The sequence below is a fragment of the Porphyromonas macacae DSM 20710 = JCM 13914 genome (assembly GCF_000379945.1).
Classification (GTDB): Bacteria; Bacteroidota; Bacteroidia; order Bacteroidales; family Porphyromonadaceae; genus Porphyromonas; species Porphyromonas macacae.
On sequence record NZ_KB904124.1, the window covers coordinates 544,647 to 659,989 of the forward strand.

At 41.4% G+C, this 115,343-nt stretch carries 95 protein-coding genes, 1 other RNA gene and 2 pseudogenes (2 of these 98 cut by a window edge); 49 read left to right on the top strand and 49 right to left on the bottom strand.

Annotation, left to right across the window (positions count from 1 at the left end; translation table 11 throughout):
* Both A3GI_RS0102555 and A3GI_RS0102560 read left to right on the top strand, forming a co-directional pair.
* On the top strand, nucleotides 1-260 hold the 3' portion of the coding sequence (locus A3GI_RS0102555) for an OmpH family outer membrane protein (RefSeq protein WP_018359908.1). It extends 253 nt beyond the left edge of the window; the window shows 260 of its 513 coding nt (coding positions 254-513); the start codon falls outside the window, past its left edge; it ends in the stop codon at nucleotides 258-260.
* Between the two features lie 125 nt (nucleotides 261-385).
* Nucleotides 386-883 (top strand): OmpH family outer membrane protein, encoded by a 498-nt coding sequence (locus A3GI_RS0102560; RefSeq protein ID WP_018359909.1) that lies wholly within the window; start codon nucleotides 386-388, stop codon nucleotides 881-883.
* 128 nt (nucleotides 884-1,011) lie between these two features.
* Here A3GI_RS0102560 and pth read toward each other — a convergent pair whose 3' ends face one another.
* Nucleotides 1,012-1,575 carry an aminoacyl-tRNA hydrolase gene (pth, locus tag A3GI_RS0102565; protein ID WP_018359910.1) on the bottom strand — a complete coding sequence of 188 codons (564 nt, stop codon included), beginning with the start codon at nucleotides 1,573-1,575 and terminating at the stop codon, nucleotides 1,012-1,014.
* 143 nt (nucleotides 1,576-1,718) lie between these two features.
* On the opposite strand from pth, the gene A3GI_RS0102570 reads away from it, so the two are divergent.
* From A3GI_RS0102570 to A3GI_RS0102595, 5 genes are all read left to right on the top strand, one after another.
* The gene (locus tag A3GI_RS0102570; RefSeq protein WP_018359911.1) at nucleotides 1,719-2,387 is read left to right on the top strand and encodes a MarR family winged helix-turn-helix transcriptional regulator; all 669 of its coding nucleotides are present in this window, start codon (nucleotides 1,719-1,721) and stop codon (nucleotides 2,385-2,387) included.
* A gap of 126 nt (nucleotides 2,388-2,513) precedes the next feature.
* Nucleotides 2,514-4,382, top strand: a complete 1,869-nt coding sequence (gene mutA / locus A3GI_RS0102580; protein WP_018359913.1) for a methylmalonyl-CoA mutase small subunit — start codon at nucleotides 2,514-2,516, stop codon at nucleotides 4,380-4,382.
* Nucleotides 4,383-4,417: 35 nt separating this feature from the next.
* The gene (scpA, locus tag A3GI_RS0102585; RefSeq protein ID WP_018359914.1) at nucleotides 4,418-6,565 is read left to right on the top strand and encodes a methylmalonyl-CoA mutase; all 2,148 of its coding nucleotides are present in this window, start codon (nucleotides 4,418-4,420) and stop codon (nucleotides 6,563-6,565) included.
* Nucleotides 6,566-7,005: 440 nt separating this feature from the next.
* A complete protein-coding gene (locus tag A3GI_RS0102590; RefSeq protein ID WP_018359915.1) occupies nucleotides 7,006-7,602 on the top strand; it encodes a DUF3575 domain-containing protein in 597 nt (198 codons plus the stop codon).
* A 115-nt stretch (nucleotides 7,603-7,717) separates the two neighbouring features.
* The gene (locus tag A3GI_RS0102595; protein ID WP_018359916.1) at nucleotides 7,718-9,169 is read left to right on the top strand and encodes a DUF3868 domain-containing protein; all 1,452 of its coding nucleotides are present in this window, start codon (nucleotides 7,718-7,720) and stop codon (nucleotides 9,167-9,169) included.
* Here the strand turns inward: A3GI_RS0102595 and A3GI_RS11955 are convergent.
* The gene (locus A3GI_RS11955; RefSeq protein ID WP_018359917.1) at nucleotides 9,158-9,346 is read right to left on the bottom strand and encodes an IS3 family transposase; all 189 of its coding nucleotides are present in this window, start codon (nucleotides 9,344-9,346) and stop codon (nucleotides 9,158-9,160) included. The two genes, A3GI_RS0102595 and A3GI_RS11955, sit on opposite strands and share 12 nt — an antisense overlap.
* Nucleotides 9,347-10,062: 716 nt before the next feature.
* Between A3GI_RS11955 and A3GI_RS0102615 the strand changes: the two genes are divergently transcribed.
* The 5 genes from A3GI_RS0102615 (at nucleotide 10,063) to A3GI_RS0102635 (ending at nucleotide 18,611) form a co-directional block, all read left to right on the top strand.
* Nucleotides 10,063-11,772 (top strand): Mfa1 family fimbria major subunit, encoded by a 1,710-nt coding sequence (locus A3GI_RS0102615; RefSeq protein WP_018359919.1) that lies wholly within the window; start codon nucleotides 10,063-10,065, stop codon nucleotides 11,770-11,772.
* An 81-nt stretch (nucleotides 11,773-11,853) separates the two neighbouring features.
* Complete coding sequence (locus A3GI_RS0102620; protein ID WP_018359920.1) at nucleotides 11,854-12,819, top strand: FimB/Mfa2 family fimbrial subunit; 966 nt, start codon at nucleotides 11,854-11,856, stop codon at nucleotides 12,817-12,819.
* A 125-nt stretch (nucleotides 12,820-12,944) separates the two neighbouring features.
* Nucleotides 12,945-14,504 carry a FimB/Mfa2 family fimbrial subunit gene (locus A3GI_RS0102625; protein WP_081612783.1) on the top strand — a complete coding sequence of 520 codons (1,560 nt, stop codon included), beginning with the start codon at nucleotides 12,945-12,947 and terminating at the stop codon, nucleotides 14,502-14,504.
* A gap of 24 nt (nucleotides 14,505-14,528) precedes the next feature.
* Nucleotides 14,529-16,880 (top strand): fimbrial tip adhesin FimD, encoded by a 2,352-nt coding sequence (gene fimD, locus A3GI_RS0102630; RefSeq protein ID WP_147277727.1) that lies wholly within the window; start codon nucleotides 14,529-14,531, stop codon nucleotides 16,878-16,880.
* Nucleotides 16,881-16,889: 9 nt separating this feature from the next.
* Nucleotides 16,890-18,611 (top strand): hypothetical protein, encoded by a 1,722-nt coding sequence (locus tag A3GI_RS0102635; protein ID WP_018359923.1) that lies wholly within the window; start codon nucleotides 16,890-16,892, stop codon nucleotides 18,609-18,611.
* Nucleotides 18,612-18,988: 377 nt separating this feature from the next.
* Here the strand turns inward: A3GI_RS0102635 and A3GI_RS11960 are convergent, their stop codons facing one another.
* Together A3GI_RS11960 and A3GI_RS11710 are read right to left on the bottom strand one after the other, a co-directional pair.
* Nucleotides 18,989-19,174, bottom strand: a complete 186-nt coding sequence (locus A3GI_RS11960) for an HNH endonuclease (protein ID WP_394330183.1) — start codon at nucleotides 19,172-19,174, stop codon at nucleotides 18,989-18,991.
* A gap of 332 nt (nucleotides 19,175-19,506) precedes the next feature.
* Nucleotides 19,507-19,710: a hypothetical protein gene (locus A3GI_RS11710; RefSeq protein WP_162151335.1), complete on the bottom strand. Its 204-nt coding sequence runs from the start codon at nucleotides 19,708-19,710 to the stop codon at nucleotides 19,507-19,509.
* Here A3GI_RS11710 and A3GI_RS11330 point away from each other — a divergent pair.
* The 7 genes and pseudogenes from A3GI_RS11330 (at nucleotide 19,615) to A3GI_RS0102675 (ending at nucleotide 31,276) form a co-directional block, all read left to right on the top strand.
* A pseudogene (locus A3GI_RS11330) lies at nucleotides 19,615-20,852 on the top strand (IS4 family transposase). The gene A3GI_RS11710 and the pseudogene A3GI_RS11330 overlap by 96 nt on opposite strands.
* A gap of 560 nt (nucleotides 20,853-21,412) precedes the next feature.
* Complete coding sequence (locus A3GI_RS11965) at nucleotides 21,413-21,517, top strand: DUF3575 domain-containing protein (RefSeq protein ID WP_081612784.1); 105 nt, start codon at nucleotides 21,413-21,415, stop codon at nucleotides 21,515-21,517.
* A gap of 226 nt (nucleotides 21,518-21,743) precedes the next feature.
* Nucleotides 21,744-23,309 (top strand): Mfa1 family fimbria major subunit, encoded by a 1,566-nt coding sequence (locus A3GI_RS0102655; RefSeq protein ID WP_018359925.1) that lies wholly within the window; start codon nucleotides 21,744-21,746, stop codon nucleotides 23,307-23,309.
* Nucleotides 23,310-23,437: 128 nt separating this feature from the next.
* Complete coding sequence (locus A3GI_RS0102660; protein WP_026215888.1) at nucleotides 23,438-24,397, top strand: FimB/Mfa2 family fimbrial subunit; 960 nt, start codon at nucleotides 23,438-23,440, stop codon at nucleotides 24,395-24,397.
* 96 nt (nucleotides 24,398-24,493) lie between these two features.
* The gene (locus A3GI_RS0102665) at nucleotides 24,494-26,038 is read left to right on the top strand and encodes a hypothetical protein (RefSeq protein WP_018359927.1); all 1,545 of its coding nucleotides are present in this window, start codon (nucleotides 24,494-24,496) and stop codon (nucleotides 26,036-26,038) included.
* Between the two features lie 70 nt (nucleotides 26,039-26,108).
* Complete coding sequence (fimD, locus tag A3GI_RS0102670) at nucleotides 26,109-28,817, top strand: fimbrial tip adhesin FimD (protein ID WP_018359928.1); 2,709 nt, start codon at nucleotides 26,109-26,111, stop codon at nucleotides 28,815-28,817.
* A gap of 47 nt (nucleotides 28,818-28,864) precedes the next feature.
* On the top strand, nucleotides 28,865-31,276 hold the full coding sequence (locus A3GI_RS0102675) for a hypothetical protein (RefSeq protein WP_018359929.1): 2,412 nt from the start codon (nucleotides 28,865-28,867) through the stop codon (nucleotides 31,274-31,276).
* A 99-nt stretch (nucleotides 31,277-31,375) separates the two neighbouring features.
* Here the strand turns inward: A3GI_RS0102675 and A3GI_RS0102680 are convergent, their stop codons facing one another.
* Entirely contained in the window at nucleotides 31,376-32,398 is a 1,023-nt protein-coding gene (locus A3GI_RS0102680) for a patatin-like phospholipase family protein (protein ID WP_018359930.1), read from the bottom strand.
* A 295-nt stretch (nucleotides 32,399-32,693) separates the two neighbouring features.
* Nucleotides 32,694-33,308, bottom strand: coding sequence for a hypothetical protein (locus A3GI_RS0102685; protein WP_018359931.1), 615 nt, complete (start codon nucleotides 33,306-33,308; stop codon nucleotides 32,694-32,696).
* Nucleotides 33,309-33,584: 276 nt separating this feature from the next.
* Between A3GI_RS0102685 and A3GI_RS0102690 the strand changes: the two genes are divergently transcribed.
* The 13 genes from A3GI_RS0102690 to A3GI_RS0102755 all read left to right on the top strand — a co-directional run bounded on the left by A3GI_RS0102690 (nucleotide 33,585) and on the right by A3GI_RS0102755 (nucleotide 50,522).
* On the top strand, nucleotides 33,585-34,802 hold the full coding sequence (locus A3GI_RS0102690) for an S-adenosylmethionine:tRNA ribosyltransferase-isomerase (protein WP_026215892.1): 1,218 nt from the start codon (nucleotides 33,585-33,587) through the stop codon (nucleotides 34,800-34,802).
* A gap of 147 nt (nucleotides 34,803-34,949) precedes the next feature.
* A complete protein-coding gene (locus tag A3GI_RS0102695) occupies nucleotides 34,950-36,389 on the top strand; it encodes a TolC family protein (RefSeq protein ID WP_026215893.1) in 1,440 nt (479 codons plus the stop codon).
* 13 nt (nucleotides 36,390-36,402) lie between these two features.
* Nucleotides 36,403-37,440 carry an efflux RND transporter periplasmic adaptor subunit gene (locus A3GI_RS0102700; protein WP_025079302.1) on the top strand — a complete coding sequence of 346 codons (1,038 nt, stop codon included), beginning with the start codon at nucleotides 36,403-36,405 and terminating at the stop codon, nucleotides 37,438-37,440.
* 50 nt (nucleotides 37,441-37,490) lie between these two features.
* Nucleotides 37,491-40,613 carry an efflux RND transporter permease subunit gene (locus tag A3GI_RS0102705; RefSeq protein ID WP_018359935.1) on the top strand — a complete coding sequence of 1,041 codons (3,123 nt, stop codon included), beginning with the start codon at nucleotides 37,491-37,493 and terminating at the stop codon, nucleotides 40,611-40,613.
* A gap of 4 nt (nucleotides 40,614-40,617) precedes the next feature.
* Nucleotides 40,618-40,923 carry a PG0541 family transporter-associated protein gene (locus A3GI_RS0102710; protein WP_018359936.1) on the top strand — a complete coding sequence of 102 codons (306 nt, stop codon included), beginning with the start codon at nucleotides 40,618-40,620 and terminating at the stop codon, nucleotides 40,921-40,923.
* A 319-nt stretch (nucleotides 40,924-41,242) separates the two neighbouring features.
* A complete protein-coding gene (locus tag A3GI_RS11820) occupies nucleotides 41,243-41,650 on the top strand; it encodes a TetR/AcrR family transcriptional regulator (protein ID WP_238319909.1) in 408 nt (135 codons plus the stop codon).
* Nucleotides 41,651-41,910: 260 nt separating this feature from the next.
* Entirely contained in the window at nucleotides 41,911-44,316 is a 2,406-nt protein-coding gene (locus A3GI_RS0102725) for an efflux RND transporter permease subunit (protein ID WP_018359937.1), read from the top strand.
* The gene (locus A3GI_RS0102730) at nucleotides 44,313-44,720 is read left to right on the top strand and encodes a hypothetical protein (protein WP_018359938.1); all 408 of its coding nucleotides are present in this window, start codon (nucleotides 44,313-44,315) and stop codon (nucleotides 44,718-44,720) included. The genes A3GI_RS0102725 and A3GI_RS0102730 overlap by 4 nt, the downstream gene beginning before the upstream one ends.
* Nucleotides 44,721-44,777: 57 nt before the next feature.
* Nucleotides 44,778-44,948, top strand: a complete 171-nt coding sequence (locus A3GI_RS11575; RefSeq protein ID WP_018359939.1) for a hypothetical protein — start codon at nucleotides 44,778-44,780, stop codon at nucleotides 44,946-44,948.
* A 24-nt stretch (nucleotides 44,949-44,972) separates the two neighbouring features.
* Nucleotides 44,973-45,758, top strand: a complete 786-nt coding sequence (locus A3GI_RS0102740; protein ID WP_025079300.1) for an outer membrane lipoprotein-sorting protein — start codon at nucleotides 44,973-44,975, stop codon at nucleotides 45,756-45,758.
* Nucleotides 45,759-45,784: 26 nt separating this feature from the next.
* A complete protein-coding gene (locus A3GI_RS0102745; RefSeq protein ID WP_018359941.1) occupies nucleotides 45,785-47,020 on the top strand; it encodes a DUF1302 family protein in 1,236 nt (411 codons plus the stop codon).
* A gap of 21 nt (nucleotides 47,021-47,041) precedes the next feature.
* Nucleotides 47,042-48,787: an ABC transporter ATP-binding protein gene (locus A3GI_RS0102750; protein WP_036869652.1), complete on the top strand. Its 1,746-nt coding sequence runs from the start codon at nucleotides 47,042-47,044 to the stop codon at nucleotides 48,785-48,787.
* Between the two features lie 22 nt (nucleotides 48,788-48,809).
* Entirely contained in the window at nucleotides 48,810-50,522 is a 1,713-nt protein-coding gene (locus tag A3GI_RS0102755) for an ABC transporter ATP-binding protein (protein ID WP_018359943.1), read from the top strand.
* A gap of 199 nt (nucleotides 50,523-50,721) precedes the next feature.
* Here the strand turns inward: A3GI_RS0102755 and A3GI_RS0102760 are convergent, their stop codons facing one another.
* From A3GI_RS0102760 to A3GI_RS0102775, 4 genes are all read right to left on the bottom strand, one after another.
* On the bottom strand, nucleotides 50,722-52,038 hold the full coding sequence (locus A3GI_RS0102760; RefSeq protein WP_018359944.1) for an aminotransferase class I/II-fold pyridoxal phosphate-dependent enzyme: 1,317 nt from the start codon (nucleotides 52,036-52,038) through the stop codon (nucleotides 50,722-50,724).
* Between the two features lie 20 nt (nucleotides 52,039-52,058).
* The gene (locus A3GI_RS0102765; protein WP_018359945.1) at nucleotides 52,059-54,101 is read right to left on the bottom strand and encodes an acetate--CoA ligase family protein; all 2,043 of its coding nucleotides are present in this window, start codon (nucleotides 54,099-54,101) and stop codon (nucleotides 52,059-52,061) included.
* A 100-nt stretch (nucleotides 54,102-54,201) separates the two neighbouring features.
* Complete coding sequence (locus tag A3GI_RS0102770; protein WP_018359946.1) at nucleotides 54,202-54,795, bottom strand: indolepyruvate oxidoreductase subunit beta; 594 nt, start codon at nucleotides 54,793-54,795, stop codon at nucleotides 54,202-54,204.
* Nucleotides 54,796-54,818: 23 nt separating this feature from the next.
* Entirely contained in the window at nucleotides 54,819-56,429 is a 1,611-nt protein-coding gene (locus A3GI_RS0102775) for a thiamine pyrophosphate-dependent enzyme (protein WP_018359947.1), read from the bottom strand.
* A 500-nt stretch (nucleotides 56,430-56,929) separates the two neighbouring features.
* Here A3GI_RS0102775 and udk point away from each other — a divergent pair, with 500 nt between their 5' ends.
* On the top strand, nucleotides 56,930-57,550 hold the full coding sequence (udk, locus tag A3GI_RS0102780) for a uridine kinase (protein ID WP_018359948.1): 621 nt from the start codon (nucleotides 56,930-56,932) through the stop codon (nucleotides 57,548-57,550).
* A gap of 79 nt (nucleotides 57,551-57,629) precedes the next feature.
* Here udk and A3GI_RS0102785 read toward each other — a convergent pair whose 3' ends face one another.
* Nucleotides 57,630-58,334 (bottom strand): Bax inhibitor-1/YccA family protein, encoded by a 705-nt coding sequence (locus A3GI_RS0102785; protein ID WP_018359949.1) that lies wholly within the window; start codon nucleotides 58,332-58,334, stop codon nucleotides 57,630-57,632.
* Between the two features lie 174 nt (nucleotides 58,335-58,508).
* Here A3GI_RS0102785 and A3GI_RS0102790 point away from each other — a divergent pair, with 174 nt between their 5' ends.
* The 3 genes from A3GI_RS0102790 to A3GI_RS11125 all read left to right on the top strand — a co-directional run bounded on the left by A3GI_RS0102790 (nucleotide 58,509) and on the right by A3GI_RS11125 (nucleotide 61,574).
* Entirely contained in the window at nucleotides 58,509-59,249 is a 741-nt protein-coding gene (locus A3GI_RS0102790) for a Crp/Fnr family transcriptional regulator (RefSeq protein WP_018359950.1), read from the top strand.
* Nucleotides 59,250-59,404: 155 nt separating this feature from the next.
* Nucleotides 59,405-59,810: a transfer-messenger RNA gene (ssrA, locus tag A3GI_RS11340) on the top strand.
* Between the two features lie 426 nt (nucleotides 59,811-60,236).
* Entirely contained in the window at nucleotides 60,237-61,574 is a 1,338-nt protein-coding gene (locus A3GI_RS11125) for a BACON domain-containing protein (protein ID WP_018359952.1), read from the top strand.
* Nucleotides 61,575-61,772: 198 nt separating this feature from the next.
* Here A3GI_RS11125 and A3GI_RS11825 read toward each other — a convergent pair whose 3' ends face one another.
* The 3 genes from A3GI_RS11825 to A3GI_RS0102815 all read right to left on the bottom strand — a co-directional run bounded on the left by A3GI_RS11825 (nucleotide 61,773) and on the right by A3GI_RS0102815 (nucleotide 64,701).
* Nucleotides 61,773-62,705, bottom strand: a complete 933-nt coding sequence (locus A3GI_RS11825) for a DUF6624 domain-containing protein (RefSeq protein ID WP_238319907.1) — start codon at nucleotides 62,703-62,705, stop codon at nucleotides 61,773-61,775.
* A gap of 213 nt (nucleotides 62,706-62,918) precedes the next feature.
* On the bottom strand, nucleotides 62,919-64,286 hold the full coding sequence (locus tag A3GI_RS0102810) for a M56 family metallopeptidase (RefSeq protein WP_018359954.1): 1,368 nt from the start codon (nucleotides 64,284-64,286) through the stop codon (nucleotides 62,919-62,921).
* A 40-nt stretch (nucleotides 64,287-64,326) separates the two neighbouring features.
* Nucleotides 64,327-64,701, bottom strand: a complete 375-nt coding sequence (locus tag A3GI_RS0102815) for a BlaI/MecI/CopY family transcriptional regulator (RefSeq protein WP_018359955.1) — start codon at nucleotides 64,699-64,701, stop codon at nucleotides 64,327-64,329.
* A gap of 506 nt (nucleotides 64,702-65,207) precedes the next feature.
* On the opposite strand from A3GI_RS0102815, the gene A3GI_RS0102825 reads away from it, so the two are divergent.
* The 8 genes and pseudogenes from A3GI_RS0102825 to A3GI_RS11585 all read left to right on the top strand — a co-directional run bounded on the left by A3GI_RS0102825 (nucleotide 65,208) and on the right by A3GI_RS11585 (nucleotide 74,954).
* Nucleotides 65,208-65,528, top strand: coding sequence for a helix-turn-helix domain-containing protein (locus A3GI_RS0102825; protein ID WP_018359957.1), 321 nt, complete (start codon nucleotides 65,208-65,210; stop codon nucleotides 65,526-65,528).
* Nucleotides 65,529-65,531: 3 nt separating this feature from the next.
* The gene (locus A3GI_RS0102830; RefSeq protein ID WP_018359958.1) at nucleotides 65,532-66,008 is read left to right on the top strand and encodes a hypothetical protein; all 477 of its coding nucleotides are present in this window, start codon (nucleotides 65,532-65,534) and stop codon (nucleotides 66,006-66,008) included.
* 155 nt (nucleotides 66,009-66,163) lie between these two features.
* Nucleotides 66,164-67,324 carry a Fic family protein gene (locus A3GI_RS0102835; protein WP_018359959.1) on the top strand — a complete coding sequence of 387 codons (1,161 nt, stop codon included), beginning with the start codon at nucleotides 66,164-66,166 and terminating at the stop codon, nucleotides 67,322-67,324.
* Nucleotides 67,325-67,474: 150 nt separating this feature from the next.
* Nucleotides 67,475-67,633: pseudogene (locus A3GI_RS10355) on the top strand (helix-turn-helix transcriptional regulator); the annotation flags it as partial.
* A gap of 22 nt (nucleotides 67,634-67,655) precedes the next feature.
* The gene (locus tag A3GI_RS0102850; protein ID WP_018359962.1) at nucleotides 67,656-69,176 is read left to right on the top strand and encodes an LA2681 family HEPN domain-containing protein; all 1,521 of its coding nucleotides are present in this window, start codon (nucleotides 67,656-67,658) and stop codon (nucleotides 69,174-69,176) included.
* A gap of 153 nt (nucleotides 69,177-69,329) precedes the next feature.
* Nucleotides 69,330-69,554, top strand: coding sequence for a helix-turn-helix transcriptional regulator (locus tag A3GI_RS0102855; RefSeq protein WP_018359963.1), 225 nt, complete (start codon nucleotides 69,330-69,332; stop codon nucleotides 69,552-69,554).
* Between the two features lie 486 nt (nucleotides 69,555-70,040).
* On the top strand, nucleotides 70,041-74,285 hold the full coding sequence (locus tag A3GI_RS0102860) for an NACHT domain-containing protein (RefSeq protein WP_018359964.1): 4,245 nt from the start codon (nucleotides 70,041-70,043) through the stop codon (nucleotides 74,283-74,285).
* 477 nt (nucleotides 74,286-74,762) lie between these two features.
* Nucleotides 74,763-74,954 carry a hypothetical protein gene (locus tag A3GI_RS11585; protein ID WP_154647827.1) on the top strand — a complete coding sequence of 64 codons (192 nt, stop codon included), beginning with the start codon at nucleotides 74,763-74,765 and terminating at the stop codon, nucleotides 74,952-74,954.
* Between the two features lie 507 nt (nucleotides 74,955-75,461).
* Here the strand turns inward: A3GI_RS11585 and mnmE are convergent.
* The 7 genes from mnmE to A3GI_RS0102905 all read right to left on the bottom strand — a co-directional run bounded on the left by mnmE (nucleotide 75,462) and on the right by A3GI_RS0102905 (nucleotide 81,146).
* Nucleotides 75,462-76,865: a tRNA uridine-5-carboxymethylaminomethyl(34) synthesis GTPase MnmE gene (gene mnmE, locus A3GI_RS0102875; RefSeq protein ID WP_018359967.1), complete on the bottom strand. Its 1,404-nt coding sequence runs from the start codon at nucleotides 76,863-76,865 to the stop codon at nucleotides 75,462-75,464.
* 135 nt (nucleotides 76,866-77,000) lie between these two features.
* Nucleotides 77,001-78,257 carry a phosphoglycerate kinase gene (locus A3GI_RS0102880; protein ID WP_018359968.1) on the bottom strand — a complete coding sequence of 419 codons (1,257 nt, stop codon included), beginning with the start codon at nucleotides 78,255-78,257 and terminating at the stop codon, nucleotides 77,001-77,003.
* Nucleotides 78,258-78,317: 60 nt separating this feature from the next.
* Complete coding sequence (locus A3GI_RS0102885) at nucleotides 78,318-79,160, bottom strand: mechanosensitive ion channel family protein (RefSeq protein WP_018359969.1); 843 nt, start codon at nucleotides 79,158-79,160, stop codon at nucleotides 78,318-78,320.
* Entirely contained in the window at nucleotides 79,157-79,423 is a 267-nt protein-coding gene (locus A3GI_RS0102890) for a hypothetical protein (RefSeq protein ID WP_018359970.1), read from the bottom strand. The genes A3GI_RS0102885 and A3GI_RS0102890 overlap by 4 nt, the downstream gene beginning before the upstream one ends.
* A gap of 299 nt (nucleotides 79,424-79,722) precedes the next feature.
* A complete protein-coding gene (locus A3GI_RS0102895) occupies nucleotides 79,723-80,199 on the bottom strand; it encodes a hypothetical protein (protein WP_018359971.1) in 477 nt (158 codons plus the stop codon).
* 20 nt (nucleotides 80,200-80,219) lie between these two features.
* Nucleotides 80,220-80,666 (bottom strand): hypothetical protein, encoded by a 447-nt coding sequence (locus A3GI_RS10360; RefSeq protein ID WP_018359972.1) that lies wholly within the window; start codon nucleotides 80,664-80,666, stop codon nucleotides 80,220-80,222.
* A gap of 216 nt (nucleotides 80,667-80,882) precedes the next feature.
* Entirely contained in the window at nucleotides 80,883-81,146 is a 264-nt protein-coding gene (locus tag A3GI_RS0102905; protein WP_018359973.1) for a YtxH domain-containing protein, read from the bottom strand.
* Nucleotides 81,147-81,400: 254 nt separating this feature from the next.
* Between A3GI_RS0102905 and A3GI_RS0102915 the strand changes: the two genes are divergently transcribed.
* The 5 genes from A3GI_RS0102915 to A3GI_RS0102935 all read left to right on the top strand — a co-directional run bounded on the left by A3GI_RS0102915 (nucleotide 81,401) and on the right by A3GI_RS0102935 (nucleotide 86,123).
* The gene (locus A3GI_RS0102915) at nucleotides 81,401-82,675 is read left to right on the top strand and encodes a collagenase-like protease (protein ID WP_018359974.1); all 1,275 of its coding nucleotides are present in this window, start codon (nucleotides 81,401-81,403) and stop codon (nucleotides 82,673-82,675) included.
* Nucleotides 82,676-82,712: 37 nt separating this feature from the next.
* Nucleotides 82,713-83,129, top strand: a complete 417-nt coding sequence (locus tag A3GI_RS0102920) for an acyl-CoA thioesterase (protein WP_018359975.1) — start codon at nucleotides 82,713-82,715, stop codon at nucleotides 83,127-83,129.
* A gap of 108 nt (nucleotides 83,130-83,237) precedes the next feature.
* Nucleotides 83,238-84,125, top strand: coding sequence for a dihydropteroate synthase (gene folP, locus A3GI_RS10365; RefSeq protein ID WP_040575245.1), 888 nt, complete (start codon nucleotides 83,238-83,240; stop codon nucleotides 84,123-84,125).
* A gap of 36 nt (nucleotides 84,126-84,161) precedes the next feature.
* Nucleotides 84,162-84,929, top strand: coding sequence for a diadenylate cyclase (locus tag A3GI_RS0102930; protein ID WP_018359977.1), 768 nt, complete (start codon nucleotides 84,162-84,164; stop codon nucleotides 84,927-84,929).
* Between the two features lie 21 nt (nucleotides 84,930-84,950).
* Complete coding sequence (locus tag A3GI_RS0102935; RefSeq protein ID WP_018359978.1) at nucleotides 84,951-86,123, top strand: exo-beta-N-acetylmuramidase NamZ family protein; 1,173 nt, start codon at nucleotides 84,951-84,953, stop codon at nucleotides 86,121-86,123.
* 471 nt (nucleotides 86,124-86,594) lie between these two features.
* Here A3GI_RS0102935 and A3GI_RS0102950 read toward each other — a convergent pair whose 3' ends face one another.
* From A3GI_RS0102950 to sppA, 28 genes are all read right to left on the bottom strand, one after another.
* Entirely contained in the window at nucleotides 86,595-88,268 is a 1,674-nt protein-coding gene (locus A3GI_RS0102950; protein ID WP_018359981.1) for an AMP-binding protein, read from the bottom strand.
* Nucleotides 88,269-88,348: 80 nt separating this feature from the next.
* Complete coding sequence (locus tag A3GI_RS0102955; protein ID WP_025079569.1) at nucleotides 88,349-89,365, bottom strand: FAD:protein FMN transferase; 1,017 nt, start codon at nucleotides 89,363-89,365, stop codon at nucleotides 88,349-88,351.
* A gap of 27 nt (nucleotides 89,366-89,392) precedes the next feature.
* Entirely contained in the window at nucleotides 89,393-89,908 is a 516-nt protein-coding gene (locus tag A3GI_RS0102960) for a nitroreductase family protein (protein ID WP_018359983.1), read from the bottom strand.
* Nucleotides 89,909-89,912: 4 nt separating this feature from the next.
* On the bottom strand, nucleotides 89,913-90,866 hold the full coding sequence (locus A3GI_RS0102965; protein ID WP_025079570.1) for a glycosyltransferase family 2 protein: 954 nt from the start codon (nucleotides 90,864-90,866) through the stop codon (nucleotides 89,913-89,915).
* A 32-nt stretch (nucleotides 90,867-90,898) separates the two neighbouring features.
* Nucleotides 90,899-91,468: a DUF4199 domain-containing protein gene (locus A3GI_RS0102970; protein WP_018359985.1), complete on the bottom strand. Its 570-nt coding sequence runs from the start codon at nucleotides 91,466-91,468 to the stop codon at nucleotides 90,899-90,901.
* Between the two features lie 147 nt (nucleotides 91,469-91,615).
* On the bottom strand, nucleotides 91,616-92,470 hold the full coding sequence (locus A3GI_RS11130; protein WP_147277725.1) for a LytR/AlgR family response regulator transcription factor: 855 nt from the start codon (nucleotides 92,468-92,470) through the stop codon (nucleotides 91,616-91,618).
* A 3-nt stretch (nucleotides 92,471-92,473) separates the two neighbouring features.
* Nucleotides 92,474-93,262, bottom strand: a complete 789-nt coding sequence (locus A3GI_RS11135) for a LiaI-LiaF-like domain-containing protein (protein ID WP_026215897.1) — start codon at nucleotides 93,260-93,262, stop codon at nucleotides 92,474-92,476.
* Between the two features lie 128 nt (nucleotides 93,263-93,390).
* Complete coding sequence (locus A3GI_RS0102985; protein ID WP_162151373.1) at nucleotides 93,391-93,753, bottom strand: META domain-containing protein; 363 nt, start codon at nucleotides 93,751-93,753, stop codon at nucleotides 93,391-93,393.
* A 147-nt stretch (nucleotides 93,754-93,900) separates the two neighbouring features.
* Nucleotides 93,901-94,728, bottom strand: coding sequence for a glutamate racemase (gene murI, locus A3GI_RS0102990; protein ID WP_018359990.1), 828 nt, complete (start codon nucleotides 94,726-94,728; stop codon nucleotides 93,901-93,903).
* Nucleotides 94,729-94,945: 217 nt separating this feature from the next.
* Nucleotides 94,946-95,641 carry a phosphatase PAP2 family protein gene (locus A3GI_RS0102995; RefSeq protein WP_018359991.1) on the bottom strand — a complete coding sequence of 232 codons (696 nt, stop codon included), beginning with the start codon at nucleotides 95,639-95,641 and terminating at the stop codon, nucleotides 94,946-94,948.
* A gap of 23 nt (nucleotides 95,642-95,664) precedes the next feature.
* Nucleotides 95,665-96,555, bottom strand: a complete 891-nt coding sequence (locus A3GI_RS11140; RefSeq protein ID WP_018359992.1) for a tetratricopeptide repeat protein — start codon at nucleotides 96,553-96,555, stop codon at nucleotides 95,665-95,667.
* A 10-nt stretch (nucleotides 96,556-96,565) separates the two neighbouring features.
* A complete protein-coding gene (locus tag A3GI_RS0103005) occupies nucleotides 96,566-98,377 on the bottom strand; it encodes a BatD family protein (protein WP_018359993.1) in 1,812 nt (603 codons plus the stop codon).
* A gap of 9 nt (nucleotides 98,378-98,386) precedes the next feature.
* Complete coding sequence (locus tag A3GI_RS0103010; protein ID WP_018359994.1) at nucleotides 98,387-99,154, bottom strand: tetratricopeptide repeat protein; 768 nt, start codon at nucleotides 99,152-99,154, stop codon at nucleotides 98,387-98,389.
* Nucleotides 99,132-100,172 (bottom strand): vWA domain-containing protein, encoded by a 1,041-nt coding sequence (locus tag A3GI_RS0103015; RefSeq protein ID WP_018359995.1) that lies wholly within the window; start codon nucleotides 100,170-100,172, stop codon nucleotides 99,132-99,134. Before A3GI_RS0103015 ends, A3GI_RS0103010 begins: the two co-directional genes overlap by 23 nt.
* Nucleotides 100,172-101,155 (bottom strand): vWA domain-containing protein, encoded by a 984-nt coding sequence (locus A3GI_RS0103020; RefSeq protein ID WP_018359996.1) that lies wholly within the window; start codon nucleotides 101,153-101,155, stop codon nucleotides 100,172-100,174. Before A3GI_RS0103020 ends, A3GI_RS0103015 begins: the two co-directional genes overlap by 1 nt.
* A complete protein-coding gene (locus A3GI_RS10385; RefSeq protein WP_018359997.1) occupies nucleotides 101,152-102,150 on the bottom strand; it encodes a hypothetical protein in 999 nt (332 codons plus the stop codon). The genes A3GI_RS0103020 and A3GI_RS10385 overlap by 4 nt, the downstream gene beginning before the upstream one ends.
* A gap of 21 nt (nucleotides 102,151-102,171) precedes the next feature.
* Nucleotides 102,172-103,044: a DUF58 domain-containing protein gene (locus tag A3GI_RS0103030; RefSeq protein ID WP_026215900.1), complete on the bottom strand. Its 873-nt coding sequence runs from the start codon at nucleotides 103,042-103,044 to the stop codon at nucleotides 102,172-102,174.
* A gap of 15 nt (nucleotides 103,045-103,059) precedes the next feature.
* Entirely contained in the window at nucleotides 103,060-104,055 is a 996-nt protein-coding gene (locus tag A3GI_RS0103035; RefSeq protein ID WP_018359999.1) for an AAA family ATPase, read from the bottom strand.
* A 65-nt stretch (nucleotides 104,056-104,120) separates the two neighbouring features.
* On the bottom strand, nucleotides 104,121-105,506 hold the full coding sequence (locus tag A3GI_RS0103040; RefSeq protein ID WP_018360000.1) for a LysM peptidoglycan-binding domain-containing protein: 1,386 nt from the start codon (nucleotides 105,504-105,506) through the stop codon (nucleotides 104,121-104,123).
* A gap of 9 nt (nucleotides 105,507-105,515) precedes the next feature.
* Entirely contained in the window at nucleotides 105,516-106,829 is a 1,314-nt protein-coding gene (gene rimO, locus A3GI_RS0103045) for a 30S ribosomal protein S12 methylthiotransferase RimO (RefSeq protein WP_018360001.1), read from the bottom strand.
* Complete coding sequence (gene ftsY, locus A3GI_RS0103050) at nucleotides 106,826-107,779, bottom strand: signal recognition particle-docking protein FtsY (protein WP_018360002.1); 954 nt, start codon at nucleotides 107,777-107,779, stop codon at nucleotides 106,826-106,828. The genes rimO and ftsY overlap by 4 nt, the downstream gene beginning before the upstream one ends.
* 27 nt (nucleotides 107,780-107,806) lie before the next feature.
* Entirely contained in the window at nucleotides 107,807-108,949 is a 1,143-nt protein-coding gene (gene nspC, locus A3GI_RS0103055) for a carboxynorspermidine decarboxylase (protein WP_018360003.1), read from the bottom strand.
* A 597-nt stretch (nucleotides 108,950-109,546) separates the two neighbouring features.
* Nucleotides 109,547-111,814: a GH92 family glycosyl hydrolase gene (locus A3GI_RS0103060; protein WP_026215901.1), complete on the bottom strand. Its 2,268-nt coding sequence runs from the start codon at nucleotides 111,812-111,814 to the stop codon at nucleotides 109,547-109,549.
* Between the two features lie 17 nt (nucleotides 111,815-111,831).
* Nucleotides 111,832-112,365, bottom strand: coding sequence for a nitroreductase family protein (locus A3GI_RS0103065; RefSeq protein WP_238319998.1), 534 nt, complete (start codon nucleotides 112,363-112,365; stop codon nucleotides 111,832-111,834).
* 34 nt (nucleotides 112,366-112,399) lie between these two features.
* Nucleotides 112,400-113,008, bottom strand: coding sequence for a riboflavin synthase (locus tag A3GI_RS0103070; protein WP_018360006.1), 609 nt, complete (start codon nucleotides 113,006-113,008; stop codon nucleotides 112,400-112,402).
* A 27-nt stretch (nucleotides 113,009-113,035) separates the two neighbouring features.
* Entirely contained in the window at nucleotides 113,036-114,070 is a 1,035-nt protein-coding gene (gene thiL / locus A3GI_RS0103075; protein WP_018360007.1) for a thiamine-phosphate kinase, read from the bottom strand.
* Nucleotides 114,071-114,124: 54 nt separating this feature from the next.
* The gene (lpxK, locus tag A3GI_RS0103080) at nucleotides 114,125-115,210 is read right to left on the bottom strand and encodes a tetraacyldisaccharide 4'-kinase (protein ID WP_018360008.1); all 1,086 of its coding nucleotides are present in this window, start codon (nucleotides 115,208-115,210) and stop codon (nucleotides 114,125-114,127) included.
* Between the two features lie 12 nt (nucleotides 115,211-115,222).
* Nucleotides 115,223-115,343 carry the end of a signal peptide peptidase SppA gene (sppA, locus tag A3GI_RS0103085; RefSeq protein ID WP_018360009.1) on the bottom strand. 1,673 nt of this gene lie beyond the right edge of the window, so 121 of the gene's 1,794 nt are visible here — the last part of the coding sequence; its start codon lies off the right edge, out of view; its stop codon occupies nucleotides 115,223-115,225.

Consider the following 115,343-nt stretch of genomic DNA (forward strand, 5'->3'; position numbering starts at 1 on the left):
AGGAAGATGCTATCGTAGCTAAGGATAAAGAGTTGTATGAACTGCGTATGAAATATTTCGGTCCGGAAGGAGAATTGGAAAAGAAGCGCAATTCATATATGAACGGTGTTGAGGATGCTGTATGGAAAGTGTTGAAATCTATTGCCACGGATAATGGTCTGGCTTTGATCTTCGATCGATCCTCTTCCAAAATCGTTTATGCAGATCCGGGTATGGATATCAGTAATTCTGTACTTTCTAAATTGGGAATAAAGAAATAGCCGTTATTAAGAAGAAACAATAAAAATAATTCGTTTGCGTTTTACTGAAAGAATACTTTAGTATCTTTGTGCCCGATTCGTTTGGATGGTAAATATCAACGCAAATAACTTTAATAAATAGATTTATGAAGAAAATGTTTTTGGCTTTACTTTTGTTATTGCCAATCGGCCTGATGGCTCAGCAGAAAATCGGTATTGTTAACACACAAGAAGTGATGGCCGGTATGCCTGAAGTGAAAGTTGCCAATGATAAAATGAACGATTTGGCAAAAAAATACGATACCGATCTGAACGGAATGCGTGATGAGTATAACAAGAAAGTAGAAGCATTTGCCAAAGAGCAGGAAGGTTTGGTGGAAAATATCCGCTTGCGTCGTCAACAGGAATTGCAAGATATTCAAACCCGTATTCAGCAATCTTATCAGGTTATGCAGGAAGATCTGCAAAAACAGCAACAGCAGTTGCTGCAGCCTATTCAGGTGAAGATACAGGGTGCAATTAAAAAAGTTGCTGATGCTGAAAACTGCACTTATGTCATGGAGTCTGCAATGATGTTGTATGCCGGCAATGCGGCTATAGACTTGACTGAAAAAGTAAAAGCATCGTTAGGTATAAAAAAGTAAGCCATTGGTTCGAACGAAATAAAAGCAAGGGTTCTATAAAATGATTTTATGGAACCCTTGTTTGTTGTATGGTTGAGAAGCTTTCTGCAGGAGCGGAAGAAGTTGAAAACCGTATGTGCGATGAGAGTTTACTTTTTATTGAACTGATTCATCGTTCTTTCGATACCCTGAAGGCAGAAGCTGTGTACAATATTTACCACCGTTTCGAGTATCTCGGGCAAACGTTCCTCTTCTTCTACGGGAAAGCGGCTCAAAACGAATGCCACCTGTCTTCCTTTTGGAAAATCATTGCCGATTCCGAATCTCAGGCGTGCATATTTTTGAGTTCCTGTAATCTCTGCTATGTTTTTAAGCCCGTTATGCCCTGCGTCGCTACCATTTCCTTTAAGTCTGAGAGCTCCGAAAGGCAAGGCCAGATCATCCACGAGTATCAGTATCTGTTCGATGCCGATGTTTTCTTTTTTCATCCAGTATCTTACCGCTTCTCCGCTTAGATTCATATAAGTAGAGGGCTTTAGGAGAATCAATTCTGCATTCTTGACCCGGCATCTTGCAATGGCCCCGTAGCGTTCCTCCTTAAATGTTGCATTTGATTTTTGAGCTACGGCATTAACCATCCTGAAACCTATGTTATGACGAGTGCCCAGATATTCTTCACCGATGTTGCCCAATCCGACTATCAAGTATTTCATCGTTCAATGTTTATTCAGAAATAATTATGGATGCAAAGATAGGACTAATCGCACAATACTTAATTATTTAACAAATTGTGAACAGATATTGTGATTAAGGGGAATAATGGTACATTTACGGACGAATAAAAGAAGATTGCTTTATGAAATCCAAAGAGCTTATTGTGGCATTACTGGATTATGTTGAACTTTTTGAGAGAACGGTACAGCATGCCGATGAGTTTAATGTCGACGGTTTTTTAGCTTTTATGAACGGCATCGTGCAGAGAAAGCAACGAACGGTTCGTTTTGAAGATAAGAACACGGAAGATCTTTGTGATGCCGGCATTGCAAAAGATATTTCCATGCTTCATCGTTATTCGCGTACCTATATGAAAAAGGCTTTGGCCGCTTCTGCGTATTTGCAGACAGAAGACGAATATACTTATTTGGTAACTTTACTGTCGGAAGACGGATTGACCAAAACCGAGCTGAATAACAGGAATTGTATGGAAAAGACCTCCGGTTCGGAAATTATCCGGCGTCTCAAAAAATACGGACTTATCGAGGAGGAGCCGGATATGAATGATAAACGGAGTGTGCGTGTGTTCATCACTCCGAAAGGACGAAAGGAGTTGATATCTGTATTTCCCGTACTTCGTTTGAGTGCGAATGCTCTGTCGGCACCGCTTCTGTACGAACAGAAAGATTCTTTAAGGCAGATGCTGAGATTGCTTTGTACGGCCCACGGGTCTGTATTTACGCGTCGGAATGAGCTGGACCTCGAACAGATTTATAATGTGTTGCACAAACAGCGACAGTATCGGGAATGATCGTTATGATAACGGGTTTTACTTCTTTTCTGTTTACATATTTGTTGTTTTTGGTATCTTTGCATTACGGAAATTATTCCGTTATTTTATTTGCTCTGATTTTTCTAATCACTAAAATATATTGTTATGGCTAATGAGAAAGAACGGTTGTTCTCTGCTTTCCCGGCTGTTTCTACCGAGGCTTGGGTGGCTAAAATTACAGCCGATCTAAAAGGGGTGCCTTTTGAAAAGAAAATGACCTGGCACACCAATGAAGGCTTCGATGTAAAAGCTTTTTATCGTAGAGAAAACCTGAAAGATCTTAAAACGCCCAAAGTTATGCCGGCAGAGTATCCGTACGTTCGCTCAACCCGTATGGATAATGAGTGGCTGGTTCGTCAGGATATAGAGGTGGAAGACCTGAAAGAGGCTAATAAAAAGGCCTTGGATATTCTGAATAAGGGTATTACTTCTTTGGGTTTTAAGATTAAACGTGCTCATGTGAATGCGGAGAGTATAGCAACGCTGCTTGCCGGTATTTGTCCGGAAGCGGTGGAGCTGAACTTCTCTTGCTGTCATGGCGTGATGGAAGCATTCGTACCCCTTTTGGTCGAATACTTCAAGAAGAGCGGTGCCAACCTCAGCGAGTGTCGTGGCTCTGTCAATTATGATGCATTCAAGAAGCCTTTGCAGAAAGGCCGCAGTAATGCCAACTGGGTGGAGATGGCCAAAAATCTTATGGATGCCATCAAGCCGCTCCCTCAATACCGTATTCTAAATGTCAATGCTTACATATTGAATAATGCAGGAGCTTTCATTACGCAGGAGCTGGGTTATGCTTTGGCCTGGGGCGCCGAGTTTGTGGATAAACTGACCGATGCCGGATTGTCTGTGAAGGAAATCGCTTCTCGTATAAAGTTCAACTTCGGTGTCGGTGCCAACTATTTTATGGAGTTGGCCAAATTCCGTGCTGCCCGCTGGTTATGGGCCGAGATTATCGGCGCTTATGGCGATGAGTATAAGAATGAAACTGCAAAGATTCATCAGCATGCCCGTACATCGGAGTGGAACCAGACGATTTTCGACTCTTATGTAAATATGCTTCGCTCTCAAACGGAAGTTATGTCCGCATCGTTGGCAGGGGTCGATTCCATTACCGTAGTACCTTTCGATAAACCTTATAAAGAACCGGACGATTTCTCTGAGCGTATTGCACGTAATCAGCAATTACTGTTGAAAGAAGAAAGTCACTTCGACAAAGTGATAGACCCGGGGGCCGGCTCCTATTATATTGAGGAACTGACGAGCAGCATCGCCACGCAGGCATGGTCTGTTTTCCTGAATGTGATAGATGAAGGCGGTTTTACCGTTGCTGCGGAGGCCGGTTCCGTACAGAAGGTTATCAATACATCCAATAGCAAAAGACATCAGGCCATCGGTACCCGTAAAGAAGTTTTGCTGGGGACGAATCAATTCCCCAATTTCACGGAAGCTGCAGGCAACAAGATTCAAAAACCTTTAGAAGAGAAATCATGTTGTGGCAGCGGGCACGATTGCAGCGGTAATATCGAGAAGTTGAACTTCAGCCGCGGTGCTTCCGATTTTGAAGAACTTCGTCTGGCTACCGAGCATAGTGGCAAGCAACCTAAAGTCTTTATGCTCACTATCGGTAATCTGGCTATGCGTTTGGCGCGTTCTCAATTCTCCGGTAACTTCTTTGCATGTGCCGGTTATAAAATCATAGATAATTTAGGTTTTGAATCCGTACAGGCCGGTGTGGATGCCGCCATGGAAGCCAAAGCCGATGTTATCGTTCTCTGCTCAAGTGATGATGAATACGAACAATATGGTCCCGAAGCATTCGATTGTATTAACAATCGCGTTCCTTTGGTGATTGCCGGAAATCCTGCCTGCACGGAGCAATTGCAGGAAAAAGGCATTAAATACTTCTGTCATGTGCGTTCGAACGTACTTGAGATGCTTCGCGAGTTTAACAAAATTCTCGGTGTAAAATAAGTTTCCGTATTGATAATCAAAAGCAAGAGATTAAAATGAGACCTAATTATAAAGATATAGATATCAAGTCCGCCGGCTTTGCCGATGTAGATGCGAGTCAATGGGCAAAAGAAAAACAAGTCGTTGCAAGCTGGAACACTCCGGAGCAGATCAAGGTTAAACCCGTTTATACGGAAGCAGACCTTGAGGGTATGGAGCACTTGGATTATGTGTCCGGTCTGCCTCCTTTCCTTCGTGGTCCGTATAGCGGTATGTACGCTATCAGACCATGGACCATCCGTCAGTATGCCGGTTTCTCTACGGCCGAAGAGTCTAATGCTTTCTACCGTAGAAACCTGGCTTCCGGCCAGAAGGGGCTTTCCGTAGCTTTCGACCTGGCTACTCACCGGGGTTATGATGCCGATCACCCCCGTGTAGTGGGTGACGTCGGAAAGGCCGGCGTATCGATCTGTTCGTTGGAAGACATGAAAATTCTTTTCGATGGCATTCCTTTGAATAAGATGTCTGTTTCCATGACTATGAATGGAGCTGTTTTACCCATTATGGCATTCTATATCAATGCCGGTTTGGAGCAGGGAGCTAAATTGGAAGAAATGGCAGGTACTATTCAGAACGATATTTTGAAAGAATTCATGGTGCGTAACACCTATATTTATCCGCCCGAATTCTCTATGCGTATTATCGCCGATATCTTCGAGTATACCTCTCAGAATATGCCTAAGTTCAACTCGATTTCCATCTCCGGCTATCACATGCAGGAGGCGGGTGCTACAGCCGATATCGAGATGGCTTATACGCTGTCCGACGGTTTGCAGTATCTGCGTGCCGGTATTGCTGCCGGTATCCCTGTGGATAAATTTGCTCCGCGTCTTTCTTTCTTCTGGGCCATCGGTGTGAATCACTTTATGGAGATTGCCAAGATGCGTGCTGCACGTATGCTTTGGGCCAAGATCGTATCGAGTTTTAATCCCGAAAATCAAAAATCTTTGGCTTTGCGTACGCACAGCCAGACATCCGGTTGGTCATTGACTGAGCAAGACCCGTTCAACAACGTCGGCCGTACCTGTATCGAAGCTATGGCCGCTGCTCTCGGACACACACAGTCTTTGCACACGAATGCTCTCGATGAGGCTATCGCATTGCCTACCGACTTCTCCGCACGTATTGCCCGTAATACGCAGATCTATATTCAGGAAGAAACCATGATTTGTAAGGAAATCGACCCATGGGGCGGTTCTTATTATGTGGAATCTTTGACCAAGGAACTCGTGGATAAGGCATGGCACCTGATTCAGGAAGTAGAGAAAGTGGGTGGTATGGCTAAGGCTATTGAAACCGGTTTGCCCAAAATGAGAATCGAAGAGGCTGCAGCAAGAACTCAGGCCCGTATCGACTCTAACCAGCAGGTGATCATCGGGGTTAACAAGTATCGTTTGGAAAAAGAAGATCCCATCGATATTCTTGAAATCGACAATACCTCTGTGCGTAATCAGCAGATCGAACGTCTGAGAGAGCTGCGCAAAGACCGTGATGAAGAAGCCGTACAGAAAGCATTGGCCGCTATTACAGAGTGTGTAAAAACAAAAAAAGGCAACTTGCTTGATCTGGCAGTTAAGGCCGCATCCTTGCGTGCCAGTCTGGGTGAAATCTCAGATGCCTGCGAAAGTGTGGTAGGCCGTTATAATGCAGTAATCAGAACAATTTCAGGTGTGTATTCAGCAGAATCAGGACAAGACAAAGATTTCCTTCGTGCCAAAGAACTGGCAGAGGAATTTGCGAAGAAAGAGGGTCGTCAACCCCGTATCATGATTGCCAAGATGGGACAGGATGGTCACGACCGTGGAGCCAAGGTGGTTGCTACAGGTTATGCAGACTGCGGCTTTGACGTGGATATGGGACCGCTTTTCCAAACTCCCGAAGAGTCTGCCCGTCAGGCTGTCGAGAATGACGTACATGTAATGGGTGTCAGTTCGTTGGCTGCCGGCCACAAAACTTTGATTCCTCAGGTAATCGAAGAGTTGAAGAAACTTGGCCGTCCCGATATTCTGGTTACCGCCGGAGGCGTAATTCCTGCGCAGGACTATGATTTCCTCTATGAAGCGGGCGTGGCCGCTATTTTCGGCCCCGGTACGCCGGTTGCTTATTCGGCATGTAAAGTTCTTGAAATCCTGTTGGATAAATAAGAATCTAGAGATTGTGATCTAATGGCGGGAGGGTGTCGTTTTTCGATACTCTCCCGCTTTTTTATACAGCATTGTGCTGGGGTTTAGCACAACCATATATTAGAAATATGAACGGTTTTATCATCAATGTTATATTCGGAATCATTGTTGGCTTTCTCTTGGCCAAGAGTCCATCAAGATTGTTAAAAAATGTGACCTCTCTGCTTTTGATAGCTATATAATCGCTATGCTTTGTATTTAAGAATCTGTAAATTCGCAATATTTGTAAAATGTCTCCTTATTTTTCATAAAATTTCTTATCTTTGTCAATAAATTTATACAAGATCTATGTTGATGCTATATAGATGAGAGCAAACGAATATAAGAAGTCGCAAGCCGGACTCTGTTAAATATAGGATATACGAGAGTAAACGATAATGTTTTAGATATTTTATAAGTCGATGAAAAAAATTCTGATTATACTGGCAATTTTGCTACCGACGACAGTTTTTTCTCAGCGTTTGGCTTTGAAAAACAACTTGGCCTATGATGCCATATTAACCCCGAATATTTCGTTGGAAATGTCTCTTGGAAGAAAATGGACATTAGACACTCAAATTGGAGCCAATTTTTTCTTTTATACAAAAGATCCAGGTAGCTCTAATTACAAAAGCACCAAATGGAGCCATTGGCTTGTGCAACCTGAGTTGCGTTATTGGACTTGTGACGTTTTTAACGGTTGGTTCTTCGGATTGCACGCCCATGGAGGACAAATGAATGTAGGAGGTATAGACATCCCATTTATTTTGGATCATAAGAAAAGCGAAATGGAAAATCACCGGTATGAAGGATATTTCTATGGCGGTGGTATCAGTATTGGTTATCAGTGGGTCGTATCGGATCGATTCAATATAGAAGCCTCTATCGGTGGCGGTTATGCACGTATCCATTATGACAAGTATAAATGTACGACTTGTGGAGAAAAGCTAAATGATGGCAAAGCAAATTATTTGGGACCAACAAAAGCTACATTGTCATTGATATACTTCCTTAAATAATCTCACTTAGCTGCAATATCGGTTATGATTCATATATAAGTCTTCATATAGGGCCGATGAGAGCTTTCGATCAGAAAAATAGAGTTTCAAAACAGAATAATAAAAACTCAATATAATGAAAGTTACAATTTACAAGTCAATAGCATTTGCTGTGGTTTTAGCTATTAGTGTCTTTGCCGGACAAGCTCAGGAGCTACAGAACCAATATCAAGATATTAGAATGGAGCGTAGTGCTGATGGAAAGATGTTTAGTGTGCATATGTCCATAAAGCCCTCCAAAATGATTCGTTCTCAAGAAATAATGTATGTTTTCCCTTCTTTGGTGTCTAAAGACAGTGTTTACCGTACGGAATTGAAGCCTATAGCAATAGCGGGGAATAAGCGTTTTCGCGTATTGAAACGCCATAAAAGGCTTGGGAATGAATCGTCTCTGAATCGACTTCCTCAAGTAGAGCCTGTCAAAGTCTCTGATATACATAAAACCGGTGATATTATAATTAGTCAACATATACCTTTTGAACGTTGGATGGCACAGAGTCATCTAAAAGTCCGTGAAGAAATTTTTGGTTGTGCCAATTGTCGAAAAGTTGAACTGTCTTCGACAGTTGATAAGGCAAACATTCCTTTGTTTTCTTCTCAAGATTATAAATACAGCTATATAGAGCCGGCTGCAGTTGCTGTCAAGCGTTATGAAGAATCTTTTGAAAGTAAAGTGAATTTTGTTGTTGCCAGATATGATTTGCAAACCAACTTTGAAAATAATGCTCATGAACTTAGTCGTTTAGATAACTTTGTCATTGAGGCATTAAAGATGAAAGGGACCACATTGGATCAGGTTTTTGTGACGGGCTATGCTTCACCTGAGGGAGACTTTAATTCAAATCGTATACTCTCTGAGCGTCGTGCAAATACCTTGGCTGTATATGTCAAGAGTAAACACCCTGGCGTAAAGAAGGCTCCCGCTTTTCGCGTGAACAGTGAGGGGGAAGATTGGGCTGGTTTACGCAAAGCTGTTGTTGAATCTGATATAGACTATGCATCCGAGGTTGTAGCCATCATAGATAAATATAAAACAGATAAAGAGCGTGAAGCCGACATAAAAAAACTTGATAATGGTCGTGTTTATATTCAATTGCTGAAAGATTTCTACCCTCCTTTACGCCGTACAACTTTCCGGATGGGTTATGCTGTGCGACCCTATACAATCGAAGAAATCCCTGAGATCTTCGATACAAAACCAGGGTTGTTAAGTCAGAATGAAATGTATCGTTTGGCAAAATTTAACCTTAGTAAAGGTAAAGATGTACTAGGTGTATATGAAGCTGCTTATAAACAATTTCCGTCGGATGTGATCGCCGCATTGAATTATGCCAATGCTTTGTTGCAATACAAACAAGATGCAGCCAAAGCTTTGAATGTGCTTCAACCTCACATGGCAGACGTGCGTGCTCTATTGCCGATGGCAATCGCTTATCACATGCAGGGAGATGAAATCCAAGCAGAGAAGATTCTGAAAACTGCTGCTGAAAAAGGAGATAAAGACGCAAAAAGAATTCTAAAAATGTAAAATAGTAGATATCGGAATTTTATTTGGGTGGAGATAACGGAAAAACTGAACTGCACCTAAAAAAGTTGACAGTAAATTATTGAAAAGAACTCGGTATTGCACCGAGTTCTTTACTTTTAATCTCGATTTAATTCTGTCGTCGTTATAATACACGATATAATCCTCTAATCCTTTCATAAAGGAGCTTTTTGAGATTCAAATCTTTCAGCACAAAGCAGTTGGGATTTCATAACCCCAAAGAAGTCTTTCACCATTGTATTCTCTAGCTTCTTCTCCTTTTGGGACATACTTTGTATGATTTTATGTTCTGCAGTCGATCTGAACCTTCTCATGAATCTTGTTTTAATTTGTTTTTCAATTGTGTTTCAGAAGAAATAATTTCCATAAATATAAGACCTATTTATAAGTTCTATTTGTATTAAAAACTTAATATGTAATATGCTTGAAAGTACCTTTTTGAAATTTACGGTTTTGGGGTATTAGTGTTTTTTTGTTCGATATTTTACATAATGTTTTTATCAATTTAGTTGCATTTATTTACTTTTGGATCGAGAAAATTCAGGAAAAATGTTTTCTCTTTGTTTTTTTGTAATCAAATTATGTTAATCTTGTTGTTTGTATAAAAAAATGTATTACCTTTGTTTAAGTATTTTACAATTTTAGGTGTTTATTAGTAAGATTTGGGGCTTTTGCTGTTTTATTATTATAAAGAGAGCGTTTTAATTCTAAGTGAACTTAGAGATCTGTTGTTAAAATCTTTTAAATCGGTTATTGAACTCAACAAACAAATAGAATTTCTCTTGTAATTCTTATAAGATCTGATTTGTGGGAGAACGTAAATGAAGCAATAAATTCTATAGAGAATATAGTCAAGAACTTAAATTATTATTGAAATGAAAATTATTAACAAATTCTTTTTACTCGGTGTAGGTGTGCTGCTTACTCTCGGGTTGGTTTCTTGTAACAATGAAAAGGAACCGAACGCTTCTCAAGAAAAGGAGGCAAAAACTTATATGGCCCTTTCGCTTAATATGCCCATGGGAAGTTTTCGCGCAGAGGATGGACAGGACAAGAATGAGCCTGATTTTAACTATGTGGGTAAATGGGCAGGAAAAGATGTTATTGAAAAGGTAGCCATATATATGGTTCCAACAGATCAATCCCTTGCAGTAGAGAAAACAGGGAATTTGACTTATGCAGATTATTATAATGATCCTACTCCTGCTCCTGGAGGACAAGGTAAGGTCGTGCTTACACCTAAGAAAGGGATAAAGGTGACTAATCTCGTGGATAAAGAAGTTCAAGTGTATGTATTGCTTAATGCTCCAGATAAAGCAATACAATTGCTGGAGAATGTTTCAGCTTCAGATTTTGCAGCTAAATATAAACAAGTATTAGAACTTTTAACGAAAGATGAGGCTTTAGGTACGGCCAATATAACTTTCGATAAAACAGCAGCTGGAAAGATTGCAAAGAAAAATGGTCAAAAAGATGAAACTATCATGATGACCTGCTTGAAACCTTCTGATAAAATTAAATTGGAGAAATATGTTGCAGAACAAGATGCCTTAAGTGGAGTGAAAAATCAGGCGAAAGTTGAGGTTGAAAGGGCTGTTGCTCGGGTTATGGTTTCTATTAGTGCGGAAAACTATGAGATTAAAGATAAAAAGACCCAAGAAAAAATTGGCACATTGAGTGAAATTCGTTATGTGGTGGCTCAGGGAGAGCGTCAAGTTTTTATAAGTAAAAATGAGGGTAATAACTCTAACACATGGAAAACACCTGGGAGCATGTTTGTTCCTGATGCTTCCACTTTTCATTCTAAACCTTCTAATGAATATTATGATTATACCGGTTTGTGGGAAGAATATAACGGGGATAAGAAAAAAATTAGTGGAACAAAGTTGGCTACAATTGATCAATATCAAAAAAAATTAGGAACCGTTACTGGAGAATTAGAAAAGAGTTTGGCCGGTAAATTTTTGTTGCCAAATACTCATAAGTTTGGAGCAAAAGGCGTTAGCGAATATAAGAAGGGTAATACAGCTTATATTTTGATTCGTGCTAAATTTACACCTGAAGTAACGATTTTTGCAGACCATGGAAAAACTTATTCTCAATCAAATGGTGGAGGAAAAGTGCCCAATTATAAACCAGGTGATGATTTTTATGTGGGAACCAATGGTAAGTTCTATGTTGATATGAAATCTGTACGTGACCCTGAAGCCGGAGGTGTTTTAGGAATGAATGCTAATAGATATGTGCATGGTAAAGTTCTCTATTTTGCCTGGTTGAATCCGGATAAAGCGAATGATAAAGAGTGGTTGAACTCTCCTGTTGTTCGTAACAATATATATCATGTGCATATCAGCGGATTTAAATCTATCGGTGTAAACTGGAATCCGCTTGTACCTGATAAAGATCCTAACAATCCCGAAAATCCGAATAATCCGGACCCAAATCCCAATAAACCGGGTGATGACCCCAAAGACAATCCTATTAAGCCGGAAGATCCGCTGTCTAATGATGACACTTATATGTCTGTGCAGGTTACGGTATTACCGTGGTTAGTACACTCATATTCAATAGAACTTGGCTTCTAAATAAAAATTATTATATCAAACAGAGAGGGTGAGTGTTTACCTTCATGCTCTCTGTTTGATTTCATTCTTAAAATCACAACAATGAATGTGAAAAAGAAAATACTCGTATTATTGTTTACATTGGGCGCTTTATTGTGGGGATGCGATTCCTTGGTTTATGATGATTTGAAAGATTGTCCCCAAGGGGTTTATGTGAAGTTTTATACCAAGACGCCTTGTGCATCCGATCCTGCATTCATTGGAGACGTATCTCATTTGCATCTGTTTGCTTTTGACGATAAAGGTGTATTGGTTTCTGCCACATCGCACAAAAAGGTTTCCCTGACAAGCGATTATGAGGTGCTTGTTCCGGTAAAAAACGGATATTTTACAATTATTGGTTGGGCCGGGATTGATCAGCATTTTACAATGCCTGCATTTAAAGAAGGTGTAACCACCAAAAAAGATGTGGTTCTGAAAATGAATACCGTAAACAAAAAGGCCGGATCTTTAGGAGCATACAAACTGTGGCATGGAGAGAGTCCCGTCGTATTGCTGCGAGATCCGGAGAAATACGGTTCCGAATATGGCCGCACTTCGATAAATATGCAAGAGGTGACAAACCGCATTAATGTGGAGGTTGAGCTTCATGAATCGATACGTAAAAATGTCGATCCGAAAAATTTTTCCATTGAAATAAAATCTGCAAACGGAACGCTCAACATAGACCGGAGTATGCCGCTGAAGGGAGATGTGTTGACTTATCCGGGCATTGTCAGTTATACTGAGAATAGCGTTAAATCGCTGTATTCTCTTTTGGATTTGAAAACAGGGTATAACAGTACGATTACTATTAAAGATATAAAGAAGAATAAAGTTGTTTGGGAGGGAGATCTTATCGGAAGCATCCTCTTGAAGAATCCTAATGTCAATCTGAATTGCCAGCATGATTTTGATGTGAAATTTGTCATTAAGGACAAATGTCTTGATTGTGCTACTTATGTGTGTTGGTCTATTCTGGTTAACAACTGGATTATTCACAGCTATGAAACGGAATTGGGTTTGTGATTTCTACATAAGCCGAATTTCTATCTCTTGTGTTTCACATAGGAGTTTAACGGTTTTTATTACACGATATTGACAGAGTTAAAAATCGGTCAAGGTGTAATGGGTAATATACTCATGAATATATTATGATACTAATGAATTATAACTTTTTCGGCAAGCTTCTCAAATCTTTATTTGCCTTCTTTCTGATAGTATCTTTGTTTGCGTCGTGTAGTCGTGAGCAGGGAAAAGAGCCCGTGCCGGAGGAGCCTGCTGTGTTTATGACATTCCAAATAGGAGAGGGGGGTATGCGAGCTCAGCATGATCTGCCGGGAGATCCTTCTGTTAATCAGGATAATGAGGATTTTGAAGATCATGTGGAGCGATTGGCCGCATTGGTTTTTGATGCTGCCGGAAATAAAATTGCAGAGTATTTCGGTCATGAAACCCAATTTCGCTTAAAACTAAAACCGGGTAAACTCAATTTTTTCTTTTTAGCGAACTATTCTTCTGCTTTTAAAGCAGAATTAAAATCGAAAACGAAGCAAAGCGATGTGGAGGCTTTCATGCAAACTCTTCGAGTATATACCATGTATAAGAGTGGCGCCGGTGTTCGTTTCCCGATGGCGCGTATATATCTCAATCAAGATATTCCTAAAGGGGGTACCATGATGGATCCCATTCCTTTTATTCCCAGTTTGCCTTCTCCTAAACAACTTTCGCCGGTAAGTTTGTTTGGTAGTGATCATCCTGCAAAAAATAAAACCATTAATCTGGTTAGGGCTTGTGCAAAAGTTTCCATGACCTTGAAAGGAGAGGGTGTCAAGGATGTTAAGACTGTAAAGTATCATAATGCTGCAACTCAATTTTCTTTCATGCAACTGCCCGACAATTATTCAGTACCTACCGATAAAACATTAGATGTTGATTTGTCCGATTCCGGTACTGCAGCTAAGAGCGGGAAGGTATATATCCCGGAGCTTTTATTCAATTCCGGTAATAAACCTTCTTGGGATGGAACAAATGACCAACCGAAAAATGGAGCGAACTATATCGAAATTACCACTAAAAGTGGTAGAACATATAAGATCCCTGTAATAAATAATGGTGATGGCAAACCTGATTATATGAAGTTTGCAAAGAGTAAAGATGCAGATCATCGGATTATTCGTAATCAGCATTATAAGTATGATATAACATTGGCTGCCGATACGAAAGAAATCATTGTAAAAGTTGAGGTGATGCCATGGACTTTAGTACAGTCGCAGATGGATTACACCCCTCCTTTTTTTGACAAGATTTCTATTCGTTATCATTACAAAGAAGGTGAATATGCTTATATGAATAACGAAAAAACAACAGTTTTTTTATTTGGACAGCCCACCGCTATTTTACGAATAAGATTTAGAGAACCGAAAGGAGGGCTTTGGAATGCTTCTATTACGAACGGACTGGATTTTGAATTGATAGCTCCTTCACAAGGCGATTCAGAAGTAAAGGAGGGGGAAAAAGGAGCTACAGGTGGGATTGTCGATGCGAATACTGTTTATGTGGCCTATCTACGTCCTCGAAAACCATTTACCGGGATGCCTCGATTTACAGAAATTTTAATAACGGTCAATGGCAAAGAAATTCAGGTATGCCCCGGATATATCAATCAAGCCCCCGGACCTGGGAAGCGAATGCAGTTCAAACAGATTGAATAATATTTATTTAAAAGCTCTTTAATTGTGAAACGAAATATCCTACATATAATTATTTCCCTGACTGTGATTTTTCTGTTGTCCGTTTCATGTGCGGATGATAAAAAAATGGAGCCGGGAAATAATGTTCTTCCGGAGGGCGCTAAGGCCATTGTATTTAAGATGAGTATTGTCCACAATCAGTCTAAAACGAGACTTGGTCATACGCGTGCAGTGAAAACTGAAGAAGGAAATAAATATAATGCGGCTTTGAATGAAAATAAGATTGACCATGTCGATTTGTTTTTTTTCAGGCAAGACAATTCTTTACACTCCATATCGGAAAATGTAAAGTATGAAAATCAGAAGTTAACCGTGGTGGTATCCGGGAATAAAATTGCTTCGTATGAAGGACAAACATTGAAAGCGATTGCTGTGGTTAATCGAGAGATTTCGGTATCCATAAATGATGTGACCAACCTTGATCAACTTAAAGCAAAAGTACAGGAAACAGTCAATCTGAATCCGAACCCGGCTTCACCTCAACCCTATTTCCTTATGGACGGAGAAGTATCGACCGGGGTAATTCAATGGGGTAATAGTCAGACATATGATGTGTCCCAGACATTAAAGCTCTATCGTGCTGCATCGAAAATTCGTCTGCGTATTTCCGATGTAAATGTAACAAATAGAGAAGGTGGAGTTGATGTTCAGTATGAAATGGAGGGTATGCCATATTTCAAACTTGTTCATTATACAAGTAAAACCTCTCTGTTGAAAGGAAGTCCATATACTAAAGCTTTTCAGGATTGGGTTACCACGGATTACTCGGATGCTCGTTGGATCCGATTTAATGATTTATCTAACACTGAAGATCCTAAGCATCCCAATGAATTCCTGACTACTCAATATCCTTTTTATTCTTACGAAAATGATTGGAGTACAGAGGAGAAATACAATGACGAAACCTATTTAATGGTTAAGATAAATCTGAAGAAGAAAGGAACATCCTCTGCTAAACCGTATTATTACCGTGTGCCTGTAAATTATCGTTTTGAAACAGCACAGATGACTGAAGAGCAGAAGAAAGGATTAAGGAAACTTCAACGGAATTACTTGTATGATGTTTTGACTTCCATTCGTGTTTTGGGTAGCGAGGAAGAAGGTACGCCTGTCGATGTTCATGCAAACATTGCTGTAGAACCTTGGCGAGAATTTAATATAGATGGAGATATTAAAAATATCCACTTTTTGGTGGTTAAGGAATTGAATCCTTTGATGCCTAATATCTCGGAGCGTCAAGTTGAGTATGTTTCTGATCAGCCGATTAAAGTACGTATCCTGAAGACTAAATATGTATCTTATAATTTCGAGGGAGATGAAATTCCCCATGAGAAGATAAATAATAATGATACGAATGCTTTTGATGGAGTGACGGTGACTGTTGATGATTCTAATCCTCAAAAAACATTCTTGAACATCAAGCATCCTGTACCGGAAAATTTTGTACCGTATGAAATTTTTATCAAGGTAACTCAAGTATTACCTCCGGGGGAAACAAGTACTCCTTTATCTCAAGAGATTCATGTAGTTCAATATCCACCAAAATATGTAACCGGTCGCAAATCTGAAGGTTTCAAGATGGGTAGTAGTGAGTATGCCGATTTTCGTTATCATGATTATTTGGGATCCCTTGGAACGCATCCGGGTTCTGATGATCAAAAAACTCAAAAGAACAATGTTTTTTATACAATAACGACTGTTGTTAATGAAGGAGAGGAAAGAATCGGTGACCCGACAGATAGTGAAGGGAAAACTAAGAGAGATGCCATTTCTAATAAATTGATTTCACCTCAATTTATTATTGCTACACAACATGGAATGACTATTCCCATTCCTCAATATTCCGGAGGTACAGAATGGGATGGATGGAGTACTACTCGTTTTGGTAAAGGTTTCGGTCCTTTTTCTGATAAATTTCCTAAAGTAGATCCTTATTATAAACATAAAAAATTTGAGGAAAAACAAAAAACATATAAATCTTATACACATGCTGGAGATCGGTGTGATCATTATTTTGAAGGTGAATATGGTATGGATGGCTACTATACAGAGCATTATTTGAATAAAGATAAACATGAGGATTCTCGTAAGATATATAAAACATTTAAGTATAAAGGTCGTTGGCGTATACCGACTACTGCAGAGTTAGAATATATTGATAAAATACAAGATAATGAGAAGAGTGCTGTGAAGAGCTTACTTTGGGGGAAAAAGTATTGGTCAGCACAGGAGAAAAAAGCATATAACTTTTATGACAATTATGTGATTAATATGAAAGACAAAGACCGTGCTGCGGTACGTTGTGTCTTTGATATCTATAAATTTCCTGAAAAATAAAGCGGAGTGATGATGAATTTTAATAAGATATTAGTCTTTATTGGAGGCTTGTTTTTATTGCTTCTGACGGCCTGTTCAAAGGATGTGCCTGACTTTTCGGATGGCTCGACTCCGGAAGGAACTCCCATTATGATTTCTTTTGGCGGGTACGCAGACGGTATCAGCGAAACTTTGCTGAGAAACGATGATAGCGACCTTGCCGGAATCAAAGATTTACGTATGCTTGTTTTTGATGAAAACAGACATTTTCTCTATAGCCGTAAACCTGTATTGAGCGGGATTTTGGATGTGGATAATTTATCGGCAACCGATCATTTGCCAGATGGGAAGAAAGGAACTATCACTAAAATGAGAAAATTTCAAGTCTCTCTTATTTCCAGCAACAAGAAGCGTTATATTCATTTTATTGCCAATTATGATTGGCGGAATTTTCCACAGGATTATCTATTGGAGGGTAAGGATGCCGGAGATATAATTGCCGGTTTGACAACAACTGGTTTTGTTTTCTGGCGTGAAATAGAATTCAATAACATAGGAGATTTGAAAAGTAAAGCGGTTAAATTACTGCGTAATCATGCTCGAATTTCTGTTGAGTTAAAATCCGGGGGGATTCAGAATTTTGAATATTTAGGCTACAGAGTATATAACGCTTATGATCGTGGTTCTGTAGCTCCTTTTATTTTCAATGAATCTTCATTGACTTATGAGTTCCCTCAAAATCCTGATCAGCCCACAATTCCGGCTGATGTGCAGATTAAAAATATTCCCTCAGACTTTTCCAAAGGCTTTTGCGATGTTTTCGAGCGTTTTAATTCCAATTATTCCAAAGAACAGAGTCCCCTTTTTGTTATTGTTAAGGGAAGATTCAAAAATATGGAATCATATTATAAAATCGATTTGAAGAAAGTTTCTACAGATCCGAAAGGTGTAACGACACTGTATGATATTGTTCGTAACTGTCATTATCGCATCAAAATCAATGCGGTGAATAGTAGAGGCTACTCTTCTCCTGAAAAAGCCGCAAAGGAGCCGGCCGGTAATAACCTTTTTGCTTCTGTAAATTTGTCTGAATTTCCTGCTATATCCGATGGTACACATAAGTTGTCTGTATCTTCTCTTGGCGGTACTTTTGTCGGTATAAAACCTGGCTTCCCAAAAACATTTGAAGCTACGGTAGAGTATGATGGAGGAAATGACAAGATTAAAGTTTATCCGGATTGGAAACCTGATCGGTATATGGGTGAATGTAGATTCACAAAGACAGCGGCCAATACCGGAAAAATTACAGTTGAAATCAAGGAGACTCCCAATGACCGTGAACTTACTTATAGAGTCAATATCGTGGCAGAAGGAAGTGACATGTCGCGTCAAATGGTTTTCACTCTTCGTTTTCCTTATCAGTTTGAGGCAAAGTTGAATAGTAAGGGTGCCGATGCAAATAGTAAGGTTGTAATATCTTTCAAGGTCCCCCCAAGAATGCCTAAAACAGCTGTTCCTTTTGATGTTTATGTGGAGACAAAGGAGCTGACGCCGGATTTAAGTAGCAATAACGGAATGTTGGTTGTGGTACGTGAAGGAAAATATTTTTATCGTTACACCGTCAAATCTGATGCAGAATTGGGTAAAACTATCAATTTGAATTTTTTACGAAATGAAAACCGGAAATCAGAAACAATTACTTTGTTTTCGGAATTGTACGAAATTCAAACTGTCTATCTTCCGGCTAATTGAGCTTAAAACTTCTCCTGTCTATTCAGGACAAGGTGTCGAAAAACATTCTTTACAATTGGATGGATATACCTGTCAACCGGTTTTTGGATTGATGATCCGGTTGGCAGGTATTTTTATTTTGACGTGAATTTGATGTAAAGACCGTGTGTTGAAAGGATTGTAGTTTTCCTTTTGCGTAAACCGGTTCCTTTTTGGGGCGCGGTATTCTGCTTCACATTACTTTCCTGTGCTTGTATCGAACTCCATATTAACATGTTCGGTATGTGCGCTAAGCACCCCAATACCTTTCCATATTTCTATGGCAGGTTTTCAAAAATGCTCTCCCCCGAACCGTATGTACATGTTTCCATGTATACAGTTCTCCATTAAAGAGTCATTCATATCTTTCCTATGTGAGCTTCAGGTGACAGTTCCGACGTAATTGCAATAGCTTTTTTATTCCGTGCAATCATCATTTTTCTAAAGAAACCTTTGCTATCCAAATCTTTTAATTTTCGGACATGGTGAATTCCCAGATTTTCTGTTTCTCCACATTTCTCACATATCTGTGCTTTTAACTTAATCTATTAATGTGAGTTCGATGTGAGCGATATAGCACTAACCTTTATAAGGTATTAATTCTTACTTTTATCGGAATATTATAGCTAAATCAGAAGAAGAGAGCAAAGGCTCTTTCTCATTTGATTGAATATCTGAGCCATGTAAAAGGCCTGTGCAAAAGTGCGACTTGAAGTTGGAATGACCCAACTAAAAAACAAAATGCGCTAGAAAACAGAATGATATATGTTCTCCTTATATCGAACTCACGTTTTTAGACTTATTTCCGGATTATCGAATGATGGATTACCCTAATTTTTATAGGATAACAATGACTTTTATCTATTTGCAATTATTGCTATCCGCTAAACGTTTTGCTATTTGGATAAATTAAAGGGCCGGCTTCGGGAAATGAAGTCAGCCCTAATTTCGTTACCTTGTTGTCGCAAAACCAAACATTGTAACGATGAATAAAGGTAATCATTTTCTCGGACAGCCACTCTACAGCCAAGTTCTCTCGCTCCTCAATAAGTCCGCAGTACTTCAGTGTAGTCGCAGACATTCGGGAGAACGCTATGTTAAGAGCTTTGATGCGTGGACACACTTAGTAGTCGTGATGCTCTACGCCGTTATTCATCGCTTTGATTCCTTGCGAGAAATTACAGCTTCCCTGCAGACAGATGCACGAAAACTCGGTCATCCGGGTATTTGTAATATCTCAGATCGTAGCACTCTGTCAGACGCCAATAAGAGACGCCCTCAAGCCATATTTGCGGACATCTATCGCGATATTTGTATGCCCGTTACAGCTCTCAGCTTTCGTCGGACAGGCGAGGAGATCATAAAGAGCCACAATGGATGAAACGCTTGCAAATTATTGACTCTACGACTATCACGCTTTTCTCCAATCTCATCTTCAAGGATGCTAGTCGTAACCCCAAAAGAGGCAAGAAGAAAGGCGGGATAAAGGTACATACGGTGATACACGCCAACGAGGGTGTCCCCTCTGATATTCGTTTCACTTCTGCAGCCACTCACGACTCCTTTATGCTTTGTCCCTGCAACTTAGCCCAAGGGGCAATCTTTGCGATGGATCGTGCTTACATCGACTACGCCAAGTTTGAGCAGATGGCTCAGCGAGGGATTATCTATGTCACTAAGATGAAGACAGGGCTTAATTATAAACTCCTTAAAGATGAGATGATTCAAACACCGGAAGAGCTGATGCAGGTGCGTATACAAGACATTGTGTTGACTAAAAAGGTCAAAGGAGGAGAGCCGATTGAGCATTGAGCAAGGATTGTTACCTATCCGGATGTGAACAAGAAGAAGCTGATTAGTCTACTTACTAACGACTTAGACCTGGCCCCACGAGACATTATTGAAATCTACCGCAAACGTTGGGCTATTGAACTCCTTTTCAAGCAAATCAAGCAGAATTTTCCGTTGAAGTACTTCTATGGGGAGAGTGCTAATGCTATCCAAATTCAGATTTGGGTCACGCTCATTGCAAACCTGCTTTTGATGGTCATGAAGCGTCAGCTCAAAAGGTCTTGGAGTTTTTCGGGGCTGGCGAACTTAATGCGTATTGTGCTGATGTATTATGTAGACTTTTACAGTTTGTTTGAACATCCCGAGAGCGATTGGGAGGCGATGTTTGAGCCAAAAGAAGCTCCGCCGGAACCAAATGCAATTGAGAATTAAAAAATATTTGTAGATGATTACCACAAAAAATGTAATAAAAGTAAAAAGGCTATATACTGTGAGGTGGTGGCAAGTTGAAATATAAAAAGAGCAACCAGAAATATAAGTGTTAATCATATAAAATATTTTTATATGATATGTGGTTATATATAATGTTTATGTTATATTAAGCATATAATAAGAAAAGAATATTTTTGGTGTTTTATTTTTTTATTTTTATTAAAAATGCTATCTTTGTAGAAGATTTATGTGAGGTCTTAATCTGGCACAGCTATAACTATATAATAGTCAATTAAAAAAGAGATTGTAAGCTAGACTCTATATAGAATATTGAAATTAAGTTGAGAAAGTGCTAGGAGAGAAAAGATTATAAACAGATGAAAAGAATGTTCATAGTTATAGAGGCAATATTGTTACCGGAAACTGTTTTTCGGCGTTTGGTTCTGAATAATAACTTGATTTATGATGCTATTTTGGTTCCCAATTTTTTTAGAGGTGTCTCTCAGTGAAAAATGGAATTCTAACACGCAAGTTGAGATGATTCCTTTTAGGAAAAAGATGTGAGCTATAGTGAATACGAAATTGTCAAATGGAGTCATTGGTTTGTGAAACCGGAATTACGCTACTGGACTTGTGATATTTTTAATGGTCGATTCTTCGTATAAAAAGGTGCAGCCAAAGTTTTTGTTCATACTATAAACCTTACACAAATGATATACGCGCCCTTTATCCAATAGTTATCGTTATCATATGCAAGGAGATAAAATAAGAGCAGAAGAAATGCCCAAAATAGTCTCTCAAAATGGGATATAGAAGCTCAAAAAGTCTTAAAAATGTAATTCGATATTAAGAGAAAAATAATCAGAAGTATTTAATTAAAAAACAAAACAGATGAAATTAAACAGACTATTATTGGGAGGAGCAATAGCTTTAGGGCTGATGACTTCTTGCAGCAAAGAAACTCCAAACCAAAATGAACAGGAAAAAGGAACAACTCATATGAGTGTTTCATTAAAAATGCCCGCAGACGCAACATCTGCATTTCGCTCTGAAAGTCAAGATCACAATGGCATAGGCTTTTGGGAAGGGAAAGATGCTAAATTAAAAGTAACTCTTTACATGGTTTCCGATGGAAATGGCCAGGTGGAAACCCAAGAATTAGATGCCGCAACTGCCGCAACAAGTACGCAGGATGGTAAATATAAATTCAAAGCTTTCAAAACTACTCCCGGCAATAAAACAATTTATGTCGTAATCAATAACGGTGGTGCTATTAAAACAGCTCTCGATTCTAAAATTTTCGATGCCACAGCTTTCAAAAAAGCTTATCAAGAGGCTTATATCTATGCAAAAGCCAATCAGAACAATGGTGGTATAGATAATGATTTTGCCAAAGTTGAAGGAGATAAAGACATAATTCTAATGAGTGGTAAACCTGTTACAAAAGCTATTGAAGATAAGGTGACAAAAGAACAAGCCGATAGCGGGTCAAAGAATCATGTTAATCTGATAGCGCGCCGCACCGTTGCTCGAGTGATAACAACTCAAGATGAAAATATCACAAATGCAATCAAAGATCAGAATGGAACAAACATCGGTACTTTAGAGGATATTAAATGGACTGTAGCTCAATATGAGAAGACAACTTATCTTTCACCTCAACTTACAGATGGAGAAGATGCAACAGATGTAAAAAAAGTAAAGTCTCCTAATTACGATTATGTTCCCAATAAAGATTATAAAGAAAAAGCAAAAGAATATTATGCATACGACTTACTGCCTTTCGATAAAATGCTTTCTGCTGAATCTTTTAAGCGTAATTCTTCTAATAATCCCGAAAACATCAAGAATATTGTAGCAAAAAATATGCAATTTATTACTGAAACAACCCACAAATATGGAGAAACCAAAGGTAATAAAGATGCAACTGGATACCGCAAAGGTAATACGCCTTATGCCTTAATAGAAGGTGTTCTTAATCTTAAACAAGATGCAATGGCTAAGGATGAAAATTTTGTAAAAGGCCAGGATGTATACTTTGGGACAAGGGATCGTAAGTTTTACATGGATTTGGATAAAGCCCGTAAAGCCAATGGATCTCCGAAGAGCCCTGGAGAGAAAGAAAAAGATAATGTCATCACTTATAAAAATGGAAAAGTTTACTACATAGCATGGCTTAATCCGGACGACACAAACCATACAAAATGGACAAATTCACCGGTTTTGAGAAATAATATCTACCATATTAACATTAAGAGTTTCAAAATGATCGGTCATTCAGGTAATCCGTTTGACCCAACACCCGAAGACCCCAAGAAGCCAACTCCTCCGGATCCTGATGATCCCAAGACACCGGATCCTGATGATCCTATTTTTGACACGGAAACTTACATGTCTGCCGAAATTACAGTGCTGAATTGGGGGGTACACTCTTACGATATAGATTTTGATTATTAATAAAAACAAGAAAACAAAAATAGCGCGGGACTTATGACTGACATAGGCCCCACGCTATTCAAATCTTTTTTATTGATTCTCTATCAATTACCATTTTAAAGTCTTAGTCCCAATCACTTATGAAGATAATGAAATACTATAAACAACATTTGTATATTCTACTAATTTTATCCTGTACCTACTTGTTTGCTTCGTGTGACTCTTTGGTTTATGACGACTTGGAAAAATGCGATAGAGGTATATACATTAATGTTTATGAACAAACCGAATGCGCATCATCTCCTTCTTATCCATCGGAAATCAAGAAGTTGAATATATATGCTTTTGATGCAAATGATGTGCTTGCAGCAGTAATACAGACGACTGATGTAAGCCTTTCGGCTGATCGACAATTTTACATCCCTTTGGAAAAAAGTGGATCCTATTATGCCGTAGTATGGGGAAATGTGGACGATAAACTGTTCGAAACAATCCCCAATAAAATCGGATCTTCCACAAAAAAAGACCTGCTGCTTTATCTCCGTAAAAACAAAGGATTATCAGCACTAAATTTAAAAGGCCAGCATATTTATGTGGGCAGCACACCTACTGTACAAGTGGGAGAAATACAAAATCTTTTTGCTTATACAAAAGCTAATGTAAGAGAAATCACGAATCGAATCCGTGTAATGGTAGAAGGACTTATCGATCCGGAAGAGTATACAATAGAAGTTTCTTCTGCAAATACGCACTATACTTTTGACGGGCAAATATTTAAGGCCGAAGCAATGTTTTATCCGACTAAAGTAAATACTACAAAGGAAAAGAATCTGATAGCAGATTTCAATGTACTCAAACTCGAATCTGGCAGAGCAAGTATATTGACAGTAAAAAAAATAAAGACAGGGGAAATTTTATTTCAGAATGACTTGGTTGGAGCCATCTTGTTAAGTGAATTCAAGGATACCCCAAGCCTTAATCTGCGCTGCATTAACGACTTCGATGTATTGCTTAAATTCAAGCATTGCGATTGTCCCGATAATACTTATGTGGGGCTAACATTGATTGTCAACAACTGGAGCATACATAGTTATGATATCTTTTTTTGATCGATCGATCTAGCAAGAAGAGGCGAACTTTCCCAAAGTAAAAACATTACAAAATCTAACAAAAACGACATGAGCAGATTCTGTATACTTAGCTATATGGCTATACTATTGCTAAGCTTAGTGTCTTGTCAGCATAATAACCAAGAAAGTATTTCTGAACTTTCTTCGGGTGAAACTTATCTGAGCGTTGAACTGAAAGCCCAGACGGACAATAGTATCAACGAGGATATTACTGATCTGGAGAATCATGTTCACAGTCTGGCAATGATTGTATTTCCGAAAGATGAAGAACAGTGCTCTGGATTTTATTTTGCAGAAAGAGCCGACTTTCAAACCGGAGGAAACAACACTTTATTTGTTCCCGCCACTAAAATAACCAAACCGGGCGAAAGCGACATTTATTTCATAGTCAATGCAAGAAAGGATGATATTATCACTCATACCAGTTCTCGCGCAATGACGGAGGCTTACCTACACACTGCTTTACCATTTTCTTTAACAGACGGGGCAAAGAGCAATAAAGGTTTTCCCATGGCAAGAGTCTATTATAATCAAAAAATAGAACCTGATTACACAAAGAGTAATCCTTTCATTTTCAGACCTAAAGTAAATAAAAATAAACCCCTGATACCCGTCAGTTCTTATGGGAAAGATATAAATAGTGGTGAGCAACAAGACAGAGTAAGCCTTGTACGTGCGAATGCCAAGATTACAATTTCCATTTCAGGAGAAGGTTTAGAAGAAATCAAAGAGATTGATGGTGTGCAACTGATAAATTACCCACTCTCTTATACATTAATAGAAGCCATTTCTGGCCGCTTTGATCCGAGTTCAGATAAAGCTATATTGATATCCGACAGGCCTGCCAGTTTTGTCCTTAAACCGAAGATAGAGAACGGTAAGAAAGTTGGGTATGAAACCCGGATGTATATACCCGAGCGTACTTTTACGGCAAATACAGTAGGTTGGAACAAAGATACCGACAAACCGCAAAATGGGGTTTTATATTTCCGTATCATAACGAAAGGCGGACATGTTTTTCAAGCTCCCATTATAACGCACACGGCTACATCCGGGAATCTGCATAACTATCTGGATATAGCGAAGGGAAAGACGGCAATCAGGCCGGACTATAGTGTGTATCGAAATCAACATTACCACTATAACATTAAAATTCCTGCTGGAGCAAAAGAATTAGAAGTGGACATGAACCTTAAACCATGGACACTTGTCAGCAGTCGTTTCGATTTTGGCAAGCCGGATTTCAGAATCTACATATCCAAAGAACAAGGTGAAGATGTTGATGTAGCTGATGGCCTGATAACTATAAGTAAAAAGGGAATTAAAGCTAAATTTACATTTACTCCTAAAGCGCCGATAGGGACTCTTTGGCGAGCTTCGATAACCAACGGTTTAGATTTCCGACTATCTTCTGATTACGAAAACAATATCACATACGGTATCATAGCTCCCGGCAGTTCACCGGTTAATCTCTATATTGAGCCCCTCAAAGATTTCTTGGGAGATTTACGATACACAGAGTTTTACATTACAATCAACGGACAAGAAATCAACCTTTTAAATAATGAGAATTCTCCGGGACCTGGGAATCGTTGGCTGATCAAACAAACGGGTTTTTGAAAAATTATTGAGTTCGTTTTATCTCTTGGTATGGGGATTTAGAGCAAATTTAATCATACAACATATAAAGATGAAGATTCTACAACGATATATAGCGTATATCTTTCTTTTAATAGCAGTAGTCATTGTGTCAGGATGCACAGCTAATGAAAAAGAACCTATTCGCCCCGATGACAACGAAGTTTTGCCTGCTGGATATAAGGCTATAGAGTTGCGTCTCAATATAGAACCCCAAAGAGCTAAAAAGCCTGAGCAAATGGGGAGACAGAGAATATATGCAACAAATTCGACCGAGAAAGAGCAGAAGGTTCGTGCCTATGGTATAGAGCCGGGAGATCACGATAAAGATGTATATCCGGCCGATCTCAACGAAAATAAAATTGAGACATTGGATATATTCTTTTTTGAGAAATCCAATGGAAAACTGATCAAGCATATCACAGACAGGGATGGAGATGTTATTATACTGAATCATCAATATAAAGATGAGGACAACGAGCGTTATACACAACGAGTTACAATAAAGGTGCCCAAACATGAACTTAGCCTTTACCTCAACAAACAACCTCATATTTATGTAATAGTTAATAAACCGGATGATATTGCTTTCAGTGCTAACATTACAGAAACCGAAATTCTCGAATTAAAACATAAAAAGGATCTTTTAGAGGTGCTACAAACAGGGAAACCTCAACAAAACTTTGTTATGGAGGGGCATCGAACCGATCTTTCAGAACCGATTTCATGGTCTGACAATAAAAACAGACATCATATTAAAGAAATCGTTTTGTTAGAACGTTTGGCTGCTAAAATCCGTCTCCGTATCGGTAAAATAGAAATTCCTGAATATGAATTGCCAGATGAAAACTTCTACACGAACAAACCGGATTGGAGGCCAAATATAAGTTTGGTACGCTACCCGTATTCTACACGTTTAGTTAAAGGAAAAGAACCGTTATCTAGTTCGGAAATACAATGGTCTAAAATAAAAAGAGCTTTTACTCTTGTGAAAAAGAATTTCTCAAACTTGGTAGATGTAGTTAATCCTACAAAAAATCTGGTTTGGACTTCCCCTCTGCCTTTGTATACCTACGAAAATGATTGGACAAAAAATAATGATGCGGATGAAACGTACATTTTACTTACTGTGCCTCTTCGTTTAAAAGGGAAAAATTGGCAAGGACAAGAAAATGAAGGTTTCAGAAAATTTTATTATCGCATACCTGTTAATTATCGTATGCCGATACCCAACATGGATGAAACGGAAAAAGCCGGTATCGGTAAAATACAAAGAAACCATCTATACGATATTTACAGTGAAATTACGGTATTGGGGAATGAAGATGATAGCGATCCGATTGAAATACAAACAAATATTTCAATTCAACCATGGAGATGTTTAGAGATAGATGCTTCCATTGATGCTGCGCGATACTTAATCGTACGAGAAAATCACCCTCTGATGCCTAATCAGGACAAAAGAAAAATAGAATACGCAACTTCTCATTCAGTAGAGATTATTACAAATAAAGCCTGGTTCTCCTATTATGATGTGAAAGGTAAACTAATGATCGAATCATGGGAGCTTCAATCAAATGGAAATTATAAGCATACTTATTATAATGAAAACGGGGATCAAGAAACAAAATACGAAAATAGTATACCCCAATTATCGATTAATTTGATCCAGGAAAATTCACTTAAATATATATCAATTGAACATCCGGTACCAACAAACTATGTTCCTTTTCATATTGAATTAACAGTAAAGCATAAAAAAGAGAACGGTGTTAGTGAAGAAAATCTTTTATCCGAATATGTCCACGTAGAACAGTTCCCGCCTATCTATGTGACTGGTAAGAAATCGGTGGGATTTGTTGGCGGCACATCTCAAGTAGATGGAATAATATATACTCCTGAAACCGCTCCGGATTTTCGTTTTCAAAATCCGATTGGAGCTATATCTAATAATGAGATTTCTAAAGGAGCACAAACTCTTGATGTATTTAATCGCGTACGTATTTTAGTCCCGCACGATGGAATGAAAATAGGAGTTTCTATTGATTCGCAAGGGCATACGAAAAGAGATGATTTATCAAATGAAATGATTTCTCCTGAGTTTATTATTGCTTCACAACATGGTATGTCTACATTTGTTAGACAGTATGATGAAAATCCATATGATAGGGGAATTGTTGATAATGGAGATGAACAAAGAAGAGCCTTAAATGGTTCTAAACAAAATACACGTTTCGGCTCAGGATATGGGCCTATAAGTAACTTTTTTGACCACAGGATGCCTTATTCCATATCTACACATATTCAAAATCCCACTCAAACCCATAGAACATACGCTACAGCAGAAGAGCGTTGCGAAAAATACTTCGAGGGAGAATATGGCGCAGATGGTTATTATTGGGAATTCTATAGAGATCGTAATCATCATAATCAATGGAACAAGCGTCATGTGTATAAAACATTTAAATATAAAGGTCATTGGCGAATTCCGACCAAAGAAGAATTGAAATTAATTTACCAAATACAAAGCTCAAAGATTAAAACAGTAAAAAGTTTACTCTGGGGATTGTACTATTGGACAGCAAAAACAGGAGTTGCATTGGATTTTACAAATGGAGAATTAACTCAAAAATTTCCAGACTCGGCCGAATATGATTATCACAATTGGCCTGCACATCCTTATGTACGCTGTGTTTTCGATACATGGAAACTAAAAGATAACAATGGAGTGAGCCATGAAGATGACTGGAATAACTCTTAGGATAAAAAGATGTTAGAAAATTAATGACAATATATTGAAGATTATTGATGAATATGAAAATAGGATATAACTCTCGTTTTTTAACGTGCATCATACAACTGAGTTTAGCAGTTATGCTGCTTTTCTCTTCATGCACGGATGAAAAACATCCTGTTGAAGAATATGACAATTTGATGGATGGGACACCTATAAATGTGTCTTTAGGTACCACGATACCGGGTGAAGATTTGTCCCAGATACGTCTTGGAGGAGAAGATTTAGGAGACGTACAAACGCTTAAAGTTTTTGTGTTTGACAAAAACCGACGCTTTCTCTACAGTCGTACAGCTGTTATTGAAGGTCAGGTAATGGAAATAAGCTCTTCAATTGATGAAAATAATATATTGCCGGATAAAAAGAAAGGCGGTATTACACATAAACGTACCATTAGTTTACAGTTGCTTAGTTCCAAAGAAAAGCGCTACATACATTTTTTTGCCAACCATGATTTTGACGAAAACAATTTTCCTCAAGACTTTGCACTTAAAGGAATATCCGACGGGGAATTAATTGCAGGTATGCACACCAATAAATTTGGAGAATACTGGAGTTTGATTGAATTAGAGGAAGGGATTAGTCATAATTCACTAAACAAAAATATCATTGTCAAACTATTACGCAATTATGCCAAGGCAACAATCGAAGTAGACAGCAAAGTCAAAAACTTTGAACTTGAAACATTTTCTGTATATAATATTCCTGCAGAAGGAACAGTGGCACCGTTTATATCTCATTTAGAAAACGGAAAGTTAGTATACGATTTTCCATTCAAACCTAATAAACCTACTTTACCTTCAAACTTAACATTACGAAATTCAGAAATGGTTTCTTTAAATAATACAATCTATTTTTTTGAAAACAGTAATGAAAAAGAACAACATCAAAAGACTTTTTTGATATTGAAAGGTAAATATAACAACGAAGCATCTACTTACTATAAGATTGATTTTGCTCATACAAGTGAAACAGGTATAACCAATCTCTATAATATCATTCGTAATACACATTATCGATTTAAGATAAAATATGTAAATGCTAAAGGCCATCAAAAAATTACAGATGCTGTAGAAGCACCTGCATCAAACAATATCTACGCCTCTGTGGAATTAGAAGAGTTTTCCTCGATAGCAAAAGGAAAACATAAAATGACTGTATCCAAGTTGGGGGGCACTTTTACCAAAAGCGATATATTCGAAACAACGATATTGTTTAGCGGAGGTATTAGCCATGTTCAATATTACCCCTCTTGGGATCAAGACAAAGATCCCTATATGGGAAAGATGTCGAGGACGAAAGAATCTGGTAACAATGGGGTATTAAATGTCAACATTAAAGATATACCGAAAGATGGTAGTATTAAGAAATATCATATAGATGTTGTTGGCAAGGCTGATGATGGAACTATAATTACTCGAAAGATACAATTTGAACTTAGAAAACCATATCAATTTGATGCAAAAATCAAGAAAAAAGGAGATGGAACTTATGAACTATCTTTTGATGTACCTTCTTCTATAAAAACAAGTACACTGCCAATTGAAGTGAAAATTTCAACTGAAGGAGTTTTTACTCCAAGGAACTTAGATGATGTTAAAAAGATATTCTTAAGATTCGAAAAAGGGAAAACTTATTATATTTATAATATAACCTCAACTGAAGAGTTAGGCAAGCGGGCAACCATAGATTTCATTGCAAATAAAGTTTTAAATAATGCTAAAATAAAATTGCAGTCTAATCTTTATGAAGATGGTGAGGCTTCTATTGATGAAGGAGGAGCTACGGATACTGAAACATACTCGGGAACTCTTTTATATTACTACCTAAATAGATGGGAATACCTCAAAACAGATTCAGATATAGAAGTCTTATTAGATGGTCAAAAAGTATCTTCCAATAAATTACAGCTACGGATTGTAGATAATTATGGCAAATATGAGTTGAAAATAAGGGAAGATGTAGACCCTTACTCAACATTAGTTGTCAGATATAAGATTTCTAAAAAAGGAGATCCGGAGGCTTATCGCAAGGTGACATATACATATGAGATCAAAAGAACTGTCAAAAAGTGGATAGAAGAAGATTCTCAACAGACCCAATTAATCTGGAAAAAGTATGAATATAACGGTACTGCAACCTGGGTTGATCGAAATAAACCTGAGGGTGTTTACCCGAAAGGAGTATTTACCATTAACGATAAAACAATAAGTAATAATTGGGAAAAAGTCACAATAAAAGGCAAACAAATGAACGCTTTTACTTATATGGTGGAAGCAGCAGATTATTCAGGTTTAGAGTCTACGTTGTATCAGCTTGCATTTAAATTTAAACCAGAAGGAAGGAGAACAAGATCAAAAGAATTTTATTTGGACGAAATTGAGAACATGAATATGCATGTTAGAATATCCTATAATGATCTTTAAACCCTTTTGGGTGTGTCCTGAAAAAAGTTGGCACTCAAAGGAGGTCAACTTTTTTCAGGACACACTAATTCTTATTATCCGATTTTCAAACAATGACTTTTATTTGGCATTTGCCTTTTCTTCTTCATTGTTGTACCATGCCAGATAAGACTGTGTATACTGTCTGCCGGATTCCAGAAGTGCTTTTTTCTTGGCTTCGGTAATAGCAAAATCGGTGGCATTTACACCCAGCGTGTCGATATAGATAGTACGCTGCCAGTCATCGCTATGCAAGTGTGCGTTGTCTTGAGCATCGATGAGGGTATTGAGCAACCCTGAAGTGAAGTCGAACAGGTTGTTTATGTCTCTTTTCGGCATTTCGGCATTATCTCTGAAAAGAGATATTTTTTCTTTGCTGTCCAAACGGAAACCCAATGTTTCCTGATTGTAAACATATTCCGATATTTTTCTGCGATTTTTTGAGAAACTCCTGTTTATCTTCTTGTAATAGTCTGTTTCCACAAGATTTCTGGTTACATATTTTTTTCTGTCGAATACTTTGATCGGATAGTTATCCAAGACTCCGCCATCTATATAAACATCTCCTCTGAAATTGCGTTTTGCAGCGAAGAAGAGGGGAATGGACATCGAAATACGTGCCGCATCGGCAATACAGTAACGTGGCGTATGTTCGGCCGAAAAAATTTCGGAGAAACCGGTCGAGAGATTCGTGCCGATCAGAAAAATATCGAGAAAAGGATGATCTCCTTTCATAGCAGCCAAGTCTGCAAATGTACATTCGCTGTTTCCGGTTTTCTCTTTAATCAGTTTCCCAATCCAATTTCTGAAAAAGTCACCCTTGTACCAGCCGAACTCATGGAGCAGTCGCTGTGAGTCTTTAATTATACCCCAAGAATCGTCCATGAAATTTTTGAAGTTTAGCTCCCACATAATGTTTCTGATTTCATCCGGGGTATAACCCAAACCGACCAATACTGCAACGATGGCTCCGGCCGAGGTTCCGGCCACTCGTTTGATTTTTGGGTAAATTTTTTCCTCCTGCATCACTTCTAAAGCTCCCACATAAGCAATACCTTTTACCCCTCCTCCCTCGAATACTAAATTTTTAAAGAAATAAGCCATATGATATAAGTTTCAGGTAAACATTAGATTGACAACCTCGTTTTCGTGTTTTAGATATGATGAGTTAACCATTCGATTAAAGACTGTTTGCTGATGCTAATATATACAAATAAGATCAGATATAACAGATCTCTTTTATTTACAGGACGTTTTTGATGTTACCTGCAAGAACCTCCGATAAATGTGACTATACAAAGGAAAAGCAGCCCACACAGTAAAAGTGGACTGCTTTATTAAAAGTAAATAAACTAATAAATTGAATTGAAGAATTATGGAGTATTAAATGGAAGTGTCTTTAGAAACTGTAACCGAATGAAACATAGGGCAATAGGGGGTAGAAGAAAAATTTGCCGTCTATTTCTCCATAAATAGGAGAAATTCCCACCCTGAAGTTGAACCCGCCTTTGACCGGTTGTTTACGGTATCCGAAAGTAAGTGTGCCGAAGAGTTTAGAGCTCCTGCTTCCATCTTTTTTATTATTGGAATCCGAACTGTCCGGAGTAAAGAAAAGTTTATCATCCGAATTGAAAACAAAGAGTGAGGCACCGGCACCCATTTCAAAATATTTCCCCCGTTTCCCCAGCAGGTAATTCAACCCAAGGGGTATTCCCAGAATGGAGTTGCCTCCTGCACTGATAAAAGATAATCCTGCACGTGCACCCAGGCCGTTCATTTGTTTAAACAGACGCATATCGAAATTCAGACCGACATTACCGGAGGGACCGAAAAGTTCCACAAAAACCGTCTTAGGAATGTAGTTCGTTTCTTCTTTTGTAGCCATACGTTTTTCAGCATCGATCCTGACTACTTTAACGGTGTCTATACGTTGCCATTCGGGCATGTCGTTTTGAGCAGAAGCTATAAAAGCAAAGCTTAAAATAAGAGAAAAAGTTAGGAAGAATGATTTCATAATTTAACGATTAATTGTATAATTAAAGAGTTTGTTTTTAGTAGTAAATGCCTTTATTCGATGAATACTGCATACACAGCAGAAAAATATTTCCATCAAAGAAAAAGTTTAAAGAAAAAAATGTTGACAAATATAATAACATTAAAGTTAAAGTATCATAATTATTTCTCGTAGTCCAATCTTAATAAAAAAAGAAAAAGCGGTACCTTCGTAGCAAACGAACAGATTGACACTCAATATCCATTGGAAGGGAATATCACACCTTCCGGACTTTTTATGATCAAGACGACAGATATAGTAATGCAGGATTATGCTTACGATCTCCCAGATGAACGTATAGCCAAATATCCTCTCCCCGAACGCGACAGTAGCAAACTCCTTTTATATAAGCATGGAAAAATAACGGAAACGGTTTTTCGCAATCTTCCATCGCATCTTCCCCCGAAAACTCTTTTGGTAAGAAATAATACGCGTGTAATCAGAGCCCGGCTCTTTTTCCGAAAGCCGACCGGTGCGCGGATTGAAATTTTTTGTCTGGATCCGATCCTCCCCGGTTCTTACGAAACAGCCCTTTCTGCGAGAAAAGAGTGCGTGTGGCACTGTATGCTGGGAAATGCAAAACGATGGAGTGTAAACAGTGATCCTTTGGTTAAAGAAATTCCGACGGATAAAGGACCTCTTGCTTTGAGTGCGAAGCGAATTTGTGAAAATCAGGTGGCTTTCTCTTGGGATGACGATACTTTTACTTTCGGCGAGCTGCTGGAGTCGATGGGTATCTTACCCATCCCCCCCTATCTTAACCGAGATACGGAGCCGGCGGATCTTAAAACATATCAAACGGTTTATGCCCGGCACAAAGGCTCTGTGGCAGCACCCACTGCCGGATTGCACTTTACCGAAGCCGTTTTTGCCGATTTGGCAAAAACGGATATCCCCATCGTGGATGTTACTCTGCATGTGGGAGCCGGCACATTCAAACCTGTTAAGAGCGAAACTATCGGCGGACACGAGATGCACCGCGAAATCATTATCGTAGATGATGAAACTCTCCGGTGCCTTAATCGATCCGGACGAACCGTTGTGGCGGTGGGTACGACCTCCGTACGCACGCTGGAGAGTTTGTACTGGTTGGCTGTACGTATATTGAATGATCCGGATATACAGCCGGAAGAGTTGATCGTTACACAGTGGGAAAGTTACGGTCGAGACGAAAGCTCCCTTCCTTCAAAGAAAGAAGCTTTTGCTGCTTTATTGGAATGGCTGGAAAACAACGAGCTTACTCAATTGATTTTTCCTACAGAAATTCTCATCGCACCCGGATATCGATTCAGAGTGGTGGAAGCCATAATTACCAATTTTCATCAACCCAACAGTACGTTGCTCTTACTGATCGGTGCATTTATCGGTGATGACTGGCAACGTGTATACCGGTATGCGTTGGAGCATGGTTTTCGCTTTTTGAGTTATGGCGACAGTTCTCTTTTGATTCCGTAGCTGATACCGGTTTCGTTACATTGATTTATTTATTGGAAAGAAATCGTACTTGATTTATCGGGAAAAAGGGGTAATTTATCGGAACTTTTGTTTTATAATGCACTGAAATAAACTACCTTGTAGCAAATTAATCAGTTTTACGATAAAATGAATAATCTAATTAAGCATATAAGTGTGCTGTTGATGTTGGGGGGATTTTTTGTGAATTCTGCTTTTGCACAACAGAATACTCAAAGAGCAGACGATACTCCTCTGAAATTGACACTGCACGATGCTCTTCAGATAGCACTCAGCGATAACCCGACCGTACGCGTGGCAGAACAGGAGGTAAAGAAAACAACGTATGCAAAAAATAAAGCATGGGCGGCTCTGTTTCCTAAAGTCGATTTGAATGGTAATTACAGTTATACCATCAAAAAACAAAAGATGTATTTCGGTGGAATGAAATTTCCCGGTATGGGAGGAAGTCCCGGAGGTAATGGAGGTAATAATGACCAGAATTCTTCAGCCAACAATGCCATAGCAATCGAGGTAGGCGTACGACACAGCATTCAAACGGGCATACAGGCCGGCATGCCTCTAATCGCCCCACAACTTTGGAGCAGTTTGAGCATCAATGCTGCCGAGGTGGAACTGGCAAAAGAAAAATCGCGCGGAAGTAAAGTGGATATGACAGCCGAAGTGCGCAAAGCATACTATACGGCTCTACTGGCCAATGAGGCTTATCGTGTATACAGGCAAAGCTATGATAATGCACAAGAAAATTACAGGCAAATCAAAGAAAAATATGAGCGAGGTTTGGTAGCTCAATACGATTTGCTGCGTACGGAAGTACAAATGAAAAACATAGAACCGAACGTGGTGCAGGCCGAACTGAGTATCAAACTGGCTGAAAAACAGTTGAAGCTGCTCATGGATGTAGATTTGGAAAAACCGGTCGAATTGACCGATTCTTTGGCTGTATACAGTAGACAGATTTATCAGGACTATATGCAGCCGGTCGATACCCTGTTGGTAGAGAATTCGACACTCAAGCAAATCGAGTTGCAGGGTAAGCAAATGGCTGCCGTGGTTCAAACCTCTAAAATGGCTTTCTTGCCGACACTTTCTTTGGGTTTTGTTTACAATTATAATTATATGGGGGATGAACTGAAATTGAGCAATGACAAGCAGTGGTCTCCATACTCGATGGTTAATTTGACTCTTTCCATTCCTATTTTTAATGGCGGTGCACGCTTGAATGATGTAAAAATGCAGAAAGCAGGACAACGGCAATTAGAGTTAAACCGTCACTTGATTACCAGACAGATGAAGTTGGCCGTGCAAAACCAGCATGACCAACTGACCAATGCCACCAAAAGATACATTGCAGCGAAGGAGGCTGTTGTTTCGGCCGAGAAAGGATATCAGATAGCAGAAATGCGTTATAAAACCGGAGAAAGCACTTTAGTCGAACTTAACGATGCCGATCTGGCTCTTTTGCAGGCAAGGCTTAACTACAATCAGGCAATTTATGATTTTATGATGGCAAAGGCCGATTTGGATAAGCTTTCGGGTTATGTGGCAACAAGCGATAATGTGGAATAAAGTTTACAGATTTATGATGAATATGTTAAAATACAGCACTGCAACCCTTGGAATGGCTGTTGTATTCGGCCTTGCCGGTTGTGTACAGACGAGCGAAAATACAGAGATTAAAAGAGCTGCTGCCACAGACAGCGTGACGCTTAAGGTGGATACCGTACATGTGGCACAAGGCCGAATCAGTGAAGAGGATGTGTTCAATGCCACTGTTCAGGCTAAAGTAAAGAATAATATATCCGCTCTTGCAGGAGGAAGGCTTAAACAGCTCTATGTAAAAGTAGGTGACCGCGTAACAGCGGGGCAGGTGATAGCCAAACTGGATGATTCGCAGCTTAATCAACTATCCGTGCAAATGAAGAAAGCTAAAACGGACTTCGAAAGACTAAGCGAACTCTACAAGATAGGTGGCATAGCCCAGACACAGTGGGAAGGAGCGCGAGATGCCTACGATATAGCCGATACGCAATATCGGAATATGCTTCAGAATACCGTTCTGCGAAGCCCTGTTTCCGGTATTGTTACAGCTAAAAACTATGACGATGGCGATGTTACGTCACCTCAGCTTCCGATTGCCGTTGTAGAGCAAATCAATCCTGTTAAACTGGAAATCAATGTCAGCGAAAAGTATTTTTCGAAATTAAAGAAGAAGATGCCGGTAAAAGTGACTGTAGAAGCATTGGATAACCGTGAATTCGAGGGATATGTTTCTCTTATCCACCCCACCGTCGATCCCATGTCTCATACGGTGACTGCCGAAATCGAAATATCGAATAGAGACGGCGTAATCAGACCGGGGATGTATGCCTATGCACAGATAAACTTCGGCTCATATGATGCTGTGCTGGCACCCGAGAGCGCGATCATGAAGCAAATTGGAGCGGGGCAGCGATATGTTTTTATCGTTGAAAACAATGCGCTCAAATATCGTGAGGTAGAGTTGGGTATTCTGCAAGGCAATTTCTGTGAAATCAAAAAGGGACTGCAACCCGGAGACGTATTGGTCAGCGGTAATAAAGCAGGTCTTACGGATGGAATGAAAGTACAGATCAAGTGATACACCGTGATTTTTAGAGATTCAAATATAACGTCAAGAAACGAAGAGCAATGAGTATATACGAATCGGCTGTAAAAAAACCGGTAACCACTATTCTGATTTTTATCGGAATTATGGTGTTCGGTATTTTTTCGCTAACCAGACTGAACATAGACCTGATGCCCAAGATAGAGACATCGAACGTGATGATCTTTACCGGATACACAGGGGCAAGTGCCGAGGATATAGAGAACAATGTGACGAAACCGCTGGAGAATGCTTTGAACGGTATCAGCAACTTGAAACACATAACTTCCAAAAGTCAGGACAACTTGTCTTTTATTACTCTGGAGTTCAACGCCGGCACCGATATTGCAGAAGCCACCAATGATATTCGTGATAAATTGGATGCTTTTAGCTCGGTATTGCCCGATGGGGTAGGTAAACCAATGATTTTCAAGTTCGGAACAGGAGATATTCCTGTGGTTATTCTGGCGGCAGAAGCCACCGAAAGTGCCCCGGCTTTGCGTAAAATACTTGAAAATAATGTATCCAACCGTATCGAACGTATCGAAGGGGTGGGTACGGTTATGGTGGCCGGTACCATAGAGCGTGAGATTCACATCTATTGCGATCCGTACAGGCTCCAGTCGTACAATCTTACTTTGTCTCAGATTTCTCAGGCCATCGGAGCTGAAAACAGAAATATTTCCACCGGCCAATTGGATTTGGGCAATTCGACCAACTCCTTACGTATAAAAGGAGAGTTTTCCGACCCCGAAGAATTGGAAGAAATTGTCGTAGCCAATTACAAAGGAAAGAATGTATATCTGAGAGATGTGGCACGTATAGAAGATTCTGAACCCGAATATGTACAACGGATTTCTACGAACGGAAACAAGAGTTCGATTATTCTGGTGCGTAAACAGTCTGATGCCAATACTGTAAAAATATCCAACCAGATAAGAAAGATATTGCCGGAAATCGCTGCAACACTCCCGGCAGACGTGAAACTGTCTTATGCTTTGGATACTTCCGATTTTATTGTCGGTACTATAAACAGTTTGTTCAAAACTATTATAATCACCTTCGTTGTGGTTATGCTGGTCGTACTCTTTTTCCTCGGCAGATGGAGGGCTACTTTTATTATCGTGCTCACGATTCCGATATCGCTTATCGGTTCGTTCATTTATCTGATGGGCACGGGTAATACGCTGAACATTATCTCACTCAGCTCTCTTTCTATAGCTATCGGTATGGTGGTGGATGATGCTATCGTAGTATTGGAGAACATTACCAAACACATGGAGCGGGGTAGTCATCCTAAACAGGCTGCTATCCATGCTACCAACGAGGTGGGTATCTCGGTTATTGCTTCTACTCTGACCATGTTGGCGGTATTCCTGCCTTTAACCATGATAGGCGGTTTCACCGGCATTCTTTTCAATCAGTTAGGTTGGATTGTCAGTATCGTAATGATTGTATCGACCGTTTCCGCTCTTTCTCTTACTCCGGTGCTTTGCTCGCAGATGCTTAAACGAAAACCTAAACAGACCAGGTTTCATGAAACTGTTTTCGGACTCATCAGACGAGGTCTCCACAAATTGGATAATGCCTATACCAGACTTTTGTCCAAAGCTGTCCATCATCGAACCGCCACTGTGCTGATAACGATTGTAATCTTCGTCCTCACTCTTATGCTGGCACCATTGATGAAAACCGAATTCCTGCCCGAATCGGATACTTCAAATTTGCAGGCTAACGTGGAGTTGCCGGTCGGCACATCTGCGAAAGAATCTGCCCGTATCGGTAATGAGATTTATAACCGTTGGAAAAAGGAAATACCGGAGTTGGACGTGTGTACCATGTCTACCGGACAGGCCGATGAAGATAATGCCACGTCGGCCATAAACGAAAACGGCAGCAATATCATTATCTACTTTGTAAACCTGAAAAAAGCCTCGCAAAGAACACGCAAGTCTGGCGTGATAGCAGAACAGATCAGACAGATCATTGCAGATTTTCCCGAAGTGGTAAGCTATAAGGTACAAGAAAATCAGGGAGGAGGAAGTAACAAGAGTGCTGTCGAAATAGACATTTTCGGTTACGATTTTGAGAAAACCGATGCTGTGGCGCGCAACGTGGCCGAGCTCGTCCGGAAGTCGAAAGCCTGCGCCGAGGCCAATATCAGCCGTAAGGATTATAAACCGGAATTCAGGATTGTTTTCGACCGCAAGAAACTGGCGGATCAGGGGATGAATATATCTATGGCGGCCTCTTATGTTCATGGAGGTATTCAGGGTACCGTTTCTACTTATTTCAGGGAAGACGGGGAGGAATATAAAGTGCGTGTTCATTTGGATCCGAAATACCGGAGCGATCTGAACGGTATTCGCAATATCGTTTTATTCAGTCCCGGCGGTACGCAACTAAGACTGGGCGATGTTGCCAAAATAGAGGAAGAAAGTACTCCGCCTACCATCGAACGTAAAGACAGGCAGCGCGTGGTAACGATTCGTTTGACTCAGGCTCCTAAAACAGCTTTGAGCGAATTGGTGAAAGCGTCCAAGCAGGCAATAAGAGCGGTGGAAATACCCGAAGGTATCTCTTATGACATTGGAGGAACGTACGAAGATCAGCAAAACTCTTTCCGGGATTTGTTTACCCTCATGGGGCTCATTACGATGCTTGTGTTCATTGTTATGGCTGCGCAGTTTGAAAGCCTTCTGGACCCGTTTGTCATCATGTTCTCCATCCCGTTTGCCGTCAGCGGTGTGATTATCGGCTTGTTCATTACGCAAATACCCTTCAGTGTTATGGGTTTGATCGGTCTTATCATGTTGGTGGGTATCGTGGTGAAGAACGGTATTGTACTTATAGACTATACTCGCCTTTGCCGTGAGCGGGGTATGGGTATACTCGAGAGTGTCATATCTGCCGGCCGAAGCCGCCTGAGACCCGTTCTCATGACCACGCTCACCACCGTACTCGGTATGGTACCTTTGGCTATCGGTATCGGAGAAGGATCGGAAATGTGGCAACCTATGGGGGTTACGGTGGCTTTCGGTTTGACTGTATCCACACTTATTACACTTGTTCTCATTCCCACGATTTATGTTATTTTCTCCGGAATAGAACAAAAAAGACAGAGGAGAAGGTACCGCAGGAGACGTATGGTTAAAATAAGAAATTAACGGTATGGAAGAATTGAAATTTGTATTCATAACTTATAATCAGGCTTATCATCCTTTTATCCTGCGTTGTTTAAGCCGTAATAACTTGAAAGGATATACCAGCTGGGATGGTGTGCAGGGTAGAGGCACTTATGGCGGAGAGCCTCATTTGGGTAACCATGCCTGGCCTACAATGAATCAGGCCATGGTGGTTGTCTGCCCGGCCGGTTCTGTGGATGATCTTTTGGTGGATTTGCATAAGCTGGATGAGGATTCCCCCGAACAGGGTCTCAGAGCCTTTGTGCTGAATGTAGAAAAGACTCTTAAATAATAATTTCCCTTTTTAGGTCATGTATACCCCGTAATCTCGAACGATTACGGAGCATATATTTTTATGGTTTTTACCGGAAAACCGTCTGATTGTCTTCGTTAAATCCGCATTTTGCATCTGTTAACCTTTCCGGTGATTCTGTGGAGCTATTCTGGTAGATATGCTTTTCCTCTCCTACAAGAATGTTTGGTGAAACTCAGAAACTATTGGTATTCTTTGAGGAGATGAGAGGCAAAAAATACTCATTCTACGGGATTGTGAACACTGTTCAGCCTCTATACCTTTGCTATGAACGATTTCATTTTTCGTTTATGGAAAAATGGAAAAAACTTTAATTAACATCAAGACCCGGCAGCGAATTCTTTTGGCTGCACGTGAAGAATTTATTGCATATGGATTTCGGGATGCTTCTCTGCGAACTATAGCTAAAGAGGCCGGTATTACCGTGAGTAACATCTATAACTATTTCAATAATAAAGATGAATTGTTTCGGGCTGTACTGTCTCCGTTGTTAGAAGCTTTCGAACTTATGCTGAAGCAGCATAACAGTGAGGAGAACATGGAGAAATACATGAATACGCCCCAGCGTTTTCAGGATGCCACTGTAAAAGAGTTTTTGAAACTCACGCATAATTTCGCACCGAGCTCAAACTGCTGTTTTTTCATGCAGGAGGGTCTTCTTTGGAACATTACAAAGAAAATATTACCCGGCAACAATTTGATATAAGCCTGGCATATCTTCGATCCTTCAAAGAGAAATATCCTCAGGCCAATGAAAATATTTCACCTTTTTTTATTCGAATCTGTTGTACCTGGTGGGTTATTATTTTCTCAGAGATTGTAGCAGACGATACGCTTTCGGAAGAAGAACTTGAGCAAGGACTCAGGGATTATATTGTTTTCGGAACGGCCGGATGGAAAGAGCTGATGCACATATAGTAGAGAGTATTCAATAACAATAAAAGGCTGTACAAAATCAGTTATACTATGAAAATAGAACGTATTAATAAATGGTTTTACCTCCGTGGTAAATGGATTATCGACAAACGATGGCTTGTATTAGGTCTCTTTGTGATATTACTGGCAATAGGATTCAATGGCCTGAGCTACTTGAATATTAAATCGTCCTGGGAAGATTACTTCTTGGAAGACGATCCTATGATTATAAAAACCGAAGAGTTCAAATCGATTTTCGGGAATGACAACTATGCCGCTGTTCTGACAACATGTGACAATATATTCACCAAAGAAAATCTGGAACTGATACGTCGTCTTTCCAATGAAATGCTCGACAGTATATCGTATGCCGATAAAATTACTTCTCTCACGGACCTTGAGTTTATGGTCGGCAACGAAGATGGGATGACCATCGAGCAGATTGTTCCGGATGAAATACCGGCAGATGATGAAGGGCTTGCGGAAATACGCCGAAAGACTTTCCTGAAACCGTACATCGCAAACCGTTTGGTATCGCAGGATGGTAGACAAACCTGGATTTTGCTCAAGTTGCGTCCTTTCCCTGCAGATTCGGTATGGAACAGAGAAAAGGGAGCCGTATCGCCCGATATGATTACGGGTAAAGAATTAGAGAAGATTATCCTGAAACCGGAATATGCCTCGCTGACACCCAGAGGTACGGGTATGCCTTATCTGGCACAGCAAAAAATGTCGTGGATCGATAAAGAGATGCCGCGCGTTATGGGACTTGCTATCCTTATGGCTCTTATCGTATTGGCTTTCGCAACCCGATCTGTGAGAGGTGTTGTGGTACCGGTCATTACGGCCGGGGCATCCATTATAATGGCCTACGGCATTGCAGGATATTTGCGGCTCGGTATCGACAGCGGCATGATGATGATACCGATCCTTTTGGCTTTTGCCATTGCAGTGGCATATAATATTCATATCCACTCTTATTTCCGAAGGCGAATGACAAAGCATGGTAAGCGTAAGCAAGCAGCCATGGAAACCATCAAAGAAACCGGTTGGCCGGTGCTGTTCAGTGCACTGACAACTTTTGCAGCCTTGCTTTCATTTCTTACAATACCCGTTGTTCCGATGCACTTTATCGGGATAGCAACCTCCACAAGCGTGCTGTTTTCTTTCCTTATTGCCATTACGGTGATGCCTACCGTGCTAAGTTTTGGAAAAGACCGGGCACGCAACACTCCGGCAGAGCGAAAAACAAAGCATTGGCTGGATCGAAATTTGGAACTGTTCGGTATATCTATTCTGAATCGTGAGAAAACGGTTTGGACTGTGTTTATTCTCTTCTCTGTATTTATGCTCTACGAATTCACAAAAATTGAAACCGCTTTTGATGTAGAAAGAACAATGGGCAGAAGAGTAGAGTATGTAAAAAAACTCCTTGAGGTCAGCGAAAGCGAGTTAGGCTCTCTCTATTCTTACGACATCATGATAGATATGCCTGAGAATGATGCTGCTAAAACGCCGGCAGCTCTCCGGGCCCTCGATTCGATAACCAAAGAAGTGGAAAGCTATCCTCTTACCAAACGTACAACCTCCATTCTGAATATCCTTAAAGATCTTAATCAGACATTGCATGATGGAGATGAAGCCTGGTATCGAATTCCGGATGACGGGGACGAAATCGCTCAGCAATTGCTTCTCTATGAAAATGCAGGAGGAAGCGAAGCGGAAAACTGGATCGACTACGACTATAAACGTTTGCGCCTGAAAGTGGAAATACGTACTTATAATTCGGGAGAGGCCGAGAGGGAGATGCAAAGCATTACGGCCTTTGCCCGGAAACTATTCCCGAATGCACAGGTAACGCCGGTGGGCAACATCCCGCAGTTTACCACAATGATGCAGTATATCGTGCGTGGCCAGATTTCCTCTTTCCTGATTTCCCTTCTTATAATCGGCATACTGATGATGATTGTATTCGGCAGTTTCCGTGTCGGGCTTATCGGCCTTATTCCGAATATCATGCCTGCTATCGTTGTGGGCGGGCTGATGGGATTGTTGGATTATCCGTTGGATATGATGACCGCTACCATCATGCCTATGATTTTGGGTTTGGCTGTGGACGATACGATTCATTTTTTCAATCACGGCCATCTGGAGTTCGACCGGCAACGCAGTTACAAAGGGGCTATTCTGAAATCTTTCCGTATTGTAGGTACCCCTATTTTGCTCACCAGTCTGATTATATCGGCAAACTTTTCGGCTTACATGATATCCGAAAGCAATTCTTTCATTCATATGGGTATCCTGTCTGTGGCAGGTATGTTCTCTGCTCTTCTGGCGGACTTGTGCATCACTCCTCTTCTTTTCCGTCGTTTTAGGATTTTTGGTAAAGAAGAGGAAAAGACAATTGTTCAGGAAAAAACACAAGAACAACTATCTAAAATAATACAACAATCATGAAACAGATCGAACAAATCAAATTAGCTTTCTTATGGTTTTTGATTGCCGTAGGATTTATTTTCCACTCTTTGTTTGCTTTGGACGGTATATTCTTCGGAGCAGATATCCGATTGCCCGGTACAGACGGTTCGGAGCCTGCAATGTTCACCCTTGCACATATTTTCTTGGAAATAATGTCGTTGATAATGGTGCTGTTAACACTGTTCATCGACAATAAGGGCTTTGTATGGTTCAATCGTATATGGGCATCCCTGATATGTTTGATGAATGTTTTTCATCTTGCAGCCACATTCGGCGAAGAACCTTTCAGTTTGGCACAGATCATACTGTTGTCTTTCATTCTGTCTGCAAGTATCGTGCTTGTAGTACGCCTTTGGAGGCTGTTCAAGAATGAAGAAATATAAATAAGCGTACAGGTTTGAACAACTTGTGTTTAAGAATATGCGTAAACCCGCGGACTCATGGGCCGTTCGTTTGTTTCTTCGAGGTATGGATGTTGGGTCGACTTTCCGGATATGGCCATTTATTCAGGGCAAGAACTGAAAGCCATGATGAAAAGAGCCGGACAGACCGAAGTGAAGATAGCCGAACACCCCAACGACAAGTGGGTTGCCGTGAACGGTACTAAATAAAAAGGACAATAAAAAAAATTGAACATGAAACGAGTTTTAATAATCGCAGTAATAATGATATCGGCATTGATTACGGATGCTTCTGCACAAACGGCACGCGAAATAGCCCAAAAAGTAAAAGATCGCCCCGATGGCGATACCCGACAATCGGAGATGACAATGAAACTTATCAACAAACGGGGCAGCGTACGCGAGCGAAAACTTATGTCCTACTCCATAGATGTGGGGAAAGGCAAGAAAGACCGCAAAACAATCATGTTTTTTCTCTATCCGGGCGATGTGAAAGGTACCGGTTTTCTCACTTGGGATTATGACCGGATCGGTAAAGACGACGATCGGTGGCTGTATCTTCCTGCTATGAAGAAAACCCGGCGCATCAGTGGAGCCTCTGCCAAGAAAGACTATTTCATGGGGACCGATTTTACTTATGACGATATGGGCACCCGTAATGTAGATGAAGATACCCATGAATTGCTTGGGGAAGAAGTGCTGGACGGCCACAAATGCTGGAAACTGGAATATACGACCAAAGATAACCGGGACGTCTATTCAAAGAAAAGGGCTTGGATCAGGCAGGACTGTCTGATCCCCATCAAAGTGGAATACTACGATAAAATGGGTAAACTGCACCGTAAACTGGAATTATCCGATATCAGCAAAAAGGATGGTTTTTGGATTGCACAAAAGATGCATATGATAAATGTGCAGACGGAGCACCAGACCATTTTGGAAATCAGAAATCCCCAATTCAATAAACCGCTCGAAGAATCGAAATTCAGTGTTACCTCTTTGGAGAAGGGTTCTTTGTAGCAATAATATCCACAATACGTTAAACGATGAAGAACTTTTTGTTAACGCTAATTATCATATTCCTGTTTTCTTTGCGGATTTTCGCACAGGAAGAGAAGGGTTTGCCGTTCGAAGTCAAAGGGTTTGTGGATACCTATCATGCCGTACGGAGCAGCTCTCCATACGATTTGATGAGCTCGCGCACCCGTGTGAGAGGGGAATTGGAAAAACATTTCGGAAACTCCCGGCTGATCGTTTCGTTTAATGCCACGTACAATGCTCTACTGAAAGATGAAACCGGATTCCGTCTGCGTGAGGCTTTTTTTGAACATCGCGAGAGGAATTGGGCTTTGCAGGCAGGACGGCAGCTGATTATCTGGGGAGCCGCAGACGGAGTACGTATAACGGACTTGGTTTCTCCTTTGGATATGACGGAGTTTTTAGCACAGGACTACGACGACATCCGTATGCCGGTGAATGCTCTGCGTTTTTCTCTCTTTAATGAAACATTGCGATTTGAAACTGTTTTGATACCCGTATTCGAGGGGTATAAACTGCCTTATCGGTCAGACAATCCCTGGAGTTTTTTGTCTTCGATGCCCAGTCTTAATGTTGTTTGGGATGACAAAACCGGAACACCGGCTTTTGAGTTTGCCAATATCGAGTACGGAGGACGGCTCAATGTTACATTGCCGGGGATAGATTTCTCGCTTGCAGCTCTGCATACATGGAATAAGATGCCGGTTTTGGAGCAGGTTTCCCCTTCTCCCAAAGAGTTGCACATTACTCCCCGATACTACCGTATGGGCTTTTTGGGTGGAGACTTGTCTGTTCCCTTCGGGCAATTTGTGATGCGGGGCGAAGCTGCATTTAACATCGATAAGCATTTCTCTTACAGTCGTCCCGCTTCGCAACGTGGGTTCAATACTTTCAACTGGCTGTTGGGTATAGACTGGTATGCTCCTCATGATTGGATGCTTTCGGCACAGTTCTCCTCTGAAAATATTTTCGGCTATAAAGATTTTATCAAACAGGCTGATAACAGTTCGCTTCTGACCCTTAATATTTCAAAGAAACTGTTTAACAATATCCTTCAATTATCCGATTTCACTTATTGGGATTTGACTGACCGCGGTTGGTTCAGCCGTTTTTCGGTAGACTATGCTTTGAGTGACCAGATTCACCTCATGGCGGGGTATGACTGGTTCGGAGGAGAAGAAGGTATTTTCGGCACATACAAGAATAATTCGGAATTTTGGTTCAAAGCGAAATACAGCTTTTAACCTTAAATAACACAATATGTAATGTTTAGAAAAATACGTTCATATATGGGCAGCCGGGCTGTACTCCTGCCCATTTCGTTAATACTTTCAGGGCTCAACGGACTTATTTCTTTAGCCCCTTTTATATTCATCTGGTTCATTGTGCGCACATTGCTTTTGAATCATCGAGTAGTAGCCGGTACGCGTGTATATGCATACGCCTGGTGGGCTTTTGGTTTTGCCGTGTTTGGCATAGTGCTCTATTTCTGTTCGCTGATGTTTTCACATTTTGCAGCATTCAGAGTGGAGGTTAATATGCGGCGTGAGGCCATGCGTAGAGTGGTAAAAATGCCTTTGGGATACTTCAATGAAAATCTTAGCGGCAAGATGCGTAAGGTGATCGATGAAGATTCTTCGCAGACACATACCTTTTTGGCTCATCTTTTACCGGATATCATCGGCAGTTTTATGGCTCCCGTCGGTGTGATTATTCTGATTTTTCTTTTAGACTGGCGATTAGGAGCTGTTTGTTTGATTCCGATTCTTTTTGCTTTCACCACGATGTTTATTATGATGAATCCGAAGCACAACGACTTTCAACATCTTTTTTTGGATGCCCAGGAAAAAATGAGCAGCGAGGCTGTGGAATATGTGCGCGGCATACCGGTTGTAAAAGTGTTTCAGCAAACGGTATTTTCTTTCAAGCGTTTTTATGACAGTATTATTTCCTACAAAGAGTTGGTTACAAAGTATACTTTAAGTTGGCAAAAACCGATGTCTTTTTATACAATGATCATCAATAGTTTTGCTTTCTTTCTGATTCCTGTGGGTATTATTCTTATCGGGCTGTCCGGTAATGCAATGAGTATCATAACGGATTTGTTTTTGTACATACTTATCACACCCATTTTTTCCTCCAACATCATGAAGATCATGTATCTGAGTCAAAATCTTTTCATGGCTGACGAGGCTATAAACCGTTTGGAAAAACTGACTTCGGAGCAACCTCTTGAGGAGCCTGAAAAGGGACAGATACCCGAGGAGCACGATGTGACATTCGATAATGTATCATTTCGTTATGCGGGAGCCGAACAAAATGCCATCGACAACATCAGCTTCAAAATTCCGCAAGGGCAAACATACGCCATGGTCGGAGCCTCCGGTGGAGGGAAAACGACTATCGCCCGTCTCATACCGCGTTTTTGGGATACTACTGCCGGCAGAGTTTCTATCGGGGGGATAGATGTCCGGGATATAGCCAAAGAAGAATTGATGAAACAAATCTCATTTGTTTTTCAAAACACAAAACTTTTCAAAACCACGCTCAGGAAGAATATTACCTATGGAGCGCCCGACGCTCTGCAAGCAGATATAGACCGGGCTGTCGATCTGTCGCAAAGCCGGGAGATAATAAACCGTCTCCCCGAAGGATTGGAAACGAAGATCGGAGCGGAGGGAACTTATGTGTCAGGCGGAGAGCAACAACGCATAGTCTTGGCGCGTGCCATACTCAAGAATGCTCCCATCGTGGTACTCGACGAGGCTACGGCTTTTGCCGATCCGGAGAATGAACAGTTGATACAAAAAGCTTTTCAGGAGCTTATGAAAGGCAAAACCGTATTGATGATAGCTCACCGGCTAACGAGCATACAGCATGTAGATCGAATACTGGTTGTGGAAAAAGGGAAAATAGTCGAACAGGGTACTCATTCGGAACTTCTGTCACAAAAAGGCTTGTACAGTACTATGTGGGAAGAATATAAACGCTCTGTGGCTTGGACAATATAGAAAACTTTAATCGATAGCAACAATGATACGATACTTTCAAAACCGGTTTGCTTTATCGCGTCAAGGAGCGCAGGCCCTTGTCGCAGGCATCTTTTGGACTACTCTGCTGAATCTTGCCTTGATCTTGCCGGCTATATTCACATTTATTTTTCTGGATGATTATTTACAAAAGTCCGTTTCGCACAATATCTGGTTTTACGTAATAATAGCTTTGGCTTTCATGGCCGTGATCTATGTTATTGCCATGTTGCAATACACGAGCACTTATACCAGGATATATACAGAGAGTGCCAACCGTCGTATCTCTTTGGCGGAGAAACTGCGTAAACTGCCTCTGGCTTTCTTTGGAGAGAAGAACCTTTCGGATCTGACATCCACTATGATGGAAGACAGCACGAACCTCGAAAAACTTTTTTCGCACACTGTTCCGCAACTGTTTGCATCCGTTCTCAGTATAATGTTATTTGCTCTGGGGCTTTTCTTTTATAACTGGCAACTTTCTCTGGCTCTCTTTTGGGTCGTACCCGTTGCTACGCTGGTTCTTGTGGTTTCAAAGAAAACGATGGACGGGGCTTTTGCAAAGAACTATCTTATTAAAAGACAGGTTACAGAGCAGATACAGGAGGGGATAGAAGAAATACAGGAGATTAAGTCGTACAATGGAGAAAAAGAATATTTGTCTCGCTTTGATGAGAGCATAAAGGTTTATGAAAAAGACCTTATAAGAGGAGAATTGCTCTGCGGTTCTTTCCTGAACACGTCTTATATCATTCTTAAATTAGGGCTCGCTACCGTTATTCTTGCGGGTGCTTATCTCTTGGGCAACGGAAAGATAGACCTTTTTGTTTACCTGGTATTTCTGTTGATAGGCTCCGGTATCTATAATCCGATAACTGAAGTTTTCAATAATCTGGCCATACTTCAATTTCTGGATGTTCGTATCGGCCGGATAAAGGAAATGGAATCCATGCCTGCGCAGCAGGGAGCAACGGAATGTACTCCGGCCAATTACGATATTACATTTGAATCCGTGGATTTTTCTTATCAGGGGGACAAGCAAGTATTACGCAATGTTTCTTTTACTGCAAGACAGGGTGAAGTTACGGCTCTTGTGGGGCCTTCGGGTGGAGGAAAGAGTACTGCGGCCAAATTGGCTGCCCGTTTTTGGGATGTAAACAAGGGAAGAGTGCTGCTGGGCGGAGTCGATATTTCTACTGTCGATCCTGAAACGCTTTTATATAATTATGCCATCGTGTTTCAGGATGTGATGCTTTTCAATGCAAGTGTAGCGGATAACATACGTATCGGAAAGAAAGATGCAAGCGATGAGGAAATAAGACGTGTAGCCCGGCTGGCACAGTGCGATGAGTTTATCCGGGAACTTCCTGATGGCTATGAAACATTGATCGGAGAAAACGGAGAGACCCTTTCGGGAGGAGAGCGCCAACGTATCTCCATAGCACGTGCTCTGCTCAAGGATGCGCCGATCGTACTTTTGGATGAAGCTACGGCGAGTCTTGATGTAGAAAATGAAACAAAAATACAGGCGGGAATTTCCGAACTTATAAAAAATAAAACAGTGCTTATCATCGCTCACCGTATGCGTACCGTGGCCAATGCTCATAAGATTGTGATGCTGAAAGAAGGTGAAGTAGTCGAATGCGGCACTCCTGACGACTTGAGACAGCAGAACGGAGAATTTGCCCGGATGGTGAAAGCGCAGCAGGCCGATTGATTTGAATGCGTAAAATTGAAAAAACAGATTTCGGGTATTTGCTCGGATAATCTGCTCTTTTGCGTGATTACAGGAACTTAAACGGGGTTGTGCCAAAAATGAATTTTGACACAGCCCCGTTTAGAATATCGTTATCCGGCGGTAACCACCCAATAACATAAATTAATCTTTGTTTTCTTAATACATAAGGAACGTCCGCTTAAGATTGCATGTGTTCGTTGAGGAGCTTTGCACGCTGCTCCAAATCCGGCAGCTGCTCATCAGGAATTAAAGATACGCAAACGCGCATCACTCCTTTTTGTTCGCTCCCCGTAGTATCCAGTGTTATGGCGCACATACCGTATTGAAGGAGCAATTCCAACAGACGGTTACTGTCTAAATTCTTATAACCGATTGTGAAGTAGAAACCATCTGCAATAGGTTCGTCGCCATCTTTGTCATAGACGATGTGAAAGCCGTTACCGGTAAACATTTTCTTGATTTTATTCGCTTTCTCACCATAAATCTTAGTAGCCTCGACGAAATTGTACTTTCCATCATTGGTAGCTTTAAGCAGTGCCGCCAGTCCCCACTGTGCGGAGTGTGTGGCACCGGAAGAAAGGGCATATAAAGCAGAAGAAACGATGGCTTCACCAAAACGTTTTCTGCCAAAGGTGACCTCAAGATCGGGAAACTCCCGTTCGTGCAACTTGGATGAGATTACAAGCATACCGATACGCTGTCCGGCATAGCTGAAAGCTTTCGAGCTGGAAATGAGCAGAATGTAATTATCGGTATACTTGGCCACCGTAGGCACGAAAGGCGGCACACCGGGTTGAGAGTAATCATGGCGGAAGTCCATGCCGAAATAGGCCAGGTCTTCGATGACGACCACATCGTATTTCGTTGCCAGCTCCCCGATGATACGCAGTTCTTCATCCGTAAAGCACTGCCATGTGGGATTGTTGGGGTTGGAATAGATGATGGATTGGAATTGCCCCGTTTTCAGGTAACTTTCCAACTTATCGCGCAATTTCTCTCCGCGGTAATGAAAAACATCAAAAGTCTCGAACGGCTGCTGCAGGATGCGTGCCTGCAATTTATTCATATTGAAGCCGGGGTCGATAAACAGCGTTCCTTTACTGCGGTCTTTGTGACAGCGGTTAGCGACCAGAAACGAAGTAAAAGTCCCTTGCATCGACCCCACCGTAGGCACGCAATTACGAGGAGTAACATCCACGTCCAGAAACAGTTTTACGAAACGTGCTATCTCGGCTTTCAATTCGGGCAGACCATCCAAATTGGGGTAAACAGCACTTACGCCCCGTTCCATGGCTTCCCGCTCGGCATCTATAGCCACACGCGGAGAAGGCAATCCCGGCACGCCCATTTCCATACGCACATAGCGAACGCCCGTTTTTGCTTGCAGTACATTGACCAATGCCACCAAATCGCGAATGGAAGCAGTGGCCAAATCTTTGATATTGAGTTCTTCCTGAGCTTGTTTGATTATCTCTTTTGATATTGGGAAATTCATTTTTACACTCTTTTTCTGTTCTACAATTTTATAACCACATCCACAGCGGCCAAATGTTTTCCATGTCCCATAAGCGGATTCAAATCCATTTCTTCTATCTCGGGCACGGCACTGAGCAAACCGGATACCTTACAGATGGCATCGGCGAAAACCTCTTCATCGATACCTTCCTTGCCGCGCACTCCCTGAATCATTTTATAGGATTTCAGAGAACGTATCATACGCAGCGCTTCACTTTTGTGAACGGGAGCCAAAGCATATTGAATATCTTTGAGTACCTCCACGAAGATACCTCCCAATCCACAGGTTATCAGATGCCCGAAACCGGGTTCCTTTTTCACTCCGATGAAAACTTCCAGGCCGTACTCCATTTGGCAGAGTTCCACTCCCTCTGCACATTCTATGGCATTCAGCTTCTTAAAGTTAGTACGTACCGCTTCCATCGTGGTAACATTCAAAATAACACCGCCGACTTCCGATTTGTGTGCAGGGCCTACAACTTTCATTACCAGCGGAAAACCCAATTCTTCTGCAGCCTTGACGGCATGTTCCTCTGTATTCACAATACGGTTCATCGGGCGTTTGATACCTGTCAGATCCAATAACTTCATTCCTTGTTCGGTCGGCACCAGTCCCTTATGTCCTTGAAGCAATTCTTTTACTGCTGCCTCGTTGGGCAAAACAGGATCAGGTTCTGCGTCAGGAGCGATAAAGCCGGTTTCTTTGAGCAAAGCATGTCCCAGCACTGCCTCATCTTCGAAAAAGACGCCGCCTTCATCCACGAAAACGTCCATTTCGGCCTTTGCATTGATAATAGAGGGCAAAACGGTATATATCGGCTTTTTACATTTTTTCTGTTGCTCTCGTATGACGGCATAAGCATCTGCATTGGAGAAAAGGCCGGGACTTCCGAAAATAACCACCATACCGTCGATGTTATCCAGCTTGTCGCAGAATGTGATGCACTTGTCCAACTGCTCGGCCGTTCCGGTGGACAAAATATCCACGGGGTTAGATACCGAAGAGCCTTCAAACAGCTCCGGCAGCAGCGGCGCCATCACATCATCCGGCAAGTGAGGTACATCCATTCCGCCGTTTGAGAGTACGTCCGTGAGCATCACAGCCGGTCCGCCGGCATGCGTAATGATGCCGATGCGCTTGCCTTTCAATGGTGCATGCTGCAATACGGCACCCACAGCAGTCAATTCTCCGCGACTGTTGCAACGAATGATGCCTGCTTTACGGAAGAGAGCATCCACGGCCATGTCCGAATTGAGCATAGCCCCGGTATGCGAAGCGGCAGCACGCCCGCCGGCATCCGATGTACCCGACTTCACGGCTGCGATACGACAGCCTTTTTCAATCAGTTCACGGGCGTTCTTCAAGAATTTCAATGGTTTCTTGATACTTTCTATATACATCAGCACTGTCCGTGGCGAACGTTCCGTGCCGTATGTTTCATTAACATATTCCAGCACGTCTTCCACACAGGTGTGTGCCGCATTACCCACAGAGTACACAGCGGAGAAAGGCAAACCCTTGCTGAGTGCCGATTCCATGATAAACACACAAGTGGCGCCGGAGCTTGAGATCAACGTAGCACCATCCCATTGCAGCTTGGGAATAGGGGTCGTAAATACCGATTGATGCAAAGGGTTCATTACACCGATACAGTTCGGCCCGATAAGCGTGGCTCCATGTTTGTCGGCCATACTTGCCAGTTCCTGCTCCAAACGTTTCCCCTCTGCTCCCATTTCTGAAAAGCCGGCAGATAAAATAATAACGGCTTTCGTTCCTTTTTCCTCCAAAAGCACTTTTACATTCGGCACGCACATTGTAGCCGGTATGGCCAGAATAGCCAGATCGGTCTGAGGAAGATCGGAAACATCTTTATAAGCTTTAATCCCCTGTATCGTTTCTTTTTTAGGGTTCACGGCATAGATATCGCCCTTGAATGTGCCGTTTTTTACATTATAAAGTGCTTTTCCTCCGGGTTTTTCGATATTGTCCGATGCACCGACTATCACAATGCTTTTCGGATCGACAAGTTGAGGTGTAATCATAGAATTATTATTAAAGTATTTTTTGTTGTATCGAAAAACCGTCCTTTGTTTCTTTCGATTTTCAAAGGACGGTTCTAATTATCTAAACCGGACAGATCCGTTACTTTTTCTCGGCATAGCGTATTGCGAAGTCACGACCCGCTCTAATGGCTTTCAGATTCATATCCACCACATCCTGCCCCTTGCTGCGGAAAATGGCCTCCGTACCTTTCTCGATATAATCGAAGGGAATGTCGATAAAAGGAGAAGCCGCTCCGAGCATCACAAAGTTAGAGGCGCGGGCATTACCCACTTCTTCTTTTGCTATGGCATCCGCATCGATGAGTACATGGTGCGGCAGGGATTTGATTTTGGCCATCAGTTCTTCTACCTCCGGATAATTGGGTATATTGATAAAAGGAGCCGAGTTGGTTACCACATAACCGTTCGGTTTGAGGTAAGGCAAGTAGCGCAAAGCCTCCATAGGCTCTACCGAAAGAATAATATCTGCGCTGCCCAATGCAATCAGATCCGAGTAAATAGGGCTGTCGGATATTCTCAAATAGGATTGAACGTCGCCGCCGCGCTGGCTCATGCCGTGCGTCTCGGCCTGCTTGAGATACAAATTATTCGTAAGAGCAGCAGAACCCAAAGCTGCGGCTATAGATAAAATTCCCTGTCCGCCGACACCGGCTAAAACCATATCTGTTTTCATCTTCTTAATCTCCTCTTTATATGTTATTTTTTAGCCTTAGCCGCTTTGGCTTTCTTCGCATCACGTAAATGTTTCTGTATGCAGATCCGTTTCGGTATGATCACGGAAACGCCCTTATATTCGATCTCCTCACGAATAATCTTACGCAGCTCTTCCTGATTTCTCGGAACAGGCAACAAACATTTCACATGTTCGGACTCTACGCCTAATCCTTTACAAATCTGTTCCACCTTGTTAAGTGCGGAAGACTCTTGTCCGCCGGTCATGGAAATGGACTCGTTGTCCGAAACGATAACCGTAATGTTGGATTTTTCATTGACAGCATCTAATAGTCCTGTCATACCCGAGTGGGTAAAAGTAGAGTCGCCGATGACGGCAACCGCAGGGAAGAGACCTCCGTCCGAAGCTCCTTTGGCCATGGTAATGGAAGCTCCCATATCCACACAGGTGTTGATGGCTTCGTAGGGTGGCAGAGCACCCAAAGTATAGCAGCCGATATCTGCGAATACACGGCCGTCGGGGTACTCTTTCATTACCGCATTCAGAGCGTCGTAAACATCCCGATGGCTACACCCCACACACAGGGCCGGCGGTCTGCCGGCAACCAGTTCGGGAACGGGCAAGCCTTGTGTTGTAGGCAGGTCGAAAGCCTTTGCCACATGGTCGGGGTTCAACTCGCCGTCACGGGGCAAAGTGCCGTCCAGACGCCCTTTGATACGCTCCAGACCGGGAAATCCTTTCAACTCTTCTTCCACAACGGGATAGCCTTCCTCCAGCACGACTATCTCCTTACATTCGTCCAAAAGGCGTGACATCTGTTTGCGTGGAATGGGATATTGGGTCATTTTGAGAACGGGGTAGGGCACCCGGCTCTTGAAAGCCTCCATGAGGTAGTTGTATGCAATACCACAGGCCACGATACCTTTGCTTTTGTCTTTTCCGTCAAAATATTCTGTAAACGGATTTTCTTCTGCTTTGGCAACAAATTCTTTTTGTTTGTCCAAAAGCACTTTATAGCGTTTCTTGGCAATGACCGGCAGGAGCACATACTGACGCTTGTCTTCCGGCAGTGTCAGTTTATTTTCTGCCCGGACTTCTCCTGCAGGCTGTACTCCGGCACGTGAGTGTGCCAACCGGGTGGTTATACGCAAAAGTACGGGAGTTCCCAGTTTTTCAGACAGTTCAAATCCTCTTTTTGTCAACTCGTAGGCTTCCTGTTGATTGGATGGCTCCAATACCGGCACCATGGCGAACTTGCCATAGACGCGTGAGTCCTGTTCATTCTGCGAAGAGTGCATAGAGGGGTCGTCTGCGGCAACGATCACCAGGCCGCCGTTGGCTCCGGTGATGGACGCATTCATGAAGCAATCTGCAGCCACATTCATACCTACGTGTTTCATACAAACCAAAGCACGTTTCCCGGCATAAGACATCCCCAGCGCACTTTCCATGGCGGTCTTTTCATTGGCAGACCATTCGCGATGGATATTGCGTTCCTTGGCAATTTTGGAATTCTGGATATATTCGGTAATCTCTGTAGACGGAGTTCCCGGATAAGCATATACGCCCGAAATGCCGGCATCGATGGCGCCGAGGGCAATAGCTTCCACACCTAACAATAATTGTTTTTGCATGATAGTTTATCTATTTATTGATAACATTTTTATAAGGCTATACCAAGCAAATATATACAATTTACTTTGTATTTCAATGATAACATCGAGTAAGAAATACGTTGTGTATATCCCATGAAAATATTCTATTGCACACCTTATTATATAGGCTTCATATCATGTTTCGTGAAACCGGTATGACAGTCGATATAAAAAGACGACCTAATGCCATACAATAGATAAAACATACAGCTTGAGCGGTAAAAGTGACGTGTACTGAAAAAATCTCTGCCTGATGGTGGAAAATTCTTCAGGCAAAGAAAAAAAATCCAAGTTAACTTCGTTGAAAATCCGTAGCGCTAAGAATTTTCAGCCATCAGGCAGAGATTTCTTATCCGGCAGATAAGGAGCCCGATGGCTTCAGGTGAAAAAGGCTGTCACCATTGTTTTAAGAACTGTGAGATTTGCAGTTATGCCATAATATTCGGTATTTTTGCTATAAACTTCACTACCACTAACGTATGCAAACAACGATAATAGGCGTAGCCGGTGGCTCTGCATCCGGCAAGTCCACCCTGGTAACCAAACTCAAACAAACCTTTATTGAAGAGCAGGTCGTTACACTCTGTCATGACTATTACTACAAGGCACATGATAATTTACCGCTGGAAGAGCGGGCCAAGCTCAACTACGACCATCCAGATGCTTTCGATACGGATATGATGATACGGGACATACGCCTGCTCAAAGAAGGGAAAAGCATCGAACGTCCGGTCTATTCCTTTACCGAACATAACCGCATGAAGCAGACCGTAACAGTACATCCGGCCAAAGTAATCATACTGGACGGTATACTCATACTGGAAAATAAAGAATTGCGTGAGCTGATGGATATGAAAATATTTGTGGATACGGACCCTGACGTTCGCTTGGGCAGGCGTCTGTTACGGGATGTGCAGGAAAGAGGCAGAAGCATCGACTCTGTGATGACACAGTACTTCGGTACCGTAAAACCGATGCACGATGAGTTTGTGGAGCCTTCCAAACGCTATGCGAACCTGATTATACCCGAGGGCGGTTTCAACAATGTAGCTCTGACTCTTCTGATTAAGAACATTCGCTCTCTGATAGAAGACGAATAGGTTGGAAAGAAGCCGATGGCAATAATAAAAACCGAGGGAGAATCTCCTTCGGTTTTTATTTGCCGTATTGCGTTGATTGCTAATTTTTGTTTCCGAATATACGGAGGATGTAAAGAAACAGGTTGATAAAATCCAGATAGAGAGACAAAGCGCCGAGCAGAGCGACTTTTTTCGTCGTGTCATTCACTTCATCGGCCGTGGACAGCATTCGTTTAATTTTTTGCACATCCCAGGCTGTAAGGCCGGTAAAGATAAGTACGCCGGCATAAGTGGTAATCCAATAAATAGCGCTGCTCTTCAGGAAAATATTCACGATGGTGGCAATAATCAGGCCGATCAGTGCCATAAACAGAATACTGCCCATCTTTGACAAATCGCGGCGCGTGGTATACCCCCACAAAGCCATTGCCCCGAATGTTCCTGCCGTGACAAAGAAAGCAAGAGAAATAGATGCCCGAGTATAAATTAGAAATATCGAACTGAGCATCACGCCGTTTAATATCGAATAGATAATAAACATCAGCGTAGCTGCCGTGAACGAGATTTTATTGATGGCGGCAGAAAGGGCTATGACCATAATCAGCTCTGCAATCACCAGCCCCCACATGAGCATGGGGGTTTGCATGAGTGTAAACATAAAACTGCTGTTGTATACCAACATAGACGTAAGCCCGGTGATGCCCAATGCTATCGTCATCCACAAAAATACCTTGGAGAGCAATTTGCTCATCACAGAACCGGCTACATAAGCACCCGTCTGCGTAACACGATTATTAAAATCCATTTATAATTTTTTACTTGTTTAACTTGTTTCTTATTTTCTAAGCCTGTAAAATTCGATATAAAATCTTGAAATTCAAATTTTCGGCATAATATTAGTAAAAAAAGGCTACCTTTGCAAAGGTTTTTATGCTGTTGAACATATTAATCCCATTTTCTGCCATTTTTTGTTGATAATATGGTTAAAACATCTGCTGAAAAAAGAATCTTACTAACGGCTCGAAATCTTCCAAAAGCGAAAGCTCCGGCTGAGAGATTGAAAGCGATCTGGCCGTTACTGCTCGATGCAGATGAACGTCGCTTGTTGATAGACAGCGTAGAGTCCATAGAATGCAGACGGGGAACCAGACTCTTTCAGGAGGGAGATACGATAACTTCTCTTCTTTATCTCAACAGGGGCAAGGTAAAAATGTTCAGGCGGGGTATAGGCGGACGCTTGTATATAACCCGGATGATCAAGCCGGGGCAATTCTTCGGTATAAGACCTTATTTCGCCCATCAATCCGCTCAAACGACAGCGGAGGTTTTTGAAAATGCTGAAATTCTGAAAGTGCCGGTAGATGTAATAGATCGTCTGCTGGAAAAAAATACCGCCGTGGCCAGATACTTTTTAACTGCTTTGGCTACAGAATTGGGGTTGGCGGAAGACAGAACGATAAGTCTGACACAAAAACATGTCAGAGGCCGACTGGCAGAGACCCTGCTCTTTCTGATGCAGAACTACGGGCTGGAGAATGACGGAGCTACTCTGGATATATACCTCAGTCGTGAAGATTTGGCCGCTTTGAGCAATATGACTACAAGCAATGCCATACGTACCCTTTCGCTTTTTGCTTCGGAACGTATCATTGCCTTGGACGGCAGAATCATTAAGATTATCGATCCGGATGGGTTGGAAAAAATAAGTAAACACGGATAATACACTGATTGAACTATATAGGAGAAAGACGAGAAAGGGTTATGGGCACAGGCCGGTAGCCCTTTTTTATGTGCTCTTACCTGCAGAAAGCTATGTTTGTTTTGTATGACAATAAACTTATCGTTACCTTTACGATCTAAAATAGAGACAAAACCGGGGCTGACTGGCTTTGACAGCGTGCCGAGGTGATTTGTAAGCATGTAGTGCATCGGTAATTGGCACTTAAATCTCAGTTATCGAACTTTTTAGTTGGCGAAAATAATTACGCTCTCGCTGCGTAACCGAAGTATAGTAGGTTAATCGCTTTATTGCTGCACAGGTGTGGCAACGAGACATCATCCGAGAAGCTCCCGACCCGTAGCGTCTCGACCCGGTGGTGTAACGGAAATTCGGGTATCGCTCTGCTCAGCCTTCGGAGCCGGGTTAAATGAAAGAAGGATAAGGATATGGGAAGGTAGTTTCGGCCCAACCCGAATCTCGAAAATCAAAGCGAAAATAAACATGTAGAAAGCAGGTTGTTTCCGCGTTTGGACGAGGGTTCAATTCCCTCCAGCTCCACCGATTAAACGGGGCTGTGTCAAAATTGGATTTTGGCACAGCCCCGTTTACGTGTGTCAGTCTTTGTGCCCTGTACTTTGCGCATGATGACACTTTCTTTTCCTTTGATTGTTTTGTCAAAAAGCTTCGAGAAATCATCTACAGTGCAAAAATTCAATTATATTTACTTTTATAAAGCAGTGTTTTATGAATGTATATCTTATTGGTTCCCAAATATTACAAATATTACAAGATATAAATAATTCGCTGCTTTTTCAGTTATAACACACACGATATTAATCATGTTAACGGTTGACCGGGTGGTAAATTATTGACACCTTCTTACGTCGAACTGACGTGAAAATGGAAAAGGACAGGTATTATTTAACTATATGACTCTTCTTTCTTTCCGGATAGAAAAGAAGGAGAATCTTAAAAACAACATGAACCATGAATAAGGCAATTATTTTAGGATTATCTCTCATCTTGATGATGCTCTCCTCTTGTGTAGAGCCCAAACCCGGTATTCTTGAGGTATCACCAAACAAACTTTCCTTTGGTGGCACGGAGGAGAGTCTATCCGTTACCGTTAAGTGTTCCTCGAATGATTGGACATGGGAGAGCGATTTCCCTAAGTGGATCTCTATTCAAAGAAAGGATGATGGGGCAGTAACAATAACGGCTCGGCCTAACCCGGAAAGTCATGTGAGAGAGGGGCGAATTACCTTTATCTGCGAAGACCTCAAGAGTATTGTCAGCATAGAGCAAGCCCCCAAGCCTGTAGAGTATTACATTCAAGTCGTCGATCAATTGGAGCTGGATGATGTCCATGCTCCTGTAACTATCGAGGTTAAGACCAATGCTCCTGCCTGGGAGATAGTAAGCAAGCCTCAATGGCTGGAGGTTTCCCAAAAAGATCAACAACTAATCATAACAGCCGGTCCGAATACCGGATCCAACCGTAGAGAAGGACTCGTTACACTGGAAGCAGAGGGCAAGCAGGCCCTCTTAAAGGTTACTCAAGCAGAGAAGGCTTACGTAAGCATAAGCAAAGAATTATCGATATTTCACTATCTGGGAGGAGTGCAGACGATCTCTTTCAAGAGTAATCGCAAAGATATTGTGATAGATTACTCTGACTTCTCTGCTCATTTCACTTCAGAAGTTATTGGTGACAATCAGCTTAGGATTTCAGCTCCAAGAAACATTCAAAATAAGGAGATCAATAGGTCTATCTCCTTTATCTACAAGGGGCGCACTCTACTCGATATTAAGGTCAATCAAGAGAAAAGCAACATCGAAGCAGATCAGAGAGCCTACTTGGTGGAGTTCTTTAAAATGACGAATGGAGAAAACTGGGTCAATAACACCAATTGGCTTTCTGACCGACCTCTATCCGAATGGTATGGCATCCGGATGGGAGATGAGGGCTATGGGGTCTACAGTATTATTTTGAAAGACAATAATCTCTCAGGTCGTATTCCTAAGGGGTTTGGTATACTCGTCAGTGCCAACCTCATCAAGCTCCAAGGCAACGCTTTAGAGGGTGAGCTCCCCGGTGAATTGACCAACTTAAAAGAGGTTGTCATTTTAGACCTCTCCAATAATAATTTTACGGGGAGTATCCCTGCCGGGCTTTGCGGAGATTTCCCTAAAAGAATATCGCTTGATCTGAGGGGAAACAGGCTAAGCGGAACGGTACCGACTTGTTTTATTGAAAACGTCAATAAATATAAGTTCTGCCCTCAACAAGAAGGTTATAAATTCGACAATTATCATTGCAACTGAATACACTTCGTATTGGATTTGAAATAAACTCTTTAGATTGTGGAGGAGGAATATTGAGGTCTGAAACCAAGCAGCAATATTTTCAGATAGATCTTTAGATTTCCCTCCAGCTCCACCGATTAAAGGCGCAAACCGCTATCATGACGGTTTGCGCCCTTTTTCGATTACCGGATAAGTAGTTTTAATACTAAGACAAGATTACTTGGAAGTCGGAGGCCATTGTATTTTCCAACGTTTTACATATTCTTTCATCGGTATCATACCGACCTCTGCTCTCCAATCATCCACTTTTAAGGTATCAACCAAAGGAGCGACATAGTGTATCCCGTTTTTATCGGATAGAATTTGAGTACCGTATTTTTGCGGACGCCCCTCTCTTACGTTTATCCGGTCTTCGAGCATTGCATATTGTGAAGTTGGGATGTCTCCCCGTTTGACAGCATCCCGAATTAAAGGCAAATACTTCTTCTGCATCTTCAAATCGGCATGCTGGATAATAAGCCACTGGGCCATAACAGCTTTGCCGACTTTTTCTTTGCCAATCCATCCTTTTTGATTCCAGATTTTAATCAATTCCAATCTGTTGATGCTATCCGTTCGAATCATTTCATCTATTAAATCAGACACAGCCAGAGAGTCTTCAGGTGTTTTTTTCAATTCGGAAAGATACCGAAGCCTGACATTCTGATCCGCTTTCAAAATTGCTTTCAATTTGGTTTTCAGCGGTTGATCCAGATCCCATTCCTCCTTTTTCTGGCGATTTTTCATGCTGTCTATCAAAACAGGCCATCGAGGATCGGTGTGAATTGAAACTAAATCTTTATCCTCTCCGATATCTTCGTTATACCAATCAGTCTCGATATTCAATCGAAGATATAGATAATGGAATGCTTGTTCTTTCTCTCCACACAAAGCGGCTACACAAGCGGCATTGTAAAGATGATAAGGTTTTATTTCTTGATCCGCTGCAAAAGCTTTTTCAAAAAACCGAAAGGATTCTTTGTACTCACCTCGTTGATACAGCGAATCGGCCTGTCGGATAAACAGATTGTACATGCTACCTTTATTTTGCGCATGAATATTCACAAACCACAGACAGCAACACATTAAAATAAAATTTCTTTTTCTCATGCTTTGTTTGTTATGAGGTAAAAGTAAGGGGGCTGTGTTAAAAATCATTTTTGGCACAGCCCCCTTTCAGGTGCATCGGAATATGTAAAGTACAAGGCGCTGAGGCTGAGAATCAAGGGAGCGTACCGAAGTACGTGAACAAAGCCCAATGTTACAAGCAATGCAGTAATTTGCGCATGATGATACACCGTCTTGATTTTTGAACTTTTTGCTTTATTGTAGTTTGAAATTAATAGGTAATCTAAATTCTACCCGCACCGGTTTTCCGTCTGCATCCTTACCGGGTTCCCATTTGGGCATTGACTTTACTACACGGATGGCTTCGGTGTTCAACTCTTTTTCGGCTTGTTTAATGGTTTCGGGAGAAACTTTTTGGGTTGTTTTATCGGTTTTCAAATCTTTCTCTTCCAGTCTCCGATAATTACCTTTTAATACTTGTATATCAGACAGAGAACCATCTTTTTCTACAATAAAACTCAAAAAGATTTTTCCTTCCACTCTGTTATCTATAGCTATTTTCGGGTATCGAATATTTTGAGCCAGAAATTGGTACAAAGCATTGTTTCCGGCGGGAAATGAAGGTCTGACTTTACAATAGTTGAAAACCTGTTTTGTGCTGTCTTGTCGGATAACCGGAGCAGGCTTATCCGATTCTGTTCTGAGAGAGGGAGAAGATACTCCGGCTTTGAGCAAATTACTGCCTGCAAGCAACAGAAAAAGAGGTAAAACAGCTGTAAAATAACGCAGAATGGAAAGTTTAAGCGAAGATTTTTTTTCTGTATTCATCATCATAATTCGTTTTTTAAGATTATTACTTTGATAGTTGCAGCACAAATACCCGGCCGTGGCATCCATACTTACACTTAATAATTCATATTGATACTTTTTGCGATCTGCACCATTACAGAGAACAGACCGGTCTGCAAGGAACTCGTGGTTATTCCGCATATTTCTCAACAGCAGATGGGCAAACGGATTCCACCACTGCAAAAGCATCACGGGCAGGCAGAGCAGCAGATCCAGACTGTGCAAGCTTTTTATGTGAGCGGTTTCATGAACCAGCACATTCTTAAAAATCGGTTTATCCGTCATATCGAGAGGCAGATAAATCCGTCTCAAGAAACTGAACGGGGTATTACCCTCCGGCATGATATAATATGCTACTGTGCCGTTCGGATCTTTTACTACGGTGGAGTCTTTAACCGTATTGTAAAGACGAAAGAGTTTTATCGAGGTTACGCATAAACAATAAACAGAACCGGTCAGCCATATATAGAAAAGAATGTCGGTCACAGAAAAAGTCGTAAGCTTTGCTGCGGACGAAACTCCATTCGCCGGATGCTGTACAAAAACGAGTTCATCCAATAAGAAGCCGGGTATCTTCAAAACTTCCGCAACCGATATCCGATCAGGGAGCAGTAGACCCGCAAGCGGCAACAGTGCACACCCCATGTATGCCAACAGATAGAAACCACGGTGCCAGCTATACATCGTATTCCGTTGAAGCAAATATCGGTCTATCAGATAAAACAGCATCAGGCCTGTGCCACTGGCAATAAGGTATGTTATAAATGCTTTCATTGGTTCTTCTCTTTTTATTCTTGAGCGGTCTAACCGATATTTACTTGGAGTTGCCTTGTTCGATAAGTTGAATGATTTCGCGCAGGTCATCTGCCGTTATCTTGCTTTCTTCGGCAAAACTCTGAACCAGACTTTTATAATCGCCGGTAAAAAACTGATTGACCATACGATTTACAGAGTGTTTTGAATAGTCCTCTTCGGGTATGGCCACGCGATAAATATATCCACGTCCTTTTCCCACCTTTCGGATGAATTCTTTTTTCTCCAGATTGTGCATGATGCTGGCTACGGTGGTATAAGGTATCTCAGGGTCGGGCAGATGAGGTATGATCATACGTACCTCTGCTTCTCCCATACTCCACATAATCTGCATCACTTCTTCTTCACGCGGGGTTAATCTTATGTTCTTACGCATTGTTTCTACTGTATTAAAAGAAGACTTTCGGGTCTTTCTCTGTTCTCATTTCGAGACAGATATGACAATCCTTCACCACAAAACTACGAAACTTTCGTAAACAAACAATAGAATTCTACGATTTTTTCGTAAATATTTTTCAGGTTGTATTTCCTCTGTTAAAAACAGTTCTTAAATTTCTCGTGTATTCTGAAATAGTTGATAATTGAGAAAGTTGAAAATCCTAAATCTTTTCCGAAGCTTTTAGCTTTTCAATGATACCTTGTTCCCTTTCCTCTTGGGGCAGTTCTTGCGTCTTTTCGAGATGGGTTTTCAGTTCTTTTTTCTGTTTTCCCGTTAATTCGTCATCAATAGTTGAAATGGACAAATTCACTGCAAAATTTCGGAGCATACAAAAGCCATCAAAAGCAGAAAATATTCAATCTACTTATTTTTTTCTACCATCCAACAGTCATAATAGGGAGATTAAAAGCGTATATTTGCGTATTATATGATAGGTTGATGATATGGTAAAGAACACAATCGGGACAAATCTACTCCGAAAGTTAGAGCAGAAGATGCAGATTGTGGGAGAGCAAATCAAGTTAGCCCGACTGCGTCGTAATCTTAGTGTGGCACAGATTGTTGAGCGTGCCGCTTGCTCCCCTTTGACTGTCTCACGTATAGAGAAAGGGTCTCCTACTGTGTCTATCGGGATTTACTTGTGGATACTCTATGCCTTTCAACTTGAGGATGACATCCTCCACCTCGCTAAAGCCGATGAACCGGGGCGTCGTCTCCAGGACCTTTCTCTCATCAATCGCCGTCGTGCCTCCAGGAAAAGTTGATCTATGGATAATAACATTTGGATAAAATCATCAGCAACGCTAGCTAAACGTTTGCATAAAGGTCAAGTAGATAAGGCTGGGATAGATTATTTTGAGGGACATCTTTGTATGGTTGCCTCTATGGGAAAAACATGGCAAGAGCAAGTGGTGGGCTATCTTCATGATACCAGTGAAGATACTCCTAATACAGTCGAAGAGGTTCTTTCTTTACTTGAAGAGGAGGCTCAACAGAGATTAAGTAAAGAAGATCGGTTAGAGTTGTCGACCGCATTACACTTACTCAATCATCACAGCTTTCTCAATAGAGAAGCATATATTCGAGCGATTGGACAGAATCCTTTGGCGCGAGCAGTTAAACTCAATGACATACGACACAATATGGATCTTTCTCGTTTGTCATCCCCTTCATCAAAAGACTTTATCAGAAGAGAAAGATATGAGTGTGAATACAATTATCTATCCTTAATCTCCTCTCATTAGAACTTTTCTTTGTCGTTGAAAGGTTGTGTCAGACTTTTAGATTCAAAAGTATCCCCGAAAAGGGGTACAATAGATTTCTATTCCTTATATTTGCCACTGATAAGGTATATAATACTTTTTCAGAAGAATTCGAATGCCAAATCATAAGTAAGTAAATGGATATGGGCAAAAGTTATAACATACCTACATTGCCTCTCGCCTTTGATGTAGAGAGCAAAGAGATATTACGACAGGTGAACAAGGCCAATCGAGCTTTGGCGGAATTAAAGGGGATAGCAGCAACAATTCCTAACGAAGCGATACTGATTAGCACCTTGACCCTTCAAGAGGCAAAGGATAGTTCCGAAATAGAGAATATCGTCACAACGCAAGATGATCTCTACAAAGCTGATATAAATATAGAGAAGCAACTTATAACAGCGGCTACCAAAGAGGTCCTTAGGTATCGAGAGGCTTTACAGCGAGGATTTGAATTGGTTAGAAAAGATGCTCTATTAACCAACAGCAGAATAAAGGATATTCAAATGCACCTTGAGGGAAATAGAGCAGGTTTTCGTTCACAAGCAGGGACAATGCTAAAGAATGGTCAGGGAGAAACCGTTTACACTCCACCTCAAAATATAGATGATATAGAGAAGTATATGGCAAACCTTGAGGCTTTTATCAATAATCCTGAGATGTGCGAAGTCGATCCTCTAATCAAGATGGCGATTATACATCATCAGTTTGAGAGTATACACCCCTTCTATGATGGTAATGGACGAACGGGGCGTATTATCAACGTGCTCTATTTGGTGATAAATGACTTGCTTGACTTGCCAATTCTCTACTTAAGCAGGTATATTACTCAAAATAAATCGCAGTATTACTCCTTGATCCAGGCTATTAGGGATAAAGGCGAAGATAACTCGTTGGAGTGGGAAGAATGGATCCTTTTCATTCTTAAAGGAGTCGAACAAACGGCTCGCGACACCATTCGATTGGTGCAGGGTATCTCTAAACTAATGCAGGAGTATAAGCAGATTCTGCGTCCTCTATTTGGCAAGAACTATAAACACGAGTTGCTCAACAATCTATTTTATCATCCTTATACTAAAATCGAGTTTATGCAGAGGGACTTGATGGTTCAGCGTAAAACGGCTACTAAGTATTTGAATATGATGGTCGAAGAGAGAGTTTTAATTGTTGTAAAGATTGGAAGAGAAAATTATTACATTAATCATGCTCTTATGGACTTGTTTCTTAATCAGGGTTCTGCATTACCACGACAAGATGAAACGATAGAATCGGTGACAGATAATCAATCACCTTTGTGATGTGTACCCGAAAAAGGCTTTTGAGTATATATTTTCGGAATATGTACCCAAAAGAGGCAAAATGGGTACATATCCTTGGAACATGTACCCGAAAACGGTATTTTGGGTACATGTTCAGAATGTGGTACTTCTTCAAGTAATTGATATAATATGGTAGCAAAGACAGTCATAGCGCAGTATGTGAAAGAGATGCGCAAGAAATATAAACTGACACAGGTAGACCTCTCTGAAAAAGCTGGAGTGGGTCTACGCTTCGTTCGTGAACTGGAGCAAGGCAAGAGCACTCTTCGCCTCGATAAGGTCAATAGGTCGTAGATAATTACAGTGAGATATGACAGACACATTAAAAGAATCACAAGTTACAGAGACATCTGATAAACTTCGGGTATATAGTCAACTCATTGAAGATGTTAGAATTGGACAAGTAGATGTTTCTGAGCTAGATAGTATAATTGACACAGTTGAAAGATGGCTCTTGGAAGGTCAACTTAACACTTTCAACAAACTTATTTCCTATTATGTGTTGGGACATGCTTATTGTACGAAGAAATGCCAGCAGTATGCTCCTTCTGAAGCGATGTACAATAATCACCTGGTAATGAAAGAGATCTATTATTATCGGATGACTCTTTTCGTTGTTGATGAAATTATGCAAAAAAAAATGCACAGTCTTTTCTTAACAGCTCTCCATTGTGCGTATCAGGCTTATGTTCATATTGGGAATATATACGATCATATCGGTCGTCATCAGGATGCTTTGCACTCATATTATCTTGCAGGAAAACGAATTCCTGATGACCACATGTGGAAAATTAATATTGGATTTTCATTCGGAAATATGTATGGTTACTACGATATTAAAACTCAACCCTTTGTAATAGAAAGAGCTAAAGAATTTTTGAACCCCTTTCTATATAAACCAGAGATAAGGTGTTCGACTTTAGAGGTGTACAAAAGATTGGAACTATTAAAAACGCCTTTTAAAGCCATTGACGAGAATTATGTGTACAATACAACGGAGAAGGATATGTATTCTATGTGGGTTAATGACCATTGTTTGAGGCTGAACGCCTATAATGATGTGAATTCTCATTCGAAATTAGCTCAAGAAGATAACCTATATTGTGAGTCTATTTTTACTGCTAAGGGAAAAGAAGAGAGTAGTTTTCGTTTGATATCAATGCTGAATGAGATCAAACAAGGGTATGTATCTGCTAGATATATGCTGTATGAGTACTTTCAGAAATCAGGGTCTTGTCATTTCTCTGATGAAAATGTAGTCTTATTAGATAACTATCAGAATTCAAACTATTCATACAATGTAGAACTTGCTAAAGCTGCTTTTAGATCATTATATTCATTATTAGACAAGATAGCATTTGCCTTGAATGATTATTTAAGTTTAGGGATTAAGGAGAAAGATGTTTCATTTAATACTTTTTGGTATAGTGACAAGAAAACTAGGGTACTAAGATCTGAAATATTAAGTTATGCAGAAGTGATATCTTTAGCGGGATTATTATTCATTAGAAATGATATATATGGGGGGAGTGACTCTTACCTTCAAGCAGAAGAAACAAAGTCTCTGCAGATGGTAAGGAATGCTATGGAGCATAGATCGATTCAGATTATTGATCAAGGTATTATGGAGGATAAGTCTGCTGTTTTGTATATTTCAAGACAAGATTTTGAAAAGGTTTCAATGAATCTTATTCGAACTGTCAGACAAGCTATTTTTTGCTTTGTAAATGCAATCTCTCATATTAGTTACGATAAGATTCAGGCGGCCAAGGAGCATGGCATGGTAATGTCGCAATATTATGACGATGTCCTTGACAGCGAGAAAGTGTGAGGAAAATATGGGACAGTTAATCTTCTATTTTTACGTCCATAAAACAATTTAGAAGCTTATGTTTGGGGAGGAGAAAAGCAAAAAGCCTTTCGAACGTTTTTAATAGAATTATAGTTTTTACATTTGCCACTGATAAGGTATAAGTTTTTTTATATGGAGGCAAAGACAATCATAGCGCAGTACGTAAAAGAGATGCGCAAGAAATATAAACTGACACAAGTAGACCTATCCGAGAAAGCAGGAGTGGGACTACGATTCGTGCGAGAACTGGAGCAGGGCAAGACCACGCTTCGCCTTGATAAGGTCAATAAAGTCTTTGAACTCTTCGGTTCTGAGTGTGGTCCTGTTCCAATCAAACGAGAAGGAGATAAAGTATAAAGCAGGTTATTTTATTAGAAGACATTTAAGGCTGGGATTTTCACAGAAAGTGATGAGGGCTATTCCTTTGCTTATGACAAGGACTATCTGACTATGTCAGAAGCTCAAGGCTTGACATAAATCAATAGTTATTTTGACTGTCCGATAAAAAATATTGCTGTCCGCTAAACGTAATTTTTGTCGGACAGCCGGTATTCTCCTTTGGCATTCATTTCACAAGAGGCCAAAAACATGCTTGAAAGCCTCTACAATAGAGTTTCCACAAGAAAAGGTTAAATCTATCCATCAATTTATTTGCCTCTTTTAGCGGACATCCAAATGAACATGCAAAAAATGGGGGCTTGGATGCCGGAAATCATAGAAAACATAGCGAGAAACCGCATATAATCGATGTTGGGAAGCAGATTTTGGGCATATTTGACTTTTAGCGGACAGCAATAAATAGTTATATACAATGTTTTATTACACTTTACAAGAATAAAGCAAATGAATATCGAGTGGACTAAACTAAGGTCTTATAATGGTGACCAGAAAAATGCTTTTGAAGAACTCGTTTGTCAGTTGGCAAGAGCAGAGGCTATAGAGGGTAAGCAGAAGTTTGTAAGAGTAGCTGCTCCCGATTCAGGAGTTGAAGCATATTGTATCCTTGATAATGGTGACGAATTCGGTTGGCAAGCTAAGTTCTTCAGTACTATGGATGATTCTCAGTGGGATCAGCTTAAAAAATCGTTTGAAACAGCTCTGTCAAAGCACCCTCATTTGACGAAGTATTATATCTGCATCCCTCTCGATAGAGCAGATGCAAGAGTTAGTGGTCGAAGATATTTATTGGATCGATGGAATGAGAAGCTAGCTGCTTGGACAGAGATTGCTCGAAGGCAAGGGCGTGAGATAGAGTTTGAGTATTGGGGTGACTCAGAAATATTTGATAGATTGAGCAAATCTGAACATGCTGGTCGACGGTACTATTGGTTTGGTCAAGATGAATTTTCTGATAGTTGGTTTAGTCAGAAGTTAGAGGAAAGTATTTCTAATCTCGGTGTGCGTTATACACCTGAACTCAATTTCCAATTGCCGATATCATGGATTTTGCAAGGTTTGTCAAGGGATGAATATTTTCAATTTCAATTTGATACGTGTTTTCGTAAACTTCAGACAGAGTTCAACGATCATATGTTGCGAATGGATATAGTAGAGCTTCAAGCTGAAATACAAGAAATCTATCTATTATATAATCAAATTACAAGCCTTATTAATCAGATTGATTTTGTAGAAGTTAGCATTATTCCTCAAGACCGATTGACTAATCTTTTAGATACCATACGAGACAAGATAAGTACTCTGATAAATAAGCTTTATGAATATGGGGCAAGAAAATCAGACCATGGAGGGGGAGCATCTAGTAGTCATTTTTCATCCACGCACGACTTTGAGATTAATAAATTGAGAAAACTAAAAGAATCGATTCTTCAATTTAGAGAATTTATTAGTAGCTCATCTGTCAGCTTATCAAACAGACCGATTCTTATTTTGTGTGGAGAGGCTGGTGTAGGTAAGTCACATCTACTAGCCGATATCGCACGAAATAGGGAAAAACGAGGGATATACACGCTATTACTACTGGGGCAACAGTTTGCAACAACAGAAGATCCTTGGACTCAGATAAAAAAACTTTTACAGCTCCAATGCGATAGAGATACTTTCCTAGGAGCGCTTAATACAAAGGCAGAAGTATCGGGAGCAAGAGTCCTTATATTCATAGATGCTATCAATGAGGGGCAGGGTAAAAATATTTGGAAAGATCACATCTCAGGCTTCATCACTGCTCTCAAGCGATTTCCTAATATCGGACTCGTTTTGAGCCTGAGAACATCCTATGAAAAACTTCTAATTCCAGATATAGATAGCCTAGGAGCAACAAAGCTCATACACTCTGGCTTCTCTGGATATGAATACGATGCCTCTAAGCTCTTTTTTGACAATTATCAGATTAAACAGCCAAGTATTCCTCTGCTTCATCCAGAGTTCTCAAATCCTTTGTTTCTCAAATTATTCTGTGAAGGACTATTCAAAAAGGAACTTCACGAAATTCCAGATGGGTATGAAGGGATTAGCAGTATTCTAAACTTCTATTTAGATGTTGTAAATGAGAAAATATCTGACAAGTACAATTATCCACGAAAACTTTTTTTAGCTCATAAGGTACTGAAAAGAATAGCAGAAAGGATTGCAGAGACGAACAACTCTTACCTGAGTTATGAAGATGCTTTCAGTTTTATTGAAAATCTTGAGGAGGCGAAAAGTGTTTTAGATAAATCTCAATTCTTTCAAGATCTAATCTCTGAGGGACTATTGACTGAAAACATCTATTGGGATAAAGGAGGTAATCCTATTGAGGGCATATACATAGCTTATGAGCGGTTTAGTGATCATTTGGTAGCCTCCTACTTGTTAGAAAAATATTTAGACAAAGGAAATCCAAAGGAAACATTCTCTGATAGGAATAATAAACTGGGATGTGTCCTATCGGATTGGCATAGTGTTTATCACAACAAAGGATTAATTGAAGCTTTGTCTATACAGTTACCAGAGGAAATCGGATTGGAACTATATGAAGTAGCTGAGCATGCGAAGGCATTCGAACCTGTTATCTCGGGTTTTATCGAAAGCATTATTTGGAGAAAAAAGGAGACTCTTAGTGATAAGCAAATTAGCTACATTAATGCGATTATAAGAGGCTCCGAGTATGAGAAAGACTTTATAGACACAATTTTATTGGTTACCTCTAATCCTGGGCACTACTTTAATAGCGATTTCTTGCATAATGTTCTTGCTTCTCTTTCTATGGCAGATCGTGACGCTTGGTGGACTCAACTAATTCATGATATGTACCCAGATGATTCAGATACTCCAACGACGATTCGGCGCATTATAGACTGGGCTTGGATTGATGATATTAGAGAAAGTCTATCAGATGAATCAGTCAGACTGATGAGCCAGACAATGATATGGTTTTTGGTAAGCTGCAATAGGACATTACGTGATTCCTCAACAAAAGCTCTAATTTGTCTGCTTAGAGATAAAATACACGTGTTGATGCAACTTATGGAAAGATTCAAGGAAATTAATGATCCTTATGTTCTCCAACGAATTTATGCAGTTGCCTATGGTTGTGCCGTGCGAACAAGTAATATAGAGATTCTAAAGCCATTTGGAGAATTGGTATTTGAATTGATATTCAACACAGAAGAGGTTGTTCCCGATATCCTCTTGCGAGACTATGCCAAGGGTATAATTGAGTATGCAGTTTTTAAAGGACATAAATTTGAGTTTGATTTAGATCGGATTCGCCCACCATTCAGAAGTGAGCTACCCGATAGTTTTCCCTCAAGCGAGGATATCGATCGCTATGAGTTTGGCCATGCTCAGAAAGGTTTTACAGGAGTAACCAATATCATAAGCTCTATGACCACGGAATATGGACGTGGAGTTGGTGGCTATGGGGATTTCGGTAGATATGTTTTTGCTAGAGCCTTGTCTCATTGGAACGTAGATGTACATGGATTAAGCAATCTAGCAGTCCAACGGATTGTCGAAAAGTATGGCTATGATATAGAGAAGCATGGAAGGTTTGATCAGAGCATTGGCTATATGGGACGACACAGCCACCATGAAGAAAGGATTGGTAAAAAATACCAATGGATTGCTTTTCATGAGTTGCTAGCGAGAGTTTCAGACAATTACACCTTTTCCTATAATCGATATGGAAATAATCTAGAACCTCTATATGATGGGCCTTGGAATCCATTTGTTAGAGATATTGACCCAACTATAACACTCCGCAGAAATGAAAAGAAAAAAACTGCAAAGAACTGGTTTCCTCCCTTATCTTATTCAAACTGGGAGCATTCAAATAGAGATTGGGTACACTTGAAAGATGATTTATTAAATCCAATAGATCAAGTCCTAGTTACTGATGAACACAGAGTAGAGTGGCTTGTTCTGGATATGTGCCCAGATTGGAGTGAACCAGACCCTTTAGATGAAAAGGAAAGTAATGGTCTGAAGAAGAGACTGGTCTATGACTTGAGTAGTCATATCATTCATAAAGAAGATTTTCCAAAAATGCTTGATTGCTTGAAAAACTATAATCTGCTAGAATGTGAACTCCCTGAAAGCAAAACTCTATACGAAATATTCAGTCGAGAGTACTATTGGGCATCAGCTAATGGCACATTTAAATCAGAGTATTACGGTGGTAATAACTGGGACAATTTTTATGCCGGACATACGACTCGAAAGTTTATTTGTAAAGTGGCAAAGACTGCAATCCAATATTTATGGGAGAACGATCGAGATTACTCCAAAGATGAGTCCTTTAGTTTCTATAAGCCTGCAGAACTCGTTTTTCGTTTACTTAATCTACAGTATACAGATGTAGAGGGAATGCTTGCCAATGCTGAAGGAGAAATAATTTGTTTCGATCCTAGCATTAAGTATAACACACCTAAATGTTTGCTAGTAAGAAAAAAAGACTTCTTAGAAACCCTTGATGCCTATAATCTAAGTGTCTTTTGGAGCATTTTGGGAGAGAAGCAAGTTCTCGGATTTTCTATTAAACCAGAAGAATGGGCGGGAAGACTAAATATCTCAGATTTAGTCTATTTTGAGTCTGGAGAGTTCAAAAGTGGTTCATGCTATGACATAGAAGAGAATGACTCGAAGGAATAAGTATCCTGAAGTTTATTTTTTGAGATGTTGTAAAGTTCTTGACATATAATTCGGTCTTCCGTTCCTAACAGAACAAAAATAGGAAGAATAAGGCAATCGCCTAAAGGCATTTGTAGGATGCTATTAGGCGATTTATTGTTTTTTATTGCTGTCCGATAAAACTTTTGCATTCACTCGTAGCCCCATTCAAGCTCAGGTAATATGTGGATGTAAGCTCTCTTCCTCCAAAATAAATTCCTAAATACCTGTCATTCAATAAAAATCATCGGCTGTCCGCTAAAATCTGCGTGAAAAGGACGTTATACAGCCCTGTGTTTGCGCCAGAGGTTTTTGAATAGTAGACGGGAGAAGGGAATGTGTGCGGTTATACGGTTTTCATCCTTCCTCAAGGTCGGCTGTCCGGCAAAATCAGTGCTGTATAAAGGTGGAGGGGCTTACTCAAACAAAATCAGACGGAATACAACCTATTCACTAGGATTGAAAGCCCTATTTTTCCCTCTTCTAAAGTTTAGCGGACAGCAATATATTGTTTTAGTGTTTCAGTTGTTGAGTGAGGGCTTCTTGCTCTTGGGAGAGACGTTGTTGCTGGAGCTGGAGTTCGGCTTGGCGTTCGATGGCGAGTTCGTAGTTCGTGACACGAGAGCGGAGCTTGCGGATGCTGTCATCTGAGTCCTCTGCTGAGAAAAGGCTGTCAAGGCTGGCGATGTTTGGCTGTGTATAGCCGAGCTCCATTCGTAGGATACGATAGCGGAGAGCGTGACTATCAAGGGTTTGATTGACACCATAGAAATGCGATGCCCAACCGATAACGCAGGCGAGGAAAGCGACCATCACACTCCATACGAGCCATTCTGTTCAGCATTTGGCATCCAGAAGGTAGTACTTCGTGACCTTAACTTCGGGAGAGGTTTGTTTAGTTTGGAGTTCTGTAAAGAGTTTGTCGGTTGCTTCGTCTTGACTTATTCATACCTCGGCAATGCCTTTCTTCATTTCGTGGATGCGCTCGCCGAGCTTAGTAATCACTTTGATGAGCTCTCCTCTAAACGCTTCATGGAGATGAATGGATACTTGATGAAGATTGAACTTGAAGTAAAGCCTAAAAGTTGGACAAAAAACTTTTAGGCTTTACTTCGCTTTTGGCAAAGACCCTATTGAGTGATTGATGTTAATCAAGTCTTACTTGCCGATGCAGAAGTGTTTGAAGATGTTGTGGAGAATATTTTCACTGGTAATTTCTCCGCCGGTGATTTCCCCGAGCAGGTGGATGGCTTCTCGTAAATCCTGTGCAAGCAGATCCCCGCTTAGTCCGTTTGTCAGCCCTTGGATGACCTGATTGAGCGATCGATTTGCTTTTAGCAACAATGCGTGGTGGCGTGCGTTGCTGATGACAATATCGCCTTCAGCCACGGAGGGCAGGGCGGCTGCCTTGGCAATCTCCGATCTCAGATAATCCATTTGCCGGTCTTTCGATGCCGACACGTAAGCTACACTTCCGTTTTTTAAGACTGATTCGTTGAAACAGGCAATCCGGTCTTCGTCTGCCAGATCAATTTTATTGAATACGGTAATCAGCCTTTGTTCCGGGACGAGATGTTCGATCACATCGAGATAAACTGCGGGAAGTCCGTTCTTGATTACTTCCGTAATATCCAAAATAACGAGTACGATGGCGGCCTCTTTGAGTTTTTTGAAACTTCGTTCGATACCCATGGACTCGACAACGTCTTCCGTATGCCTCAGTCCTGCCGTATCGATGAAACGATACAGAACGCCGTCTATGACAACCGTATCTTCGATAACGTCCCGGGTTGTGCCGTGAATGTTGCTTACAATAGCTTTTTCTTCACCCACCAGCCTGTTGAGCAAGGTACTTTTGCCTGCATTGGTGGGACCTACGATAGCCACGGGAATACCTTTTTTTATGGCATTGCCCAGTCTGAAACTTTGCTCCAGACGATTGATGCGGTCGACGATGTCTTTCGCAAAAGTCAGCAGTTCGTCGCGATTGGCGAAGGTGACATCTTCCTCACTGAAATCCAGTTCCAACTCCATTAATGAGGTGAAGTGCAGGAGCTTGTCTCTCAGTCCGTTTAACTCGTTGCTGAAAGATCCCCGCATTTGTTGCATGGCCATACGGTGTTGGGCACGGCTTTCGCTCGCTATGAGATCGGCTACAGCCTCGGCCTGGCTCAAATCCATTTTTCCATTGAGATAGGCACGTTGGGTAAATTCGCCCGGTTCTGCCAACCGGCATCCTGAGGCTATTAACGTTTGGAGTATATTTTGTTCGATGTAGGTGGAGGCGTGACAACTGATTTCGATAACATTCTCTCCTGTGTATGAATGCGGAGCATGAAAAGCCGTAGCCACCACTTCATCCAACATATCCCCGCCGGAGGAGTTGAAAGTGCAGAAAACGGCTTGCCGATCGGGCAATTCAATCGGTTTACCTCTTTTTTTCAGATAGGGCAGGGTATAGGTGAGAGCTTCAGGACCTGATATGCGGATAACCGCAATTCCACCCATGCCCGCAGCCGTGGCCGTGGCACAAATCGTATCGCTGTTGATATTTCCTGTCATGGAACTTTTTATTTTTTATAAAGATATGGATTTTGCCTAAAATTCGTCCGAGCGTTTTTTCGGAAAACACAGAAAACGGGCTGCCTTTCAGCCTTTCGACTAAAGAAGACAGCCCGAGTCTCTTTTGCTTAATTATCAATCTTCGATGGCTGCAATGCCCGGAAGTCTTTTTCCTTCGATAGCCTCCAATAGTGCACCGCCGCCGGTGCTTACGTAACTCATTTGGTCTGCCAGTCCGAATTTGTTTACACAGGCAACACTGTCTCCTCCACCCACGAGGGAGAAAGCGCTGTTACGTGTGGCTTCGGCTATGGCTTCGGCTACGGCACGGGAGCCATGGGTGAAATTTTCAAATTCGAATACACCTGTGGGGCCGTTCCATAAAATGGTTTTTGAGTTCAGGATAACTTTTCTGAAAGTTTCGATGCTATCGGGGCCGATGTCCAAACCTTCCCAACCATCGGGGATTTCGTTGTTTGGTGCATATTGAGTTTTGGCATCATTGCTAAAGCTGTCTGCTATTTTGGCATCGGTGGAGATGACCAGATTTACCCCCTTTTCTTTTGCCTTGGCTATGATTTCGAGGGCCAGGTCCAGTTTGTCGTTTTCACAAATCGAATTCCCGATCTTTCCGCCTCCGGCTTTTGCGAATGTATAGCTCATGCCGCCGGTGAGGATGAGATTATCCACTTTATTAAGCAGGTTTTCGATGATTTCGATTTTGGAAGAAACTTTAGATCCGCCCATAATGGCCGTGAAAGGACGCTCGAAATCGTTATTGATCTTTTGAATGGCTTTTACCTCTTTTTCCATCAGGTAGCCGAACATTTTATGATCCTTATCGAAATAATCTGCAATCAAAGCCGTAGAAGCATGTGCACGGTGAGCCGTACCGAAGGCATCGTTTACATAAGCATCCGCCATGGAAGCCAATTTTTTTGTAAAGGCTTTTTGGCTCTCTTTTACCGCCTTTTTTGCGCTTGCCTTTTCTTTATCCGAAGCATCTTCTTTCAGACCTCGGGGTTTACCCTCTTCTTCGGCGTAGAAACGAAGATTTTCAAGCAGAAGAGCTTCGCCCGGATTCAAATTTTCAGCCATCTGCATGGCTTCTTCGCCCACACAGTCCGGTGCAAACTTTACGGTGCATCCGAGCAATTCCTGTACATGAGCTAAAATATGTTTGAGCGAATATTTTTCTTCCACACCTTTCGGGCGTCCCAGATGCGAGCCGATAACGGGCATTCCCCCGTCAGCGATGATTTTCTTTAGAGTGGGAAGAGCCGCTTTGATGCGTGTGTCGTCCGTAATGTTAAATTTTTCGTCAAGAGGGACATTGAAATCTACCCTGACGAATACTCTCTTACCATTGAAATCGAATTGGTCGATAGTCATAATAATCAGTTCAATAAATTATTTATAGAAACCGGTGTGCAGTTTTTGCACGCCATAACATTAAATTTCATTCTTTTTATCATTGTTTTCAGCGTAATGTATCACTCGCTGAGGCAAAGGTATATCAATATTATTTTGTTTGAACAGACGGAAGATATTTTTGCGGATATCGCTTTTTATGTTTTCAACCCTGAAGAGGTTATTACACCAAAAGTAGACCGTATAGTGAACCGCATGGGCTTCAAATTCGTTCAACCGTACAAAAGGATTCGGGTGGGGCAGAACTTCCGGTTGCATTTTCGCCGCTTCTATCATCAGCTTGCACACCGTTTCCACATCGGCTTTATAGCTTGCTCCTACGGATACGTCGAACCGTGAAACCTGCGTGTTGTGGCTCCAATTGATCAGCTGTTGTCTGGTCAGTTGCGAATTGGGCAAAATGATTATTTTATCGTCACGGGTTATAACACAAGTCGTGCGCATCTTGATTTCCTTAACCTGGCATACCATTCCTCCCAAATTGATAATATCTCCGACCTTTACAGAAGAGTCCAGAAGAATAACCAGACCGGAAAAGAAGTCGCTGAAAACATTTTGCAACCCCAAACCGATTCCCACGAGCAGAGCTGCCGACCCCGCCAGTATGACCGAGAGATTTAAGCCGAAGTTTTGCAGCAGGATAACGATCGTAAAGAGCCAGACACCATAATTTATAAGTCTATTGAGGGAATATTTTTTGCCAACATCGAGGGTGGAAATCCTATCCAATCCCTTTTTTATGGCAAACAGGAGCAGGATGACTACAACAACGATAATACCCGCATTGATAAGACCGTGTATCGTAATCTGAATATTCCCCCATTGCAACAGGGTATCCATAGATGTTTTTGCGTCCAGATTCATCTTACAGATTTATTTTTGCAGAGTTGTCCGCCTTTTTGATCAAAGGCTCGCAATCCTTTGTAAAAATAGCAATTATTACCAAAGATAAAAAGGCTTTGTTTGTTTGTTTTCATGCGTGTTGGGAACTCACCAAGCAGGGGGATAATAGCACAATGGTAAGAAATGGGAAATTCTCTGCCTGATGGATGAAAATTCTTGTTAAGGAAAATAAAAAACCAAGTTAACTTGGATAAAAATCGTTTGCCTGAAGAATTTTCATCCATCAGGCAGAGAATTTTCAATCGTCTTAACAGGATTTTTTTGACCGGCAATAACAGACACTGAAAAAGGGGGATTCTTTTTTATCTATTGCGGTTATAAATGAGAGGGGATATTATGAAAAGACGCGTGCCATCATACGCAAATTAATGCCTTGCTTGCGACATTCGGCTTCAGTCACGTACTTCAGCACACTCCTTTGAGCCTCAGTCTTAGTACGCATTCTGACGTACCTAATAGGGGCTGTGCCAAAATCGAATTTTGATACAGCCCCTTATATGGAAAAATAAACTTTGACTGTGTTTTACTTTTTCTTACGTCTGAATATTCTGTTAAGAAAGTTCCTCTTTACGAAAGACATTGTTCCGATCCATAGGACAGGTTTTATGATTTCGTAAATATTTTGTCCCAGTTTTTCGTCTGCCACGGTCATTTCCAATGGCCGGGGTCTTTCATCCGAAGCGTGTCCTGTAATTCGTCCTCCGGTATTTCGTATGTGCCCTAAGATATTTTCGTTTTTTTGTTTGGAAGGCTTGAAAATCCCCGGTATGAAACTCGAAAAGATTTGTCCGGCATGTCCCTTGAGGATTTTAATTCTTCTAACTGTGCGATCTGCAAAAGAATTATGCGGAGCTACCGTTCTGTATGCTTTTTGTTTAATGATGTCCGATTTGTTTTCGTTAACATACTGGAGTCGACGCTGAAGATTTTGTTCTGATACCTTTGCTTGAAAAAGAGCATCTTCATATCTTTTTTTCAATAAATCATAAGAATATTTCATTTCTGATCCTCCTTTCGTTCTTATTTGTTAAAAGATGCCTGTTCTTTATCTTCATTGGCCGGCAGTTCCTTCTTTTTCATCTTTTCCGGAATGTCGGCTTCCATTTCGCGGCGGACATCATCGGCCAAATTCAGGAAGAAGGATGCAACCTTGCTTTTCAGTAAACCGGAATTCTTGGGCTTAACGAATAGCCAGATCATCAACAACAGGAAATAGAAACCTCCTACAATTAAGAAACCCATTGCGGGTGTACTCTTCAGCCAGCTGCCGACAGCGAAACTTAAAGCGATATTCAAAAAAAGAAAAGCTGCTGCTGCAAAAACAACTACCAACAAAAAATGACCGATATAACCGAATGCTCTTGAAACCCTTATGCCCATTGCATAATAAAAGCGTTCGATTTGTGCTTTCAAATAATTGCCGGCTTCGTTTTTCAGAGATTTGAAGTGATTATCATCTATTTGCATAGTTTATATTTATTATTCGTGATTATATACTGTTTTCAAGAAGACCTTGTATACAGGTCGCTCTCCTCTTCCGAACTCCAACAGGCTGAACAAACGACTTAAGAAAAGAATCAAAAACAGAATGCGAAGATCGGCACACCGGATATACGTGATTTACCGCAAACCGACAACCAATCTCCGCATGTAGTGACTTTTGATTGCTATATGCCACACTATTTATTTGGTAGCATCATTCAGTTCTTCTTCGATTTCATCCACGATGTCTTCCGTTTCTTTGATAAGACGGTCTTTATAACGCATATATTTATCTTTTGCATCGTAATAACCTTCTACCACCGAGTCCTTAAACTTATCGGCCGTACTGTACATATCATCGAGGAATCGCTCACGTCTGTTGCGATCTGAAAAATAAGCACTCAGTGCTCCTACCAACGCCCCGACTGCTACACCCAAGGCGAATTTTACATTACCATTTGCCATAATAACCCTTTCAATTTAATCGTGTTGTTCTACAATTTTCTTAAAAACATCTCTCTTGTTTTACTCTTAAAGATAATAAAAAATGTTAGAACTCCTTTTCTTTCATAACCTTAAATACGGCATTCGATACCGTATTTAAGTTCTTCCTGTTTATTTGTATTCCGATAAGGGGAATGATATTTCACACTTTCTTCTTTTTTGTGCAAAAAAATGCCACCTCTTGAGCTATTGTGTTTATCTTTGTCACAAATAATATGCCGGTTATGACTTACCAAAATTTAGAAAAGGACCTTGAAATTATGGCCCCTGCGGGTTCATACGAATCCCTTATGGCTGCCATCAAAGCCGGGGCAGGTTCGGTATATTTCGGTATCGAAGGATTGAATATGCGTGCCCGATCGGCAAATAATTTCACTGAAGAAGATCTGCGACGCATCTGTGACATTTGCCGGGAGGCCGGGGTTAAAAGTTATCTGACCGTAAATACGATTATCTATGACAGTGATCTGGCGCTGATGCGCAATATCGTCGATGCCGCTAAAGATGCAGGCATATCCGCCATTATAGCAAGTGATGTGGCTGTAATGCAATATGCGCGCAGTATCGGGGTGGAAGTTCACCTCTCGACACAGCTCAATATATGTAATGTGGAGGCGCTGAGATTTTATGCCCGGTTTGCAGATGTTGTGGTGCTGGCGCGTGAGCTGAGCCTCGAACAGGTAAAACAGATATACGAAACAATCGAAAAAGAGGAGATTAAAGGGCCCGGTGGGGAGTTGATCCGTATCGAAATGTTTGTACACGGAGCACTGTGTATGGCTGTCAGCGGCAAATGCTACCTGAGCCTGCATGAACTTAACAGCAGTGCAAACAGAGGAGCATGCGGACAGATATGCAGACGGGCTTACACGGTTAAAGATAAAGACACGGGCATCGAATTGGATATCGAGAACGAATATATCATGTCTCCAAAAGACCTGAAAACCATTCATTTCATCAATAAAATGGTAGATGCCGGCGTACGTGTTTTCAAAATCGAAGGACGCGCCAGAGGCCCCGAATATGTATATACGGTTGTAAAGGCCTATAAAGAAGCGTTGCAGGCTTGCTGCAACGGTACATTCGAAGAAGCGGACGTGGAGGAATGGAACAGCAGGCTTTCGACTGTTTTTAATCGCGGCTTCTGGGATGGTTATTACTCCGGAAAGCGCTTGGGCGAATGGACTTCGCGTTACGGATCTGATGCCACGAAAGAAAAAGTATATATCGGAAAAATAAACAAATACTTTTCCAATATAGAAGTAGCGGAAGTGGAAATTCAGACAGGTGAATTGAGTGTGGGAGATGAAATTCTTATCACAGGACCTACGACCGGATTGATCCGGATGACCGTGGACGAAATTCGATTCGATCTGAAACCGGTAGAGAAAGCCGTTAAAGGGCAGTGCATATCTTTCAAGGTACCGGAAAAAGTTCGTCCCAATGATAAGGTTTACCTTTTCAGAGACAGACCTTTACAGATCAGTTAACGAGAAACCACTATTAATTCTTATATATAATATAAAAATGAAAACCCCGAAAGATTTTATATTCAGCATCGATATGAAAGTAAGAGACTACGAATGCGACTTGCAGGGCGTAGTCAACAATGCCAATTATCAGCACTATATGGAGCATACACGCCACGAGTTCCTGGAGTCTTTAGGTGACAATTTTGCGCGTATGCACGAGATGGGTGTCGATGCTTTTGTATACAGGGTATCCATAACCTACAAAAAATCCCTTCGCAGCGGAGACCGTTTTACCAGTTCTCTTAAATGTCGCAAAAAGGGGCCTTATCTTATCTTTGACCAGTATATTTTTACCGAAAGCGGTGAAATCTCTGCTTATGCCGAAATCGAAACCGTAGCCGTTAAAAACGGGGTGATTACCAGAGGCGAGTATTTTGAAGAGCTTTTGGGCAAGAAGAATATCGAATATTAACTTTTTTGAACAGATGATGCAATAAGATGTCCCATAAACGATTTTAAGCCGTTTATGGGACATATGGAATATACAGAGATATACTATTTAATAGAATCGATCATGGTCATGAAACAAACGACTCTCAACCTTGGAGGTAAATTATTTTCTCTGGAGAATGCTGCCGTCATGGGTATTGTCAATGTGACACCCGACTCTTTCTATGCAGGTAGCAGAGTGGGAGAGGAAACCAAATTTCGGAACAGAATAAAGCAAATTATATCCGAAGGCGGCACGATGGTTGATATCGGTGCATACAGTTCAAGACCGGGAGCAGCTGATATCAGCCCGGCAGAAGAAATGGAGCGTCTGCGTCCGGGACTGAAGATACTCAGAGACGAGTTTCCCGGCCTGCCGGTTTCGGTAGATACTTTCAGAGCCGATATAGCTGCTGCTTGTGTGGAAGAGTATAATGTGGCGATGATCAACGATATTTCCGGAGGGCAGATAGACCCGAAAATGTTTGAAACAGTGGCAAGACTCAATGTGCCTTATATCCTTATGCACATGCGCGGAACACCTGAAACCATGCAGCAGTTTACGGAATATAAAGATATAGCTGTAGATGTTCTGGACTATTTTATTCAAAAGACAACCCGGCTGAGAGAATTGGGAGTGAAGGACATCGTGCTGGATCCCGGATTCGGTTTCAGTAAAACAACGCTGCAAAACTATGAACTGATGGCGCGAATGGACGAAATCACTCGCATACTTCCTCTGCCGCTGTTGGTGGGTATTTCCAGAAAAAGCATGATTTACAAACTGTTCGACAGCACACCGCAGGAGGCCCTGAACGGTACGACTGCATTGAATACCTACAGTTTGCTCCATGGAGCAGACATCCTGCGTGTTCACGATGTGAGAGAAGCTGTCGAATGTGTTCGAATAGTCGGTTTATTAAAGAAGGGAGAGCAGTTAAAGGACCCTTCTCATTATAAGATTGGCAATAATCATTAAATTTATTGCCGATATTATTCTAATACGCTATTTCTTATGTGGTTGCCTTTTACGATTAAAGATGCTTTAGATATATTCTTTGTAGCCATTTTTATGTTTTATGTCTACAATATGCTCAAAAACTCGGGAAGCCGGGCATTGTTCATGGGTATTATTGCTTTTATCGTATTGTGGATATTGATATCTCAGGTATTTCAGATGAGATTGATGGGAGCGATATTGAACAAGTTTGTGAGCGTGGGCGTATTGGTGCTGGTAATTATCTTCCAGGAAGAAATCCGTCGTTTTCTTTCTTCGATTGGTAGCGCCAACGGGATAAAATTCCTCAGGAATATTTTCATGGAGCATAAAAAAGGCAGCGAAAAGGAGGGAACGAAATATGTGGCTCCGGTGGTATTGGCTTCGATGAATCTGGCACGTAAGAAAACGGGTGCGTTGATTGCCATACAGCAGATGATGGATTTATCGGCATACGAATATACAGGTGAAATGTTCCGTTCGGATATCAATGCCCGGCTGATTGAAAATATTTTCTTCAAGAATAGCCCTCTTCATGACGGTGCCATGATTATCTCACACAATCAGATCAGGGCTGCCGGATGTATTCTGCCGGTGGCCAATAATGAAGATTTGAGCAAAGATTTAGGTCTCCGTCACCGTTCGGCCCTGGGGCTGGCACAGGAAACGGATGCCAAAGTTATTATCATTAGCGAGGAAAGAGGAACCATTTCTTTGGCGCATAGAGGCGAAATCCATGTGGATATCGGTCCGGAAGAACTTCAGCAACGCCTTCTCAGCGAATAAATCCAAATTTGTTCCTTTTTCATGAAAAAGCTTTTTCCGCTTGTTGTTCTGTTTCTTTTTTTGAACATTTTCATACTTCCCGGCCAGCAAAACGGAATGATTACGTTGGGAAGTGAACGGCTCGATATCCTTCTTCCGCTGCTCGAACAAAAACGCGTGGCTCTTATTGTAAACCATACCAGTGTGGTAGGCAAAGAGCACGTACACTTAATCGATACATTGCTCGGTGTCGGGGTAAATATTACGAAAATCATGGTGCCGGAGCATGGTTTCAGGGGAACAGGCGATGCCGGGCAGACCATAAAAGACGGAAAAGACATTAAGACAGGGATACCCATTGTTTCGCTTTACGGCCCTGAAAAGAAGCCGCCCTCCCAGCATCTCAAAGATGTGGATGCAATAGTTTTCGATATACAGGATGTGGGTGCACGTTTCTATACTTATATCAGTACGATGCACTATGCAATGGAAGCTGCTGCCGAGAATAACCTATTGTTTATTGTTTGCGATCGCCCTAATCCGAAAGATTATGTAGATGGCCCTGTGTTGGAAAAAGATTGCAGATCCTTTATCGGTGTACATCCGATTCCTGTTTTGCATGGTCTTACTGTGGGCGAATTAGCCCTGATGATCAATGGTGAAGGCTGGTTGAAAAATGCTGTTCTATGTAATCTGAGAGTTATCCCAATGCGTGGTTGGCAGCATGGAATGCACTATTCTCTTCCCGTAAACCCCAGCCCCAATTTATGCAGCGATCAGGCTATTGCCTGGTACCCTTCGTTGTGCCTTTTCGAGGCTACGATAATGAGCGTGGGGCGTGGAACGGATTTCCCTTTTGAGACGGTCGGATATCCGCAAAGAAACTTCGGTAAGTTTTCATTCATCCCTCGTCCTCAACAGGGTGCTTCCAATCCTCTGCACAAAGGAAAGAAATGCTATGGAATAGATTATCGTCAAAAACAGGCTCCACAAGGATTTTCACTGGCTCCGATTATCCATTTCAATAGGATTGCAGTGGCAAACGGTTTGCATTTGATAAACAGAAAACGCACTTTTGAATTGCTGATTGGAAATCGTCGAACGGCAAAACAACTTGCACGAGGTTTAAGCGAAGCGGAAATTCGGAAAACCTGGGAGCCCTCTTTACAGTCTTATAAAGAGCTTCGGAAATCATACTTGCTTTATCCTGAATAATAGGAAAACAAGTTGTTTGTTTAGGATTTTATTTTACCTTTGTGAAAGGATAACCTTGTAAGAATAAAGACTTAATTATCATAATACACCATGAAAAGCGAAATCCCGTTTTTTGCTTTTTAATGTGATTATAAAATAGACGTTTCTCTCTTTTATATAGTTCAATAGTGTCTGCAGCCATCTGCCTCGTGAGAGCAAAGGTGGCTGCTTTAATTTTGAAGAGACGGTTTGTTTCGATTGGGAATCAACCATCGATTTATCAGGCCTTTTGCTGAATAATATGAAAAAGACGGTGTATCATCATGCGCAGATTACTGCATTCGTTGCGACCCCGGGCTTCGATCACGTACTTCAGTACGCTCCCTTGATTCTCAGCCTCAGCGCCTTGTACTTTACGCTTTCTGACGCATCTGAAAGGGGCTGCGCCAAAAATGAATTTTGACACAACCCCTTGAAATAGTGTGTTATCTATCAGTTGGTATACAAATAACGTTTTATGCTCTGTTTCGGAGTTTTAATAAACGGCTCATCATGACGCTCGAAACGGGTGACCTTTTCATAAGAACCTAACTGCTCATTCAGGGTAGTTCTGAATTCTTCAATCTTTGCCCAGCCTTCTTCGGGAGTCAGTCCCTGAGCCTTGATGGCATCCATGTTGGGAACGACCAAAGCCTCTAAGCGTTTGTTTCTGGAGACTACCAGCGACTCTGATACCAGCGGGAAAATATTCAGTTTGGATTCGATTGTTTCCGGAAAGATATTTTGTCCGTTGGCACTCAAAAGCATTGCTTTAGAACGGCCTCGAATGTAAATGAATCCGTCTTTATCCATACATCCCAAATCTCCGGTATGCATCCAGCCGTCTTCGGTAAATAATTCTTCTGTCAGGTCTGGCTTCTTGAAATATCCCATGCAGACATGCTCGCCACGAACCTGTATCTCTCCGTTTTCCTGATTTTCGTAGCCTGTATAGTCGATACGGGCTTCCATAAATCCATCCAGAGGTTTGCCGCAAGAGCCGATACGCCATTCTCTCCAGGAGCAATACGAGATTAGAGGGGCACACTCTGTCATGCCATAACCAACAGTGAATTTGAAACGGATTTTCTTCAGAAAACGACTCACTTCTTCATTCATCGCTGCTCCACCTACGATGACTTCTCTGAAATTACCGCCTAACCCCTCATTCAAAGCTTTATGAATTTTCTTGTACACGAGCTTACGCAACAGCGGTACCGATGAAAGAGCTTTGACTGCAGGTTTATTTAACTTGGGAAGAATGGTATCACGATAAATTCGTTCAAAAACAAGAGGTACACTGATAATCAGGTTCGGCCTGATGGTCTTAAATGCTTTTAGAAGAATGGATGGTGCAGGAATTTTTCCGAGCAAATAAATATGTGACCCCTGTGCCAAAGGCAAAAAGAAGTTAAACGTACAGCCGTACGTATGTGCTAAAGGCAGGAAGTTCAATATGACTTCATGCTTTTTAATGATTTCATATTTACGGGCGAATAATATATTGCCGGCCAGATTGTTGCCTGTGATCATAACCCCTTTACTGAAACCGGTAGTTCCCGAAGTATAATTCAGCAAAACCAGATGTTCATTGGGTGTAAAATGGTATACTACGTCTTTTTTGGAAAACCCCTCAGGATATGCAGCTTCGAAGTGTTTCCGTATAGACTCGCAGTAGGAAGTCAGGCTATCGCCGCCTGTTGTACTGTGTTCGGATAGAACATTGCCGTTATTGATATTAAAGACAGCTATAATATCCGACACTTTTTTCGGGTTTAGTTTTGCCCAGATATCCGGATCTATGAAAAGGACTTTAGTTTCCGAATGTTCCAGAATAACTTCTGTATCCACAGCCGAAAAATCTTGAAGAATAGGCACGACAACGGCACCATACGTCAGAGTAGACATGAAACTGACGCACCATTCTGCGTGGTCTTTACCCATTACAGCTACCTTTTCGCCGGGCTTTAGTCCGATTTGCTTAAAAATCAAATGCCATTCCGCAATACGTTTAGCCAAATCGGCGTAAGTATAAGTCTTATTTGTTCCGTAATCAGACAGCGCTTTCAAATCCCAATTTTTACGAAAACTGTCTTGATATATAGAAATAAAATTTGTTTCTATCATAGTTTACTTATTATTTTGCACATTTTAGATATTTTTGTGCAAAAATAATTGTAAATAATGAAATTACAATAATAAAGGACCTATTTTGAAATGATTTTCTGTCTGAACCCCGGGCTTGCCATGGTCTTAAAGCCGTTTTCGTCTTTTGTTCCCAAAATCAATAAATACTCTGTATTTGAAAACTTGCTCATCAGTTCTTCCGCTTTCTGAGAGCCCACTACCATCAGAGCAGTGGCAAGTCCGTCGGCGGTCATGCAGTCGGCGGCGATTACCGTAGCACTCAATACATCGGTTTGGATGGGATAACCGCTCTCGGGGTCGATCGTATGCCCTACGCGTTTACCATCGATCAACTTGAAATTTCGATAGTTTCCGGATGTAGCCAAACCTCCATTTCCTTTTAGCACAACGATTTCTTCCAGATCCTGAATTAATCCTGTTGTATCGAACAGCGGTTTATTGATGCCTACACGCCAGGCCTCTCCATTCGGATTTACACCCTTATAAGCAATTTCCCCCCCGATCTCCACCAAGAAGTTTTCTACTCCTCTGGATTTAAGGAAAGAAGCTATCAGATCCGAGCAATAACCCTTACTGATGGAAGACAGGTCTAACTTCATCCTCTCATCCTGCTTGATAAGCGTGTCGTTTGCCAAAGTTATTTTTTCATAACCGACAAACTTTTTAAGGCTATCGATTATCCGGGCATCCACTTCGTTAAAATGCTCATATCCGAATCCCCACGCATTGATCAGCGGCGAGCATGTAATATCATAGGCTCCGCCGGACGCTTTGGATATATCGAATGAACGGGTTATTATTGTTTTCAATATATCGTCCATGCGGTTTCCCTGATTGTTGTTTATTGCTGCAATTAAACTTGTGGTATCGAATGGATTTGCCGAATGATTAAAAACCTCGAAAACCGAATCTATCCCGTTTGAAAAATCTTCTGTGCCTTGATATGTGATATGGTAATACGTGTGAAACCGTTCTCCGCTGATTTTCAGATATCCGGTGTCATTGCTTTTATTTCCGGTACAAGCCGAAAATCCTATTAAAGAAAAGATTGCAAACGATACATTTGCAATCTTCATTATTATTGAGGAAATACTCATTTTCATTTAAAGTTGATTGTATTTGACTACTTCTTCCAGACTTTTTCTTTTTTTGTCTGTTTGGGTTATTCGATTTTCATCGGCGTAGCCGATAGCCAAAATAGATACCGGTTCCATTTCTTCGGACATTCCGAATAGTTTTTTACAAAGATCCTGATCGAAAGCGCAAACCCATGTGGATGAAAGACCGAGTTCGTGTGCCTGTAACATCATTTGCGTTGTGGCTATGGAGGTGTCTATATCCACGGAGTTGCCGGAAGGACGGCTCCAGGCTTCGTTGTGATGTCCGATGATCACAATATAAAGAGGAGCTTCTGCAAACCACGAGCGACTATAGCAACTGCACAAAGCTTTTTTTGCTTCGGGTTCGTTTATGACCAAGAAAGTCCATGGTTGTTTATTGCAGGCTGAAGGTGCTAACCGGCCGGCTTCGAGGATATGTTGTAATTTCTCGTTTTCAACGGCTTTCGGTAAAAAACAGCGGATAGAATTTCGAGAAGTAAAAATATCGCCTAATGTCATGGTTCTATAATTCTTTTTCTATGGTATAATCATTACGGTGCGGATTTTGGCGTCCCATTAATTCTGTGATAAAACCTGTCACAAAAAGTTGAGTGCCCAGAATCATAGCTGCGAGAGAAATGAAGAAGTAGGGCCTGTCCGTTACGAGGGGAGCAGGAACTCCATTTTTGAGGGCTATGAATTTATTGATCAGTACGATGGCCAATGCTATGAAGCCGATGAGAAACATAATGGTGCCGATAAGGCCGAAAAAGTGCATCGGCCTGCGTCCGAATTTACTCGTAAACCACAATGTGATTAAATCTAAATAGCCATTGAAGAAACGGCTGATACCGAATTTCGATTTTCCGTACTTCCGGGCTTGATGGTGCACAACCTTTTCTCCGATTCTGGAGTAACCGGCATTTTTGGCCAGATAAGGAATATACCGGTGCATATCATTGTATATTTCTATGTCCTCTATCACTTCGCGGCGGTAAGCCTTGAGACCACAGTTAAAATCATGCAAATTACGGATACCGGAGAGTCGTCTGGCTGTATAGTTAAACAGTTTGCTCGGCAAATTCTTACTCAGTATCGGGTCATGCCGTTTTTTCTTCCAGCCACTGACTAAGTCATAATCCTCTTCGGTGATCATACGGTAGAGTTCGGGGATTTCATCCGGACTGTCCTGTAGATCTGCGTCCATCGTGATAACGACTTTGCCTTGAGTCTTTTTGAATCCACATTGTAAACCGGGAGATTTCCCGTAGTTACGTCTGAACTTAATCCCGTAAACATTCGGATTTTCTTGTTTAAGATGTTGGATTACAGACCATGAATTATCAGTACTGCCGTCATCCACGAATATTATTTCATAGGTGAAAGAATTCTCATCCATAACTCTCCGGATCCATCCTTCCAGCTCGGGTAGAGATTCGGCCTCATTATAAAGAGGTATAACAATAGAAATATCTATCATAAACTATGATTTTTCATTAGAAAAAATCTTTAATTCTGAACGTCGCTTGCCGGCTTTCTTCGTAAAATCAAACCATTGGGGATGGAGAGAATCGCTCCCCAAAGAATATTGTTGGAAATGTCTTTTATAACGAGATTCAAAGGAGGAATGGCCATATATTCGTTAAGAATCTCTGTCCAACTTTTGCCATTCATATATTTTCCGAATATTTCTTTCATTTCCGGCCTTTGCATAATTTCTTCCATACGCCCCATAAAATCGACCATCTGAACAGGCATCATATAGGCGTAATAGTAATAGTGCAGCAAGGAGGAGATAATGGAAGCAAAGAAGTAAAGCATGAGTCCGTATTGCCATCCGTGAAAAGCGGAAAAACCGCTTTTGGGAGAGACGATACGGTTACGATAGTTTTTCGTCAGAAAGAATACGATAAACGGTACTGCTATCGTAAGCGGCAAATAGAGCAGTGATAACAGAGGGAATCGAAAGAAATAGCAGACACATAAATATTTGACGAGAAAGAAGATTCCTAAATATAACCCGATCCGCGCACTGTGTGCAAGTAATTTGCTTTTGTCTTCCAACTGTGGTAACATCATAAATGTTCGTCTTAAAAGATTTTTATTAACCTCTGTATTATCTGCCCAAAGGTAATACTTTGATTTTATACATAAGGGGCAGATATATCCGGCATATTTGCATATGAACCGTATTCCTTACAAAGAGCTGTTTATTTAACGAATGTTTCAGATGCCTAAAGTTTGACGTAAACGCTTGTATCCGCTCAAACTTGCACGTATGGAAATACCGTTTTTTAATATCAAGGCCTGATTTTGTTTATCGTATCGCTCTACGCGTTCGATAGCATGAACATTGACAATATATGAGCGATGTACACGAACGAAAATATGAGGGTCGAGCTGTGTTTCCAGATTTTTCATGGTTTCTTCTTTTATGAGTCTTTTTTGTGCTGTATAAATCATCATATAATCGCCGTTGGCTTCTATATAAATAATATCTTTTACGTTAATCACCTGAATTCTGTTGCCATCTTTAACGGCCAAATGATTTTCATAAACCATATTCGCTCCGGGATTGCCTCCTTCTTGTATTGAAGCAGCATCCTCATTTGAACCGATACCCGTGTGCTCAAATGATGAGCTCGGTTCCGTATCCTGTTTTTCCGATTTTGCTTTGTCTCTGTTTTCCAGAATAAGCAAGCAAAGCAATATCGCCATAAAATCGATCAGAGACAGTAGTGGAATAATGGAAAAAAAAGGGACAAAAAGATGTGCGAAGAAAACATAAACAATCAAAGAGAAAACACCTTCCGTTAGAGCAACTACTGCAACAGCGATAGGCAAACGAACAGGGAGCAAAGAACAACCGGAAATAATGGATGAATTTATCGTTCGTACCCAATCCACAAATAACGCATATACCACAGCATGGATACCCATAAGCCATGGTAAAGCATTTTCCAATTGCAACGGAGATATGGGAAGCAATACCAGCCATTGCAACAGGGACAAAGACAGAGAGAAAATTAATGTTTGTACAAAAGGTATCGACAACAGCATCATCTGTGTAAAATCCGTCAAGCCTTAAAGAAAATGCATCCCTCCGAAAATAACATTGCCTGTTATTATCAATCTGCCACCTTTTTCTTCTTCAGAAACGGGATATCGTCTGTCATCCTCAATTCCACCGAAAAGAGTTTGCGATCTGATATCCAGAGAACAGTTATCCGGAAGAAACATTTCCACTCCGCCGAAATAACAATTTATTTTCAATTCAACTTCCTGTCCGGGAGGAATCTGTACTTTTCTCAGGTCCAGTTTTATCCCTCCGAAAAGAACCAGTACATTCCCCCCGTATAATGATGTCGAAAGCAAAATATACTCAGAGCCGCTAAAGATGCATTCCTTGTGGAAATAGCCTTGTGAGAAGTCTGAAGCCATTTTTCCTCTTTCGGTTTTGTATCCGGTATCTCCTTTTATATGCTCTTCATTTATGAGTATATCTCTGTTCAATTTTCGAGAGCGTATAAGCATGGCTGCTCCGATAATAATGAGAACCAAAGGCCATAGATTATGAATTTCATGAGCATCTATATTCGGTAATAAACCGGGGTAAAGCAAAAGAATTCTTGGTACCAGAAAATAGATTCCCACAAAGGAAAGTATTATGCCTGTTTTTTTCTTGCCCGATATCAAAAACCATAAACCCGAAATCAATATAAATATGGGCCAGGACAAGAAAACATAAGAAAAGTCGGGGCTGATGAGATTCATTTTCTTCAACAGAAAGAAAATACCCGCAAAAATTAATATCAAAGCCGGAGCATTGGAATGTCTGTTGCTGCCCGATGATCTTTTATTGATGTTTCTCATATATTTAACATTAAAAGAATATATGCAAATATAAATAAGAAGAGGTTGTTTGTTAAGTGAAAAACGACAAACAGACGCTTTTCCTCGACAAACAACCTCTTTTTATCTGTTCTAAACCAAATACCCGGTTACTTCTTGGGCATGGCGAACTCTATGATGGGGCCGACAGAGTCGGAGACATCAGCCCGCTCCACATCATATAAGTAAAGCTTGTCATCCTTTATCAGATAACTTTTAACTGCCTGCAAACGGGCGATATACTCCTGTTCTTGCATGATGTTCTCACAAGCGGCAAGAGTCGAATAAATTTCACTGAATTTAATTCCGCCATTTTCGTCTATTGTCAAAGTCCCCCCATAAATATTGCAGGGAGCTTTTCCGGAGAATTTATTCTCCGAAGGATCCATTAAGAGGGTCGTATTCATATTCTTAAAAACAGTATCTCCTTTTATAGAAAGCAGTTGCCAGGTCGTTTGCTGTTTTGAGAGCATTTTTAATGTTTTTTGGGCTTTATGCTTTACGGAATTGTTTTTATTATCTTTTGCTTTGGAAGTATTGCATCCCGTAAAAGAAAATATTGCGATACAAAGTACGAATAATAGGTTTACTGATTTCATGTCATTTTGTTCTACTGTTTACTAATCTATTTTTATATGTTCGGCCTCTATGGGATCACTCAAGAAAATGGACGCAAAATCTGCAAAACGGCTCGGATTTTCTGTAGTCAAGTATTGAATTTGTCCGTTTTTACTAATTCGGTTTTCCATTTCGGGGTGTCTTTGCAGGTAATCTTTTAATGAAGAAGCGACATATTCACCCTGTGCCAATATCTTAATGGTAGAAGTGACTAACCTTTTAATCTTGGGGCGTAAGATCGGGTAATGGGTACAACCGAGAATAATCGTGTCGATAGAATCGTCTTTCTTGAAAAGATTATCCAAATGCTTTCGGATAAAATAGTCGGCTCCGGGACTTTCTGCTTCTCCTGTTTCCACAAGCGGTACCCACATGGGGCAGGCTTCTTCACTGACTGCCATGTGAGGATATAATTTCGCTATTTCCATTTGATAGCTATGTGAAGAAATGGTTCCCGGGGTTCCCAAAACCCCGATGTGTCCATTGGTTGAGAGTGAACCCAAAATTTCCACTGTCGGCCTGATAACTCCCAAAACACGCCGGGTCGGGTCTTCGCTGACCGGCAACATATTCATCTGGATGTTTCTTAGGGCTTTGGATGAAGCGGTATTACAAGCTAATATGATTAATGGACATCCCATATCGAACAGTTTGTTAACGGCTTGCAGGGTAAAGTCATAGATTACTTCAAAAGAACGTGTTCCATAAGGAGCACGAGCATTATCGCCGAGATAGATATAATCATATTGAGGCAATAATTTTCGTATTTCTGAAGAAATGGTCAATCCTCCGTATCCCGAATCGAATATACCAATAGGAGCGTTTGTCATTACAATTGTTGTTTTTAGTCTTATTCCGGGTTGTGATATAGAATAATAACACAACAAATATAAGGTAAAATAGATTTGAAATCGGTAAAGCTGTTTGTTGGCATTGTATTTCACCTGTAAAATAATTAGGCCGATAACGTTGTCTGCGTGTAAAACGATACCCATGAAACGTTTTTCTCAAAACCGTAAAAAACTCCTAACCGAGGGATTTTATATTTTAGTTCAGCTTGGAAACTGCATTTACGATTTCACGTACCTGAGCCGATATGCTGAGCATTATCATGATAAAGCCCACAATAGACCATTTCCAGAATGGCAGAGCTATCCGGAAAATACTGTTGGTCTCTTTAGGGCCCTTGGGACTGACCCATTTCAGACGAACCCATCTGTATAATTTATACAGCAGAAAGCCAACGATCAATCCTACAATCACCCCTACCAGAATATCGGAAATGAAGTGAACACCTAAATATATGCGACTATAAGCCACCAAAGATGCCAGAGAGAAAACAATGATCGAATACCATTTATCTCTGACAATAAGAGCTGTTAGCATGGCTACGGAAAAGAAATTGGAGGCATGACCCGAAAAAAAGCCGTACAGATAACCTCTGTAACCATAAACCGTTTTTACAATATTTTCATATTCCGGATGATGGGTCGGTCTGAATCGGGTGAAATAAGGTTTTGCGATACCGGAACTGAGCTGATCGCAGACCAGTATGCAAAGCAGTATGAAAATAACCACCAGCATACCTTCCTTGAATGGTTTCCTGTAAAAGAGATAAGTAACAAAAGCAATAATAACACATGTCCAAGACCATTTTGTAGAAATTAAATACATGAAAGCATCCCAAAAAGGAGAATGAGCACTATTGAGAAAAAGAAAGGCATAATGCTCTATATCTAACATTTGCTCTAACACGTCCGTATAATTTAGTCGTTTGTTTTATTTGAATTCTTCAGAATTTTCTCTACGGTATTCTCCGCAAGCCATCCTTCTTTGTCTGCCCCGACTGAGATCGGATACCATCCGGATATGGGTGTTCCTGTGATTTTCACCTTAGTACCTTCATGCAGGTTGAACAAGAGAGTACCACTTTGATCCGGAGTACTCCGGACTGCTACCTCTCTTTCTATGACAATGGCTTCGTTCTTTCCTTCGTTAAAATATTTTTTTTGATGATATGCCATCAAATTGAACAGTATCGTAATAATCAATGCTGCAAAACCGATCGATATTCCTGTTTTTTTCATCCGAGCCGTTCGTGATACGAAAATTGTTACAACCGAAGCAAGGAGCACACAGAAAAAGAAAAATGCAATTATGTTAATGACCGTCAGTGAAAACGAAAAACTTACCATATGCCATGCTTCGTCGACCCACGTGGATGTATTTGCCACTTTATCCACTGTTTTTAATTGTGCCATTCTTAGGTTTTTGCGGATATCCTGATCCAGAGGGTCCAAACGGAGAGCACGTTCATAATTCAATATTGCTTTACCGAAAAGGTTTTGTTTATAATAGCAATTACCCAGATTGTAGTAATAACCCGAATATTTTTCATCGTCATTTATCCGTTGCTCATAAATAGCAGCTGCTTCTTCATAATTCTTTTTATTATACAATTCTAATGGGTCTTGTGCTGAGTGTAGAGATGAAGACTCGGCCTCTGCAGGTTTATCCGAGTCGACAGGTTTTTGCAAAACACTGTCTTGCCCGTTGTATGAATTGTTTTCTGCTTTTAATTTTAATGAGAAGATAGAGAAGATAGAAAAGCCGATGAACAATATCAAAATTCTAAAGAGCAAATTATATAGTTTCATGATAGTGCAATTAATTTAGTTTAGCATTAACAATCCGTTCTATGATTTTTTCTGCATCCGCATAAAGTTTATCCATCGCCGACAAATCTGAAGAGGGTGCATATTTTTCATATTCGGCCTGATCTATGACTTTAAGAATATCTTCAATCAATTCGGATGTTGCCCCTTTCCGGCTCAATACGATTTCAATATTGGAGCGATTGAGTTCGGACAAAGACATTTTGAATTTATCACCGAGAAATCCCCATAAAGCTCTGAGTAGAGCTGTGTTGAAAGATTCCTTATCTCCGGCCAGACGAAATGTATTTGCTTCGCGAAGTCTTCGTTTGGCAACGTTATTAGCTCTCCTGTGTTTGAGTGCTGTTTCGTTGCTTTGCAGTCGTGTCATACGTTTTAGTGGAACAAAAACAATCACAGCTATAAGGATACCGATCACATACAATAACCAATGTAACAAACCGAAAGTAAAATCGTAACCGACCAGTCGTTTAACTCCCGTTTCTTTCTTGAGATAGCTGATATCCTGGCTCAATAATTTGATATCTTCTTTATTGGCGGTAGAGGATACCATACTTACCCCGTCTTTCCCTTTAGACACGGACAAACTCACAGATCTGGATTTAAGTGTTTTATACGATTTGGAAACAGGGTCGAAGAACGAAAATTCAAATTCCGGCAGTGTATACTCACCGGTTTGCCGGGGTACGGCATAGTATTCGATCGTTCTGCTGCCTCGAACTCCACCGGCGGTAACTTCGATTTTGTTTTCCACTTTCGGATCGTAAACTTCAAACGTATCCGGGAACTTCAGTTCGGGACTTGATAATAATTTCAGGTTCCCCTCACCCGTAATATCGACTGTTACGGTCATGGATTCGTTCGTTTTCGGCTTTTGGGATGAAAGGTTGACCTTCATGGAAAACTGTCCCACAGCTCCATTGAAAGAGCCGGGTTTATCTTCTGCCGGTAGAGGGGTAACATCGATATTAACCGGTTGTGAATAAATTTTCCGGCTCACGATAATCGGGCGTGCGAAAAAAGGATCTTCATCCGGTTCGGGCGGCAGTGCCAGAGCCACCTGTATCATACCGGCAGGGAGTTGTAGCCTGCCATTGCGCTGTGGAAATAAAATCATACGCTGAATGACAGCTGTTCGATAGTTCCTGCCATTATAATTTTCCAGAACCAGCTGAGCCTCATTGCCATCTTCCACGGTTTGAGAAATAAAACCATTGAATTCCGGCATTTTAAGATCTTCCAACTGCTGCACACCTATATTGGGATCTATGTACAACTTGAAAGTAACCGCAATGGCTTCCTGCTCATACACCTTCGTTTTATTGACAATAGTACGGTAAAAGATGGAATTCGAACTGATTTGTCCCGTACCATTCGTTTGATTGCTACTCCCGGCTGTACCCTGAGAAGGGGTATTCGGAGGCAATACCTTAATCTTAAAAGCTTGAGTGGTAAGCTGTTTTCCCTGACTTCTTATCGAAGCACTTCCCACTTCGAATGTGCCCTCTTTTTTAGGTATAAGAGTATATGTGTATGAGGTACTCTGTGATTTGCTGCGCTTCCCGTTGTTATACTGCACCATACTGCTGGAAGTAACAGCCGGACCGTATAAGACATCAAAATCCGACATGGAAGGGGCTCTAAAATCCGAACCCGAGGCATCTTCAAGAGAAAACACAATTTGAAAGCGTTCGCCCATAGCCACGGATTGCGGTGCATTCACCTTAAAAGATTGGGCGAAACCGACAACCGGTAAAAGAGAAAATATAATTGCGAAGATTTTTTTATAACTGTTCTTTATCATAGAAATCACCTACCATTTCTTTTTAATTTTAGCACTCGCAGCACGTTGCTTTTTTTGTTTTTCACGCTCAACCTTCTGACGTGTTTTATTTTCATCTTGTTTGTAGGCCTCCAAAATCTGTTCTGCCTGTTGTGGTGTCATCTCACTTTCCTGATTTTTTTGAGGCTGATCCGATTTGTTTTCATCCCGGTTTTGGGGCTGTTGAGGGTTTTCTTTATTCTGATCTTTTTGATCCTGGTTTTGCTGTTCCTGATTTTTATCCTTGTTCTTATCCTTATCGGATTGATCATTTTCGTTATTATTTCCTCCGCCTCCCTGGTTTTGTTTGTTTTGTTGCAGTTGTTTCTGTGCCAGAACCAGATTATAGCGGGTTTCGTCATCATTCGGATTCAGGCGCAGAGACATTTTGTATGCTTCTACACTTTTTGCAAAATCTTTTTGCTTCATAAAGGCATTGCCGATATTGTGAAAAACATGAGCCCGTTCTTCATTTGTGAGATTTTGAACATTGGATAAGCTTTCAAGATAATTTACAGCCTCCTGTTCTTTACCCTGTTTGTATAAAGCATCGGATAATCCGAAAAGAGCATGAGTAGAAGTACTGTCTCGCTGCAATGCCTTTCTGTAACTGATTTCAGAATCGGTAAAAACTTCTTTCTTAAAAAGTTTATTCCCTTTTCTGATATCCGTCTTGATACCTTGAGCCCAAGAAAAGTGAGTCCCCAAAATTATAATCAAGAGAAGTACCCCCGGTTTATTTATATTCTTTTTTCTCATCCTTAAAAAGATTGAGTTTACGTAAGAAACGGCTCTTACGCTCTTCAATGAAGAGTTCTACAATAAGCAAAATTAAAGCGATTTTAGCAAACCGGTCGAATAATTCCATATAGCCCGATATTCCGCTTTTGGAGACATTGGCCTTTGGCAGTTTATCCAGTTGTTTCAACAAGCGGTTTGCTATGGCCGATGCGTTGGTGCCTGTTATCACGATACCGTTACCGTTCTGAGCGATTTCATTACACATGCTTTCATTGAACTTCGTGATAACTACTTTACCTTCTTCGTCTTTCATGTATCCGTCATTAACAGGTATAGGCCCTCCTTCGGGAGATCCTACTCCGACTACATTGACTTGAATACCTTCCCTGGCCGCATCCTTGGATTTGCTGACGGCATCGTCTTCATGATTTTCTCCGTCGGTTATCACAATAATCGTTTTCCCGATTTCTCTGTTGTCCGAAAAGGCTTTCGAAGCCATTTGGATAGCCGCTCCAATGGATGTTCCCTGTGCCGTAAGCATTTCCGGGTCTATGCCGGAAATCATTTCTTTGGCTGCCGAAAGATCTGTTGTGATAGGTATTTGTGTGTAAGCATTACCGGCGAAAACTATCAGACCGACTTTATTCCCGGCCATTTCGTCGAACAAACGATTCAGGATTTGTTTGCTGAAAGATAAACGATCCGGAGCCAAATCCTGGCTTAACATCGAATTCGAGATATCCAGGCAAACCATGGCTTCTATTCCTTTTTGATCTTCCGGAACCTGAGGCCCTCCCGGAATTTGAGGACGTGCCAAAACGATAATCAAAAAGAAAGTGGCGGTAATCATCAATACACCTCTGTATAGCCTTCGCTTGCTTGATGCTTCCGGCTTCAGAAGCCTTAACATTTTCACTTCTGCAAACCGCCGTTGTTGTTTACGCCTTTGGTAATAGGCATAATACCAAATCGCAATCATCGGCAGTATAATTAGCAGCCAATATAATATCTCGGGATTTTGAAAGTGGAGTTTCATTACGGATTCGTTCTAAGATATGTATTACGTAAAACAAACTCGATCAATACACTGATGAAAGCCAGCAGGGCATAAATCCAAAACTCTTCATGTTTAGTATGAAAGCTTTGAGTGGAGAGTTTTGTTTTCTCTAATTGATCTATTTCCCGGTATATTTCATTCAGGGAATGATTGTCCACAGCCCTGAAATATTTCCCTCCGGTCAAGTCGGCCATCTCCGTTAAAATATTTTCATCGATATCTACCGGCATCATTTGTACCCGCGTACCGAAAGCTGTGGGCACGGGGTAGGGAGCCTCTCCGCGAGTGCCGACTCCTATGGTGTACATACGGATGCCGAAAGTACTTGCCAGTTGAGCCGACATTTTGGGCGTAATATCGCCACGGTTGTTGGAGCCATCGGTCAATAAGATGATTACTTTACTCTTCGTTTTACTGTCTTTCAAACGACTGACTGCAGTCGTAATCCCCAAACCGATGGCTGTACCGTCTTCCAATAAACCGACTTTAGAGTCCTCCAGTCGGTTTAACAGTACGGCATGGTCGGTCGTCAGAGGGCACATCGTAAAACTTTCTCCCGAAAAAGCTACCAAGCCGATATTATCATTCGGACGGCTCTGTATAAACTTATGGGCAACATCGATGGCTGCTTCTATTCTGTTCGGTTGTAAATCCATGGCCAGCATACTGCCGCTGATGTCGATAGCCAAAACAATGTCGATACCTTCTACCGCATCTTTGCTCCAGCTGTTCGTTGTTTGCGGTCGAGCTATTGCTATAATGAGCAGAGTCAGAGCAATCATCCGCAATATAAACAACAGATGCCTGAAATAGGAACGGAAACCTCCTGATGTTTTTCCCAGAGAACTTAAAGACGGGAGCAATAATGTGGGATGAACTCTTAATAAGCGATAGATATACCAGAAAATCAAAACCGGTATGATCAACAACAAGTATAAGAGGTGCGGATTTACGAAAGTCATAATTCAGCCTCCACTTTTTCAGTTAAATTTTTATTTTCCTCTCCTCCTTCATGACGGTTCCAGGTTGTATCTGCCAGATTCAGGAAAGCATAGGCCTCTTGCATCGATCTGTAATGCTCATCCGGTAAAGGTTTGTATTTGGCAAACTTCGCCATATCTGCAATAAAAAAGATGCTGCGTATAGAGGTGACCAGTTTTTCGGGTTCGGCATTTCGTTTTAATGTATCGACAACTTCCGAAGAAGTCATTTCCTGTACATGTAAAGCTTTCTCTCTATAAATATATATTTTCAAAATCTCCACCAGATTACTGTAAAACAGTTTATATTGCCCCTGTTCCGGTAATTTTAGCTTATCCAACGCTGCTAAATTGGCTTCTGCTTCTTCTTTGGGTGATAACCGTATTTGCGGTACAGCGACTGCGTTACGATCTTTTTTTCTGAATTTGAACTTTGTTTCCAGCCATATAATAAATAATAGCATGATGAACATAAGTAGCCAACTGATGGGATTGGAATATACGATTATCAGGATATCCCGCAGAGTATAAGGCAGTTTCCACGGAGTTTTGATGTCGAAAAACTCATCGGGCTTCGATAGATCTACTTCCGGCTGGACCACGTTCAAAGCCAATGGTTGTGACTCCGCTTGTGCTGTCGGAGTTTGAACGATCATCGGAGGAATGGTTACCAGTGTAGAGTCGAACGATGTAATAAGGCACCGGCCTTTTATTTCTTTGATATGATCGTCTATATCCAGCGTATCCGTAAATATCGTACTCAGGACTTCGAATCTCGTTCCTCCCAGGGAATCTGCGGGAAGTAACAATTGCGTATTCGTCAGGTCATCGGTGCGAATGGTGAAATCCAATACTGCCTGTTCGCCTGTTTTAATTTCATGCCTGTCCAATTTCGTTTGTACGGATACCTTTTGGGCAAACAAAGAAACGGAGGATATTGCACAGACGGTGAAAAAGAAAATTTTTCTTAATTGCATAATCAGTTAAGTATCAAAAAGCTAAGATCTTTTCTTAAAAAGATTGATTAGCTGTGGCACATAGTCCTGACCGGTATGAACATCTATGCTGTCGATACCCAGTTTCTTGCACAAATTGGCATGTTGAGATTGGGCTGATTGATAGTTTTCCTGGTAAATCTTTCTGATTTTCCGGGATGCCGTGTCTATCCATCTTTCCTGTCCTGTTTCTGCATCCAGCAACCTTACCAGCCCCATTCTCGGCAACTCTCTTTCGCGCAAGTCATAGATACGTACCCCAATCATGTCATGTCTTCGGGAAACGATCGTTAATGCATCCTGATAATTCGGAACATATTGCATAAAATCCGAGAGGATAAACGAAGTACAACGTTTTTTGAGCACTTGTCTCAAAAAAGTCAAAGCATGATTCAAGTCGGTTCCCTTGGAATCCGGCTCGAATTCCAGTAACTCACGGATGATATAAAGAATATGTTTTTTACCGCTTTTAGGCGGAATGTATTTTTCCACTTTATCGGTAAAAAGGATGGCACCGACTTTATCATTGTTCTGTATGGCAGAAAAAGCCAAAGTTGCCGCAATTTCCGTAATCAGTTCCCGCTTGGTTTCACTTTGTGTACCGAACAGGGTACTGCCCGATAAGTCGACCATTATCATAACGGTCAGTTCACGTTCTTCTTCAAAGACTTTGACATGAGGGCTTGCATAACGAGCCGTCACATTCCAATCGATATCCCGTACATCATCGCCAATCTGATAATTCCTGACCTCGCTGAAAGCCATCCCCCGCCCCTTGAAGGCGGAGTGGTATTGACCGGCAAATATTTGTTCGGAAAGTCCTCTTGCCTTTATTTCTATGCGACGAACTTTCTTTAGCAGTTCTGCTGTATCCACAATCAAATTCCTCTATTAAGGCACTTCTACTTTGTTGATGATATTACTGATAATTTCATCGGAAGACAGGTTGGCGGCTTCGGCCTCGTAACTCAGTCCGATACGGTGTCTCATCACATCATGACATACGGCACGGACGTCTTCCGGAATAACATATCCGCGTTGCTTTATAAACGCATAGGCACGGGCAGCCAAAGCCAGATTGATAGAAGCACGCGGGGATGCTCCAAATGAAATCATGGGAGAGAGCGACTCTAATTGAGCACGCTCGGGGAAACGTGTCGCAAACACGATATCTACGATGTAGCGTTCGATTTTTTCGTCCAAATAAACCTGTTTGACTACGTCGCGGGCCTCTATTATATCCTGTTTGGACACGACCGGCCGGATAGGATTATTTCCCGGATTTATTTGTTGGCGTATGATTAACTTTTCTTCTTCCTTTTGCGGATAGGAAATCAATACTTTCAACATAAAACGGTCTACCTGAGCTTCGGGAAGAGGATATGTTCCCTCCTGTTCTATGGGGTTTTGCGTAGCCATCACCAGAAATGGCTCAGGCAACTTATAGGTAGTATCGCCTATCGTTACCTGACGCTCCTGCATGGCTTCCAATAATGCGCTTTGCACTTTTGCCGGAGCACGGTTTATTTCGTCCGCTAAAATAAAGTTTGAGAAGATAGGCCCCTGTTTTACTTGAAACTCTTCGTTCTTCTGGCTATACATGAGCGTTCCCAATACGTCTGCCGGCAGTAAATCCGGGGTAAACTGTATACGGTTGTAATCGGCATCGATCAGCCCGGCAAGTGTCTTAATGGCCAATGTCTTTGCCAAACCCGGCACACCTTCCAGTAGAATATGGCCGTCTGCCAGCAATCCGATGATCAGGGATTCTACCAGGTGGTTTTGTCCGACAATGGCCTGGTGCATACCTTGTTTCAATAATTCAACAAAAGCGCTTTTCTTTTCGATGAATTCTGTTAAAGCACGAATATCTATCGGTTGTTCCATCTTTATAATGTTTGTATTTCTTGTTATTTTCTCATTTTGTCCACAAAGATAGCCTATTAAGCCTGTTATGGGATTTTGTTTTTATGCCATATTTTATATTCTGTCCTTTCTAAACTTAACGCCTTTTGTATCGAAATAGTATCCGAGGCATCTATTCCATATTTGTCAGGCATCGGTATCTTAATTTCCACTCCGATGGGGATATTGTTCGGATCTTTTATTATGTCCTTATTCTCTTCATAGATATAAATCCAAAAAGCCTTGTGGCCGTAGAACTTACGAGCATAAGATGCCAGTCGATCTCCTTCCTTGATCTTTGTTGTTGCCAATGACTCCCAATGTTTTTTCTCCGGAGCAGTTTCAGTCAGAGGATTGGGAACGGGATCCGCTGGTTTATTGACTTCCATTGCCGGGTTTCTTTTCGGAAGTTCCTTTGCGGGCGTATTTTTTTTCTGCTTTTTTTGCTGTTCAATAACGGTCTGATAAATAAGAAATGACACGGTGAGCAGCAATAGAATACCTGCAATACTCCAATAAACAGCTTTTCTATTCTTTTTTTGGGGAGCCGGTTCTATTGTTCCGGAGAAGGATTTTTGCGGAGGTTGCCCTTCGGTTATTTCATCTTTCTTTAACGTCGCCTTATGGCACTCCTGAATTTCGGTATCCGCATGAACCACCTCTTTGGGTGAGGGCAGAGCATTGTCTTCCGTCTCATTGTTACTTTCATCGATTTGCTCCGTCTCTACGAAAAGATTGCTTTCAGGCAATCGATTTGCAATTATTTCTGCCGGCTGCAATTCTTTTGATTCTTCCGGGATTTCTTCGGTAGTCCATGAAATGTAAGAAGTGATATAGCCTGAGAGCATATCGAGAGATGAAACTGTAAAAACAGCCGTATCCGGCACATCGTATCCGGTTGCTACCTCTACCGGTTCAAACATCGAAAAAGATCGGTTGAGGAAATCAGGCAATTCTCCATTCGGCAAAAAAGTATAGCCGGATGGAGAGCCCGGGGTGCTTTGCTCAGCTGTAAACGAACCTATTCCACTCCAAAATACACAGCTCTTTTCCGATAGAAAAATCTTAAAAACAGAGCTTATCGCCATCCACCACTTACTGCATACCGTAGATGTAAAACCGGTTATTTCGGCCAACGCTTCGGGTAATAAATTCTGCGTCGCATTTTTCTGTTCCGGTGTTAACAACAGGTTTATACGAGGAGGGATCAAATATCTTTTACCGTCAGGAAGTTCGGCAATATATTCGGTACTTTTATTTATACAAAAAGCTCCGATACCTGCAATCGAAACGGTTTCACCACGATCCAGACGGATTTGCAATTGCTGAATTAAAGCTTTCCATAGCATTTCGGAGGTAGCGTACTCCACCTCTGCCGAACGTCCGAGTTCGGCAATCCACAATTCGTGTTGGAGACTGTTGTTATTTTCCATGTGCAAACTTTACTCTACAACTTTTCCAAACAGGTCGAAAGAACCGCAATCTTCAATTTCTACCTCATAAAATTCGCCCACAGACAAGCGGCTCTGATCAGAAGCGCGAATAAGTATTTCCTGATCCACTTCGGGGGAATCGTATTCCGTTCTACCCACATCGAACTCATCTTCGTTCCGGTCGATTATAACTTTGAAGCGTTGTCCGATTTTTTGTCTATTCAAGCCATAAACGATCTCCTCCTGTAGAGACATGAGTTTGTCGAGTCTTTGCTGTTTAACTTCAAAAGGAACATTGTCGGCATAGTGCTTATCGCAATAAGTATCTTTTTCGTGAGAATAGACGAAAGCACCCAGGCGATCGAATTTTTGGGTGTTGACAAAATCCAGCAACTCTAAAAAATCCTCTTCCGTTTCATCCGGGTGTCCGGTCATCAATGTGGTTCGCAATGCTATACCCGGCACTTCGCCTCTTATTTGTGCCAAAACATCCAAAGTCTGTTGCTTGGTAATATTTCTGCACATTTTTTTAAGCATGTGGTCGCTGATATGCTGCAAAGCCAAGTCCAAATACTTGCAAACATTCTCCCGTTCCCGGATAACACGTAATATATCGAAGGGAAAATGGGTCGGATAGGCATAATGCAATCGAATCCAATCCAGACCTTTGATATCGGACAAGCGTTCCACTAACTCCGGCAGTTGATGTTTGCCATTCAGATCCAGACCATAATAAGTTAAATCTTGAGCTATCAGCAGTAATTCCCGTACACCGCTGTCGGCCAAACGTCGGGCTTCGGCAAGAATATCCTGCATGGAGCGCGATTTGTGTTTCCCTGTGATCAACGGTATGGCACAATAAGAGCAATGTCGGTCGCAGCCTTCCGAGATTTTGAGATACGAGTAATGAGACGGTGTGGTTATTGCCAGCGGATTTCCGGCCAGACGGGCATCGGCGTAATAGGATTTACCCAGCTTGTCCAATAAATCTTTCCAATCGAATTTGCCATAGTAAAAATCTACTTCGGGGATCTCTTTCTTCAGGTCTTCCCTAAACCTTTCGCTCAGGCAACCCATTACATAGAGCCGGCCGATGATGCCGCTTTTCTTGGCCTCTACCAGGTTCAGAATCATGTTCACAGACTCTTCCTGCGCATCGGCTATGAAACCACAGGTATTCAAAACGACGATTTCGCCCCTTATTTGCTCCGGATTGTGTTTTACGGTAAATCCGTTAGCCAGAAATTGTCTGATCAGAGCTTCCGAATCTACCAGATTTTTAGAACAACCGAGCGTGATTACGTCTATTTCGTTTCTTTTCATTCACCAAATAATGAATCCACAAATTCTTTCTTGCGAAAAGCCTGTAAGTCTTCGATACCTTCTCCCAGCCCTATGTATTTGACCGGAATGCGGAACTGATCGGAAATACCGATAACTACTCCGCCTTTGGCTGTACCGTCAAGTTTTGTAACTGCCAGGGCATTGACTTCGGTAGCTGCTGTAAACTGTTTGGCCTGTTCGAAAGCATTCTGTCCTGTAGAGCCATCCAGAACCAAAAGAACTTCTTGCGGTGCTTCGGGAACAACCTTTTGCATAACCTTTTTTATTTTGGACAGCTCGTTCATCAGCCCGATTTTATTATGTAAGCGGCCTGCCGTATCGACGATAACAACATCGGCTTCGGATTTGACGGCTGCACTCAGTGTGTCGAAGGCCACGGAAGCGGGGTCGGAGCCCATTTGTTGCTTAATCAGCGGACAGCCTACCCGGTTTGCCCAGATTTCCAACTGTTCGATGGCCGCCGCTCTGAAAGTATCCGCAGCCCCCAGCATGACTTTCAGACCTTGCTGTTTGAACTGATAAGCCAGTTTGCCGATAGTGGTGGTTTTACCTACGCCATTCACACCCACAACCATAATTACATACGGTTTGCCGGTATTTTCCAGAGTGAATGATTCCGCATCATTCACTCCGTTTTCACTAAGCAGATTGCCGATTTCATCGCGCAGGATATTCGTAAGTTCGGATGTGGAAACGTATTTATCACGTGCCACACGTTCTTCGATGCGTTTAATTATTTTCAAAGTGGTGTCTACTCCCACATCGCTTGTTATCAATATGTCTTCAAGATCATCGAGCACACTGTCGTCGACCTTGCTGCGTCCGGCAATGGCACGTGTGAGCTTTCCGAAAACGTTTTCTTTGCTTTTCTGCAAACCTTCATCCAAAGTTTCTTTTTTCTTCTTGGAGAATAAGCCAAAAATACCCATATTTTCAAATTCTTCTTTTAGTCGTTATCAATCCATACGGCCTTTGTAGTCTTCATAGCCGTATCTGCGCAGTACCTCCATACTTCCGTTCGTCCGTTTCAAAACGATATCGGGATGAGGAATGCCGTTAAACATATTGGTTTTTACCGTAGTGTAGTGCAGCATATCCTCGAATATGATTTCGTTGCCGATCTGCAGCTCTTTATCGAACAACCAATTTCCCATATAGTCTCCGCTGAGACAACTGTTTCCCCCTATTCGATAAATATTTTCGGCAGCATTATATTCGTGCGTATGCTGTGCTCCTCGAATAACAGGATGATAAGGCATCTCCAGACAGTCGGGCATATGGCAGGTAAACGAAACATCCACGATGGCTGTGCGAATACCCTGATGCTCCACAATATCGATAACATGACTGCGTAAATAGCCTGTTTGCCACCCGAAAGCACTGCCCGGCTCCATAATCAATTGCAAATGCGGATGCCGGGATTGGAAAGAGCGGAGGGTATCTACAAGCAATTCAACATCATAATCTTTGCGTGTCATTAAGTGTCCCCCACCCATATTCAGCCATTTAACCTTCTTCAATGCCGAAGCAAAGTTTTTCTCGACAATGGCCAATGTTTGCCTTAAATCCTCTGCAGAGCCTTCGCACAAACTGTGAAAATGTAATCCCTCTATTTCTTGCGGTAGCGGATCGGGCATCTCAGATGCCGGTACGCCGAAGCGTGAACCCGGAGCGCATGGGTTATACAATTCTGTTTCTATGGCAGAAAACTCGGGATTGATTCTAAGTCCCAAGGAGACGGAAGAAGCTCCGGCAATATCCTTAAGAGCTTCGAACTGGCTCAGAGAATTGAACGTTACGTGACTGCTCAAACGGCATATCTCTTCAAATTCATCGCGCTTATAAGCAGGGCTGAAAGTATGAGCCGGCGAACCCATTTCATAATAAGCCAGACGTGCCTCAAAAATAGAACTTGCCGTACTGTAAGGAATGTATTCCCGTATGATCGGAAAGGTTTTCCACAGGGCGTATGCTTTGAAGGCCAGAATAATTTCCACACCCGTACGGTCTGCTACGGAACGTATCAGCTCCAGATTTTTTCGTAAAAGCTCTTCTTCCAACACATACGCCGGTCTCTGAGGATCGTCCATCTCTTTCATTAGCAAGCTTTGATTTCTATATATTGTATACGCATCATTTTATCGTACAAAGATACGGATAATCGGACAGACTTCCATTGTGGATAAACTTTATGCAATACCGTGCATTTCCCATTCTGAATTATAAATTTCACAGAAATTTTAAGAATCGTTGATTAAAAAAATGCAAAGAAGAAGCAAACGAGAGGAAGACAATATCATTTGAAGAAATGAAAAACGATTGCACGTTTTGCCATATTTTCTTTTTATCTGTAATGGCCTGATTTAGAGGTGTATAAGAGAAATGGAAATTGTTGTCAAGAAAGATTGAAAATTCTCTGCCTGATGGTTGAAAATTCTTCAGGCAAAGAAAAAAAATCCAAGTTAACTTCGTTGAAAATCCATTGAGCTAAGAATTTTCAACCATCAGACAAATTCACATTTAAGAAAGTGGCGAATATTATAAAAGGCTGTGTATCAAAATTCATTTTTGACGCACAGCCTTTACATGTCGTTAAATCTTTTCTAATGAATGTCGTGTTCAACGTTCAAAAGAAAGCCATAATTATTTTACTTTTGAGTTTCTCATACTTTCAGACCGGAGAATTTATTCTTATGTCAGAAGAATATCAACTCTTTGGCGTTCATAAGTAAAGAGTGGTCGATGCGATAAGTGTTGTTATAAACCTTGCCGGTAGACGATATTTTATATCCGTTGAAATATTTTCCGCTTTCCCTCAATTTTGGATCTACGGTAATAACCAGCTTGTCATTGGCATAGTACTTTTTATCCAAATGAATGGTGATCTTGGAGAAAACGGGTAGTGTAAGGGCATATTCAGTATTGCCCGGACAATCCGGATAGAATCCCATCATGGTGAATACAGCCCATGCGCTCATTGTGCCTGTATCGTCATTGCCCGGTATGCCTGTGGGGGCATTGTGGAAATGTTGTTTCAGCAATTCGCGGGTGATTTTTTGTGTTCGCCAGGCTTCGTCCGGAAAGTAGGTGAAAAGATAAGGATAGGCGATATCGGGTTCATTGGCAGGGTCGTAGTAACCTTTGTCAAAAACAAGTTGTAGTTTTTGTACGAATTTTTTCTTTCCGCCCATCAATTTGGTTAATCCTTTGATATCGTGAGGCACAAAAAAGGTGTAGTTCCATGCCGTTCCTTCATGAAATCCGGGACAAGGCTCGAAATTTTGGCCATCCAGAGGATTGAAAGGAGTAAGAAATTTGCCGTCGGGCAATACAGGGCGTAAGGTGCCGAATTCTTTATCGTAATATTTTTTGTAACGCAGAGACTGAGCCAGATACTTTTTTGCATCTTTTTTGTGACCGAGAGCACTCGCAAAACAGGATAGATTCCAGTCTGCAATGTAATATTCCAACGCATGCGATACGCTGTTGTCATACTTTCCCCGTATCGGCACATAGCCCAGAGAGAGGTAGTCGTCGTTGTCGGGGCGCATTTTATTCTCTTTCCCGGGAGTATCTGCTCCTTTTTTCATGGCTTCGTATGCCAGTGCGGTGTCAAAATCCCTCAGACCGCGTTGATAGGTATCGTTGATGACGCTTATCGAAGGGTCGCCTTCCATGGTCAGCGTTTCACGCCCGTACAGTTCCCATTTCGGCAGCCATCCGCTTTCTCGATACATATCCAGCATGGTGTTTACCATGTCCAGTTGTCTCTTAGGGTAAATAATGCAAAGCAAAGGGTGCACATTACGATATGTATCCCACAAAGAGTAGACGGTGTAGCGGTCGTGATTTCTTTTGCCTGTTTTCAGACTCTCCATTTGGGGATATTCTCCGTTCACATCGTTTAATATGTTCGGATGAATCAGAAGGTGATAGAGAGCGGTGTAGAAGATGGTTTTTTCTTCATCCGTTCCTCCTTCAACTTCGATAATACCTAAGGTTTCATCCCACCTTTTTTCTGCTTTTTCGACCAGTTGGGTAAAGAAGGGGCGGTCTATATGTTCAGTCTGTTGCTCTTCATGCAGGTTTTTTAGCGCATTCTCTTCGCTGACAAAACTGACAGCCGTTTGTACATAAAGCGTTTCTCCCGGTTTTACATGGAAGCTGAACCATACGCCGATATCATCGCCGCTCATATCTTTGGTATAGCCACGGTATACCTTATATTTACCATGATCCTGATCCCATTCGGCTTCTACGCCTTCCATGGGGCGCTGTTTTTTCCAGTATCCACGATCCAAAGCCTTACGGTCTATGCGCATGGCAAAATACTGTCTGAATACAGCCTGCGGATTGTAGCAAAATGTGCCCATGAGTTTGCTGCCTGTAATGGTGGAATCGTTAATGAACCTTACCGTGGCTCCCGATTCATTCGTCAATCCTTCTCCCAGATTCAGCAGAATGTTGGCTTTACCTCCTTTGCTGTATGTGAATGCGGAAAGTGCTGTGCGCATCGTGGCGGTTACTTCCGCTTTGATGCCGTGATTATCCAGATAAGTACTGTAGTATCCCGGTCTTGCTTTTTCCTTTGACATAATACTGCCGTACTTATGATAATCGACTTCCAATTCGCCGGCTGTGGGCATTAAGAGAATGCTGCCCAGATCGGGACATCCTACGCCGCTTAAATTCACATGGCTGAAGCCTGTGCAAAACTTATTGTCGCTGGTATAGGGAGCACTCCACCATCTTTTGTCTTTGTCAAAAGAGTTGAGCTCCGAACCCATTACATTGAAAGGTGTGATATTCATCAAACCATGAGGAAGATTGGCTCCGGGGTTGGTTGTGCCGAAGTTGCTGCTGCCGATAAACGGGTTTACATAATGCGAATATTTTTTTTGCCCGTAAACCAGAAAACTTATGGATAAAAAAAATAAAAGAAACAGGGATTTCGAATAATTCATAGTGTCGTGGTTGTTATTTACCATTTGTCGATGTGAAGAATTGAGTCTATAGGTTTGCGTTTTTTTGGTCTTTTCGGATCTTTGCTGTAACCTAAAAGAATGACGAGTGCAATGCGTTTGCTATCCGGGATACCCAGCTCTTGCCGGAGCTTTTTTTCCTGGAATAAACCCAGGATGCAACTGCCAAGTCCGGCAGCTTCGGCAGCTAAAACGATATGGGCTGTCGTTATCCCGAGGTCATAATCGGAGAAACGCTCCCCCTGAAGTTTATTGCCTATACGTGAAGTCCAGTTGGAACGCTCTTCCACCACCACAATCTGAGCCGGGGCTTGCCGGGCAAAATGGTTGATGGGCACTAAAGTCGTTCCGCATCGAGAGGCCACTTTTTGACGTGTCTCGGCATCTGTAACCAGAATAAAACTCCAGGGTTGACTGTTGGTGGCGGACGGAGCCAGCCGTGCCGCTTCGATAATTTTCAGCAGCACAGACCGGTCTATAACCCTTTCTGAATCAAACTTTCGGTCACTCTGCCTGCTTGTGACCAGATTCATAAAATCCCGAAGATTCATTCCCGATATTGTAGGCTTACAGATTATTGTATTCCTGCATTTTGGCCAGATACTTGCCCACGATGTCGAATTCGAGGTTTACGACTGTACCTCTCTCGATACGGCAGAAGTTTGTATTGTCGTGTGTGTAAGGGATGATAGCTACCTGAAAACTGTTCAGTTCGGAGTTACACACCGTAAGGCTTACCCCATTGACACAAACAGAACCTTTTTCTACCGTCATATAACCTTTGCGTGCCATTTCGGGTATGAGATCATATTCGAATGTATAATACCAACTGCCGTCACACTCTGTTACTTCGATACAACGTGCTGTTTGATCTACATGGCCTTGAACGATATGTCCGTCGAGGCGTCCGCCCATCATCATGCTACGTTCGAGATTCACGAGGTCGCCTACTTGAAGCAAGCCGAGATTGGAGCGATCCAGTGTTTCCTGTATGGCTGTAACGGTATATGTGTCGTCTTCAATGTTTACAACAGTCAAACAGACACCGTTGTGTGCGATACTTTGGTCTATGCTCAATTCATTCACAAAAGAGCATCGCATCGTGATGTGTAAATTAGACTGTTCCTTCTTTAATGCCACTACTTCGGCATATTCCTCTACAATTCCTGAAAACATAATCGGGTATAATATTAAATAGTAAAATTAATTTTCGTTAAAGGCATTCCACCCCTGTGCACGCAAGCGGATTTCAGCTCCGTCTCTTGTAACCAGTGCCGCTCCGAGTTCCGGCGCCGTAATGTGTCCGATAATGTGTATGTCATCGATGTCGGCTACAAGGTCGTGCATGGCCAAGGGTACGGTAAACAGCAATTCGTAGTCTTCGCCTCCATTGAGAGCTACTGTCGTTACATTAAGATTCATCTGTTCTGCCATCGATGCGGTTTGATAATCGATGGGAAGCCTGTCTTCATAGATTCTTATCCCCACATGGCTGTTTTTGGAGATGTGAAGCAATTCGGATGAAAGTCCATCGGAGATATCCATCATTGAGGTCGGTTTGATATTCGCTTTTTTCAGTGATTCTACAATGTCTTTCCGGGCTTCGGGTTTGAGCTGTCTTTCCAGAATGTATTCATGCCCTTCGAAAGCCGGTACGAAATCTTTATCGCCGTCGAATACCCGCTTTTCACGCTCCAATAACTGTAATCCCATGTAAGATGCTCCCAGATTGCCGGAAACACAGATCAGATCGGTCGGCTGAGCCCCTTTTCTGTAAACAATTTCTTCCGGGCTTGCCTCGCCGATGCAGGTCAGGCTCAGAGTAAGCCCCGTCATGGATGCACAGGTATCGCCTCCGATCAGGTCGACATTGTAAAGATCGCAGGCCAGTCGAATACCGGCGTACAACTCCTCGATATCTTCTACTGAAAATCGTTTGGATACCCCTATTGAAACGGTCAGTTGCCCAGGAGTACCGAACATGGCATATATATCGGAGAAATTTACCACGGCAGCTTTGTAGCCCAAGTGTTTGAGAGGACAATATACGAGATCGAAATGGATGCCTTCGAGCAACATATCGGTGGTGATTAAAACTCTTTTCCCTTCTCCGTAGTTCAGTACTGCGGCATCATCGCCGATACTCGTTTCGGTACTTTTGTTTTTAGGTTTGAAGTCTTTGGTGAGATGTTCTATAAAAACAAACTCGCCGAGAGAGGATATTTCGGTTCTTTGCATAATACTATATTCGTCTTTCGGGATAAGGCGTATTTTATTTTATAATTTGGAATGTTAGATAGAAAAGTTTGTACGGGATGCCGCTTGATGGATCAGTTTGTTGAAGCTGTTTTCCATACCGAACATAATTTTGACCTTGATGGGAATATAAAATAAACGCTCTTTTATTTCTTCAGACAGGTAATCGGCAAATTCGGCAAGTCTCATTGCGTCTTTTTCTGTCGTTACCACCGCAGCATTCGGATTGTTATTCAGTTGCTGCCGGAATTTTTTATCGATGTCGTCAATTTCCTGGATGGAGAAATTATGATGATCATCGAATACCAGCTTTTCCGCAATTAGGTAGCTATTGCTTAGATAGAGATGGAACGGTTCGGGTTTGGCAATTCCTGATATAACTAAAAGGGGGGTATCGGATGGTAAATCGGTTTCTTTCCCCGATATTATCGATCGCGGTTTACCATAGACCATTGCGGAAAAAAATGCTTTCTGGTGTGGGTAAAGCCCTAAGTCTCGATCTGCAATCCTTCTGTCGATAGGTTGCATCGTTTCCGGACATTTGGTGATGATGACACAGTCTGCACGAAAACGTCCGTTCATGGGTTCTCTTAATCGGCCTTCGGGCAGGAGAGAATCTTCGATCATGGGACGGTTGTAATCTGTCAGAAGTATAGCATAAGACGGTTTTATATACCGATGTTGGTATCCGTCATCTAAAATAACGATTTGAGGACGTTTCTCCACCGGTTGCTCCAAAAGCCATTTGAGAGCCCGGCGCCTGTTCCCGTCTACTATGACACGCACATCAGGGTATTTGAGTTTTATTTGCTTAGGTTCGTCGCCTACTTCACCAACCGTGGATTCTGTGCAAGCCTCGATCAATCCTTTCGTTTTTCGCTTGTATCCCCGGCTTAATACCGCTATCCGGTAGTGATCCCGTAGCAATTCGATCAGATACTCCACATGAGGAGTTTTGCCTGTTCCGCCAACCGTAATGTTGCCAACGCAAATGACCGGTATATTAAAAGTTTCCTGCTTGAGGAGACCGTGGTCGAAAAAAGCATTACGCATCTTAACTCCTGCCCCATACAAAAATGTAAGGGGTTTTAGCCAGAAGTTAGGATGCGTATTCAAACTCATTTATAAAACCGTTTAATAGGCATTAAAACCGTAAGGAAGCCGGGTCATGATGCCCGGTTGCATGATATTTCTGTATTCGCGAAGTAAGAAGAGTTCTTCCCGGCTGAGGGCCTTGCCCATCAGTCTCAGTTCT

Coding starts and splice junctions, on each gene's coding strand:
- A3GI_RS0102560 (WP_018359909.1), top strand. CDS start 386: ATGAAGAAAATGTTTTTGGCTTTACTTTTGTTATTGCCAATCGGCCTG.
- pth (WP_018359910.1), bottom strand. CDS start 1,575: ATGAAATACTTGATAGTCGGATTGGGCAACATCGGTGAAGAATATCTG.
- A3GI_RS0102570 (WP_018359911.1), top strand. CDS start 1,719: ATGAAATCCAAAGAGCTTATTGTGGCATTACTGGATTATGTTGAACTT.
- mutA (WP_018359913.1), top strand. CDS start 2,514: ATGGCTAATGAGAAAGAACGGTTGTTCTCTGCTTTCCCGGCTGTTTCT.
- scpA (WP_018359914.1), top strand. CDS start 4,418: ATGAGACCTAATTATAAAGATATAGATATCAAGTCCGCCGGCTTTGCC.
- A3GI_RS0102590 (WP_018359915.1), top strand. CDS start 7,006: ATGAAAAAAATTCTGATTATACTGGCAATTTTGCTACCGACGACAGTT.
- A3GI_RS0102595 (WP_018359916.1), top strand. CDS start 7,718: ATGAAAGTTACAATTTACAAGTCAATAGCATTTGCTGTGGTTTTAGCT.
- A3GI_RS11955 (WP_018359917.1), bottom strand. CDS start 9,346: ATGAAAGGATTAGAGGATTATATCGTGTATTATAACGACGACAGAATT.
- A3GI_RS0102615 (WP_018359919.1), top strand. CDS start 10,063: ATGAAAATTATTAACAAATTCTTTTTACTCGGTGTAGGTGTGCTGCTT.
- A3GI_RS0102620 (WP_018359920.1), top strand. CDS start 11,854: ATGAATGTGAAAAAGAAAATACTCGTATTATTGTTTACATTGGGCGCT.
- A3GI_RS0102625 (WP_081612783.1), top strand. CDS start 12,945: ATGATACTAATGAATTATAACTTTTTCGGCAAGCTTCTCAAATCTTTA.
- A3GI_RS0102635 (WP_018359923.1), top strand. CDS start 16,890: ATGATGAATTTTAATAAGATATTAGTCTTTATTGGAGGCTTGTTTTTA.
- A3GI_RS11710 (WP_162151335.1), bottom strand. CDS start 19,710: ATGTCTGCGACTACACTGAAGTACTGCGGACTTATTGAGGAGCGAGAG.
- A3GI_RS0102655 (WP_018359925.1), top strand. CDS start 21,744: ATGAAATTAAACAGACTATTATTGGGAGGAGCAATAGCTTTAGGGCTG.
- A3GI_RS0102660 (WP_026215888.1), top strand. CDS start 23,438: ATGAAATACTATAAACAACATTTGTATATTCTACTAATTTTATCCTGT.
- A3GI_RS0102665 (WP_018359927.1), top strand. CDS start 24,494: ATGGCTATACTATTGCTAAGCTTAGTGTCTTGTCAGCATAATAACCAA.
- fimD (WP_018359928.1), top strand. CDS start 26,109: ATGAAGATTCTACAACGATATATAGCGTATATCTTTCTTTTAATAGCA.
- A3GI_RS0102675 (WP_018359929.1), top strand. CDS start 28,865: ATGAATATGAAAATAGGATATAACTCTCGTTTTTTAACGTGCATCATA.
- A3GI_RS0102680 (WP_018359930.1), bottom strand. CDS start 32,398: ATGGCTTATTTCTTTAAAAATTTAGTATTCGAGGGAGGAGGGGTAAAA.
- A3GI_RS0102685 (WP_018359931.1), bottom strand. CDS start 33,308: ATGAAATCATTCTTCCTAACTTTTTCTCTTATTTTAAGCTTTGCTTTT.
- A3GI_RS0102690 (WP_026215892.1), top strand. CDS start 33,585: ATGATCAAGACGACAGATATAGTAATGCAGGATTATGCTTACGATCTC.
- A3GI_RS0102695 (WP_026215893.1), top strand. CDS start 34,950: ATGAATAATCTAATTAAGCATATAAGTGTGCTGTTGATGTTGGGGGGA.
- A3GI_RS0102700 (WP_025079302.1), top strand. CDS start 36,403: ATGATGAATATGTTAAAATACAGCACTGCAACCCTTGGAATGGCTGTT.
- A3GI_RS0102705 (WP_018359935.1), top strand. CDS start 37,491: ATGAGTATATACGAATCGGCTGTAAAAAAACCGGTAACCACTATTCTG.
- A3GI_RS0102710 (WP_018359936.1), top strand. CDS start 40,618: ATGGAAGAATTGAAATTTGTATTCATAACTTATAATCAGGCTTATCAT.
- A3GI_RS11820 (WP_238319909.1), top strand. CDS start 41,243: ATGGAAAAAACTTTAATTAACATCAAGACCCGGCAGCGAATTCTTTTG.
- A3GI_RS0102725 (WP_018359937.1), top strand. CDS start 41,911: ATGAAAATAGAACGTATTAATAAATGGTTTTACCTCCGTGGTAAATGG.
- A3GI_RS0102730 (WP_018359938.1), top strand. CDS start 44,313: ATGAAACAGATCGAACAAATCAAATTAGCTTTCTTATGGTTTTTGATT.
- A3GI_RS11575 (WP_018359939.1), top strand. CDS start 44,778: ATGGGCCGTTCGTTTGTTTCTTCGAGGTATGGATGTTGGGTCGACTTT.
- A3GI_RS0102740 (WP_025079300.1), top strand. CDS start 44,973: ATGAAACGAGTTTTAATAATCGCAGTAATAATGATATCGGCATTGATT.
- A3GI_RS0102745 (WP_018359941.1), top strand. CDS start 45,785: ATGAAGAACTTTTTGTTAACGCTAATTATCATATTCCTGTTTTCTTTG.
- A3GI_RS0102750 (WP_036869652.1), top strand. CDS start 47,042: ATGTTTAGAAAAATACGTTCATATATGGGCAGCCGGGCTGTACTCCTG.
- A3GI_RS0102755 (WP_018359943.1), top strand. CDS start 48,810: ATGATACGATACTTTCAAAACCGGTTTGCTTTATCGCGTCAAGGAGCG.
- A3GI_RS0102760 (WP_018359944.1), bottom strand. CDS start 52,038: ATGAATTTCCCAATATCAAAAGAGATAATCAAACAAGCTCAGGAAGAA.
- A3GI_RS0102765 (WP_018359945.1), bottom strand. CDS start 54,101: ATGATTACACCTCAACTTGTCGATCCGAAAAGCATTGTGATAGTCGGT.
- A3GI_RS0102770 (WP_018359946.1), bottom strand. CDS start 54,795: ATGAAAACAGATATGGTTTTAGCCGGTGTCGGCGGACAGGGAATTTTA.
- A3GI_RS0102775 (WP_018359947.1), bottom strand. CDS start 56,429: ATGCAAAAACAATTATTGTTAGGTGTGGAAGCTATTGCCCTCGGCGCC.
- udk (WP_018359948.1), top strand. CDS start 56,930: ATGCAAACAACGATAATAGGCGTAGCCGGTGGCTCTGCATCCGGCAAG.
- A3GI_RS0102785 (WP_018359949.1), bottom strand. CDS start 58,334: ATGGATTTTAATAATCGTGTTACGCAGACGGGTGCTTATGTAGCCGGT.
- A3GI_RS0102790 (WP_018359950.1), top strand. CDS start 58,509: ATGGTTAAAACATCTGCTGAAAAAAGAATCTTACTAACGGCTCGAAAT.
- A3GI_RS11125 (WP_018359952.1), top strand. CDS start 60,237: ATGAATAAGGCAATTATTTTAGGATTATCTCTCATCTTGATGATGCTC.
- A3GI_RS11825 (WP_238319907.1), bottom strand. CDS start 62,705: ATGAGAAAAAGAAATTTTATTTTAATGTGTTGCTGTCTGTGGTTTGTG.
- A3GI_RS0102810 (WP_018359954.1), bottom strand. CDS start 64,286: ATGAAAGCATTTATAACATACCTTATTGCCAGTGGCACAGGCCTGATG.
- A3GI_RS0102815 (WP_018359955.1), bottom strand. CDS start 64,701: ATGCGTAAGAACATAAGATTAACCCCGCGTGAAGAAGAAGTGATGCAG.
- A3GI_RS0102825 (WP_018359957.1), top strand. CDS start 65,208: ATGGTAAAGAACACAATCGGGACAAATCTACTCCGAAAGTTAGAGCAG.
- A3GI_RS0102830 (WP_018359958.1), top strand. CDS start 65,532: ATGGATAATAACATTTGGATAAAATCATCAGCAACGCTAGCTAAACGT.
- A3GI_RS0102835 (WP_018359959.1), top strand. CDS start 66,164: ATGGATATGGGCAAAAGTTATAACATACCTACATTGCCTCTCGCCTTT.
- A3GI_RS0102850 (WP_018359962.1), top strand. CDS start 67,656: ATGACAGACACATTAAAAGAATCACAAGTTACAGAGACATCTGATAAA.
- A3GI_RS0102855 (WP_018359963.1), top strand. CDS start 69,330: ATGGAGGCAAAGACAATCATAGCGCAGTACGTAAAAGAGATGCGCAAG.
- A3GI_RS0102860 (WP_018359964.1), top strand. CDS start 70,041: ATGAATATCGAGTGGACTAAACTAAGGTCTTATAATGGTGACCAGAAA.
- mnmE (WP_018359967.1), bottom strand. CDS start 76,865: ATGACAGGAAATATCAACAGCGATACGATTTGTGCCACGGCCACGGCT.
- A3GI_RS0102880 (WP_018359968.1), bottom strand. CDS start 78,257: ATGACTATCGACCAATTCGATTTCAATGGTAAGAGAGTATTCGTCAGG.
- A3GI_RS0102885 (WP_018359969.1), bottom strand. CDS start 79,160: ATGAATCTGGACGCAAAAACATCTATGGATACCCTGTTGCAATGGGGG.
- A3GI_RS0102890 (WP_018359970.1), bottom strand. CDS start 79,423: ATGGATGAAAATTCTTCAGGCAAACGATTTTTATCCAAGTTAACTTGG.
- A3GI_RS0102895 (WP_018359971.1), bottom strand. CDS start 80,199: ATGAAATATTCTTATGATTTATTGAAAAAAAGATATGAAGATGCTCTT.
- A3GI_RS10360 (WP_018359972.1), bottom strand. CDS start 80,666: ATGCAAATAGATGATAATCACTTCAAATCTCTGAAAAACGAAGCCGGC.
- A3GI_RS0102905 (WP_018359973.1), bottom strand. CDS start 81,146: ATGGCAAATGGTAATGTAAAATTCGCCTTGGGTGTAGCAGTCGGGGCG.
- A3GI_RS0102915 (WP_018359974.1), top strand. CDS start 81,401: ATGCCGGTTATGACTTACCAAAATTTAGAAAAGGACCTTGAAATTATG.
- A3GI_RS0102920 (WP_018359975.1), top strand. CDS start 82,713: ATGAAAACCCCGAAAGATTTTATATTCAGCATCGATATGAAAGTAAGA.
- folP (WP_040575245.1), top strand. CDS start 83,238: ATGAAACAAACGACTCTCAACCTTGGAGGTAAATTATTTTCTCTGGAG.
- A3GI_RS0102930 (WP_018359977.1), top strand. CDS start 84,162: ATGTGGTTGCCTTTTACGATTAAAGATGCTTTAGATATATTCTTTGTA.
- A3GI_RS0102935 (WP_018359978.1), top strand. CDS start 84,951: ATGAAAAAGCTTTTTCCGCTTGTTGTTCTGTTTCTTTTTTTGAACATT.
- A3GI_RS0102950 (WP_018359981.1), bottom strand. CDS start 88,268: ATGATAGAAACAAATTTTATTTCTATATATCAAGACAGTTTTCGTAAA.
- A3GI_RS0102955 (WP_025079569.1), bottom strand. CDS start 89,365: ATGAAGATTGCAAATGTATCGTTTGCAATCTTTTCTTTAATAGGATTT.
- A3GI_RS0102960 (WP_018359983.1), bottom strand. CDS start 89,908: ATGACATTAGGCGATATTTTTACTTCTCGAAATTCTATCCGCTGTTTT.
- A3GI_RS0102970 (WP_018359985.1), bottom strand. CDS start 91,468: ATGATGTTACCACAGTTGGAAGACAAAAGCAAATTACTTGCACACAGT.
- A3GI_RS11135 (WP_026215897.1), bottom strand. CDS start 93,262: ATGAGAAACATCAATAAAAGATCATCGGGCAGCAACAGACATTCCAAT.
- A3GI_RS0102985 (WP_162151373.1), bottom strand. CDS start 93,753: ATGCTCTCAAAACAGCAAACGACCTGGCAACTGCTTTCTATAAAAGGA.
- murI (WP_018359990.1), bottom strand. CDS start 94,728: ATGACAAACGCTCCTATTGGTATATTCGATTCGGGATACGGAGGATTG.
- A3GI_RS0102995 (WP_018359991.1), bottom strand. CDS start 95,641: ATGTTAGATATAGAGCATTATGCCTTTCTTTTTCTCAATAGTGCTCAT.
- A3GI_RS11140 (WP_018359992.1), bottom strand. CDS start 96,555: ATGAAACTATATAATTTGCTCTTTAGAATTTTGATATTGTTCATCGGC.
- A3GI_RS0103005 (WP_018359993.1), bottom strand. CDS start 98,377: ATGATAAAGAACAGTTATAAAAAAATCTTCGCAATTATATTTTCTCTT.
- A3GI_RS0103010 (WP_018359994.1), bottom strand. CDS start 99,154: ATGAGAAAAAAGAATATAAATAAACCGGGGGTACTTCTCTTGATTATA.
- A3GI_RS0103015 (WP_018359995.1), bottom strand. CDS start 100,172: ATGAAACTCCACTTTCAAAATCCCGAGATATTATATTGGCTGCTAATT.
- A3GI_RS0103020 (WP_018359996.1), bottom strand. CDS start 101,155: ATGACTTTCGTAAATCCGCACCTCTTATACTTGTTGTTGATCATACCG.
- A3GI_RS10385 (WP_018359997.1), bottom strand. CDS start 102,150: ATGCAATTAAGAAAAATTTTCTTTTTCACCGTCTGTGCAATATCCTCC.
- A3GI_RS0103035 (WP_018359999.1), bottom strand. CDS start 104,055: ATGGAACAACCGATAGATATTCGTGCTTTAACAGAATTCATCGAAAAG.
- A3GI_RS0103040 (WP_018360000.1), bottom strand. CDS start 105,506: ATGGAAAATAACAACAGTCTCCAACACGAATTGTGGATTGCCGAACTC.
- rimO (WP_018360001.1), bottom strand. CDS start 106,829: ATGAAAAGAAACGAAATAGACGTAATCACGCTCGGTTGTTCTAAAAAT.
- ftsY (WP_018360002.1), bottom strand. CDS start 107,779: ATGGGTATTTTTGGCTTATTCTCCAAGAAGAAAAAAGAAACTTTGGAT.
- nspC (WP_018360003.1), bottom strand. CDS start 108,949: ATGAAAGAGATGGACGATCCTCAGAGACCGGCGTATGTGTTGGAAGAA.
- A3GI_RS0103060 (WP_026215901.1), bottom strand. CDS start 111,814: ATGAATTATTCGAAATCCCTGTTTCTTTTATTTTTTTTATCCATAAGT.
- A3GI_RS0103065 (WP_238319998.1), bottom strand. CDS start 112,365: ATGAATCTGGTCACAAGCAGGCAGAGTGACCGAAAGTTTGATTCAGAA.
- A3GI_RS0103070 (WP_018360006.1), bottom strand. CDS start 113,008: ATGTTTTCAGGAATTGTAGAGGAATATGCCGAAGTAGTGGCATTAAAG.
- thiL (WP_018360007.1), bottom strand. CDS start 114,070: ATGCAAAGAACCGAAATATCCTCTCTCGGCGAGTTTGTTTTTATAGAA.
- lpxK (WP_018360008.1), bottom strand. CDS start 115,210: ATGAGTTTGAATACGCATCCTAACTTCTGGCTAAAACCCCTTACATTT.